The sequence below is a fragment of the Aliiroseovarius sp. S253 genome (genome assembly GCF_049800855.1).
In the GTDB taxonomy this organism is placed as follows: domain Bacteria; phylum Pseudomonadota; class Alphaproteobacteria; order Rhodobacterales; family Rhodobacteraceae; genus Aliiroseovarius.
The window spans coordinates 2,501-112,558 of sequence record NZ_JBNAFW010000001.1; the positions used below are offsets into that span (position 1 = coordinate 2,501).

Below are 110,058 nucleotides of genomic sequence, written 5' to 3' on the forward strand. Positions count from 1 at the left end.
GACGGTGTTGTCCAAGTCAAGTACACTAACCAAGATCTGAGAGATCAGATCTTATTGTGCTTCTTAATGGATCAAAGACCGACATCTGCGATCCAGTTCTTCGGAACAATTAAGAAGCGCGGGAAAGTATGCTTTTGGTCCAGTTTGCCCTTCGGGGTGAGATGGCAGATGAACAAAAGGTCTGTCTTCTCCTGGATCAAATCAAGCGCGAGAAGGGCGTTTGGTGAATGCCTTGGCAGTAAGAGGCGATGAAGGACGTGATACTCTGCGATAAGCTTTGGGAAGGTGAGAATAGCCGTTATACCCAGAGATTTCCGAATGGGGGAACCCACCTGACAGTTCATTATAATAACTTCGGTTATTTATAGTGTTCTGAAACAGGTATTTATAGACTGAATACATAGGTTTATAAAAGCAAACCCGGGGAACTGAAACATCTAAGTACCCGGAGGAAAGGAAATCAATTGATACTCCCCTAGTAGCGGCGAGCGAACGGGGACCAGCCGAGCCATGAGTGTGGATAGAATGCGTTGGGAAGCGCAACCATAGTGGGTGACAGTCCCGTATATGAAGCACGATTGGACGTATTAAGTAGGGCGGAACACGTGAAATTCTGTCTGAAGATCGGAGGACCACCTTCGAAGGCTAAGTACTCCTTACTGACCGATAGCGAACCAGTACCGTGAGGGAAAGGTGAAAAGCACCCCGACGAGGGGAGTGAAACAGTACCTGAAACCGAACGCCTACAATCAGTCGGAGGCCCCTTGAGGGCTGACGGCGTACCTTTTGTATAATGGGTCATCGACTTGGTCTATCTAGCAAGCTTAAGCCGTTAGGTGTAGGCGCAGCGAAAGCGAGTCTTAATAGGGCGAATGAGTTAGGTGGATCAGACCCGAAACCGAGTGATCTAGGCATGGCCAGGTTGAAGGTGCGGTAACACGCACTGGAGGACCGAACCCACATCTGTTGAAAAAGATCGGGATGAGCTGTGCCTAGGGGTGAAAGGCCAATCAAACTCGGAGATAGCTGGTTCTCTGCGAAATCTATTTAGGTAGAGCGTCATACGAATACTCCCGGGGGTAGAGCACTGAATGGGTAATGGGGGCCCACAGCCTTACTGATCCTAATCAAACTCCGAATACCGGGAAGTACTATATGGCAGACACACAGCGGATGCTAACGTCCGTTGTGGAGAGGGAAACAACCCTGACCTACAGCTAAGGCCCCTAATTCATGGCTAAGTGGGAAAGCAGGTGAGACGACCAAAACAACCAGGAGGTTGGCTTAGAAGCAGCCATCCTTTAAAGATAGCGTAACAGCTCACTGGTCTAAATAAGTTGTCTTGCGGCGAAGATGTACCGGGGCTCAAGCCATGAGCCGAAGCTTAGGGTGTGCATTTATGCACGCGGTAGCAGAGCGTAGTGTGACATAGTTCCATTCCTCATTAGCATCTTCGGATGCATTTGAGGATCGGAGCTTTCGATGAAGCGGGCGTGTGAGCGATCCCGTGGAGAGATCACTAGTGAGAATGATGACATGAGTAGCGACAAAGGGGGTGAGAGACCCCCTCGCCGAAAATCCAAGGGTTCCTGCTTAAAGCTAATCTGAGCAGGGTAAGCCGGCCCCTAAGCCGAGGCCGAAAGGCGTAGGCGATGGGAACCAGGTTAATATTCCTGGGCCGTGGAGTGGTGACGGATCTCGAAGGTAGTTCATCCTTATCGGATTGAATGGGCTGCTTAGAGGTTCCTGGAAATAGCCCTCCTATAAGACCGTACCCTAAACCGACACAGGTGGATAGGTAGAGTATACCAAGGCGCTTGAGAGAACGATGTTGAAGGAACTCGGCAAAATACCTCCGTAAGTTCGCGAGAAGGAGGCCCAGTTTCTACGCAAGTATTGACTGGGGGCACAAACTAGGGGGTGGCGACTGTTTACTAAAAACACAGGGCTCTGCGAAGTCGCAAGACGACGTATAGGGTCTGACGCCTGCCCGGTGCCTGAAGGTTAAAAGGAGGAGTGCAAGCTCCGAATTGAAGCCCAGGTAAACGGCGGCCGTAACTATAACGGTCCTAAGGTAGCGAAATTCCTTGTCGGGTAAGTTCCGACCTGCACGAATGGCGTAACGACTTCCCCGCTGTCTCCAACATCGACTCAGCGAAATTGAATTGCCTGTCAAGATGCAGGCTTCCCGCGGTTAGACGGAAAGACCCCGTGCACCTTTACTACAGCTTCACACTGGCATCAGACACAACATGTGCAGAATAGGTGGTAGGCTTTGAACTCAGGACGCCAGTTCTGAGGGAGCCTCCTTTGAGATACCACCCTTGTTCTGTTTGATGTCTAACCGCGGTCCGTTATCCGGATCCGGGACCCTGTGTGGCGGGTAGTTTGACTGGGGCGGTCGCCTCCTAAAGAGTAACGGAGGCGCGCGAAGGTTGGCTCAGAGCGGTCGGAAATCGCTCGTTGAGTGCAATGGCAGAAGCCAGCCTGACTGCGAGACTGACAAGTCGAGCAGAGTCGAAAGACGGCCATAGTGATCCGGTGGTCCCGAGTGGAAGGGCCATCGCTCAACGGATAAAAGGTACGCCGGGGATAACAGGCTGATACTGCCCAAGAGTCCATATCGACGGCAGTGTTTGGCACCTCGATGTCGGCTCATCTCATCCTGGGGCTGGAGCAGGTCCCAAGGGTACGGCTGTTCGCCGTTTAAAGAGGTACGTGAGCTGGGTTTAGAACGTCGTGAGACAGTTCGGTCCCTATCTGCCGTGGGTGTAGGATACTTGAGAGGAGTTGCCCCTAGTACGAGAGGACCGGGGTGAACGTTCCACTGGTGGACCAGTTATCGTGCCAACGGTAGTGCTGGGTAGCTATGAACGGACAGGATAACCGCTGAAGGCATCTAAGCGGGAAGCCCCCCTCAAAACAAGGTATCCCTGAGGACCGAGGAAGACTACCTCGTCGATAGGCCAGAGGTGTAAGCGTGGTAACACGTTCAGCTGACTGGTACTAATGGTCCGATAGGCTTGATTTGATCCAGTAGAAGACAGTTCTACTGAAAAATCAAAAGCATACATCACAGTATAACTTGACTTGGAATTGCTCTTTATTCGGTTTGGTGGTCACAGCACCAGTGAAACACCCGATCCCTTCCCGAACTCGGCCGTTAAGCACGGTTGCGCCAATGGTACTGCATCTTAAGGTGTGGGAGAGTAGGTCACCGCCAAACCTAATAAAGAGCAATCAGTATCCTCTCAAAACGATGATAAAAACAAACAAAACGCCGCCGAGCAGAAATGCCGGCGGCGTTTTGCGTTCAAACGTTGAAAAAGCAAGATACACCTATAGATAGTAGGCGCGGATCAATTGGGTTAGAAACCATTAAGTTACATTGAAGGCGGGCTTTTGTCCTCGTCTAGCTAACAGCCTCTTTTTTACACAGGTAACACCAACATGATAAACTCTAATTATGTCGGCATTCCGAGAAATGCCGAGGAACGACGGCTCTCAGCTTTGCCACTAGAATTGCTTCTGACCTATGCGGAAGAGATCGTAAATAATCCTCAATGGTATGAACTCGTAAAAAACGGCTGGGACAGAGAACTCACTTCAACGTGGACCGATGACCAGCATGAAGAGCTCGGCTGGAGCGAACGCAAGTTTGCTGAGAGTTTTCTTACGAAAGCAGGGTATGAAGCCTGTACAATCGCCCGCAGGTGACTTGCGAGATTTCTTGCAGGAACAGCTAGAGAAATCGGAATTTGTTGAAGAAAACTACACTTAAAGCTTCTGGGTAAATAACTTGAATGGAGGGGATATGATCAGTGATTCCACTGCGATTATGTTGGTTCTTGCGATTTTCGCCTTCACGATATGGCGATCATTGGCACATGCCAAGCGGCCGGAATATGACATCTTGCGGGATGCGGGGTTGAGGCACAAAACAGGTGGCTTTCTTTTTATAGATGCACTCTTTCGTAAGAAAAGTGATCCCCTGCGTGCGCCTGAAATGAAGCTGGCCAAGCATTGGCTAAAACAAACATCTTGCGCAATGGCTGCAAGCTTTCTCATCGTAGTTCTGACTATTTAGGGTAAGGTACCTTCAATAGTCTACTCAAAGTAAATCTGGATATGAAACCGGCGCCCAACTTATCGCGGACTTTGTTGCAAGCCTTTGTCGTACGTTCCAGGTCAAGCAGTCTATTAGATATCGTTGTTTGACATAGTGCAGTAGGCAAATGACACATTGAAGGGCAGTCGAAAGCCTACTGAACGAGACGTGATATGCGTTTAGAAGTAAAACTCGTTAGCAGAGGTTCAATCAGTAACAGACCAACCATGCGACTCTTCCTTCTCACCCTCCTCACGATGACAGCCTTCGCCGCAAACTCCTTGCTCAACCGGGCGGGCTTGGCCGAAGGTGCCATTGGTCCCGCTGGGTTTGCCGTAATCCGAGTGCTCTCGGGCGCGGTGATGTTGTGGGTGTTGATGGGGCTGGGGCAGAAGGTTGCTCCCAAGCGTGCCACGCCGGATTGGATCTCGGCCGGGGCGCTTGCCACAAGTCTTCTGGGATTCTCCCTTGCCTTCAGAACCCAGACAAATCTGGCGAAAACCGACTCTTCTGGGTAATCTGGCTGGGTGTTTACCAGTGCTTTGATCTTCAGACGATGTGTAACGCCACGATCCAATCAACGAGACGAGCCAACCCGTGCACTCAGACATCCTTGTTCTGGCCGCAGCTGCCACCTTCGTTCTGGGCTATCTGATCATCAATCAGATCGCCTTGCGGGTGATGCTGCTGATCGGGACAGGGCTGTATGTCTGGTATTATGCCGTCGTTGCCGACGATCCGCTGTGGGCTGCAATTTGGGCCAGCGCGGCGACGGGCACAGCAAACGTCATTGGGTTGACCAGTCTTCTTCTGAGAAAATCCAAATGGATCATCCCCAAGCGCGACAAGGATCTGTATCCGTCGTTCAGCGCGTTGCCTCCGGGAGACTTTCGTCAGTTGATGTTGATGGCCAGTCGGGAAAGACGTGCCCAAAGCGAGGTTCTAACAACTGCCGGGTCTGCAGTTACATCCCTGTTTTACGTCATTTCAGGACGGGTCGAAATTCGGAAGCAGGGAAGTGTGTTTCATATGCACAATGGCAATTTCGTAGGAGAGGTTGCGTTCCTGACCGAGGAGGATGCCTCGGCTACCACGTTGATGGCTGACGAGGGCGAACTGCTGTGCTGGGACGTTGCGAAGCTGAGGCAACGTGCAGCGCGGGATGTTCGTTTTCGACTGGCGCTGGATGCGATGATCTCGCTTGATCTGGCGCATAAGGTATCACGAGCCGGATCACCACGTATTGAAGCCGACAGTGATCTTACCGACGTGGGCTGATCCTATTGCGAATAGCGCAATAGTAGGGTTTCCAGTCCCGGATTTGGTATAGGGTGCCCGAGCCCTCCGTTCGAGCGGTGGTCCAAAGAAACCCCGATACGCTCGCCAGAGGCACGGTATGCGCCCGCCTCGATGCCCGACCGAAACTCGACCGGATATCCCAGACGCGGCCCGTCCTCGGATCGCATCCACCAACCGGGAATGAAGCTAAGTTCGGCAAAGCCGGGGCCACTGGGCATACGAAACTCGTTCACAGCCCCCGCACCGATCCAGACATCACCAAGGCTGTCGATCGACAAGCCAACGACGGGGCGGAAGGGGCCGAAGCTGACGGGAAGGTCATGACGATAGTAAACCTCTCCCCCGATCGAATCTGCTTCGAAAATGACGTTGCCTGCAGACATCGTGTGGCGTGCGATTTCAATCGCGGGTTTGACGCAGCCGCGGTCGCAATGATTAACCCACATGTCAATCAATCCAGTCAGCAGAAATAAGATGGCCAAAGTGCCGTCCATAAAACCCTCATTTGTTCCCAAAGACTTAGCGAACTGTGATGGCAGAGTCACCCATCCAGTTTTCCAGATGCATTTTGTAACAGTTTTTTCGCCGAATGCGCTTGTGGTTCCCGAAAGCCGGGACTATATACACCACACTACTGGCGCGGGATGGAGCAGCCCGGTAGCTCGTCAGGCTCATAACCTGAAGGTCGTAGGTTCAAATCCTACTCCCGCAACCAAAGTACTAGAACAGGCCGGACCAAGTGTCCGGCCTGTCTTGTTTTGGGGCTTCCTTGACGAAAGTAGACCGGAAAGCTTTCCGGCTAGATCAATGGTTGAGCTATATCCATCCGGGGCAATTCGGACTGATTGCGGTTACTGAGTGCCAGCAAACCAGGTTCTTTAGGAATGACCGCCGCGACAGGAAACGCGTAATACTGAGAGCGCGAACCAAGGAAAACGAATAGAATCCCGCACTTGGGGCCAGAATTTTCCCACGTTTACTCCATTTTGGAGCAGGCCGAGTAAGATGAGTTTCTTCAGGTCATCTGCCCTTGGGAGCGAGAATATCTTCTGCTAAGTGTCTGACTATGCGTTGGATTAAAATGATTATATTCGCGGCCTGCGCAGTTCCGGCCGTTTTTGCGTTGAGCTTTTGGTTTTTCATATTCCGTCCGCTGGACGGCCTGTTCAGTGTTCCAAAATCTCCCGCTTCGACAGAAAGTGCTGACAAAACGGCAAAGCAATATTTTTTGCAGGAATTGGATTTTGATGCCGGCCCTGTGACGCTGGTGTTTCATGAAGCGGCGACGGGAAAAGGAGAAGCGATCCTTACCGATCATCAACTGATCCGCCGCAACCAAGATGTTGCCTATTTCACAGATGATCCGGGCGCGCAGACTCGCCTCACATTGCTGTCGATCATTTTTCTTAGCCCCTCGGGTACTGGAACGTCGGATGCCTTTGTTTCGGTCTATCAGAATGGGGATCTGCTTCAGAGGCACACGTGTTTCAAGCTGTACTGCAAGGCCGCTAACCCCGACTTTGACAGGGACGTGAAAGACTTGCTGGCGGGCGCGGTAATGGCAACTGATCACAGCTTCCGTACGATGGATTTTGAGGCATTCAACGCCAAGCTGGACCAGATCGACGCGGACCCCGCGCTTGTCTACATTCATGAGCGGCCTGACAATTCGAAACCTCACCCGTTTCCCGGCCATTTTCGCATCAACTTCCCGAGTTACGCGGATGTCGTTCGCGACGAAGGGGACGAGCCGTCTCAAGAGGCTTTAGATCGGATCGAAGGATACAAGGTTTGGATTGAAGACGCGCTGTCGCGCCACAACGGTGCCTATTCCCTTGGGACAATAGAAATGGAACGACAAACAAGGACAGCGTCGTTTCAGGCGCAAGGCGACGCGCCTAGAATGGTTGATGAAGAGACTGGGATCCCCGTCTATTTTGACCGGATCGACTTGTACACCTACGCCGTGCATGTGAAAGGTGACGCCGCATTGCACGCCTATCTTGAAGCCGAAGCCGAACGCGCCCCACCGGTGCCTTCAAAGGTGACAGATGCACTTAACCAAGCTTTCGACGACACCGTCCTTCGCGTGACCGGTAAGTATTGCGAAGAGTGTTATATTCTGAACGTCTACGGGTTCTCCCCAAAGACAAGGGTCGGTTGGTTTGAAGAAGATCCCTATTACGTGTTTTGGTATGCGCCTGAAATCACGACGAGTGATCCGCCATCAACCGATTGAATTAAAACACTTCATAGCAGGTGGTCGGCAAGTCCTGGCACCCGCACCGTTGCCTCTGTCGGGATGCCACCCTTGATGAGGCGGAGCGTGACGCGAACGCGGTGCAGAGTGGGGCGGAAGTCGGCCTTTCGCCGCGTTCAGTATTAATTTCAAGAACGGAGGAGTGTGCGACGTACTCGATCGCCCAGTTGAAAACTCACCAACAAAGCCGTCTCACTTCTGCAAAATTGCACTTTCCCATTCTGACAGAAATGCGCGTTTCTTTAGTTGGTCCAAGAACACAAGAAGACCGGGTCCAATTCGAATTCGATTCAGCGAAGCTTCGTTCTGGCTTAGATCCAGCGCTGGGTGAGTCAATGGCTGCGCATCCGTGCCATGTGACAATGTCATCAGGTGATCCATGAACAAGGCGGCAAGCTCGGATGACGGCGCATTGCTTGGGATCAGCGCTGTGCGCAACATGACTGTGGTGAAATCTGACGGCAGGATGATGGCAAACTCGTCCCGATCTTCGCGGTTGATCGCATAGCTTCCAAGGACGTTGTAGGCGATCAACAAGTCGCCGGATTTCACCGCGTCGATCATATCGGATGAACAGCAATAAAGCTGCGCATCCAGCCCGCCCATGACCTCGGTCAGACGCCAATAGATCTCGGACGCGCGGGTGTCTTGGGTTGCGAACAAATAGCCAAGGCCGGACTGGCGCACATCATAGGTGCCGACACGGCCGCGGAAGACTTCGGGGTGTTGCCGCAACAGATTGATCAGATCGTTTCTGCTTTCGGGAAGGGGAATGTCGCCAAAGCCCGACTTAGACACCACGATGGCAGCTGGTTCCTGTGTGAAAGCGAACAGCATGTCATTCCACACCGCCCAATCCGGAAGGCCCCCGGTAGCTTCGGATGTGAAACTCTGGGCCCAACCATCATTGGCCAGCTTGGTTTGCAGGTCCATTGCACTGGAAATCACCACGTCAAAGGCCTCGTCTTCGTCGACGATGGCCTTTTGAAGCTCGGACGAACTGACAACTGTGTACTCGATGGCCGTGCCAGATTCTGAGGCGAGGAATGACGATATCATTGGCTTGAAAAACGCGATATCGGCAGTTGATATGATCCGCAGTTCCCGGTCGCTGTCAGGTGGGCCGAACCGTGCGACGTCTTCCGCTTCGAAGGCGCTGGCCCACCCGGAGGTGAGGATCAGTGCAAGGGAAAGAGCAAACTGACGCATGCGCCGCCTCCTGTGTTGTTGCTTATCTGCAAGGTGCCGCCATGGGCCTCGATCACCTCTTTTGCGATGGTTAGCCCCAGCCCGGACCCGACAATCTCGTGCGTATTTGCACCGCGTGCAAATCGTTTCGGAAGTTTGCCAAGTTCATCCGTTAGGAATCCGGGGCCGGTGTCTTTGACGCTCACCTCGGCGCCGTTCCGGTCGACTTTTAGAGCCACGTGGATCTCAGCACCGGAAGGAGAGTATTTCACGGCATTGTCCAAAAGGTTGTGAAGGGCATTCTGCACGAGGATTGGATCACCTTTGATGACCGCATTTTCCATCCCGATCGTTTCGAGGATGATATCTTTCAACTCGGATGTTGGTCGCATTCTTTCGACCGTGTCCTGCACAAGACGATGAAGGTTGATCTTTTCTCGGGCCAAATGATCCAGCCGGAACGTCACCATCGCATGATCCAAAAGCTGTCCTGCTGTGCGCGAGCTGTCGTCAATAGCGTGGATCATTTCCTTCAGTGCTTTGCGGGTCTCGGGGTCGTCGGATTTACGTTGCACGACTTCAGCCTTGGTTCGGACGACGGCCAAAGGCGTGCGTACTCTGTGCGCGGCTTCGGCAATAAAATCCTCGGATCGCATAAGGGATTGCTGCAAGCGTCTCATAAAGGAATTCAGCGACGCGACCAGCGGCACCATTTCTGACGGAACGGGTGCTGCGACGGGGCGCAAGTCTTTTGGGCCCCTGCGTGAAACAGATTCAGTCAGTCGATCCAACGGGCGGATCGTACTGCGCGAGATGAGCGCCGCCAGCAACACCGACACAAGGAAGAACCCGGCCCCGATCCCCATTGACGTCCGCGAAATCCGTGCAAGGGCCTGTTTCTGCCCCGACAGAGTCTGCGCAACCGAAACCTTTAGAAAGCTTCGACCGGTATCCGTCGACATCCGCCGTCTGACCGTGGCGACGCGGACTTCATCACCAAGGAACATGGCAGATAGATAGGCTGGCGTTGCGGTGCCGTTCTCTTTCGCTTCGGGCAGATCGGCGTAGCCGCTTAGAAACTCGTCCTCAAGGCGGATGGCATAGAACACGCGCTCGTCCGAGATGCTGTCCAGCATGGACAAGGCGGAATACGGAAGGTCGATGCTGATCTCTCCTCCGCTTAATCGGGCACTATCAAGAATAGACAGGGCAGAGGCCGTAAGCACATTGTCTTGGCTTTCTTGAGCTACCTGCCGGGCGACGGATTGAACGACAAAGTAAACGACGACCGCCAGTACAGCTGCACTTGCCAGAAGCGACAGCAAAAGCCTGCGGCGAATGGAGCCCTGTGCAACAGGCGTGCTCATTCGATTTCTAACTTGTAACCAAGCCCGCGAATGGTCGTGATTTTCACTGTCGAGGTCTCGAGGTGCCGACGCAGTCGTCCGATATATACTTCGATCGCATTTTCAGTGACGTCTTCGTCATAAGAGAACAGCCGGTCCACCAGCGTTGATTTCGGAAAAACCTGTCCGGGCGCGTTTGCCAAAACCTCGAAAAGTCGCAGCTCGCGGGTACGAAGTTGGATGTCTCGATCAAGAAGCTTGAGCGTGCCCGACAGCGAATCGAAGCGAAGATTACCAAGGGTCAGCAAGTTCTGCGCGGCACCACCACGGCGGCGCAACACTGCCCTACAGCGCGCTTCCAGCTCGGAAAAGTCGATTGGTTTGATCATGTAATCATCAGCGCCGAGGTCGAGAATTCCTACGCGATCCGCAACTTCCGAGCGCGCGGTCAGCACGATAACCGGTGTGCTTTCTTCCTGCTTGCGATGCTGCGTCAAGAAGGTCCGGCCATCACCGTCAGGCAGCATAATATCAAGTAAAATCAAATCATAAGCGGTTGTGGCTGTGAAATCTCGCCCCGTCTGAATGTCGGGCGCGTGGTCGACCACGTGGCCGTCCAGCATCAACCTGTCTACGACAGCTTCGGCCAATTGTTCGTTGTCTTCGATCAGCAAGAACCGCATGAGAGGTTTTCTTTTTCCGCTACTTTTTTAGCCATGTCAGCTTTGTGTCAGCTTAGATTGTCAGCTTCTTCCGACATGAGCGGCAAGTGTCGCCAATGTCAAATGGGAGGACATAAACATGAAATTCAAGTTGGGCCGTCGCGCCTTTATCGCAGCTGCTGCATCGCTAAGCCTTGCTGCCCCGGTTTTTGCTGACGGCCACAAGGTCGTTGATAGCATTCACTTCCTGATCCCCGGTGGTGCAGGCGGCGGCTGGGACGGCACCGCACGTGGAACCGGCGAAGCGCTGACCGGCGCTGGTCTGGTTGGCACCGCATCCTACGAAAACATGTCGGGTGGCGGCGGTGGTAAGGCCATCGGCTATTTGATCGAAAACGCAGACAGCCAGCACGGCACGCTGATGGTCAACTCGACCCCGATCGTGATCCGTTCGCTGACTGGTGTGTTCCCGCATAACTTCCGTGACCTGACGCTGGTCTCGGGCACGATCGGCGACTATGCCGCAATCGTTGTGGGCAAGGACAGCCCGTTGAACTCGATGGGTGATCTGCTGGCCGCGTTCGATGCTGATGCATCCGGCACGGCCATCGGTGGTGGTTCGGTTCCGGGCGGCATGGACCATCTGGTCGCCGCGATGGTGATGGAGGCCGCCGGCAAAGACGCGCTGGCCGTGAAGTACATTCCGTACGATGCAGGCGGGAAAGCAATGGCGGCTCTGCTGTCCGGCGAAATCGCAGCTCTGTCGACCGGGTTCTCGGAAGCGGTAGCCTTGGCCGAAGCTGGCGAGGTCAAAATCCTGGGTGTGACGGCGGATGACCGCGTCGCGGCCTATGATGCCCCGACCATGAAAGAACAAGGGATCGACACAACCTTCGTCAACTGGCGCGGTTTCTTTGGTGCCCCTGGCCTGCCGGCCGACAAGGTGGCCATGTACCAAGAGGCTATCACCAAGATGTATGACACCCCTGAATGGGAAGCCGTGCGCGCACGCAACGGCTGGGTCAACATCCACAACTCGGGTGACGACTTCAAAGCCTTCCTTGAAGGTCAAGAGCAGGTCATCGGTGAACTGATGAAGAAGCTGGGCTTCCTCTAAGCCGCTCACACTCTTACGCAACCGGCCTGTTCTGGGCCGGTTGCCCATTTTCCAAGGGAGGGGACAATGGCACTGGACCGCTGGGTAGCATTCGTCATTCTGAGCGCCGCACTGGCCTATGGCTATGCCGCATTTTTCACCATGGATGCGTCTCTGCCGCCGTTCATGCAACGTAATCCGATTTGGCCAAGCACCTTTCCCAAGGTTCTGGCTGTGCTGACGATCCTGACATCCCTGTTCATTCTGCTGGGTTTTGAAAAGTCACCTGAAAGCGATCAAGAGCCAGACATCGATTACCGGCGTCTTGGGGACTATCATCTGGGCCAAGCGCTGACGCTATTGGGACTGATGGTGGCCTATGCGCTGCTTCTGCGTCCTGCGGGTTTCTTGTTTGCCACCTTCGCTTTCCTAAGCTGCGGGTCGTTCGTGTTAGGTGAACGCAAGTTTCATATCCTTCTGCCCGTCGCCGCCATCGCCAGCTTCGTCGTCTGGTATCTGGTGGACGAGGTGTTGGGCATCTTCCTGCGCCCCTGGCCATTCTTTTTCTAAGGAGCTGAGACATGATCGAAGGACTTCTGATCGGCCTCAGCGCCGCATTCTCAATCCAAAACCTTCTGATGGTAATCGCCGGCTGTCTGATCGGTACCTTTATCGGCATGCTGCCCGGTCTGGGCCCGATGTCGATCATCGCTATCATGATCCCTGTCGCCATAACCATCGGTGATCCGTCTGCTGCCATCATCCTGTTGGCAGGCGTGTATTACGGTGCGATTTTCGGCGGTTCGACCTCGTCCATCCTGCTGAACGCACCGGGCGTTGCGGGGACTGTTGCGTCAAGTTTCGATGGCTATCCAATGGCCCGAAAAGGGCAGGCCGGTAAGGCGCTGACTATTGCGGCCATCGCCTCGTTCGCGGGGGGCAGCATTGGTGCTCTGCTTCTGATGATCTTCGCCCCCATGTTGTCCACCGTCGCGCTCTTGTTCCACTCGGCCGAGTATTTCGCGCTTATGGTTGTCGGCCTGTCAGCCATCGCGGCCTTCGCGGGCACCGGAAACGTGGGCAAGGCAATCCTGATGACGTTGCTTGGACTTGTCATGGCAACGGTGGGCGAAGGCGCCTTGTTCAACATGCCACGCTTCACCATGGGTCTAATGGACCTACAATCGGGCTTCAGCTTCATTACGCTGGCGATGGCTATGTTCGCCTTGCCCGAGGCACTGTTTCTGGTCTTGAACCCGAAACGGTCGGCCCAAGGCAGCAGCGGCAAGATCGAGAACTTGCGCATCACCCGCGAAGAGGGGCGCAAGATCGCCCCGGTCATTGGTCGCCAATCGATCCAAGGCTTCTTCATCGGCGTTCTGCCGGGGGCAGGCGCGACCATCGCGTCGTTCCTTGGCTATGCAGTCGAGCGCAACATCGCGACGAAAGAAGAACAGGAAGAGTTCGGCAAAGGGTCTATCAAGGGGCTCGCCGCACCCGAGACGGCCAATAACGCCGCCTGTACCGGGTCGTTCGTACCGCTTCTGACGCTGGGCATTCCCGGCTCGGGCACCACGGCGATCCTGCTGGGCGCACTGATCGCGCTGAACGTTACGCCGGGCCCGCGCCTGATGATCGACGAGCCGCAGATCTTCTGGGCGGTCATCATCTCGATGTATATCGGCAACCTTGTGCTGTTGATCCTGAACCTGCCGCTGATCCCTTATATCGCCAAGGTTCTGACCATCCCGCGGACCTACCTGATCCCGTTCATCCTGTTCTTCACGTTGATGGGCAGCTATATCGGGCAGAACAACGCGACCGAGCTGTTGATCCTAGTCGGCATGGGCATTTGTGCGACGATTTTGAAGTTCGCGGACTACCCGCTCGCACCGCTTCTGATCGGTTTCATTCTGGGCGGTATGCTGGAAGACAACTTCTCGCGCTCGATGCAGCTGGCTGATGGGATCGGGTTTATCTTTGACCGCCCAATGACCCTTGGTCTGTTGGTCATCGCGGTTCTTCTAGTGGTTATCCCAAGCTATCGTGCGCGTCGTGCCAAGGCACGCCAAGAAGGTGTGGCCGAGGGTGATTGATGCGAATGTTGTCTAGGACGGAAGGCTAGCAGCATGTCGCTAGTGCTGACCTTTCTGATCGCAGGTGCAGGCAGTCTGGGGTTTTTCATCCTCGGGCTGCCTTTGCCGTTTCTTCTGGGGCCGATGCTGGCCTGCCTGATTGCTGCGCTTGGCGGCGTGCGCCTTGAAGGGGCGGGACAGTTCGGCATGTTCATGCGGACGTTCCTTGGGGTTGCGGTTGGCAGTTCGATCACGCCCGAGTTGTTGGGCCGGATGCCCGAAATCGCAAGCTCTCTGGCCATTGTCCCGCTGTTCATCGGCACAATTGCCGCGCTGGGATACCCGCTGCTCCGCCATGGCTTCGGCTTGGACCCAGTCACATCTTGGTACAGCGCCATGCCCGGCGGACTTCAAGATATGCTAATCTTCGGCGAGGAAGCAGGCGGCGATCCACGCGCGCTTTCCCTGATCCACGCCACCCGTGTCGTCGTTCTGGTCAGCTGCGCGCCTGTCTTGATGCAGTTTGTCTGGGGGCTGGACCTGAGCGCCCCACCGGGGCAGCCCATGTCGTCAGTCTCGCCCGCGCAGATTGGCATAATGGTGGTGGCGGGCCTATTTGGCTGGAAGTTTTTCGAGCGGATCGGGCTGTTTGGCGCCTCGATCCTTGGGCCAATGATCGTGACCACTGCCCTGTCCTTAGCAGGCGTGATTGAAACCCGCCCCCCGGCCGAAATCATCCAAGCCGCGCAGTTCTTCATCGGCATTGCCGTGGGGGTGAAATATGTCGGCATTACCAGCCGAGAAATCCGCGTGAATGTCGTGGCCGGGATCCTCTATTCCGTGCTGCTAGGGGTAATCTCGTTCGGGTTCTTCATCGTCATCACCCGCTTAGAGCTGGCCCCCTCACTTGATGCCTTGTTGGCATTCCTGCCCGGTGGTCAGGCCGAGATGGTCGTTATTGCCATCATTGCGGGATCAGATCTGGCCTATGTCGTCACGCACCACATCCTTAGGATCGTAATTGTGGTTCTGTTTGCGCCCGTAGTTGGGCGCCGCTTTCCAAGAAATTGAGCTGGGTAATCGACGCCCTTACGACCTTGAACACGTCGTAGTTTTGAACGTTTTAAGCGTAGCTGACGTGCGGGGCATAGGTGCGTTCACAGAGGCAGCATGGGATCGATTGGATCAGCAGGGCGGTAAGTGGTCGTGCCTTCTGCTATCCACAGACTTCTGCTGTCTGAGCTCAACGCCTGTTCATCACGGATAGGCGTCTTGAGGTTCTCGCAACTGTATTGAGTGCCCCCTCTAACAAGATCGGTTTGGACGAGATGCGGTTGGGGATCGGCAAAAGTTAGAACGCAGCCCGCTTCCGTCAAAGCGGGATCGATTCGCCATTCTACATTCCCTAAAGCACCGTCGCAGGTGATGGCCAAATTACACACCACTCTGGATTACCAATCCGTATCTCAAAAGACACGTTTGGGCTGCGGTTGTGGGGTGACCTAGCGTCAGGAATGAATGAAATATTCCAACATTGATATATGTCAAACTTTAAACACGCGAAGCGCGATACCGTAAAACTGTGTGCACGTAAGGGGTTGCGATTTAGATCGATTGAAGGAGCGAAGGGAAGACAATGAAATTTGGAAAAACCTATCTTAGTACGGTTGCACCAACAGCTTTATTGCTGACGTGCGGGCCACTGCTGGCGGATACTTTAAGCGGCGATTTCTTCGTCAGAACGTTTGGTGACGGACTGATTTACGTCGACGCAGAGGAAGGCGTGCAGGAGCCGGGAATGAAAGTCATTACCTTCACGCGTACGCGCTTGGATGATGGCTCGTTTGTAGATCCATACGAAATGATTATTACAGATTTCTCGGGTCTGACATCGCGCGGCGAGGTTACCAACTGTCTGATGGCCAGCAATCCCGGCGTCTACTGCGATTCCGCAAGCGGCTCAGGCAAGCGGATCAAAACCCAGCTGACCGGCCCGAACCCCTTCGGCATTACCATGCGGACAACGGCTAGCTCGGATTACCCTTCGGTTGACTATTTCACGTTTGCCAAGACCTCGAACTTCACGGGCGCTCGAATTGTCGGATTTTCGGTCGAGCTGATGGATGAGGATGGCAACCCAATGGGCGCGCTGACCCCGGAAAAGGCGGTTCTGTTCAACCTTGATGCCACGGATATTGGTCTGGGCGCTAAGATGCCCGAGGGACTGTTTGGTGAAGGTGGTCACGAAGGCGAGGTTGGATTCTTCTCGGACACCAAGGCTGGCCTTGCCAGCACCACGCTTGTCGATAGCTTGATTTTCGGCGCGATTTCCAATCCGGATTTCACAACGCATTTCGGCAACGCGCTGCTGGACAACACCATGACGCCCGACGGGTTGTTCTGGGATGACGATGGGGATCCGAGCAATGAATCCGCACTGGTTGCCTGGAACAATCTGGCCGGTGGCGGTTGGACCTACGGCACCTTGGCTTTGCCTGCAAATGAAAGCGCACGGTTGCAAGAGCTTGCAGATGCCTTGGGTGTGAAAGTAGCTGATCTGGGCTATGTCGCAGGTGGTCTTGTTCCGGACGAAATCGTTGCTGCAGCAGAAGCCAATGGTTTGTTCGAAGAAGCCGAGATCGAAGATATTCGGAACGCGAACCTGAACTTCACAATTACGGTTGGCAGCTTGGACGGTCGTGAGTTTACTTTGTTGTTCACGCCAAGCTTTGCACCGATTGTTGAACAAACGACGACACCTTATCAGTTCAAGGTCGCCGGACATCTGGATGCCGCAGCCAACGTTCCGTACATGGATCTCGGAAATGCCGCTGCTTATGGAACTGCGATCAGTGATCTTCTGGCCATGAATGACAAGGACCGCGCCGAGGCGTTGGAGCGGACTGGCTTCAGCTTCCTGCCTGCGTTCTCGAGCCTCGCCTTCGATTTTTCGCGTAGCCAGATCAATACCGTCACTGGTGCCTTGCCGCAGTCCGGAGATTCCGAGGTTGTCGTTTCGAGCGCTGGCGCCGCCAGCAGCTGGGGCCTTGGGGAAGATACCAACTGGCTTTTGAATGTCGGCGGAGGCCGGTCGTCCTTTGAAACCACCCCGAACAACATTGGCTATGACACCGAGTTCACCTCGTTCTCGGTGGGTGCTGAAAAGCAGTTGGATAACGGGCGTTCGTTCGGTTTCCTGATTGGCAGCGCAAGCGGCACGGCCGATGCCTACAATGCTCGGGGTAGCATCGATTCTGACAGCTTGTCTGTGGCCGCTTTTGGCCGCGCCAAGATTGGCGAGCAAGGTATGATCCAAGGTGTCATTGGCTATCAGGATCTGTCCTTTGACTCGACCCGTCGTGTGATGGGGCAAACTGCCAGAGGCAGCACCGACGGTTCGCAAGTGTTCGCGGCAATTAAGGGCGAATACATGACCCAGAAGGGCAATCTTAACATCGGCCCGACAGCATCGTTCGAGTACTACAATACCTCTATTGATGCCTTCAAAGAAAAGGGTGCCGGGATCTGGAACCTTGGCGTTGGCGAACAGTCGGGCAGCATGTTGCTGGGTTCGTTTGGTGTTCGCGGTGACTATGTGATGCCCAATGGTTCGGGAAACACCTTGCTGACCGGTAGCCTTGCCTACACGATGGCTGACAGTGGCGACATGATGGTCGAAAGTGGCTTCGTCGGATTGCCGGGTGCTGTTCACCCTGTCGCTGCAGTTGATGGCAACTGGGTTGATCTCCAAGTCGGTTTTGAGACTGTTCTTGCCGAACAAGGCACAACACGCACCACATTGAGCGGCGGCTACTATGGTTCGTTTGGAAGTGGTTATGAAAGCCATAAGCTCCATGTTGGCCTCAACGCCACGTTCTAAACGGCGCAACTGCCAATTGTGATTAAGCGGCCCCTTTTGGGGCCGCTTTGCTTTTTCTCGGCCTCTTGATGAAGTGGATTTGTGTAAAATAGTTATTGTTTTAAATGGGATAGCGGCCGAATGTCACGGAGACAATTCAATCGGCCTGTGGTTGAAATCTGTTGATTGAAGATGAGAGAGACGCGCACAATTGAGGAAATGAAAATGAAGAAAACAGGTATCCTGAGTTCTGCAGCAGTAGTCATTTGTTTGGCGATGCCACTTCAGGCGGCAACACAGACTTTGTCCGACGAGGCCGAGGCAGCACTTCTTGAGGCGCTGAATGACGAATATCACGCGCAGGCATTTTATGCTGCGCTGGTCGAAGAATACGGACCGAATACACCCTTCAAGAATATCATGGAGGCGGAAGCACGGCATGCCGAAAAGGTGATCAAGCTTCTGAACAAGTACGACGTCGAAGTGCCGGAAAATGGCTATCTTGATGGAAGCTTGGCGGTGGCTCCGATCCCGCCGACGCTTGATGAAGCATATGAAATGGGCGTTCAGGCCGAAATCGACAACATTGCTTTGTATGAAGAAAACCTCTTGCCCGCGGTCGCAGACTACAATGACATCACGCGTGTCTTGACCGCGCTGAAAACAGCCTCTGAAACCAAGCATCTTCCTACTTTCGAGAGATGCAGTGATGGTGATTGTCGAAACGTATCCGCGCGCTCTGGAAGTGGTGCGGGCAAACAGGCCGGCAGGACCACGAAGGGCACGTCCTCTCAAAAAGGGAAAGGCCAAAGAGACCGGAAGAGAAATGGTCAGGGGAAGCAGAAAGGAAGCGGCAAAAGCTGAGGGATCCATAAGCTTCGCAAAGTGCTCTGATGCAAATCAGATTCTAAAAGGCCGCCCTTGGGTGGCCTTTTTATTCCTTGGCGGGCTGATGGTTGTGGCGGTCACGGGGTAGTGATCCGTTTATTGCCGATCCCCCCCCGAAACGATCCGTGCTTCAGCCACGACTGACCGCCGAAGTTCGAAACTGAGCGTCAAACAGAAGTCATTTCTGAAGAAGAGGGGGCTGGGTCAACCTTCGGGCGAGGTATCCATCAGGCCGCGCATCTTCTCGATGGCGGATTGCATTGCGCCCTCCAGCCACATCCGGGCGCTGTCGCCCATGGCGGTGTATTGCTCAAGCACGCCCTGTGTCTGCGGAACGCGATCTGCGATCTGGGGCGCAAGCACATAAAGACAGACCAGCAGCACCGCCAACAGAATCGTCAGGCTAAACCCACGGCGGAACCCATTGCCACCTGTTGCGGCTTGCGCGACGGCGGGCTCAAGGTCGATCTTTGTTGCTCCAGCGTCGTCTGGGGCATCGAGAGTCGAGTTGATCTCTTCGATGTCCGGCAGCATGTCGCGGCTTTTCAGATCCTTTTCCTGGATCTCTTCTTCGACGAAGTCCTCTTCGTCCTTCATGCGCTGAATGCGCTCGGAAAGCTCTTCGGTGCCATCGTCTTGGGCGGCATCCAGACCAAGATCCGGCTGTGTTTCCAGCCCGTGCTGATCGGCCTCGCGGGCGCGAAGTTCTTGTTCGGCTTCTTCCTGAAGGATCTGTTTGACTTCTTCGCTGACCTCTTTGCGGGGCGCAGCTGCGATGGGCATCGGAATATCGCCCGCCTCACCGTCATCATCGTCTTCGTCGCTATCATCTTCGATTGGCGCGTCGTCGGTCAGGTCCTGGTTCTCGGCCTCGGATGAAACTTCGATGTCTTCTTCGAGCGTCTCGTCAAGTTCCTGGTCGTATGGGTCGGTGTCCAGCTCGGGGTCGGCGTCCGCTTCGGGCGCAGCGTCGGGTTCTTGGTCCGTGCGAGAGGACGACGGGGCGGGTGCCGGGATCTCGATCTTCGGCTCGGACGCATCTTCTGTCTCAGTTTCTGAGAGCTGAGGAGGTGTGTGAAACCATGCGTGACCACAATTCGAACACTGAACGTCACGGCCCAATTCGGGCATCACGCGATCATCGACTTCGTATTGCGCGCCGCAATTGGGGCAAACCAAACGCATTTTTTATCTATTCCCCTGAGACTAGCTGGATATCACTCGCCTTAATCAGGAGTAATATGAGCAAAAATGTTGTGGAAATCAAACACTCCTGTGTCGCACGTTGAAACAATCGTCTAGCTGAGGCACAACTGGCGACAAGTAAGCACGAGGGCATCAAATTGATCGAGCTGGAACAGGTCGCCTATGGCTATGGCACCGGGACGTTATTGTCGGGTGTCACTATGTCACTGGCGCAAGGATCGTTTCACTTTCTGACAGGACCCTCTGGGGCCGGTAAAACCACATTGATGAAGCTGTGCTATGGCGAGCTGGTCGCCGAGCAGGGCACTGTCGCGTTGTTTGGCCAGAACGTACGGACGATGCAGCGCGATGACGTGGCCGAGATGCGCCGCCGTATCGGCGTGGTGCATCAGGATTGCCAGTTTCTGGATCACCTCAGTCTGGCAGAGAATATCATGCTGCCGCTGACGGTGTCGGGCCGATCCTTGCATGACCCATCCGAGCTGCAAGAGCTTCTGGCTTGGGTTGGACTGGAGCAGCAGGCCCATGCCAAGCCACCTGAGCTGTCCGGCGGTGAGCGCCAGAGGGCAGCGCTGGCGCGTGCTGTGATCATGTCACCGGATGTGATCTTGGCGGACGAGCCCACGGGGAACGTGGACTGGGAAATGTCGCTGCGCCTTTTGCAGTTGCTGGTCGAGCTGAACCGCATGGGTAAAACCGTGATGATTGCCACCCATGACATGAACCTGATCCGCTCGGCCAAATCGCAGGTGCAGGCGCGGGTTTTGCGGATTTCGAACCATCAGGTCACGGCAGCGGGGGCAAATCTGTGAAGAACTTTCTGCCTAATCTGCTTCGATTTCTTTCTGGGGATGCGCAGGCTGATCGCGTGGTCCCGCCAACCGGGTTCACAGCACGCCTGACGGTGTTTGCCTCGGCCGCGATGGCGTTTCTGGCTGTGTTTGCCTTGGCGCTGTCTCTGGCGACCGGGCGTTTGGCCGATCGTTGGGGCGATGCGCTGGCTAAAAGTGCCACGATCCGCATTTCAGCCCCGGCTGATCAGATGGACGCCCAGCTTCTGGCCGTGACCGAGATTTTGGCGACCACCCCCGGCGTGAAAGAGGCCCGCCCTCTGGGCGAAGATGAGCAACGCGCTCTGCTCGAGCCTTGGTTCGGTCCAGATTTGCCGCTGGATCGACTGCCGATCCCGCGTCTGGTTGAAGTGATCGAGGATGACGAAGGCTTTGACGCCGCCGGGTTGCGTGCCCGGTTGGCGGGCGAGGCCCCCGGTGCCATTCTGGATGACCATGCGCGTTGGCGCGAACCATTGGTGAAAGCTGCCAAGCGTCTGCGTTCGTTGGGATGGATCTCGATTGTTCTGATCACGACGTTGGCTGGTGTGGTGATCACGCTGGCGGCCTCGGCGGCATTGTCCGCCAACGAACAAGTTATCCGCGTGCTGCGCCTGATCGGCGCGCGTGACAGCTATATCGCCCACGCCTTTGTGCGCCGTTTCACGTTGCGTGCGTTTGGCGGTGCGGCTGTTGGCACCATTCTGGGCGCACTTGCGCTGTTCCTGTTGCCCTCAGCAGGGGCTGAGGGCGGCTTCCTGACCGGGCTTGGTCTGCAGGGCTGGCAATGGCTGTGGCCCGTTCTGATTCCACCTTTCGCGGCTTTGGTGGCTTTCCTTGCGACCCGTCAGGCCGCCCTGACAACCTTGCAGGAGAAACGTTGATGCGGAACGCAATTCAATGGCTGCGCTCGCTTCTGTTTATCACTCAGATGTACATCATGTTGCCGATTGTGGGCTTTCTGGGTGTGCCACTGGTTTGGATTAAACGCGACAACGCCTTCAAAGTGATTCACTTCTATTGCAACTGGGTCCGCTGGACCGCGTCTTGGATGATCGGGCTGAAAAGCGAGATTCGGGGCGAGGTGCCAACCGGCGAGGTGCTGGTCGCGGCGAAACACCAGTCGTTCTTTGATATTCTGCTGCTGGCCTCTGTCCTGCCGCGTTTGAAATTCATCTATAAAAGCCAGCTGAAATGGGCGCCCATCATTAACATCTATGCGGTCTATACCAATTCGGTGCCAGTGAACCGGGGCAAGAAGGGCGCTGCGATCAAGCAGATGGTTGCCACCGTGAAAGACGGGCAATCGACACCCGGTCAACTTGTGATCTTCTCGCAGGGGACACGCGTCGCGGCGGGGGCCAAGAAGCCCTACAAGGTTGGCACAGGCGTTCTGTACAAGGAAACAGGGCAACCCGTTGTTCCCGCGTCAACCAATGTGGGCGTGTTCTGGAAGCGCCACGGGATCATGCGCTATCCGGGTCTTGCCGTGCTCGAATTCCACGACCCGATCGAGCCGGGGCTTGAGCTGGGCGCGTTTATGGAACGGATCGAGGATGTGGTGGAAAGCGGCTCGGACGCGTTGATGGAAGAGGCTGGATTTAAGCTGGAGGGATGATGGACTTTATCGAGACAACCGAAGACTTGGAAGCACTTTACGGAACGCCCGGAGAGGCGTCTCTGGTCAAAGTTGCCGATCATCTAACGCCTACCTATCGTGCCTGGATCATGGCATCCCGCTTTTGCATTCTAACGACCGTCGCGCCCGAGGGGACCGATGGCAGCCCGCGCGGCGATGATGGCCCGGTCGTGCTTGAGCTGGATGAGCGACATCTAGCGCTGCCCGACTGGCGCGGCAACGAACGCATAGACAGCTTGCGCAACATCGTGCGCGACCCGCGCGTGTCTTTGATGTTCATGGTGCCCGGTTCAAACAATGTCGTTCGCGTGAATGGCGAGGCAAAGCTGACTGCGGATCCAAACCTGCGCGTCCGGTTCGAGAAAGCCGGAAAACAGCCTCGGACTGTGGCCGTGATCCGGATTCACGAGGTCTATTCCCAATGTGCCCGTGCCATCATGCGCTCGAAGATCTGGAGCGCCGGCGATGAAAGCGCAGGCTTGCCCAGTGTGGGCGACATGTTGAAAGAGATGACGTCCGGCGAATTCGACGGGGCCAGCTATGACAAGGAATGGCCAGAGCGCGCGAAAACGACGCTGTGGTAGCCGTCAGGCGCTGAACTGCTCATAAGCTTCACGCGCCTTGGCGCTGTAGGCCAGCGACGGGCCGCCGCCCATATAGGTCGCCATGGCCAAGGCCTCGTTCAGTTCATCAAGCGTGGTGCCCAGACGAACCAGTGACCGAACGTGAAAGCCAATGCAGCTGTCGCAGCGGGTCGAGATGGCAATACCAAGGGCGATCAGTTCTTTGGTTTTCTCGCTCAGCGCGCCGTCAGTCTTGGCGGCTGTTCCCATCTGACCAAAGCCCTTCATTGTGGCCGGAACGTCCTTGGCTAGATGTCCAATATTGCCTTCGGTTTCTGCAAGAAATGCTTTCCAATCCACGGGGTACCCTCCTGATGTGTGGTTCCCGTGAATATTGTGGATGTGGGGCGGGCTTCCAACCCGCCGCACGAAAGCGTGATCCGGGTGTTAGGCCGCCAGACCTTTCGAACCCATCTTCAGGAACTTCTCGCGGCGTTCTTTCAAAAGCGCGTCGCCGTCTTGGCGTTTCAGAAGTTCTTTCAGCTCGGCTTCGATGGCGCTGCCGACCGCGGCGATGGTTTCATCGCGACCGCGCTGGGCACCGCCCATGGGTTCGGAGATAATATTATCAATGACGCCCAGCTGCTTCAGGTCCTGCGCGGTCAGGCGCAAGGCTTCTGCGGCTTCGCGCATCTTCTCGGAGTCTTTCCACAGGATCGAGGCACAGCCCTCGGGCGAGATCACCGAGTAAACCGAGTGTTCCAGCATCATGACCGAGTTCGCGGTCGCCAGCGCAACCGCGCCGCCAGAACCGCCTTCACCAATGATGACGGAAACAACAGGAGATTTCACGTTCAGGCAGCGTTCGGTTGAGCGGGCGATGGCCTCGGACTGGCCGCGCTCTTCCGCGCCTTTGCCGGGATAGGCGCCGGGGGTGTCGACAAGCGCCACGATGGGCAGGCCAAAGCGGTCAGCCAGATCCATCAGGCGGATCGCTTTGCGATAGCCTTCGGGGCGGGCCATGCCGAAATTGCGTTCGATGCGGGTCTTGGTGTCGTGGCCTTTTTCCTGACCCATGACGACGACCGGGATGTCGCCGATGCGGCCCAGACCACCCATGACCGCGTGGTCATCGGCAAAGTTCCGGTCGCCAGCCAGCGGCGTGTATTCAGTGAACAGCGCGTTGATGTAATCGCGGCAATGCGGGCGCTCGGGGTGACGGGCCACTTGGCATTTACGCCACGGGGTCAGCCCCTCGTACAATTCTTTCAGAAGCTTGTCGGCTTTGGCGTCCAGCGCTTGCGCCTCGCCTTCGACGTCCATCTCTTCGTTGTTGCGGGCAAGCGCGCGCAGTTCTTCTGCCTTGCCTTCGATTTCAGCCAGCGGTTTTTCAAACTCGAGATAGTTGGTCATGGGCCTGCCTGATTACACAATGTTCATGACTATATGACGCTTGGGAAGCGGCTTTGCAACGGGGCGCGAAAATCCAGATTGCCCAAAATGTAGATTCCAGCGACGGGATTCATCTGCTCGCGCGTTTGTTAATTAGATGGCCGCTTCGGCCGATTTGATTAAGCCGCGCACTGAATGCGAAGGGAGCAGACGAATGACACAAGCCATATTCTCACGGCGAAGCGCCTTCAGGGCATTCACGGCCAGCTACCTGGTTTTGTTAATGACGCTCAGTTTTGCAGTGGTTGCTACGTCGGAAGCGCTGATCGGTCTGTGATGATCCTGGTAGATGCGAGGGCGGCGACAGGCTGTGCCGCCGCCCTGCGAGTTTAAGAAACGCCTGCGATCTCTAGCAGTTTGGTAAACTGTTCTTCGGTCAGAACGTCGCGCCAATGGTCGGCGCAATTTGACCGCATCATCACCAGCTTGACCTCGTTTACGCCGATCTTGTCAGCGATGGCCTGACGCTCTTCGGTGGGTTTGCCGTCGACGATGGCTTGGCGCAGCGCTGCACGCAGCTCAACCGTTTCGGCCTCAAGCGCCTTGCGATTGGCAGGCATGGAGGCGACCCAGTTTTTTACATCCGCGCGCTGTTCGTTGTTCAGCTCTAGCAGGTCCATGTTTTTGGCAAGGAAGCCAGTCAACTGAATGACTGGGCGCGACAGCCCGGTTTGCGCCGGGTTGGACGGTTGCATTTGCGCCAAGGCAGCCCCCGACAAACCAAGGGTGAGGGCGGTGGCAATAAGCAGCGGTTTCATCAAGGAACCTTTCAGATTGGGATGCGTCCCCAAACAGGCCTCGTCATGACCCGCGCCCAACTTAGTCTTCACAGCGTCATTGGCCATGCGACCAGTTGACCTGCCATGATTTAACCTGAACACAAAAAAGCCCCGCGAGAACGCGGGGCCAGTCGGGGTCTGTTCGTGAATTGATTTAGCTGCCGGCGATCAGCTCGGCTTGCGCCACGATCACCTCGGCTTGCTTGATCGACGCGATGTCGACCAGACGACCTTTATAGACAGTTGCGCCTTCGCCATTGGCTTTTGCCTGTTCCATGGCTGCAAGGATCTCGCGGGCTTCTGCGACGGCTTCTTCCGACGGGGTGAAGACCTCGTTGGCCAGCGCGATCTGTTTCGGGTGGATGGCCCATTTGCCAACCATGCCCAGCGTCGCCGAGCGTTTGGCCTGCGCGATGTAACCCTCGTCGTCCGAGAAGTCGCCGAACGGTCCGTCGACCGGCAGGATGCCGTGTGTACGGCAGGCGGCGACGATGGCGGCTTGCGCCCAGTGCCACGGGTCCGACCAGTGCTTTTCACCTTCGCGCATCATGTAATAGTTTTCTTGCGTGCCGCCGATGCCGGTGGTCTGCATACCCATCGAGGCAGCAAAGTCAGCTGCACCCAGCGACATGGCCTGCAGGCGAGGGCTGGAGGCGGCGATGGCTTCAACGTGCGCGATACCGGCAGCCGATTCGATGATCACTTCGAAGCTGACGGGCTTGGTGCGGCCTTTGGCTTGTTCGATGGCGGTGACCAGTGCGTCCACGGCATAGACATCTTCGGCGCAGCCGACTTTCGGGATCATGATCTGGTCGATGCGGTCGCCAGCTTGTTCTAGCAGGTCCACAACATCGCGATACCAATAAGGGGTGTCGAGGCTGTTGATGCGCACCGACATGTATTTGTTGCCCCAATCAATGGTGTTCAGCGCTTCGATGATGTTGGCGCGGGCGACGTCTTTGTCGGACGGCGCCACCGAGTCTTCCAGATCGAGGTTGATCACGTCAGCGGCTGAGGCCGCCATTTTCGGGAACAGCTTGGTGTTCGAGCCCGGGCCAAACAGTTGGCAGCGGTTCGGGCGGGACGGGGCGGCAGGTTGCAGTCGGAAGGACATAGCGGGCCTTTCGGTAATGATGTTGCGATTTCTTGGGTGCAATCGTTATTAAATTGCTGCGCTGCCCGCAAGGTTATTCTGCGCGCGCAGCATGGGCGGGTGGATTCTGAGGTAAGTCGTCATTGTGTCGAAGAAAATTGCGCAAATTTGGCAAAACGTCGAAAGAATTTGTGCATTTGCCGTGTCACGAGGGGAGTTCGCAAGAAAATCCGCCGATTAATCATCAAAATGACGCGAAGGATATTCCAACCACTCATCGAAAGGGCCACGGCCATGATCAAGACTCCGTATCTTTTGTTCCTGGGCGACGCGCCCGATCAACTGGCAGCTAAAGTGGCCATCGGCATCCGTGACTGGCGCCCTGACAATGCCGTGGGCCAATTCCGGATGGAAGGCTGCGGTGCAGATCTGGGGCTGACCGACATGACGTTGGAGGAAGCCAAGGCAGCCGGTGCCAAAACGCTGGTCGTTGGCGTGGCCAACCGTGGCGGTGTGATTTCTAAAGAGTGGAAAAAGGTGCTGGTGACGGCGCTGGAAGAAGGGTTCGATCTGGCCTCGGGCCTGCACAACTTGTTGCGCGACGAACCTGATCTGGTCGCCGTTGCCGAAGCCACCGGCCAAGAACTGCACGACGTGCGCATCCCCGAGGTCGAGTACCCGATCGCAAACGGCAAGAAACGCACCGGTAAACGCTGCCTGGCTGTGGGCACCGATTGCTCGGTCGGCAAGATGTATACGGCCCTGTGCATGGATGCTGAAATGCGCAAGCGCGGCTTGAAGTCGACCTTCCGCGCAACAGGCCAGACAGGCATCCTGATCACCGGTGACGGTGTGCCTTTGGACGCTGTGATCGCGGATTTCATGGCAGGCTCGGTCGAGTATCTGACGCCGGACAATGATGAAGATCACTGGGATCACATTGAGGGTCAGGGTTCGCTGTTTCACGTGTCCTATTCGGGCGTGACCATGGCGCTGATCCACGGCGGCCAGCCGGACGCTTTGGTCTTGGCGCACGAGCCGACGCGTGAGCACATGCGCGGTCTGCCGGAATATACCCAGCCGTCGCTGGAAGCGCTGCGCGATATGGCACTGGGTCTGGCCAAGGTGGCGAACCCGGATTGCCAAGTGATTGGTATCTCGGTCAATACGCAGCACATGTCGGATGACGACGCCAAAGCCTATCTGGCGAAGGTCGAAGCCGATATGGGCCTGCCGGCAACCGATCCGTTCCGCTATGGCGCGGGCAAGCTGGTGGATGCGCTGGAAGCCATCTAAGCTTTGAAGGCGGACCGGGGGCCAGCCCCCGGACCCCCGGGATATTTTTAGTAAGAAAATGAGGGCAGGCGCGTGGAAATCTCAGTCACTCCGGACGTGTTCAAACTGGCGCAGGTGTTCACCATTTCGCGCGGATCACGGACCGAGGCGAAGGTTCTGACTGTTCGGGTGCAGGATGGCGATCATGTGGGCTGGGGTGAATGTGTGCCCTATGCGCGCTATGACGAGACGCTGGACAGCGTGACGGACGAAATCATGGGCCTGCCTGCGGATGTGACCCGCGCGGCGCTGTATGAGTTGCTGCCTGCTGGTGCTGCCCGCAATGCTGTAGACTGCGCGTTGTGGGATTTGGAAGCGAAGCGTGCAGGTAAACGCGCGTGGGAGCTGGCCGGATTGTCCGCGCCGGGCCCTGAGATCACCGCCTATACCCTGTCGCTAGCTGAACCTGCCGAGATGCAGGCGCAGGCCGCCAAGAACGCATTCCGCCCGCTCTTGAAGATCAAGTTGGGCACACCGGATGACATGCCGCGTCTGGAAGCTGTGCGCGCTGGAGCGCCGACCTCGCGTATCATCGTGGACGCCAACGAAGGCTGGTCTGCCGAAGTATATGCCGATTTGGCCCCGCATCTGGTGCGCTTGGGCGTGGATCTGGTCGAGCAACCTTTGCCTGCGGGCGAAGACGATGCGCTGATCGGAATGGATCGCCCGGTGCCGGTTTGCGCTGATGAAAGCTGCCATGACCGCACCAGCCTGCCCAAGCTAAAGGGCAAGTATGATGTGGTTAACATCAAGCTGGACAAGACTGGCGGATTGACCGAGGCACTGGCCCTGCGTGAGGCCGCATTGGCCGAGGGCTATCAGGTGATGGTTGGCTGCATGGTTGGCTCAAGCCTTGCCATGGCACCCGCGACGCTGGTCGCTCAGGGCGCAATGGTTACCGATCTGGATGGGCCGCTGCTGCTGGCCGAGGATCGCGACACGCCGCTTCTGTTTGACGACGCGGGCGTGCACCCGCCTAGCGCTGCGCTCTGGGGCTAATGTCAGCCGCGCCCTGCAATCTGGGTCAGGAAGACGCCCAGCCCCATCACGGATATCCCAGCCACGCGCCAGAAGGTAAGCGGTACAGTCTGTGCACCGAACAGCCCGAAATGGTCGATGGCGGCGGCAGAGATCAATTGGCCGATCAGAATAAAGAACACCGCGTTGCCGACGCCGAAGGTGGGCGCAACCCATGTGATGGTCAGCACGTAGAAGGCCACAAGGCAGCCCGCAAAGAACAGGTGCGGCGGCGATCCTACCGCGCCTTTCAGCGACGCGCCCGACATCAGGAACACCACGCCGGTGGTCAGAAACGCCACCACGAACAGGATCAATCCCGCCGCAATGGGCGACCCCATGCGCTGCCCCAAAGCGGCATTCAGTGCTGCAAGAACCGGAATGCCAATCCCGGCGGTCAACATGATGGCGGCGGATTGCGTGGCGCTGGGCATGGGGTTTCCTTTGACTCTGGCGTCGGTATTTGTATCAACACCCCAAACAGGAAATGCCGCGCGGGTCAAATGGCCCGCAGCGTCACATGAAGGAGACCTGACATGACCCGCACCGTTTACGTAAACGGAGAGTACCTGCCCGAGACCGAAGCCAGCGTCTCGATCTTTGACCGTGGTTTCCTGTTTGCGGACGCGGTGTACGAGGTGACCAGCGTTCTGAATGGCAAGCTGATCGATTTCGAAGGTCACGCCGTGCGTCTGGCGCGTTCGCTGAATGAGCTGGGGATGGAGAACCCGATCTCGAAAGAGGATCTGCTGGAAGTCCACCGCGAGCTGGTGCGAGTGAACGAGATCGACGAAGGTCTAGTCTATCTGCAGATCTCGCGTGGCGCCGACAGTGACCGTGATTTCGTATTCCCGGACCCCGAGAAGGTGAAGCCGACCGTGGTTCTATTCACCCAGAACAAGCCGGGTCTGGCCGCAACTGTGAAGCCGATGAAGGTGATCTCGATCGAGGACATTCGCTGGGGCCGTCGCGACATCAAAACGGTGCAGCTGCTGTACCCGTCTATGGGCAAGATGATGGCAAAAGCGGCTGGCGCAGACGATGCGTGGCTGATCGAAGATGGTTTCGTGACCGAGGGCACGTCGAACAACGTCTACATCGTGAAAGACGGCAAGATCATCACGCGCGGCCTGTCCAACGACATCTTGCACGGCATCACCCGTGCCGCCGTTCTGCGTTTCGCCGAAGAAGCCCAGATGGAGATTGAAGAGCGTAACTTCACTATTGAAGAAGCGCAGAATGCGGATGAAGCCTTCTTCACCTCGGCCTCGGCCTTCGTAATGCCGGTTGTGGAAATCGACGGCAAAGCGCTGGGCGACGGTGCGCCGGGCAACGTGGCCTTGCGTCTGCGCGAGATCTATCTGGATGAGAGCCTTAAGAAGGCCGTCTAAGCCAAAAGGTATCGAATTCCGAAGGGGCTGCAGACGCGGCCCCTTTTTTGTTGAACGGTTGCGTGCTGTTTTACAGCTTCAAAGCCGCAGCGACTTCGGCAGCGAGGGCACGTACTTCGTCTGTGGCAGGCCCAGTCCGTTTTGCTTCAATCGCACCCAGACCACGGCCCAGCGCTTCAGCATAGATCACCCTGCTGGACAGGGACGACTGCAACGGTTTTGCTCCAAGCTCGGCCACCGATTCGGCGACTTGTTCGCCAACCCGCGTTCCGTTGCGTGTGCGGTTCATGACAACGTTCGTTGGTTTCCCAGCCCGGTCCGCCAAGTCCAGAACGTCATTGGTCGCCCAAACATCGGCCTTACTGGCCGAGACGGGGACCAGCACCAGATCCGACTCAGCCAGGACCCAGCGGACGTCGCTGTCGGCTTTCGGGGGGGTGTCGATCAGAACGACATCGGCCTGTTCCTTGACCCCACGAATGGCGCGCGAAATCCCATAGGCGGTCGCGGTCGCGAACTGAAGGTTTTCATCCTCGCCCAGCGTTTCTTCACGAATATCCAACCACTTACCAAGACTGCCTTGGGGGTCCGTGTCCAAAAGGGCCACGCTTTTTCCCTCGGACAGGAACGCGATGGCTAGGTTGGATACGAGCGTTGTCTTGCCCGCGCCACCTTTTTGCTGCGCCACGCAGATGATCCGACTACTCATGCGTCAAGCCTCCAAATGCTTTTTCTGCGGTGCAGCATACCACTTGGAGGGGAGAATGGCGATAGGACTATAATGTCGCGCTTTTCCGTTATCCCAGCCGGAAGCTTGTCGCGGTGACGCCGCCAAAAATGCCTTCTTCGTGATAGGTCACGGTCGAGACGTCATTCTCAGCCGCACCCAGTGCCACGAAGATCGGGGCAAGGTGATCCTCTTCCTTGTGGGCGATCCGGGCGGAGGGAGCCGTTTCCCAGTTAAGCAGCGCTTGTGTGCGCTTTTCAGTGTCGCGCAGCATCACGTCATTCAGCCAAGTATCAAACTCGGTCGACGGTACGCGCGCGCCGGGGCCGAAATTGCGCAGATTGTGATAGCTTAGGCCGGACCCGACGATCAGCACGCCTTCGTCCCGCAGGGGCGCAAGGGCGCGTCCTAGGGCGAAGTGGGCGGCTGGGTCGTATCCATGCTGAAGCGATACTTGATAGGTCGGCACGTCCGCTTCGGGATAGATCACCGCCATGGGCGCAAACACCCCGTGATCAAACCCCTGTCGGTCATCCAAATGCGTGGGCAGACCTGCTGTCTCGATCAGATCAGCCGTGCGTTGGGCCAGTTCGGGCGCGCCGGGGGCGGGGTAGGTGATTTCATATGTGTGGGGCGGAAAGCCGGTATAGTCATAGACCATCGGCGGCGTGTTCGAGGACATCACGGCGAAATCCGTCGTTTCCCAGTGACCAGAGATCATCAAGACCGCTTTGGGTTTTTCCGGAAGTTCTGACGGCATGGCGGCGAGCGAGCGTTCCAACTGGGCAAAGCTGCGACGCATCTCGGGCAGCCACGGCCACGGGCCACCACCATGTGAAATGAAGTATGTGGGCATGCGGGTCATATCAGGTCCTTTCGTTGGAGCTTAGATAAGACCCGCGTCCTTTTTGGGTAACCGGAGCGTGCGAACACCCGGTCTGCGTATTTGCACAGGACGCTTACGACTTGTCCGTCACGTTTTCTTTGAACGCCACCGCGAACTCGGCCTGCTTTTCCGGGCTGGCGTCGGTTTGATAGTTTGCCTTCCACTCGGCCATGGTCATGCCATAGAACGCCTCACGCCCTTCGTCCTTCGACATCTCGATGCCGCGTTCGTTGGCGGCTTCCTGATACCAGCGGGCAAGGCAGTTGCGGCAGAAGCCGGCCAGATTCATCATGTCGATGTTCTGCGCGTCGGTGCGGTCTTCCATCAGGTGCTTTTGGAGGCGGCGAAAGGCTGCGGCTTCGATCTCGATACGGGTCTGGTCGTCCATGTGGGTCACTCCTTAGAGAACGTCTTTGGCATAGGAAGGGCTGAGGTCTTCGACGTCAACTGACAGGTTGGCGATCTGCGGTAGATGGGTGCGCATGGTGGTCAGGATCAGACCTGCTAGCTCGGTTTTCACCGCCTCGGACCGGCCGGGAAGCAGTGCGAATTGCGCGTGGGCAAAGCTCTGCGCCTCGCTACCCATGACCGCATAGGCAGTTTGCAATGCACGGATTTTGATCGAGGCGGGATTGGGAATGGCGTCATGGGCCGAAAGCGTATCTAGCAGCGCCTCGCACAGCGATTGCATGCCCAGATCAGCTTCGCCCGTATATTCTATTCGGATATGTGGCATGTCAGAGCCCCGTTTCTGCCAAGGTTTCCATAAGGACTGGTGCCAGCCGTTCAGCCCAGGCGCGCTGTTGCGCTTCGGTCTCGATCAGGTCGTTTCGGATCTCGATCAGCACATTCGGGCGTTTTTGCACAACGGCGTGGCGATCGATGGAATCGCCATCCAAGTGGCCGCCGTAAGGTTCATTTTCACCAACGCAAAGATCGGGGTCCTGCTCCAACTTCTTAATCAGAGGCGTCGCGATGCGACTGTCTTTCTCATGCAGCACGGCAACGTGCCACGGGCGCGGATCGCGGCCATTCAGTTGCGGGGTATATGAATGCATCGCTACGATCACCGTGTGGTCGTGACGGGCGGCCAAATCTGCCAGAGCGTTGTGATACGGGCGGTGGAACGCATCCAGACGGCGGGCTTTTTCTGCCGCGTCCGCGTTGCGGTTTGCAGGGATTACCGTGCCATCATACAGTTTCATCAGCAGCGTTGGATCATCCTCGCCCCGGTTGGGGTCGATCACAAGGCGCGAGAAGTTGGACAGGATTGCGGGTGCATCCAGAAGCTCTGCCAAATGGATGCTAACCCCGGCGGCACCAATGTCATAGGCGATGTGGCGGTTCATATCTTCGGGCGCGATGCCTAAATCACCGCCGCCAACGCAGGTGGGTACGGTATTCGCGGCATGGTCACATGTGATCAGCCAGCGCGATGGCCTGTCTGGCCCGTGAACATGGAATGGAGTGTATGTCATCTTGGCGTTGTTTTTCTGTTTCATATCCCCTTTAAGCGAGGTCAAAGCCAAGCGCCAGTTGTCAGCGCTAACATTTTGCGGCATAGGTCACCTGACCCCGCGTAAAAAACGAAAGAGAGGTGCGCCGTGAGACGCCATCGTAATGTCAAGATCGTCGCAACCCTTGGCCCGTCTTCAAGTGACTACGATACCATTCGGGCGCTTTTCGAAGCCGGAGCCGATGTGTTTCGCATGAATATGTCCCACGGCACCCATGAAGAACAGCGCGCGCGCCATACACTGGTACGGCAGGTTGAGAAGGACCTGGATCGTCCGATTGCAATCTTGGCCGACCTTCAGGGGCCGAAATTGCGGTGTGGCGTATTTGCGGCCGGCGCCGCTGACATCGAAGAGGGGCAAGAGTTCCGCTTTGATCTGGACGAGGCCCCGGGGGAAGGCCATCGCGTCTGTCTGCCGCATCCCGAGATTTTCGCAGCGTTGGAACCCGGATCGACCCTGTTGGTGAATGACGGAAAGCTGCGGTTGAAGGTCAAAGAATGCGGCCCGGATTTTGCCGATTGCGAGGTCGAGGTCGGTGGAACGATCTCCGATCGCAAGGGCGTGAACGTGCCTGACGTGGTGCTGCCCTTGGCAGCCCTGTCCGATAAGGACCGCGCGGATTTGGAATTTGCCTGTCAGCTGGGCGTGGACTGGCTGGCGCTCAGCTTTGTGCAGCGTCCCGAAGACGTGCACGAAGCGCGCGAATTGGCACATGGCCGTGCAGCGGTCCTGTCGAAGATCGAAAAACCCGCTGCCGTGGATGCATTTGGTGCAATCCTTGAGGCCTCGGATGGGATCATGGTTGCCCGGGGTGATCTTGGCGTTGAGCTGCCCGTTCATGCTGTTCCGCCCATCCAGAAGCGCCTGATCCATTCTTGCCGCCGCGCGGGTAAGCCGGTCATCGTAGCCACTCAGATGCTGGAAAGCATGATTGAAAGCCCGATGCCGACACGGGCCGAGGTCTCGGACGTAGCGAACGCCATCTATGACGGTACCGATGCTGTCATGTTGTCCGCCGAAAGCGCTGCTGGACAGTATCCGGTCGAGGCCGTGTCCACCATGAATGCCGTCGCCATCGAGGTCGAGAACGATGACATCTATCGCGAACAGGTCGAGGCATCGCGCGTCGCCAGCCGCAGCGGTGTGAATGATGCGATCGTGGCCGCAGCGCGCGAGATCGCAGAAACGACGGACATCAAAGCCATCTGCTGTTTCACGCAATCGGGCACCACCGCCCTTTTGACTGCCCGCGAACGCCCGCGTGTGCCGATCGTGGCGCTGACACCTTTGCGCGGCACCGCCCGCCGTCTTTGCCTGTCGTGGGGAACCAATTGTTTTGTCACCGCGGGCGCGGTCGAACGTTTCAAGGCGGCCGTCGTCTCGGCTGCGCGTGCGGCCAGAAGCTCGGGCTTTGCGGAAGAGAACGACCAGATTGTTGTGACTGCGGGTGTGCCCTTCAATGTGCCCGGTACGACAAATATTCTGCGTGTAGCGCCCTGTGATGAAAGTCTAATCTACGCAACCTAACTAAATTGGGCTATACTAAGTATGTTACGTACAAAGTTGGCTGGATTTGATGGAGGTTCCGCGTGACATATGACACGTATTTTGTCGTTGGGCTTTTCATTCTGGTGTTGTCTCTGCCTGCAATCGTAGGGGCTTTGCGCCGGGGGCACGCACCACGCGCTGCTTCTATCATGCTGCTGATCGGTGGTGGCTTGATCGTTGTGGCAATCGGGGCAAAGCCGAATGCCTATTCGATCAGCACAATTCCATATGTAATCGATTCCGTTCTCAATCATTTCATGGCCTATTTTAAGGCCTGAATTGAACGGTATTCCCTAAGAAGAAAACGCTTGCGAGTCGGGCAATCTGCCCCTATACGGCCAACTTCATGTGCGCGTGGGCTAATGTGGCATGCCCGCCGTGCATTAACGTAACCTTTGATTGGAGACGAAAATGCCCAAGATGAAGACCAAATCGAGCGCCAAGAAGCGCTTTAAGGTTTCCGCGACCGGCAAGGTCATCGGAGCCCAGGCTGGTAAACAGCACGGAATGATCAAACGGACGAAGAAATTCATCCGCAACGCACGCGGTACGACCGCTCTGTCCGCCCCCGACGCTAAGATCGTCAAGGGCTACATGCCCTACGACCGCTAAGAGGAGATACTGATATGTCCCGCGTTAAAGGTGGAACCACAACTCACGCCCGTCACAAAAAAGTCGTCAAGGCCGCTAAAGGCTTCTACGGCCGTCGCAAGAATACCTTCAAGGTAGCGCGTCAGGCCGTCGACAAGGCGAACCAGTATGCAACCCGTGACCGCAAGAACCGCAAGCGCCAGTTCCGTGCGCTGTGGATCCAGCGTATCAACGCTGCTGTCCGTTCGCACGACGAAAGCCTGACATACTCGCGCTTCATCAACGGCCTGAACCTGGCTGGTGTTGAAGTGGACCGTAAGGTTCTGGCCGATCTGGCCGTTCACGAGCCCGAAGCATTCGGCGCGATCGTTGAAAAAGCACAGGCTGCTCTGGCTGCCTAAGCCTGATCACAGCAAAGAATTCAAAAGCCGCGAGGGGACACCTTCGCGGCTTTTTCATTTGATGATGCGGATTTGCCGCTGAGACTTGTGATATCTTCCCAAGTGGGGGCGCTGGTCAACTTAACATTGCGAAGGTGTTCAATCTCAGTAGTTTGCCAGTTGTCAGTGTATTTAGGGGCAAACCTATGTTGAGGCGGATATCGGTCGACGGTCTTACAATCTTTGTGGCACTAGGTGTGCTGGCATTTTTTGTGTCCAAGCATAGCGTCTATTTTCACGATGACGCCTATATCACTCTGCGATATGCGCGGACCTTTGTTGAAACCGGGTTGATCCAATGGAACCCCGGTGAATGGGCAGAAGGCTATACAAGTTTTCTGCATGTGGTGGTGTTAAGCTGGTTCATGCGGCTTGGCTTCACTGCGATTGCTGCGGCGCAACTGGTCAATGCCATTGCGGCCTTTGTGCTGCTTGTGATGACAGCGGTTTCGGCGCACGCGGTGCTGCCCGGTCGGGAGAACTGGCTTGGGCGGGCGTTGACCGTATTGACCGTTGCGAGCTCGACGCCGATCGCGCTTTGGGTGCTTGGAGGACTCGAAGCAGTCGTCGTCGCGGCATTTCTTGCCAGCGGGCTGGCGGCTTTGTTGACCTATCTGCGATGGCCTCATTTCGGTCTGCTGGTGTTGGCAGCTCTTGCCTATTCTCTGGCTGTTCTGACGCGGCTGGATGCTTCGGTCTTCATTGCGGGTTCAGGGCTAGGGTTGCTGGTCGCCAGTTCCGAGGCTCGGCGCACCCGTCTCATTGCTGCTGTGATCGTTGTTGGCATCCCTGCTGCGGTCTCTTTCATTCAGATGGGAATCCGTTGGCAGATCTACGGAGAGCTGTTTCCCCTGACATTCTATGCGAAGACTGATCTTCCCTTGTCCGAGAAGCTTGTGAACGGAATTGGTTATCTGGGACGCGTAATGATCTTGGTCCCGACGCTGGGAATTGCCTTGGTTGTCGCGGGCTTTATGTGGAGACGCGCGCAATTAAGCATGGCTGTGAAGTTCCTGCTCAGCGCCACGATTTTGCAACTGCTCTATATCTGTTGGGCGGGTGGGGATCATATGCCTTGGGCGCGGATGCTGGTGCCTTTGATCGCTCCGCTCGCTTTGCTGCTTCTGGCAAGTGTGTCGATGATGGCCCTGCGGACAAGGAACACGGTTATTGCGGCCTCGGCCCTTGCTGCATTGGTTGTGGCGCTGGCTGAGCCGCCGAAGCTTCGGGATCGCGCAGCCCATTTCGGCGAGATCATCGGACATCATATCAACAGCACTTGGCCAGAAGGCATTACGATTGCCCTGAACACGGCGGGATCAACCCCGTTTGTTGCGGGCCAGAATCGTACCTTTATCGATATGTTGGGGTTGAACGACCCGATTATCGCAAAGCGCAGGAATGTCCCACTGCTGACAGAGCGCCAGAATTGGCCGGGTCATGCGAAAGGGGATGGTGCCTATGTTCTGTCCCGCGCGCCGGATCGGATCATTGTCGGGCCCGCTCATGGTGTGGATGTCTCTGAGGCGTGGTTCCTCTCTGGAAAAGAGCTGGAGCTTCTGCCCGAGTTTGCCAGATGTTATCAACGGGTGGTCGAGCCGGTTTATTACTCTGAAGAACTTGCCAAGCTTGGTGACGATGCTCCGAACCCCCTGCGTTTCCTCTATTACACGCGCGTCTGTCCTTAGGGGTTCGACCTGGCCTGCCGGGGAAGTGCTGAAAATTTTCGGACGCATTGTCGATTTTGCCGATCCCCAAACGTCTGGTACACAGAAAGGCATAGACCTTTCCCAACTGATGAAAGGAAAACTGATGCAATTTATCTGTTTGATTTATAATGCCGAGGACAATGGCCCTCAGCCCGGTTCGGACGAGTTTGGCCCCTATATGCAGGCCTATGTGGACTACACACAGGAAGTGCAGGACGCAGGCGTGATGGTTGGGGGCGAAGCGCTGCAGCCTGTCGCAACATCCACCACCGTGTCTGTGCGTGATGGCAAGACCGAGATTGTGGATGGCCCCTTTGCTGAAACCAAGGAACAGCTGGGCGGTTACTATATCCTCGACTGCAAGGATCTGGACGAGGCGCTGAAATATGCCGCTAAGATCCCCGACGCGAAATACGGCCGGGTTGAGGTTCGTCCGGTTATGATCTTCGACTGATCCCACATGCTGCCCCCGGTTGAAGCACAAGCGCTGATCACGCGGTTGATCCGTGAAGACTGGGGGCGCATCCTGTCATCACTCGTGTCCTCAATCGGGGACTACGCGCTGGCCGAGGACGCCTTGCAAGACGCTGTCATTTCCGCGCTTGAGGTCTGGCCAAAGAAGGGCGCGCCGCGTCATCCGGATGCGTGGATGATTTCGGTCGCAAAGCGCAAGGCGCTGGATCGTCTGCGTCGCAGTGCAACAGCGACACGGAAAGAGGCCGAGCTGACCCTTTGGCTGGAGCAACACCAAAGCGATCCCGAGGACACGCCGATGCTGATCATCGACCACCGGCTGGAACTGATCTATACCTGCTGCCACCCTGCGCTCGAAGAAAAGTCCCGCGTGGCCCTGACCCTGCGTGCGCTGGGTGGGCTGACCACGGCCGAGATTGCCAAGGCGTTTCTGGACAAATCCGACGCCATGGCCGCCCGCCTGACCCGCGCCAAGAAGAAGCTGCGCGACGCGGGCATCCCCTTCAAACTGCCGGAACCCGAAGACCTGCACGACCGAACCGACACCGTGTTGCGCGTCATCTATCTGATTTTCAACGAAGGCTATCAGGCCTCGGACGGACAGCTTACCCGCGGCGATCTGGTGGCCGAGGCGATCCGTCTGGGACGTATCCTGACCGGTCTGCTTCCCGATCACGCCGAGGCACATGGCCTTCTAGCCCTGATGCTGCTGGGCGAAAGTCGCAGGCTGGCGCGGCAAGGGCAGGGTGGGGCGTTTATCCCGCTGGAGTGCCAAAACCGCGCCCGCTGGGACCGCGCCAAGATCACAGAAGGGCTGGCGTTGGTCGAATCTGCCCTTTCGATGGGGCGCGCTGGCTCCTATGCGCTGCAAGCGGCGATAAGCGCGGTGCACGCGCAGGCCGCCGATTTTGCCTCGACCGACTGGGCTCAGATCGTTGCGCTCTATGACGTGCTCTATGCGCGCAAACCCAACCCGGTTCTGCGGATCAATCAGGCCGTGGCGCTGTCTTACGCTGACAGCCCGCAGGCGGGTCTAAACCTGCTGAACTCGGTCGCAGCCGAGGGCAAATTCGCCCGCTATCAACCGTTCCACGCCTGTCGCGCCGACCTTCTGGCCCGTCTTGGCCGCACCACGGATGCCGCCGAAAGCTATCGCGCCGCCATCGCCCTGTCTGACGCGCCCGAGCAAGCAGCGTTCCTTGAAAGCCGCCTTCACGCATTGAACGCGCCCTGAGACCCTTCCCCCGCTTGCCATTTTGCCCTCTATTCGCTAGCTGGAAGCGGTGCGAAGCAAAGGGACCGAGATGGACGAGCTCAGAACAAAATATCTGGACGCAATCGGTGGGGCCGCTGACGAGGCGGCTCTGGAAGATATCCGCGTGCAGGCGGTCGGCAAAAAGGGCGAAGTCGCCCTGAAGATGCGCGAGCTGGGCAAGATGACGCCCGAGGAACGCCAGGTGGCCGGACCTGCGCTGAACGCCCTGAAGGACGAGATCAACTCGGCCATCGCTGCCAAGAAATCTGGGCTGGCCGACGCCGCACTGGACGAACGTCTGCGCACCGAGTGGCTGGACGTCACCCTGCCGGGCCGCCCCGCGCGCCAAGGCTCGATCCACCCGATCAGCCAAGTGACCGAGGAGATCTCGGCGATCTTCGGTGACATGGGTTTCTCGGTCGCGGAAGGTCCGCAGATTGAAAGCGATTGGTACAACTTCGACGCCCTGAACATCCCGCCGCACCACCCCGCGCGGCAGGAATTCGACACGTTCTATATGCACCGCGACGAGGGCGACAACCGCCCGCCGCACGTTCTGCGCACCCACACCTCGCCCGTGCAAATCCGCGCGATGGAAAAGACCGGTGCACCGATCCGCGTCATCGCACCGGGCCGCGTGTACCGATCAGACTACGACCAGACCCACACCCCGATGTTCCATCAGGTCGAAGGGCTGGCGATCGACAAAGACATCTCGATGGCGAACCTGAAATGGACGCTGGAAGAATTCTGCCGCGCGTTCTTTGAAATCGACGAGATCGAGCTTCGCTTCCGCGCCTCGCACTTCCCCTTCACCGAACCGTCGGCCGAAGTCGACATTCGCTGCTCGTGGGAAGGCGGCACCCTGAAACTGGGCGAGGGCGACGATTGGATGGAAATCCTCGGCTCTGGCATGGTGCATCCGAAGGTACTGCAATCGGCGGGCGTGAACCCCGACGACTGGCAGGGCTTTGCCTTCGGTCTGGGCATCGACCGTCTGGCCATGCTGAAATACGGCATCCCCGACCTGCGCGCGTTCTTTGATTCAGATTTGCGCTGGCTGCGCCACTATGGCTTCAGCTCGCTGGACGTCCCGACCATGCGTGGGGGGCTGAGTAGGTGACAAAGCTAATATTGGCTGCAATCGCCCTGATGGTGTCGATCCAGACAGCGTTCGCTGAAGAGTGCGCTCCAACCAGATATGAAGTAAAGCCCAATTCGGGTCTGATGCAGCATGAAGAGTATTCCGCTCTCACAAATCGAGAAAAAGTGACTTATGTCAAAGGGTCACTTGATGCTTGGTATAGCGCTCAGGGCATAGGAGCTTCTGAATTGTGCATCAAGGAGATGCACAACTGCTTAAAAGCCACAACGGTGCAAGCCATAGTAGATGATGTTGACGGAAGACTATCCAATATAGGTACTCAAGTGCCGATTAATGTCGTGGTATCCGTCTCGATCCGCTATCTGTGTAAACTCAATGCAGGGGACTAAATCAAAATGAAATTCACCATCTCCTGGCTGAAAGACCACCTCGACACCGACGCAAGCGTCGACGACATCGCCGAGGCCTGCACCGATCTGGGGCTCGAGGTCGAGGATATCTTCAACCCCATGGACCGTCTGGGCGCCTTCACCATCGCGAAGGTCAAATCGGCTGAAAAACACCCGGACGCCGACCGTCTGCGTGTTTGCACGGTCGAGACGAACGAGGGCGAAAAGCAGATCGTTTGCGGTGCGCCGAATGCGCGCGAGGGCATCACCGTGGTGCTGGCCAAGCCCGGCGACTACGTGCCCGGCATCGACGTGACGCTGTCGGTTGGCAAAATACGCGGTGTTGAAAGCCACGGCATGATGGCGTCCGAGCGCGAGCTGGAGCTGTCGGAAGAGCATGACGGCATCATCGAGCTTCCCTCGGGCGAGGTCGGCGACAAGTTCGTCGATTGGCTCGCTGCCAATGACCCCGAGAAAGTCGATCCGGTGATCGAGATCGCAATCACGCCGAACCGCCCCGATGCGCTGGGCGTGCGCGGCATTGCGCGTGACTTGGCTGCCCGTGGTCTGGGCACGCTGAAGCCTCTGAAGGAACACAAGGTTGCGGGCAACGGCCCCAGCCCGATCAACGTGACCATTGACGAGGATACGCTGGACGCGAACCCCTTGTTCATGGGGCGACTGATCAAAGGTGTGAAGAACGGACCCAGCCCCGCATGGCTGCAAGCGCGTTTGAAGGCCGTGGGCTTGCGCCCGATCTCGGCCCTTGTCGATATCACCAACTTCTTCACCTACGACATGAACCGCCCGCTGCACGTGTTTGACGCGGACAAGGTCAAGGGCGACCTGCGCGTGCATCGTGCGAAGGGTGGCGAGACCTTGGTTGGTCTGGACGAGAAGGAATATACGTTCGAGCCCGGCATGGTCGTGATCTCGGACAGTGAAGGCGTTGAGTCGATTGCGGGCGTGATGGGCGGTCTGCCCACCGGCTGCACGGACGAGACCACCAACGTGTTCCTTGAGGCCGCGTTCTGGGAAACCATCCAGATCGCCAAAACGGGCCGTGCGCTGAAGATCAACTCGGACGCGCGTTACCGCAACGAACGCGGCATCGACCCGGCCTATAACGCACCTGCGATCGAAGCTGCGACCCAGATGATCCTTGATCTCTGCGGTGGTGAAGCCTCGGACGTTGTGACCGCTGGTGCTGAACCTGATGTGAGCCGTGCCTATAAGTTGGACACCGACCGCGTGCAGTCGCTGGTCGGTATGGACATCCCTGCGGACGAGCAGCGCAAGACGCTGACCGCGCTGGGATTTACCATCGATGGCGACATGGCCCATGTCCCGTCGTGGCGTCCAGACGTGCTGGGATCCGCCGATCTGGTCGAAGAAGTGGCCCGCGTGGCATCCCTGACCAAGCTGGTTGGCAAGCCTCTGCCACGCAGCCATGTGGGTGTACCGAAAGCGATCCTGACCCCGATGCAGAAGCGCGAAGGCATTGCGCGACGCACCGTGGCGGCCTTGGGTTACAACGAATGCGTGACCTACAGCTTCATTGATCAGGCGAGTGCCGAACGCTTCGGCACCGGTGGTGACAACGTTGCCTTGGCCAACCCGATCTCGTCCGAGATGAGCCACATGCGTCCGTCGCTTCTGCCCGGCCTGTTGCAAGCGGCTGCGCGCAATCAGGCGCGCGGCTTCATGGATCTGGCTCTGTTCGAAGTTGGCCCTGTGTTCAGCGGCGGCGAGCCCGATGAATACGAGCAGATGGTCACCGGTATTCTGGTTGGCCACACTGGCCCGCGCGATCGTTTCGGTGCTCGACGCCCCGTCGACACCTATGACGCCAAGGCGGATGTGGAAGCTGTTCTGGCTGCCATCGGTGCGCCGGCCAAGCTGACCTTCGTGCGCTACATGAATGCGTGGTGGCATCCGGGTCGTTCGGCCAAGCTGGGTCTGGGTCCGAAAAACATCCTTGGCGCGTTCGGCGAACTGCACCCGAAAACCATCGCCGAGATGGACGTGAAAGGCCCCGTTGTGGCCTTCGCCGTGCACCTTGCGAAAGTGCCGTTCCCGAAAGCCAAAGGCACGGGCCGCGCGGCACTGGGCGCATCGGACCTGCAACCGGTCGAGCGTGACTTCGCCTTCGTGGTGGACGCAGACGTAGAAGCCATCAATCTGGTGAATGCGGCCGCAGGTGCGGACAAAGCGCTGATCACCGACGTGAACGTCTTTGACGAATTCATTGGCGGCTCGCTGGGCGAGGGTAAGAAATCGCTCGCGATCACCGTGCGTCTGCAACCGCGTGACGCGACCCTGACCGACAAGGACATCGAGGCGGTAAGCCAAAAGATCGTCCAGAAGGTCGAAAAGGCGACGGGCGGCAGCCTGCGCGGATAAATCAAAGCGCGGCCCCCTTGGGGCCGCGTTTTCATTGGAGGACACATCATGACCCTGAACGTTTATCTTTCCGGCGAAATCCACACCGATTGGCGCGAGCAGATTATCGACAGTGCGAAAGGTCTGGATGTGAGCTTTAGTGCGCCTGTGACCGACCATGAAGCCTCGGACGATTGCGGCGTTGCCATTCTGGGCGAAGAACCCAACAAGTATTGGCACGACCACAAGGGCGCGATGATCAACGCCATCCGCACCCGAAAGGGGATCGAAGATGCTGACGTGGTCGTTGTCCGCTTCGGCGAGAAGTACCGCCAGTGGAACGCGGCTTTTGACGCGGGCTATGCCGCCGCTAAAGGCAAGTCTCTGATCATTTTGCAGCAGCCCGAACATGATCACGCCCTGAAAGAGGTCGATGCCGCAGCACTGGCCGTCGCGCGAGAGCCCGCGCAGGTCGTTGAGATCCTCAGCTATGTTTTGAATGGCAACTTGCCGGGCTGACTTGCACGTCAACTTGCGGTGACGACAGCCTCGTTTTTCCCCCGCCAAAACACCCGGTTTCCGTGTATGTTTGCATTTAATGCGAACGGGGTCGTGCGATTTGCTTGACCAAAACACAGATAGGGACACCATGCTTCAAGAATTCAAAGATTTCATCGCCAAGGGCAATGTCATGGACATGGCCGTTGGTATCATCATCGGCGCAGCCTTCACCGCGATCGTCAGCTCGTTGGTAGCAGACCTGATCAATCCGATCATCGGACTGTTCATGGGTGGCATCGACTTTACCAACATGTACGCCGTGCTTTCGGGCGATGTTGCAACTGGTGCTTCGCTGGAAGCAGCACGTGAAGGTGGCGCTGCGGTCTTCGCTTATGGTTCGTTCATCATGGCGATCATCAACTTCCTGATCATCGCTTGGGTGGTGTTCATGCTTGTGCGTTATGTCAACAAAGCCAAAGAGGCTGCCGCCAAGGAAGAAGAAGCCGCTGAAGAAGCACCGGCTGGTCCGAGCGAGCTGGATCTGCTGACCGAGATTCGGGACGCTTTGAAAAAGTAATCCGGGCCCATGTGGACCGCGAAAGGGCGCTGCATTTTGCAGCGCCCTTTTAGTTTGGATTTTCTTGCCCGGTTTGCGGATTTTCCGCGTTTTTCGTTTGACACTTGTGACGTGCCAGAATATTCGGACCTCCGATATGAGATGGCGTGGTAGCTCAGCTGGTTAGAGCACAGCACTCATAATGCTGGGGTCGGCGGTTCAAGTCCGCCCCACGCTACCATCTCAATCCTGAAGTAAGCCCTGCTGATCCAGCAGGGCTTCTTTCGTTTATGGACGTTTCAGATGGTACGTCAGTGCGCGCGCAATCAGCGCCGTTAATGGAACAGCTGGAGGCGTTTCACCTACAGCAAACAGAATGGCGCGATTGCCCTCGAATGTCAGTTCATTCGGAAAAAGGGCCTGAATCTCAGACATCACGCTGGATTGGCAATGAGTGTAAAGCGCATAGCCGCCTGACTTTGGGATGCCCAGCCGTATGGTGGTTGCCGCGCCGGTATCTGGCGTCAAATAGGCAGGCTGACCCCATTTTAGCGTTTCATGCAATGCGCCGATCTCTGACAAGCCGGCCGCGGTTTCAAAGATCAAAGTGCGAAGGTGAAGCAGATTCGGACGCACCTCATCAGGGAAGGCCAAAAAGGCTTTCTGTACGTTCGGATCCGCAAAATCATCGACTGAGGTCATCTTCACAGACAATCCTCAGATCGGTCAGGTGTCAAATGAAAGCCCCGCTCAATGGCGGGGCTTTCGATGCGTGATATCTGAGAAGGGAGGATCAGATTTTCAGCGCGTCTTGTCCGGTGATGCTGTCCAACCCAAGGGCTTCACCCACGGCAGCATAGGTCAGTTTGCCAGCATGTACGTTCAGGCCGTTCAGAAGGTGCGGATCGGCGGCACATGCCTCTTTCCAGCCCTTGTCTGCCAGCGACAGCATGAAGGGCAGGGTGGCGTTGCCCAATGCGATGGTCGAGGTGCGGGCGACCGCGCCCGGCATGTTGGCCACGCAATAGTGCATCACGTTGTCGACCTCATAGATCGGGTCGGCGTGGGTTGTTGCCTTCGAAGTTTCGAAGCACCCACCTTGGTCGATGGCGACGTCTACCAGTACGGCACCCGGCTTCATGGTCGACAGTTGCGCGCGGCTGACCAGTTTGGGGGCGGCAGCGCCCGGGATCAGAACGGCGCCGATCACCATGTCGGCTTGCTGAACCAGCTCTGCGGTTGCCGCAGCGGTCGAGTACTGATTCTTGAAGGTGCCGCCATAGACGTCATCCAGATAACGAAGACGCGGCAGCGAACGGTCCAGCACGGTCACATCCGCGCCCATGCCGGCGGCGATCTTGGCTGCGTGGGTGCCGACGACACCGCCGCCAATCACGACAACCTTGGCCGGACCAACACCGGGAACGCCGCCCATCAGGACACCACGGCCGCCATTGGCCTTCTGCAGGGTCCACGACCCCACCTGAGGGGCCAGACGCCCAGCAACCTCGGACATCGGGGCTAGCAGCGGCAGGCCACCACTGTTGTCGGTCACGGTCTCGTACGCGATTGCCGTACAGCCCGAGGCCAGCAGGTCATGGGTCTGGTCGGGGTCCGGCGCAAGGTGCAGATAGGTGAACAGCAGCTGACCTTCACGCAACATCTTACGCTCCACAGCCTGCGGCTCTTTCACTTTCACGATCATGTCGGCTTTGGCAAAGATCTCTTCTGCCGTGCCCAGAACGGTGGCACCTGAGGCGCGGTAGTCATCATCCGAGAATCCAGCACCCATCCCGGCGTTGGTTTCAACGATGACGGAGTGGCCGCGTCCAATGGCCTCGCCTGCGGCGGCGGGCGTCAGTCCAACGCGAAATTCCTGTGGCTTGATCTCTTTTGGGCATCCGATCAGCATGGGGGTGTCCTCCTTCTCCCTGGGCCGAAACTTAAGCTGTTATCCATTGATCTTGGGGGCGTCCTGACGCAATTGCTTTGAAAAGATATGGCGCTTCGGGTATTCATATTCGAAGAAACCTGCGCAGATGGCGCAAATAGCGCAAGGATTGTGATCGAAATTGGAACTTGATAGTGTAGATCGCCGCATCTTGCGGGCATTGCAGCGTGCCGGACGCATTTCGAACGCCGAATTGTCCGAGAAAGTAAACCTGTCCCCCTCAGCCTGCCACCGGCGGGTGCAACGGCTTGAGGCCGAAGGCTTCATCAAGAACTACGTGGCCCTTCTGGATGCACGCAAGCTGAACTGCCCGACGACTGTGTTCGTCGAGATCACACTGTCGGGGCAAGCTGACGAAGTGCTGGAAGCCTTCGAGCGCGAGGTCGCGCGCGTACCGGATGTTCTGGAATGTCACCTGATGGCGGGTACGGCGGATTACCTGTTGAAAGTGGTCGCGCAAGACACCGAAGATTTCGCGCGTATCCACCGCCAGTACTTGGCGCGTCTGCCTGGCGTGCAGGGGATGCAATCCAGCTTTGCTCTGCGCACGGTGTTCAAAACCACGGCGCTGCCAGTCTGACATGCTTTCGGTTCTGCGCGTGCACACTCATTTTCTTACCATAAATATCCCGGGGTGAGCCCCGCAGGGGCGAGGGGCAGCGCCCCTCAGGCTCACGTTAGCGAGCTACCGACCCTCAGGCCGTGCGCGCCGACAGGGGCTGTTCTTTCACTGGCAGATGCACAATGGCCGAGAACGCTCCGACCCCGACCCCGATCCACCAGACCATCGTGTAGTCGCCAAAGGCGTCGTACATCCGCCCACCCAGCCAAACGCCAAGGAAGCTGCCCAACTGGTGCGAGAAGAAGACGATGCCATACAGCGTCCCCATATAGCGCAACCCATAGATATGCGCGACAAGGCCAGAGGTCAGCGGCACTGTTGCCAGCCACAGCGACCCCATCGCGATCGAGAACAAGATGACCGAGGTCGGCGTGATCGGCATCAGGATGAACAAGGCTGCGACGATCGTGCGCCCGGTATAGATCGCCGCCAGCAGGTATTTCTTCGAATAGGTCTTGCCCAGATAGCCTGCAAGCAGCGTTCCGGCGATATTGGCCAGACCGATCAGCGAGATCGAGATCGCACCAAGCGCCGATGTAGTCGACACGCCGACAGCTGCCAGCGTGCCAGATGGATCAATCGCTCCGCACATCTCGGTCACGAAGGCGGGGAAGTGGGCTGTGATGAAGGCCAGCTGATAGCCGCAGGAAAAGAAGCCCAGGAAGATCAGGGTATAGCTGGGATCTTTGAACGCCTTGATCAGGATCTGCCCCATGCTTTCTTCCAGCTCGGACTTGCTGGCGAGGGGTTCGGTTTTCATCAGCGGCAGTAGGGCCAGCGTGGCTAGAATGGCTGCGGCGAAGACAACAAAGACGTTCTGCCATGTCATGAAACTTAGCAAGTATTCTGCCAGCGGTGCGCCGAAAACCTGACCGGCAGACCCGGCCGCAGTCGCAATCGCCAGAGACATCGAGCGGTTCTCGTCGCTCGAGGCGCGTCCGACGACGGCAAGAATGACGCCAAACCCTGTTCCCGCGATGCCAAAGCCAACCAGCACTTCGAGCATCTGATGCGCCTCCGGTGTGACCGCCATCGAGCTTGCGACAAGCCCCACTGCATAGACCAGTGCGCCCATAATGATCGCTTTGCGGTCTCCGATCTTTTCGGCAATCGCGCCGAAAATGGGTTGCCCGATGCCCCAAGCAAGGTTCTGGATCGCAATTGCCAGCGAAAACTCGGCACGCGGCCAGTTGAACTCGGCGGCGATCGGGATCTGGAAAACACCAAAGCTGGCCCGGATCGCAAAGCTGATCAGGATAATGAAGCAACCGGCCACAAGGACCGGAGTGATAAGGGGTGCGCGCGTCTCTGTCATTCGTGCAATGTCAGACAATTGCCGCAGCGCGTCAATTCTTGCTTTTTGATGTGCCACTTAACCTTTCTTTATGTGACGCGGCGTTTTATCTGTCGGTCATGGCGAACTTGATCCAAACTTATGAAGCCCTTGCCCAATCCGGCGAGATCACCCGCGACCCCGCGCAAGAGGCCTGCCTGCCGGGCCTCGAAGACATTCGTGCGCATTTAGACACCGCACCCAAGCGTAAGCGCGGCATTCTTGGCGGGCTCTTTCATTCCAAGCCCGAGGATGTGCCGCAAGGCCTGTATCTGTGGGGGGGAGTCGGTCGCGGCAAATCCATGTTGATGGATCTGTTTGTTGATAGTCTGGAGAACACTGCAGCCCGTCGCGTGCATTTCCACGCCTTCATGCAAGAGGTGCACGAGGGCATGACGGCGGCGCGCAAAACGGGCGTGGATGACCCACTCGCTCCGGTCGCCGCCAAGATTGCTGCAGATGTAAAGCTGTTTGCCTTCGACGAGATGCAGATCACCGACATCACCGACGCGATGATCGTGGGTCGCTTGTTTGAGAAGCTGTTCGAGGCTGGCGTCGTTGTGGTCACCACGTCGAACCGGCACCCGGATGGGCTGTATAAAGACGGGTTGAACCGGCAGCTGTTCCTGCCCTTCATCGCTCTTTTGAAAGACCAGATGGTGGTACATGAACTTGTCAGCCCAAATGACTATCGTCAGGACCGTCTGGCAGGCGAGCAAGTGTTTTTCAGTCCAGCGAATGCCGAGGCACGGCAGGCGATTGATGCGCTGTGGAAAGACATGACGGGTGGGAAAAGCGAGCCGCTGGTTCTGACCGTCAAAGGGCGCGAGGTCGTTTTGCCCGCCTATCGCAATGGTGCCGCGCGCGCGCGCTTCCATGACCTTTGCGGTGCGATGCTTGGGCCGGGGGATTATCTGGCTGTGGCCAATGCGGTGAAACTTCTGGTGCTGGAAGACATTCCGCGCCTCAGCCGGCAGAACTTTAATGAAGCCAAGCGGTTCGTGACGCTGGTCGACGCGCTCTACGAGGCAAAGGTGCGCTTGATCGCCTCTGCCGCGGCTTTGCCTGAAATGCTGTATGTCGAGGGGGAGGGGTCGTTTGAGTTTGAGCGGACCGCCAGCCGCCTGCGCGAGATGCAGGATAAGGACTGGGGGCAAGAGCCAGAGTGAGGTGAGATGACGAGGGGCCGCGCGTCTGCGACCCCTCAGGTTTGCACCTGCCTGCCTAACTCGGATGGGGTCGGAATACCCCGAAGCGCCGCTGGGTTAGGCAAAGAGTCACGATGTTATTTTTGTGATCACAAGGGCATGGATAATTCTTGCCCAACGCGAATCACTTTGCCGCCCCGGCGAAATGTACTGCTCGATAAGCCGTCCACTTCATGCGGACTTTGCCTATAGAATACCCTATTTATAGGCGCTAACCCATTAATACGTCAACGTTTTACATTGAATCATTGCCGATTCGCGAATCGGGCAAAAAAGTGATTCTTTTCCGGGGTTTGACTCGTGTTCTTGATGCGGATTGGTGCGGCTGTGCAAAATTAAATTTGTGATCACGTTCTCTGAATGCGGTTTCTCAACCGTTTTCACGCAGGATCGCGCCTGCAAGATACAATGACCCGCAAATCAAGATGCGCGCCTGCGGTTCGGCTTGAGTAATGGCAGTGATCGCAGCTTCGACCGAGGTCGCCGTCGCTGAGGTCATTCCAACCCTGGCAGCTTCGTCCGCCGTGGTGTCCGCGGGCAAGGTGTTTGGCTCGTCTGGGATCGACACGGCCGTCAGGCTGTCGGCCACACCTGCCAAGGGGCGCAGGTATCCTGCGATGTCCTTGGTGTTCAGCATGCCGCAAATCAGATGGGTCGGGCGTTTGGGCAAGTCGGTCAGCACAGTGGCCAGCATTTCGCCCGCCGCTGGGTTGTGACCACCATCCAGCCAAAGCTCGGCTGTACCTGCTGCATCAATCAGGGGACCAGTGCGCAGACGTTGCATCCGCGCGGGCCACGTGACGTCGCGCATGGCCGCTTCACTGGCGGCTTCATCAAAGCCCAACACGCGCAGCGCGGCGATAGCAGCACCTGCGTTCTCGATCTGGTGTGGGCCGATCAGGGCGGGCAGGGGCAGATCCAGCAGCCCGTTTTCGTCTTGGAAGATCAGGCGTCCGCGTTCTTCCCAGAAATGCCAGTGCTGACCATGCACGAACAGGGGGCAGCCCAACTTGGCGGCACGTGCCTCGATCACATCCAGCGCTTCGTCTTTCTGCGGGCCGACCACGCAGGGCACGCCGCGTTTCAGAATACCGGCTTTCTCGCCCGCGATCTCGGGCAGGGTTTCGCCCAGAAATTGCGTGTGGTCGATCGAGATCGGGGTGAGCACGGTCAACGCGGGCTTGTTGACCACGTTGGTGGCGTCCAGCCGCCCGCCCAGACCGGTTTCCAGCAAAGTGAAATCGGCGGGTGTCTCGGCAAAGGCCATCAGACCCGCGACGGTCGTGATCTCGAAATAGGTGATGTTCTCGCCGCCATTGGCAGCGTAGCAACGGTCCAGCACCTCGGTCAGGGCGTCTTCGCTGATCAGCTCGCCTGCCAGACGGATGCGTTCGTGAAAGCGTGCCAGATGAGGCGAGGTATAGGCGTGAACGGCCTTGCCAGCGCCCTCAAGCCCCGCGCGGATCATCGCTTGGGTCGAGCCCTTGCCGTTTGTACCCGCCAGATGGATCACCGCAGGCAGCTTGTCCTGCGGATTGTCGACGGCCTTCAGAAGCCGCCAAACACGATCAAGCGTCAGGTCGATGATTTTCGGGTGCAGCGACATCATCCGGTCAAGGATGACGTCCGAGCCTTTCGCGCTCACGCTTTGTCAGCCTTTTCAACCTCAGCCGAGGCTTCTTCCGCCGCTGACGGTGCGGCTTCGGCCGGAGCTTCGGCTTCAGCCTCAGGCTCGGGTTTCGGCAGATCGCCCTTCACCGCGGGCGGTTGGCCTGTCAGCATCCGAAGGATCGTCACCAGCTCGTCCTTCATGTCCTTGCGGTGTGTCACGCGGTCCAGCATTCCGTGATCCAGCAGGTATTCGGCGCGCTGGAAGCCCTCGGGCAGTTTTTCGCGGATGGTCTGTTCGATGACGCGTGGGCCAGCAAAGCAGATCAAGGCGTTGGGCTCGGCGATATGCACGTCACCCAACATCGCATAGGACGCGGTCACGCCACCCGTGGTCGGGTGGGTCAGAACGACGATATAAGGTAGGTTTGCTTCTTTCAGCATCTGCACAGCAACCGTGGTGCGTGGCATCTGCATCAGCGACAGGATACCTTCCTGCATCCGTGCGCCACCCGCGGCTGAAAACAGCACCAGCGGGCGTTTCAGCGCCACAGCACGTTCGGCAGCCGCGATGATCGCGTTGCCCACATACATGCCCATTGAGCCGCCCATGAAGCTAAAATCCTGTGCGGCAGCGACGATAGGCGTGCGTCCAATCTCGCCTTCGGCCACCAGCATCGCTTCGCGTTCACCGGTGCCCTTGCGGGCGGATTTCATGCGCTCGGGGTATTTCTTTTGGTCTTTGAACTGCAGCGGATCGTCGATCGGGGCGGGGACGTCCACCTCGGTAAAGATGCCGCCGTCAAACAGGTGCGTGAAGCGTTCGCGCGGTGTGATCGCCATGTGGTGATCGCAGCTGGCGCAGACGTTCTGGTTCTCGGCAAATTCGCGGTGGAACAGCATGGTTCCGCATTCACCACATTTGGTCCACAGATTTTCCGGCACCTCGCGACGCGAGAAAAGCGAGTTGATGCGGGGGCGGACGTAGTTCGAGATCCAGTTCATCGCCAGACTTCCTTGTTGCGTTTGGCCTTAGTTAGTCTGCCTTGGCAGCATTTGCAATTGGCGGCTTCCGCTGCGTGAGGTTCCACCAGATCGCAAACGCGACCAGAACCAACGTGGTTTGCAGAAACATTGAGGCCGACGTGGCCCATCCCATCAGATCGACCTCGGCCACGAAAAGGGAAAAGCCATCCAAACTTCCCGCGTTGCCTACCAGCACCATCGACATGTTGTTGCCAAAGTGCAGCCCGGCGGCGGCTCCGATGTTGCCAGTGCGCACGGTCACAAAGCTTAGGACGATGCCCACGACGCTTGTGTGAAGGACATAGAACACCGCGTTGATCCCCCACGTGGCGGGATCCGCATGCAACAAGCCAAAAGCGACAGAGGGCAGGATGGCCCAGATCCAAACAGACTGAAATCGGGCGCGAAGTTGTTGAAGCATGTAGCCGCGAAAGACCAGCTCTTCGGCAAAGATCTGGATGAAAATCAGGATCAGAGCGGGACCAAGGATTAGCAGCCATTCGCGTGTGGGCAGGTTTTGTTCAAGTTGGGTTTGATCTTGTGGCGCGACGAACAACGGTTCGAGCATTTGCAACAGGGTTGCGGCGAAGCTGATCCCCAAGGCGATCAGGATGCCAATGCGGAACTGTCGCCAGAGCACGCGTTTTTGGGCCCCAAACAAGGACGAGAAACTGCGTTTGTGTAAGAACCGCACGACCAGCCAAAGGCCCAAGTGATAGCCTAGGAAGGTCAGAAAGAAGATGCCAGCATGAGTGGCCGTTCCACCGTCGAGTATGGCGGACGGGTGCTTCCCAATCAGCCAACCTCCGCCCATGAAGATCGCGAAAGTGGCTGCGAAAAAGACTACGTGGATCAGGGTAAAGCCAAGAACCGAGCGCCAGATCTGGCAATAGGGTTGCCCGGGGTCCCAAAAGTTCGACTGGGTTGCAGATGTCACGGTGACGGCTCCTGTACACATAAACTGGCTATCGACTGCAACTGTGTCGCGGATCAACTGAAAGGACAATCCGGTTTTACGTGGCTTGCGTCCTGCCCCGCAGACTTGCTATCCGATTTATAGTACGGAAGGGATAATGCTGGGCAACGAGCCGGCAGGTCAAGAGTTGGGTGTGTAAGTGTTAAGTATAAGAGATGCAGGGGTATTCGGTCGATCGACGCGCGGGGCTGCGGCGGCGGTTCTGGCTATGGTGCTTACAGGGTGCTTTGGCGGAACCAAGTCGGATGACGTCCGAAACAGCCCTTTGTTTTCGAAACAGGCCCCATCTGCTTCAAGCGATCTGGTGCAGCAGCGGACGGTCATGTCCGGGGCTGTTACGGTTGCTGCCCCCAGTGGATATTGTATCGATGTCAGTTCGCTTCGGGATAAGGCATCAGGCGCATTCGTACCCTTCGGTGCCTGTGCTGCGTTGACCCGAAACGCGGCCGATCCCAGCCCAAAGACTCCAGCCTTCCTTGTGGCAAGCGTATCTGCTTTGCCCGCAGGTGTTGCCGCTTCGGACGACGATCCCGAGGCTTTGATGACTCAAGCGCGGGGCTTTCTGGAAAGTGCAGCTGGACGTGCGGCACTAAGCCGGTCTGGGGATGCCAGCACCGTGACCGTGTTGGACCTGAAAACAGCGTCAGGCGTTGTGAAAGTGCTGACGCGTGACAGCTCGGGCAATCGTCCTACGTCTTTGTCAGATACGACATGGCGCGCATTTCTGCCCCTTGGTGACAAATTGGTCGTGGCCAGCGTGACAGGGTTCACGAAACATCCAATTGATCAACGCAATGGGCTGACGCAACTGGATAAATTCGTAGCTGCAATCGAAGACGCAAATCCCAGAAGCAATGGCGGCGGCGGTGGCTTGGGGTCGATCTTTCGCAAATTGCGGAATTAAGGAATATCTGATTAAGTGCAGCTATCCTGACACCTGATCACCACTTGAACGGGCAAACCACAGAAATGCAAAGCTGGCTTACCTCGCTTTCGGATCGCTTGACCGACCGTCGGGCCTTGCGCCGTTGGGCGCGTGTGGCGCGTGATGCGGGCAGCGTAGACAAGCCCACTTTGCGGCAGGCTCGGGTTCGGGCCCGCCAGTTGCGACAAAAGCTTGATCAGGTTCTGTTCACTGCCGACAGCCGATTGGCATTGCCGCTTTTGGGGTCAAACACGTTTCAGAAGCCGCTTCATTCTGACTGGGCCCATCGTCCGCAAGCTTGGCGCGGCCCTCTCGAGCCATCGGGTGTGGCGTCCGTCCGAAACGCGACTCCGTTCGGGGACGAAGTGAAGCTGTTTCATGATTGCCCATTGTCCGAGGTCGCCGTCCGGCAAGTGCGGAACACGCGTGAGTCCGATCTTGCCCCATTTGGCGTAACGCTCGAGGTGTTTGGCTTCGAAGGGTCGTTTCTGTCTTTGGCGGTCGAGCTTCCCGAAGCCGCGACAGAAGGGCTGCATCGCAACCACATCGTGCGCTTATCGGTGTCGTCCGAAGCCGAGCGCCCAATTGACGTGTTCGCGCGGTTGAACATCCAGTACGGCCCCAACCACGAGCAATTGCCGCAAAGACAAACCTTGGGAAATGGTGAAGCTGAGTTCGAGTTTGATCTTGCCTATTCCAACATGAACGAAAAGCAAGTTCAGAAGATGTGGGTGGATCTGGTGTTTGGTGACCCCGAAATGAACCAGATAACGTTGCGCGATCTGACGCTGTATCGCCATCCCCGTGCCGAAATCTAAGGGCACCCGTTGATAAGGAGCTATCATGGCTGACATGTCACTTGAGAAAGCCCGCATTCACGCTGGTGTTTGGGAAGGTGTTCTGACTGCGCAGGTTGATGTCGCGCCCGAGCTTGAGGTGATGCATCAAGCACAAGCGATCCCGGGGGTCGAGGTGGCTGCGCTGGCGGACCAATCCGGACAGTTCAGTGTACGTATTCCGATTCCGGCCGAGCTTCTTGGTGATGGTATCCAGACCTTCGTCATCCAAGACAAATCGACCGAGCAGACGCTGGACAGTTTCGTGATTGTTACTGGCGAACCGCTCCAAGCGGATATTCGTGCGGAGATGGATCTTCTGCGATCCGAACTGGATATGCTGAAACGCGCTTTCCGCCGACATTGTCAGGACGGCACCGACGCATGACCGCGATCCTCGTCAGCGCATGTCTGCTTGGGCAGAAAGTACGCTATGACGGCGCCGCGAAAACGCTTGATGATAAGAGGCTAAGTCGCTGGGCTGGGAAGGGATGGCTGCATCCAATCTGCCCGGAGCTTCTGGGCGGATTGTCTGTACCGCGTCTGCCTGCTGAAATCGAACCGGGCCATGATGGCGCGTCGGTTCTGTCGGGGCAGGGGCGCATTCTGGATCTGTATGGTGGCGACGTAACGGAGGCTTTTCTGCAGGGAACCAAGATCGCAGTGGCCACGGCGCAAGAACATGGGTGCAAGTTCGCCCTGCTGACCGAAGCCAGCCCCTCTTGCGGCACCGACGTGATCTATAGTGGTCATCATGACGGCGTTCGGCGCGCAGGGATGGGGGTTGTGACGGCGGCGCTGACACAGGCCGGAGTGCAAGTGTTTTCCTCGGAGCAGATCGGCATGCTGGCGTCCCTGATCGACACCAAGGGCACCTAGGTTACGCAGCGTTTCAGGTGACAGTGCTTTACGTGCACGTCAATATTTCGGGAAAAGGCAGCCCGAGGACCGCTATGACCCGCTACCCACATCTACTTGCCCCGCTCGATCTTGGTTTCACCACGTTGAAGAACCGCGTGCTGATGGGGTCGATGCACACCGGATTGGAAGAGCGCGGGGATTGGAACCGCGTGGCCGAGTTCTATGCCGCACGTGCCCGCGGTGGTGCGGCGTTGATCGTGACGGGCGGCATGTCTCCGAATGAAGAAGGCGGCGTATTCCCCGGCGCGGCGGGTCTGTTCAGCGACAAAGACATTGCCAACCACAAAACGGTCACGGATCGCGTGCACGCGGAAGGTGGCAAGATCGCCATGCAAATTCTGCACGCCGGGCGCTATGCCTACGGGCCGAACTGCGTATCGGCCAGCCCGGTGAAATCCCCGATCTCGCCTTTCCCGCCGAAAGAGCTGGACGAGGATGGCATCCAGAAGCAGATCGCAGATTTCGCCACTGCCGCCGCCCGTGCCAAGGAAGCTGGGTACGATGGGGTCGAGGTCATGGGGTCCGAAGGATACTTCCTGAACCAGTTCCTTGTGACCCACACCAACAAACGCGAAGACCGCTGGGGCGGGTCCTATGAAAACCGTATGCGTTTGCCGATCGAGGTCGTAAAGGCCGTGCGCGCCGCAGTTGGTCCCGAGTTCATTATTATCTATCGCCTGTCGATGATCGACCTAGTCCCGAATGGCTCGACCTTTGACGAGGTGGTCCAGCTGGCCAAGGAAATCGAAGCCGCTGGCGCGACGATCATCAACACCGGCATCGGCTGGCACGAGGCGCGTATCCCCACCATCGCCACCTCGGTTCCGCGTGCCGCGTTCACGTGGGTCACCAAGAAACTGATGGGGCAGGTCTCGATCCCTGTGATCACCTCGAACCGGATCAACACGCCGGATGTGGGCGAAGACGTTCTGGCCGGAGGCGCTGCCGATATGGTGTCGATGGCACGTCCGTTCTTGGCCGACCCGGATTTCGTGGTCAAAGCTGCCGAGGATCGTGCCGGCGAGATCGCGCCTTGTATTGCCTGTAACCAAGCCTGTCTGGACCATACATTCAACGGCAAGATCTCGACCTGTCTGGTGAACCCACGTGCCTGCTACGAGACCGAGCTGAGCTATGATCTGACCGATACGCCGAAATCCATCGCCATCGTGGGCGCTGGGCCCGCCGGGCTGGCGACCGCGCTGGTTGCGGATGAACGCGGCCACAAAGTGACCCTGTTTGACCGTGCCGATCAGGTGGGCGGCCAGCTGAACATGGCCAAGAAGATCCCCGGCAAAGAGGAATTCATCGGATTGGTCGAGTGGTATGACCGCATGGTGCGGGCCTCGGACATCGACCTGCAATTGGGACGCGAGGTTCAGGCCGACGACCTGATTGGTTTCGATGAAGTGGTGATCGCCACCGGCGTCGTCCCGCGTGATCCCCAGATTGACGGGCAGGAGGGCGCGAACGTGCTGTCCTATATCGATGTGCTGCGTCACGGCGCACCTGTTGGCGACAAAGTTGCAATTATTGGCGCAGGAGGCATCGGCTTTGATGTCGCCGAATTCCTGACGCAAGCGGGCGAAAGCCCGACCGAGAACCTTGAAGAATGGCTGGCCGAATGGGGTGTGGCTGATCCCGGGGACGTGCGCGGCGGCCTGTCGCCGAGTGGCCCTCAACCCGAAGCACCTGCCCGTGCAGTCACGCTTCTGCAGCGCAAGGCTAAGGCGTTGGGTAAGGGACTGGGCAAAACCACTGGCTGGATCCACCGTGCGACGCTGAAAATGAAGGGCGTCGAGATGCAGGGTGGCGTGAACTACGAAAGCATCTCGGACAAAGGGTTGATGGTCAGTTCGGGCGAAGCGCGCGAAAACCCGCGCCTGATCGAAGCCGATAACATCATCCTTTGTGCCGGACAGGTGCCCGAGCGCACAGTTTTTGAGCAGTTGGCCGAGAAAGGCATTGCCGCGCATATTATTGGCGGCGCAGATGTCGCGGCCGAGCTTGACGCCAAACGCGCGATTGACCAAGGATCGCGCTTGGCGGCCTCGCTCTGAATCGGCTGGGGCCTTGAAGGGGGCCCTATGCTATTCCTGTCGATCTTTTTGGGACTTCTGCCCAGCTTCCTTCTGATTGGGCTGGGTGGGCTGGTCCGTGGGCGCCTGTCTGACAATGCATGGCAGGGGCTGGATCGCCTGAATTTCGAGATTCTGTTCCCCGCCCTTCTGTTCGTCGCCGCTGCCAGCCGTCCGATCGAACTTTCGCAGGTCATCACCATGGCGCCCGTGGTCTGGGCCATTCTGGGTGTAGGGCTTGCGCTGGGCTGGCTGACGCGCCGCATTGGGCCAGAACGATTTCTGGATTTCGCGGGCGCGTGGCAGGTTACATGGCGTTTTAATACGGCGTTGGGTCTGGTTGCGGTGGCTCTGCTTCAAAATGGCGGACTTGGTGAGATGGCGGTCGCAGTCGGCATGGGCGTGCCCGTCGCCAATCTGTTTGCCGTCAGCGCCCTATCGCGTGGCGGTGCAATGGGGCTTAAACAGACCCTGACGAAGATCGCACTGAACCCTTTTCTGCTGGCCAGCTTGTCGGGCCTGTGTGTGGGTCTTCTGAAGATCCAGATTCCACAGCCGATCATGGCGCCGCTCGAGTTACTGGCAAAAGCCGCCATTCCGATCGCATTGTTGTCCATTGGCGCAACGATGGACTGGAGGGCCTTGGCGCGGCTGGATCGGTTCAGTGCTGCAATTGCCGCCATTAAGCTTGTAGCGCTGCCCGCTTTCGCGCTGGCCTGCGGAGTCGCCTTGGGGCTTGCGCCGGGGATTGCGTCTGTCCTTGTGGTGTTTGCCGCACTTCCTACGGCGTCAGCGGCGCATGTGCTTGCTTCGGCATTTGGTGCGGATCGGAAGCTTGTTGCCACATTGATTGCACAAACCACATTGCTGTCAGCGGTGTCGCTGCCGCTTTGGATAACAATCGCCGAGGTTGTGTTTACGTCGCGGTAGGGCAAAGCGTAGGCTGCGATACTGGTTACTCACTTGGGGTTTGTTCGTCTTTGGCATCGGTTATTCGCGTCATTCTCCTTGGGATTGTGAAGCGTACAATTCCTACAAAATTTGCTTGTTTCCAGTTTGTGAACATAAACCGAATTACCCCCTTAATGTCGGCTGCTCTTCACAGTCTTGCCCCAATTGGCCGCGATACAAATGAGGCTGCGAAGACGTTTTAGAGAGTAGAAGATGGATCGATTGACCGAAATGGAGGCTTTCGCGACTGTGGTGGACCAAGGGGGGTTCACCGATGCCGCTAAGAAGATGGGGATCTCAAAGTCTGCTGTATCGAAACATGTATCAAGCCTTGAAGCCCGATTGGGTGCGCGCCTTCTGAATCGAACAACACGCCGAGTCAGCCCGACCGAAATTGGCCTAGCCTATTACGACCGCGCGCGCCGGGTGCTGAATGACGCGGGCGAAGCGGATGCGCTGGTCACTTCGATGCAGTCGGCACCAGCCGGTATGCTGCGTATTTCCGTGGCGACTGATTTTGGAGTGAACCACCTAAGCCCGGTGCTGGGTGAGTTCCTGAAAGATTTTCCCGAGGTCAATGTGACCATGGAATTGGCCAACCGCTATGTGGAGCTGATCTCGGAAGGGTTTGATATGGCAATCCGGGTGGGTGAACTGGAAGACAGTTCGCTTCGTGCACGCAAGATTGCTGAAACCACGCGCCGAATGGTCGGAAGCCCTGCATATTTCGAGCGCTATGGGCGCCCCAAACGGATTGATGATCTGAACGATCACAAGCTTTTGCATTATTCCAGCCAAAGCTCGGGCAACGTTTGGAAGATCCCGGCTCCATCGGGCGAATTGCGGCAGGTGCGTTCCGCCGGTTGGCTCAGCGTGAATGACGGGCAGTCGCTTTTGAATGCAGCGATTTCTGGTCTGGGCATCGCGTATCTGCCCAGCTTCCTCTACGCCGATGCGTTGGAACAAGGTTTGGTCGAGGACGCTATTCCCGACCTGCCCGCAGATTTGCAAGGGATCTACGCGGTCTATCCTCCCGGCCGCTTTACCCAACCCAAAGTGCGGGCATTCATTGATTTTCTGGTGCAAGCCTTTGCAAACAAAGGGCCAGACGCCTGGTAGGGCAGAGCAGTAAAAAGCGAAGAGCACTTGCGGCGGGTTTATCCCGCCGCTTTTTTTACGTGATGGATTAGTCTGTATTCAACAACACGGCTTCGACACGTCGGTTCAATTCCCGACCCTCGGCCGTAATATTTCCGGCCAGCGGGGCAAGATACCCAACACCGTCCGCAGATAGTTGGCTGGCATCGATACCATACCGATTGATCAACCGTTGCATTACAGACGCCGCGCGCTTGCGCGACAGAGCTACGTTTCCTTCAAGACTGCCTTCGGCGTCTGTGTGACCAACCAGAACAATCCGCCGTTCTGGATCTTCGGTCAGGAACGCCGCCAGTTCGGCCAGCGCGGGCACTTCGCCTTCGGCAAGGTTTGCCGACCCGGTGTCAAAAGTCAGGCCTGAAAGTACGACACGTCCGATGGCGGCGAGCTGAACTTCTAGTGGATCCGTCGATTGCGGCAACGAGGTTGGTGTGGCCTTCGTGGTCGAAAGCACCGGCGCGTCTTCTTTCGATGGGGTGACAAATGTCAGTTCAAAAAACGCATCCTGCGCGCTTTGGCTGACCAAAACCTGTGCAAAGGTCTCGCCTTTGCGGGCACTTAAGAAGTGATAATCTCCCAGATCAACGAACATGTCCGGGGCTTGAAAATGCCCGATCTGAAACCGGAAATCAAAGCCGCCGCAGGACACCGCCTGACACTGATACAGAAACTGAAACCCATCCTCGCGCAACTGATCGCGCAAGGATGTGAGGATCTGATAGCTAGCCTCCGCCTGACCGGGGGACCGCCAAGCCTGTCGGCTAACATGGCCCGACGCAGTAATTGCCGGAACGACCCCTCCATCAAAGCGGCTTGTGGCGATCTCGGCTTGTCCATTTTCCGAAATCTCAACCTGAAGTGTGGCCCCTGCGGGCAGGTCTAACGCGCGTGCTCCTACGGGGAGCGCGGCGACCAAACAGGCAAGAGCAATCAAGCGGCGGGGTAGGATCATCGGTTCTGGGCGTGATATTCGTCGTTTGGTTTCATTCCCACGGCTGATGCCATGCGGTTAGACATCGAGAAGAAGCCAACAGTCGCGGCAATGTCCCAAATGTCTCGGTCCGAGAAACCGGCGTCACGTAGTGCTTGGCGATCAGTTTCGGATGTTTCGGACGATGCTTTGGTGATCTTTTCAGAGAATTCCAGCATTGCGGTCTGACGAGCGTCCAGATCTGCCACGCGCCAGTTCATCACCATCGCTTCGCCCAGTTGCGGATTGCCCGAAAGCTGACGCACGGCGGCACCATGGGCGACCTGACAATACCAGCAGCGATTGATCGAGCTGACAACCACCGCGATCATCTCGCGTTCCAGCTTGGACAGGCCGCTGTCGTCCAACATGACCTCGTTATACATGTCCATGAAGGGGCGCAGTTTGGCCATGTCAAAGGCATAGGCCTTCAGCACATTCGGGACCATCCCCAGCTTCTGATCGCAGATGTCGAAGTACTTTTGGATGTCCTCGGGCAGAGGATCGACCATCGGCAGATCGAGCTTGGTAACTTTGTCCGTGTTATGTGCCATGATTTCTCCTTAGCGCTTCACGCGATAATGGTAGTGCCCAACCAGATGCATGCCAAGATTTGCGTAAAGCGGATTGGCGGCGTGGTTGCCTTGGGTCACGATCAGCGACAGGAACTCGGCGCCCTGTTCTTGTGCCCATTTTGCGGCCTGCTTCAGCAGGTTTTGCCCGGTGCCCATCCTGCGCAGCTTGGTATCAACATGCAGGGCGTGTGCCATGGCGATTCCGTCATGCACGCCGACGAAGCCAACACCCGCCGGCGTGTCATCGGTACGCGCCAGAAGGGCGGTCTTGGGACAATCTGCCCGATCCATCACAGCGCGGCGGTCTTCGTTGATGCCGCCTTCTTCCCAAAGCTCAGTCATGATGGACAGAATGGGCCAGATCGCGAAGGCCGACACGGGCGGCAATGGTTCGCGGGTCAGTTCGGCTACGGGGATGACCCAGATGTTCACGGGATCAATGATGTCATAGCCGTGCTTTTCCAGCATCTCGTCCAGATGCTCGTCACCGGCGCGGATCTGGAACAGTGGGTCCATTCCCGCGTCGCGCATTGCCTTCTCGGCGACCGGCAAATCGGCTTCGGTGGTCGGCCAGTTTTCGGTCGCGGCGGACACGCGCTTGCCGCCGCCCGCGCCATCACGAACCACCCATGCGCCGACACGGTGTGTTGCAGCGGGGGGCCAAGTGGCTTCGCAGACCTCGATCAATTGCTCGGCGGTGGGAAGATGGGGCGTTGTCATGTGGCCTCCTTGAACAGGTCTTGAAGCGAGCGGGTGGCGTCCTCGAGTAGGGCCACATCCGCGCCGCGAATAACGATATTGACGCCGAACGCGCCGTTTTCGATGAAAGGGTACGAGCCGAAGCTGAGTGTAGCATACTGCTCGACAAGTTGCCCCAAAGGTCCGGCAATGTCGCCTTCACCGCGGTTGATCCGCACCGTGCGCGATACCAAAGGCGCGCCACCGGTCAGGCCGGGCAGAACGCTTTCGACCATTGCGGTGAAGACCGACGGAACCCCGGCCATCACATGCACGTTCTCTAGCGTGAAACCGGGCGCGATCGAGACAGGGTTGTCGATCAGCGTTGCCCGGTCCGGGATGCGCGCCATGCGTTGACGGGCGGCATTGAACTCGCGCCCTGAGGCGGCGTAATGCGCGGCCAGAAGATCACGGGCGTCGTCGCGAATGTCGATATGATCGTCAAAGGCACGGGCGATGCAATCGGCAGTGATGTCATCATGTGTCGGGCCGATCCCACCCGAGGTGAAGACGTGGTCATAGGCGCCGGAAAGGGCCTTTACGGCAGCCACTATGGCATCCGCATCGTCGGACACCACTCGCACCTCTTTCAGATCAATACCGTGTTCGGTCAGGCGGCCTGCAAGGTGATGCATATTCGCATCCCGCGTCCGGCCCGACAGGATTTCATCTCCGATCACCAGCATTGCGGCTGAAGGGTTGGGCATCGCTTGTTCCTTTCCTGTATCCGGTATAGGCCCGAGATATGGAATTTCCCAGCCCTCTTGTGCCCGCCACGCTTGTCCGTCGTTATAAACGCTTTCTTGCCGACTGCTTGCTGACAGATGGTCGCGAAGTGACGGCCCACTGCGCCAATCCCGGTTCCATGATGGGGCTGGCCGAGCCGGGGTCGAAAATTTGGCTGGAACCCAATGATGACCCCAAGAAAAAGCTGAAATTTGGCTGGCGGTTGGTCGAGCATGCGGACGGGCATTTCACGGGCGTTGATACCTCTGTGCCCAATCGCGCGCTGAAGGCCGCGCTTGAAGCACGGATCGTGCCGGGACTGGGCGACTATCACTCCGTCCGGGCCGAGGTGAAATATGGCGAGAAAAGCCGCATTGATTTCCTGCTGGAAGGCAGTGGCCTGACCTATGTCGAGGTGAAGTCCGTCACCCTGTCGCGCCAACCCGGTCTGGCCGAGTTCCCCGACAGTGTGACCGCCCGTGGCACCAAGCATCTGGGAGAGCTGGCGAACATGGTCGGCGAAGGGCACCGCGCCGTGATGCTTTATCTGGTGCAGCGCACGGATTGCGACCGGTTCGATCTGTCGCGCGATATTGATCCCACCTATGGGCAGGCCTTCGACGCGGCCCGTGCGGCAGGGGTCGAGGTGATCGTTTTGGGCACCACAATTTCGCCTGCGGGGGTGGACGTCGCGGCCCCTCTGGCGTCTTTGGTCTGAAGGCCCTATTTAGGGGGCAGAAGAAGGAAACCACCATGGACGACAAGATGCGCGTAACCAAGGAAGGCATTCGCCTTTATGACCCGGCGGATTTCGCTGGTATGCATGCAGCGGGTAAGCTGGCGGCCGAAATTCTGGACCGTGTGGCCCCGATGATTGCCCCCGGGGTGACCACAGCCGAACTGGACGCCGCGATCGAGGCGATGGTGGACGAAGCAGGCGCTGTGTCGGCCACGATTGGCTATAAAGGCTATAAGCACGCGTCGTGTATCTCGTTGAACCACGTGGTGTGTCACGGCATTCCCGGCTCGAAAACACCCAAGATGAAGAACGACAAGACCGGCCGCAAACATGACGAGCTGGTTGAAGGCGACATCCTGAACATCGACGTCACTGTGATCGTGGACGGATGGTATGGCGACACCAGTCGCATGTACAAGGTCGGCAAGATCAAATCCTTCGCGGATCGTCTGATCCAAGTGACCCATGATGCGCTGATGGAGGGCATCGCCGCCGTCAAACCGGGCAACACGTTCGGAGACATCGGCCACGCCATCCAGAAATACGCCGAAGCTCAGCGCATGTCTGTTGTTCGCGACTTCTGCGGTCACGGTCTGGGTCGCGTATTCCACTCGCCTCCCAACGTGCTGCACTATGGCCGTCCGGGTACGGGTGCTGTGTTGGAAGAAGGTATGTTCTTTACCATCGAGCCGATGATCAATCTGGGCCGCCCGGAAACCAAGATCCTGTCCGATGACTGGACCGCAATCACCCGCGACAAATCGCTGTCAGCGCAGTTCGAACACTCGGTTGGGGTGACTGCTGACGGGTGCGAGATCTTCACCCTGTCGCCTGCTGGGAAGTTCCATCCGACCTGGGATTGATTGCAAAGCTTACTTAGGGGAAACTTTTTTAAGTTTCCCCCTAGTCACCAAAATTTCCTTTTGAATCCGCAGCGCAATCGGCCTGATATTCTTTAGGTCAGAAAAGGTGCCTTTTTCCGTTTGCACCCGCAGCATTCAGTTCCTACGTTCTAACCGTCCAGACACAAAAGGTGCTTGGGCTTCCGCGACAAACATGCGCGGCTGTCTATAAGAAATACGGAGGGGCCAATGACCAGCTTCCGCACTTTCACCCTGAAATCCACCTTCTCAACCCTGACCGCTGCCGCCGCACTTGCTGTTGCCGCCAGCGCCGCTGCTGCACAGGAAGTCACCCTGCGTTTTCAGCACTTCGTGTCGCCCTTGTCTGCGAACCCGACCTACTTCATGGCCCCGTGGGCCGAGAAGATCGAGAAAGATTCAGGCGGGCGCATCAAGGTCGAGCTATATCCGGCGATGCAGCTGGGTGGCAAGGCGACCAGCCAATATGACCTGATCCGCGATGGTGCGATCGATGGCGGCTGGGTGATCCCTGGCTATCAGCCGGGCCGCTTTCCGGAAGCCGAAGCCATGGAGCTGCCCTTCATGGTGACGAAATCGGGCGAGGAGGCGTCGAAGGCCGCTTGGGTCTATACCCAGAAGTACTTGATGGACGACTTCGCCGACGTCAAAGTCATCGCGGCCCACATGCATGGGCGCGGGATCGTCCACAAGAAAGGCGCGCCGATAGCCTCGGTTGCTGATTTCAAGGGCCTGAAACTGCGCGGCCCGTCGCGCACCGCAACCCGTCTTTTGGACAAACTGGGCGCGACGCCCATCGGCATGCCCGTCCCGGCCTTCCCCGAAGCGCTGTCAAAAGGCGTCGTCGATGGCGGCGTGATCACGTGGGAAATGTCGCCGTCCCTGAAACTGGACGAGCTGACGGACAGCCATACCGATATTGCGGGTGAGAAGTCGCTCTATAACCTCTATTTCATCTGGGCGATGAACAAGGACGTCTATGATGGTCTGCCCGATGATCTGAAGGCTGTCATTGACGCGAACTCGGGTTTCCATGCCTCGGGTTGGGCCGGTCATGCGCATGACACGGGCGATGTGGTAGGGCGCGAGAAGATGGCTGTAAGCGGCAACGCGCTGGCCGAACTCTCGGAAGAAGAAACCGCGAAGATCCGTGCGCTGGGCGATGAGGTGATTGCCGAGTGGATCGCAGACATGACCGCCAAGGGCCTTGATGGCGAGGCGATGGTCCGTGACGCCCGCGCGGCCGTGTCGGTTACACGCGCGCAGTAAATCGCACTGATAAGCAAACGAAGGCGCTGGGCATCATGCCCGGCGCCTTTTACGTTTCCGAGTACTCGCAGATTGTAATCACCGTGTCGCCATAGCGACGGCTGTCCAACTGGGTGACGCCTGCAGGCGGGATCACTGGCACGTTGTCCTCCCACACGATCAGCGCACCGTTAGCGACCCAACCGGATTTGATCGCCGCAGCCAACGCCTTTTCCCCCAGCCCCTTGCCATAGGGCGGGTCCAGAAAGATCAGATCGTGGGGCGTGCCTTCGGGCAGACGAGTGGCGTCGCGTTTCAGGATCGTTGCCTCATCCGCGCAGCGGCATTTCTGGATGTTCTCACGGATCAGAGACAGCGCCTTTCGGCCATCATCAACCAAGGTGACATGGGATGCACCGCGCGACAGCGCTTCCAGCCCCAACGCACCGGTGCCGGCAAACAGGTCCAGCACGCGGGCATCTTCGATGGGGTCGCCAAAGCGACCGCCCGTCAGCATGGAAAACAGACTTTCACGCACGCGGTCAGTTGTGGGGCGTAGATGCGCGCCCGCATCTCCTTTGCCGACGCTCGCAAGCGCTAGCCCGCGAAAACGGCCTGCAATAATCCTCATGCCAGAAGGGCTTTCAATTCGGTTTCGGGATCAGCCATAGCAGCTTTGTCGGGGGACTTTCCGCCCTCCACCAACCGCTTGCCGACCATATAGGCGCGCGGATCGTTCATCGCGTCGACAGCCAAAAGTGTGTCGCCCTGATAGTACCAGAAGCTGACACTTCCCTCTTTATCTCCGGGGCGGGTGACGATGTTGTCATAGCCAGTGTTCAGACCCGCGATCTGCAGTTTCACGTCATACTGATCTGACCAGAACCACGGTTTCGCGACATAGTCGACGCCCTCGCCCAGCATGTTGCGGGCAACGACCTCGGCCTGATCAATGGCGTTGGGAACGCTTTCCAGACGTATACGCTCGCCACGATAAGGGAAGGACGCGCAATCGCCTGCCGCCCAGATCGACGGGTCCGAGGTGCGGCCCTGCGCGTCGGTCTTGATGCCGTTGTCCAGCACGAGGCCCGCGCTTTCCGCGAGCGCGCTGTCGGGGGCAATGCCCACGCCGACGATGGCGAAGTCGATGTTCAACATGGTGCCGTCTGAGAGAGTGGCACCCGTCACGCGCCCCTCACCTGTCAGACGGTCCAGCCCGACGCCCTCGCGGATGTCGACGCCGTGCGAGGCATGCAGCGCGCGGAAATAGTCCGACGTCTCGGGCGCCGCGACCCGTTGCAGGATGCGGTCCGCCATTTCGACCAGCGTGACCTTCAAGCCCTTCTTGGCGGCCACCGCTGCGGCCTCTAACCCGATATAGCCGCCGCCAATGATCAACACGCTGCGGCCCTCGGCGAACTCGGGCGCCATGCCGTCCACGTCGGCCAGAGTGCGTACCACATGTACGCCATCCAAGGTGCCGCCGATCGCGGCGGGCAGGTAACGCGGTGTGGAGCCGGTGGTGATGGCCAGTTGATCATAGGCGATGCGTTCGTCCCCGATCACGATCTCGTTCGTAGCCGCGTCAATCGCGTCCACGCGGGTGTCCAGCCGCAGGGTGATATTCTGATCGGCATAGAAATTTTCGGGCCGCAGATAGAGCCGCTCAAGCTCCATATCGCCCAGAAGATACGCCTTGGACAGAGGCGGGCGCTGATAGGGCGGTGCGCTTTCGGCGCCGATCAAAGTGACCTCTCCGTCAAAGCCCGAATTGCGCAGCTTTGCGACCAAGGACGCTCCGGCCTGCCCGGCTCCGATCACGACGATATGGCTCATGGTTTTCTCCGCATTTTTGTCAAAGGACGATAGGCCGGAATTGGTTGCTTTGGCAACGATTGGCGTTCTGTCACTACACAAGAATATTGGATGACATGGGGCCGAAAGCGGTCAAAACTCATTTTGGTGAATCAAAAGTAAGGAATGCGCGAATGACCCTGAATGTTGGTGATAAGTTACCTGATGCAAATCTGTTGCGGATGGGGGCGGAAGGCCCGGAGTCTGTCAGCCTGTCGTCCCTGTTGGCCGGGCGTAATGTTGTGATCTTCGCTGTGCCCGCCGCATTCTCGGGCACATGCACGACGGCACATGTGCCCAGCTATATCCGCAGCAAGCCCGCGCTGGATCAGGCAGGTGTGGACGATGTGATTTGCATTGCCGTCAACGACCCCTTCGTCATGAGTGCTTGGGCAGAATCAACCGGTGCTGCAGATGCTGGGCTTTTGATGTTATCAGATGCGCAATCCGAGTTTACCAAAGCGGTTGGCATGGATTTCACCGCGCCGCCCGTTGGGCTGATTAACCGCTCGAAGCGGTACGGAGCATATGTGGTGGATGGCGAGGTGAAGATCCTTCATATCGAAGAAAACCCCGGAATATGCGACACCTCAGCCGGGGAAGCGATACTTGAGGCCATTCAAGGCTGAGCTCGTCAGTCGTGCTCGGACACGTCAATGGACTTGAACGGACCGTAAGAAGTCAGGATGTCGATATCCTGTGCCACGGCCCGGCGTTCTGACTGAAGAAACTGATCGACGGCCTCGCGAAAGCCGGGGTCGTTGATCCAGTGCAGCGAATGGGTGGTGACCGGCAGATAGCCGCGCGCCAGTTTGTGTTCACCCTGCGCGCCAGCCTCGACCCGGTTCAGCCCGTGCCGGATGGCAAAGTCGATGGCTTGGTAATAGCATAGCTCGAAATGCAAATAGGGGTGATCCTCGACGCAGCCCCAGTAGCGCCCGAACAGCGTGTCGCGCCCGACTACGTTCAGCGCCCCGGCCACTGGCTGTCCGTCGCGTTCGGCCAAGACCAGAAGCAGATCATCGGCCATTGTGTCATGGAGCTGGTCAAAGAACGCACGGGTTAGATAGGGGCGGCCCCATTTGCGCGCGCCGGTGTCTTGGTAGAAGTGCCAGAAGGCGTCCCAGTGCTGCGGTAGGATCTGGTCGCCGGTCAGGGCAAGGATCTCGCCGCCGAGTCCTTGGGCTATCCGGCGTTCCTTGCGGATCTGCTTGCGCTTGCGCGAACTCAGCGCGTTCAGGAAGGTGTCAAAATCCGCGTAGCGGTCGTTCCGCCAATGGTATTGCAGCCCTTCGCGAGTCAGCAGCCCCATGGCCTTTCCGGCCTCGGCCTCGTCCCCCGTGCAGAAGGTCACATGGGCCGAGCTGAGCTGATTGTCTGCCGCAATCTGAACCATGCCCTGCACCAGCGCGGCCTGCCCGATCTGCGTATGTCCGGGCCGAGTCAGGAACCTGCGTCCCGTGACGGGCGAGAACGGAACGGCAGATTGCAGTTTCGGATAATACCGCCCTCCGGCGCGCTCATAGGCGTCTGCCCAACCGTGATCGAACACATACTCGCCCTGACTGTGGGTCTTTATGAAAAGTGGCATCACGGCGATGATCTGTTCACCCGCGTGCACCGTCAGGTGCTGAGGGTGCCAGCCCGTGCCTTCCCCGACCGAGCCCGAGCGTTCCAGCGCAGACAGAAACGCGTGTGTTGTGAATGGGTCCAAAGCCCGCCTGCCATCCGCCCGTTCGGGGCAGGCGCAGGTATCCCAATCCTCGGCGCGGATAGCGTCGAGGGATTGGTGGGTGCGGATGTCGACTTGGGTTTCGCTCACGATCCTATTGGGGGGCAGAGGGGCGGGTGGGTCAAGCCAGATAGCCTTCGAACGTCACGTTGTCGGCGACCTTGCGAGCTTCGGCTTCGACCTCGGGCGAGCGCACGGTCCAGCAGAATACAGGCACACCACGCTCTTTCAGCTGCGTGACCGCTGGATTGCCCAGATCTCGCACGTCATGGCTGATGAAGCTGGCACCAACCCGGTCGAAATCCGGGATGTCGCGCAGGTATTCGCGCGTGGCGGCGGGCAGAAGTGAGTTGTCTTCCTGTTTGTACGCTTCGGTCGTTAGGCCAAGGGGCAGGGTGGTATTATGCTTGCCGAACTCTTCAACCGAATGGGGGTTGAAGGACATGACGGCCACGTCGCCGACATAGCCATCCAGTGCTTCCGCCGTCGCCTTTTCCATCACACCGTCATGTGGACCCATGGCACCGTGTTGGTCTTTTAGTTCGACCAAAAGGGGCACGCGGCCCGCCACGATGTCCAATACCTCGGCGAAGCTTGGAATGCCCTCGTCCCCACCGGTCAGACCGATCTCGCCCAACTCGACCGCACTGCGCTGGCGCACAGGGCCAGCGTCGCCGGTCAGGCGCGACAGGTCATAGTCGTGAAAAACCATGGCCTGCCCATCTTTCGACATCTGTAGATCAATCTCGATCCCGTATCCGGCCTCGACGGCGGCGCGAATGGCCGCGCGCGAGTTCTCGGGGCGGCTCGCCGATTTATCGTGCAGGGCGCGGTGGGCGATTGGGCGATCAAAAAAGCTTTGCGGCAGGGGGACGGGTTTGCGCGTCATTTGATCTGGAAAATGCCTTCGATTTCTACAGCCACGCCAAAGGGCAGGCTGACGGCGGACACGGCGGAACGTGCGTGACGGCCAGCATCGCCCAAGGCTTCGACCATAAAGTCCGACGCGCCGTTGATCACTTTCGGTTGGTCGCCAAAGTCGGCGGTCGAGTTCACGAAGCCCACCAGTTTCACCACGCGCTGAAGACGGTCCAGATCGCCTCCACAAGCGGCTTTGACCTGCGCCAGAAGGGCAATGGCACAGCTGCGTGCAGCCGCGGCGCCTTCTTCGGCACTCATGTTTTCGCCCAGCTTGCCAGTCAGGAATGCGCCGTCCTTCATCGAGATCTGGCCCGAGACATGCACGAGGTCTCCGACCTGAACGAAAGGCACATAGTTGGCGGCAGGGGCAGGGGCATCGGGCAGGGTGACGCCCAGTTCAGCAAGGCGGGTTTCAAAAGCGCTCATCGGGCGATCCTTTCAATTGGCAGGCCTGAAGATCAAGCCTTTTCTGGACGCTAGCCCGCGTCCGGGATCAGGGGAAGGGGGAAACCGACGCCTCCGAGCTTTTCCCCGCCGCACGGGGTCAGGACTCGCGGAAGGCTTTCTTGAAATAATCCAAGAGGGGCTCGACCAGATACAGGATCGGGCTGCGATCTGTCGTGCGGATAAAGGCTGAGACCGGCATCCCCGGGATCAGCACAGCCCCCTCGGGTAGGCGCGCGATCTGTTCGTCATCCAGTTGCACTTCGGCCAGATAAAAGGACTGTCCCGTCAGCTCGTCCGAGAAAGAGTCCGCCGACAATTGTGTCACGCGCCCCAGCAGGTCGGGGGTTTCGCGACTGTTGAAGGCGGGGAATTGCAGATACACGGTCTGCCCAGTGAAAATCTGATCAATATGGATGGGATCAACCCGCGTCATAATCACCAAATTGCGATCTTGTGGGACGACATACAGAACAGGCTGTGCTGGCTGGATCACTGCGCGTTCGGCGAAAACCTGCAATCCATAGATCACACCCGAAACAGGCGCGCGGATTTCCAGCCGCTCCAGTTGTTCGCGAGTGTTTCTTCGCTGCTCGGCCAGATCGCGGGTGGTCGCGCGAGAATCGCGAAGCTCAGTAATGGCTTGCTCGCGCAGATCCGTCTTAAGCGAGATTCTTTGCAGCTCGGTCTCGGTGATGCGAAGTTCAGCTTCGGCAGCGCTGGCGGAAAGCTCGCCAAGGCGGCCCAGAATGGCCGCCTCTTCGCGCTTCAGTGCCAACACGCGCGAGGCTTGTGACAAGCCTTTGTCCAAAAGTGACTGTTGGTTTGCCAGCTCTTCGCGGATCAGAAGAAGCTGCTCTTGCAGTGCAGAGGTTTGTGCCGCCAACCCGTCCAGCTGGCGCGAGATCTGGGTTTTGCGTTTTTCAAGCTGTTCAAGCTGGGTCGACATCCCATCCATGCGCGAACTGAACAATCGCAATTGGCCCTGCATCAGGCCGTCGACTTCAGGGTTGTCAGCGGCGGCTTGCGTCAATTCGGGATCAAACACTAAGGCGTCAGTACCGTCGCGCTCTGCTTCGAAGCGCGCCTGACGGGCTAGAAGCTCGAAATACTGCCCTTCGATGATCGTAAGTTGCGAGGCCAATTGCCCCTCATCCAGACGGATCAGAACATCGCCAGCCTCGACCGTGTCGCCTTCGTCAATCAGGATCTCAGTAACGACCCCCCCGTCCAGATGTTGAACTACCTTGCGGTTCTGTTCGATCTGAACCTGACCTTCAGCGATCACGGCGCCTGAAAGCTTGCTGGCAACGGACCAAGTGCCAAAGCCACCAACCAGGATCAGCAAGGCGATGAAGCCAAGGATGAGCGGGCGGCGGGCCGAGAAGTTTGGCATGCTTTGCATTGGAGCATTCTGCATCACTGTGCTCCCCCGTTTGTTTGCGAAGACTGAATTTGTTGAGCGTTCTGAACATGCGCTTTCAACACATCGTCTCGCGGGCCGAAGCCGCGGGCGACACCGTCATCAATGATTAACAGCATCTCGCATTCTTTGATGGCAGCGGGACGGTGCGCCATGATCATCACGGCTCCGCCACGTGCCTTCACGGCCCGTATGGCGGTGTTCAAGGCCTGCGTTCCTTCATTGTCGAGGTTCGAATTCGGTTCATCCAGCACAAGGATGACAGGGTCGCCATAGATCGCACGGGCCAATCCGACACGCTGCATCTGACCGCCCGACAATGTTGCGCCCCCGGGGGCAAGCCGAGTGTCATAGCCATCGGGCAATGACAGGATCAGGTCATGCGCCCCCGCCATCTGAGCCGCAGCGACGACAGCAGCGGCATCCGGTTTCAGGTCAAGCCCCGAGATGTTTTCGGCGATGGTGCCTTCAAACATCTGCACGCGCTGCGGCAGATAGCCGATATAGCGCCCCAATGCTTCGGGCGAATAGTTGTCCAGTGACGCTCCGCCCAATCGCACGGTTCCGCCATCTGGCGTGACGACGCCCGTCAAAACGCGAGCAAGCGTCGATTTGCCAGCGCCAGACGGTCCGATAATCCCCAAAGCCTCGCCGGGTTTCATGTCGAAACTGACCTGTCGCAGAACGGCGCGGTTTGCGCCGCGCGGAATAACGGTCAGATTTTCGATATGTAGTTTGGCGTCAGGACGCGGCAGCGTCGTACGTTCCTTTTCGGGCGGCGTTTCGGCCAAAAGCTCGGCCAGTGCTTGCCAGCCGGACCGCGCGCGCTGCACGGTTTGCCACTGGTTCACTGCTGCATCGACCGGAGCAAGCGCGCGGCCCAGAAGGATCGACCCTGCAATCATGGCACCCGGCGAGATCTCGCCCTGTAATGCCAGATAAGCCCCAAGACCGAGCATCGCGGATTGTAGAAACTGCCGGAACGTCTTCGACATGGCCGAGAACTGGCCCAGCCGATCCGAGGCGCGCAGGTTCTCGAACAAAGACACCTCGCGGGACTGATGCCAACGCTTGTAGGCGCCGCTGGACATGCCAAGCGCGCGCACCATCTCGGATTCCACACGCAGCTGCTCGGCCATTTGGTCCGCACGGTGGGTGGCCATTGTGGCTTTGGTCAGCGGCCCTTTCGTGAACATCTGGTTCAGCACTGTGATTGCAATCAATAAAGCCCCGCCCACAACGGCCAGAATTCCCAACCATGGGTGAAAAATGCTGATGGCGAACAGGAAAACGGGAGTCCAGGGAATGTCGAAAGCTGCGGTGATGACCGGGCTGGACAGAAGCTTTTGTATGGCTTCCAAGTCTTTCAGCCCAGCGGATGCGCCGGCCTCTCCGCCTGGTTGGCGCATCACGGCAGAAAAAACACGCTGATCAAGCGAAGCCTGAAACTGAGCCCCAGCCCGCGCCAAAATGCGCGCGCGTGCATAGTCGAGTATGCCCATCATCAGGAATAGGAACGCCATCAACAGCGTCAGCGCCATCAAGGTCGCCTCGGAACGGCTTCCCAATACGCGATCATACAACTGCAGCATATAGATCGGAGCCGTCAGCATCAGAAGGTTCACAAACACCGAGAACAAAGCAACGCTCCACATCAAACCGCGCAAATTACGACGCTGGGTGCGGAGCTCCTCTAGCCCTTGAATCAGTTGGTTCTGTCTCATGTTGGTCGGCTCGTTCTCTATTGACGTTGGCTCGCAGCACCGGGCGCATCAAACGCTCGGCAGGATTCTGCTTGCAACTGTCTCTAAATAGTCACATTCAATAGCTGCGATAGCCTTAACATCTGTGCAATGCATCTGCATCTATTATGTGTGGCCGGAATAGGCGGAAATCATCAAATTCAGCGATAGTTCACGTGAAGAAAAAATATTCAAAAACTAAGGTCGCGCTGGCCGGTCTGGCGCTAATGGGGATGAGTGCATGTGCGACAGCGCCTGCGCCGTCTGGTTATGCCGACCCGCATGAAGTTCAGAACCGCCGAACCCACGGTGCCAACATCAAGTTGGACCGTGCTCTGGTATCGCCTGCATCGAACACCTACGGCACCATTCTTCCGCAACCTGTGCGCAATTCTGTGTCGTCCTTCTCGGACAACGCGTCCTTGCCCGGGGTCGTGGCGAACAATCTGCTGCAAGGTAATATCGAGGACGCCGTCCACAACACGGTACGATTTGCGTTCAACTCTACGTTAGGTCTGCTTGGCATTTTCGATATCGCCACCGATATTGGTCTCGAAGAGCGTGACAGCGATTTCGGAGAAACTCTGCATGTTTGGGGTGCGCCGGAAGGGGATTACGTGGTTCTTCCTTTCTTTGGCCCGTCGACCGAGCGTGATGGGATCGGGATCTTGGTGGACTTCGTGCTTAACCCACTAAGCTTGGCTTTGCCGACTGAAGTGAAACATCTTCCAAAAGCCGCGTGGGTGCTGTCTAAGTTTGGTGATCGCTATCAGTTCAGCGACACGATTGACGAGTTCTATCAGAGCGAAGAAGGCTATGACCTGATGCAGCTCTACTATCTGGACTCGCGCCGTTACGAACTGGGTGTTGAAGTAGAAGATGATGAGCTTGAGGATATTTATGATGCGTATGATGGGTAACGAGACCTCGATGACACGCCGCGCCTTCGTCGGCGGGCTTGCTGCGCTTGGCGTCATGGCAGCTATGCCGGGGCGCGCTATGGCCGCAGTTACCGCGTCGCAAGCTGAAAGCCTGATCAACAAAGTTGTTGGCGACATCAATTCGATCATCAACTCGGGCGCCTCTGAAGCGTCGATGATCAAGAAATTCGAAGGCGTGTTCGCGAAATACGCGGATGTAAATTTTATCGCGCTGTCGGCGCTGGGCCCGGATGGTCGGTCTGCCAGCGCATCGCAGAAAAGCGCGTTCATCAAAGCCTTCCGTGCTTACATCGCGCGCCGCTATGGCAGCCGCTTTCGCGAGTTTGAAGGTGGCCGCATTGATGTCATCAGCACGAAGCAGGTGAAAAGCCGTTTCGAAGTTCTGACCAAGACCACATTGAAAGGCCATTCGCCCTTTGATGTTGTATTCATCGTGGCCGCCCAGAACGGCAAGTTCATCGACATGCAGGTTGAAGGCATCTCGATTGTAAAGTCCGAGCGCAAGGAAATCGGCGCTATGCTGGATCGTCGCAAAGGCGACTTGAACCAGCTTATTGCGGATCTGCGATAAAGCTAAATCTTGTTTGATAGACAAGGAAAAGCCCCGGCCATCGCGCCGGGGTTTTTCTTTGTCTGGATATCAGATTAGTTACCTTGGCCGAAGATTGACCGAAGCACCCCGATCAATGCGTCTTCGACGGCTTCCCCGACTGACTGACCACCACCGCGGCTGTTGTTTTGCGGGATGCCAATCGATTGACTGTCACCCGAAGACATCGTGCGCCCGTCAAACCGAGGCGTCCCGCGCGGGCGGATCATTGGCAGGGGGGTGGGTACCAGCTGAGACTGAATATTCACCATCGCTTCGCGCCACATTTCTGCAGGCAGGCCACCGCCGGTCACGCCTTTCAACGGCGTGTTGTCGTCATAGCCCATCCAGATGCCCATGACGTAATCCGCCGTGAAGGCAATGAACCACGCGTCACGCGCCGATTGGCTGGTGCCTGTCTTGCCCGCGATCTCAAGCCCGTCGATGCGCGCACGCGTACCGGTGCCTTCTTCGACCACACGGCTCATCATATAGGTCAGCTGCGCCGCTGCCTCGCGCGAGATCACACGCTCGCCAATCCCGCCTGTTTGGGTCATCAACGGATCGCGGTCACCCACCAGCCGCAACTCGGTCAGGCCATAGGGCGTCACGGACGATCCACCGTTCAGGATGCCGGCATAGGCGCCGGTGGTTTCCAAAAGCGTGCCATCGGATGCCCCAAGCGCCAGCGCCGGACCAGCGGCCAGATCGCTTTCGATTCCGAACATCGACGCGACCGAACGCACCGCCTCGCGCCCGACTTCTTCGGACACTTTCACGGCGGGGATGTTCAACGACTTGGCCAGAGCTTCGGTAAAGCTGACCGGGCCATAGTAATTCTTGGTATAGTTCTTAGGGCACCACTCGCCCGATCCCGCGATGTTCAGGCAATAGGGTTCGTCGACAACGAAGTCGTCCCATTGGTATCCCATGTCCAAAGCGGCGGCGTAAACGAAGGGCTTAAAGGCCGAACCTGTTTGGCGCTTGGCTTGTGTCGCACGGTTGAACGCACCGGTAACTCGGGTTTCGCGCCCTCCGACCAGACCACGTACAGCGCCATCTGCGCTCATCACCACAATCGAGGCTTGTGCTTTTGACCCGGCCGAGACCTTTTCGTCAAAGATCTTGGCCATGGCGTTTTCGGCCGACTTTTGAATGCGCGGGTCCAGCGTGGTCTTGATGATCACATCTTCTGTTGTCTTACGGGTGAGGAACGCCGGCAGATCGCCCATGATCCAGTCCGCAAAATACCCACCTGCCTGCGCCTTCGCAGCTTTCGACAGAACGGCAGGGTTCTGCTGATACTGGGCGGTTTCCGTGTCTGACAGATACCCTTGTTCGTTCATCAGGCGCAGAACCGTGGCCGCGCGATCCTGCGAGCGTTTCAGGTTGTTGGTCGGTGCAAAGCGCGATGGCGCGGTCAGCATGCCTGACAGCATCGCGGCCTGCGCTGGGTTCAGTTCGGACGCAGGGATTGCAAAGTAGCGTTGCGAGGCCGCGTCGAAACCAAACGATCCCGCGCCCAGATAGGCACGGTTCATATAGATGGTCAGGATCTCGTCCTTGGTGAACTTGGTTTCCAGCGCCATCGCATAGACGGCTTCTTTCATCTTCCGCCACAGGGATCCTTGGCGGCAGTCGGCCTCGTACGCGGCTTCGGTCTTCCAGACATCAGGATCATACGGCACGCCAAGGCACAGAAGCTTGGCCACCTGTTGTGTCAGGGTCGAGCCTCCGTGACCCGACAGAGGCCCGCGCCCTTCGCTCATGTTGATCCGGACCGCACTGGCAATACCTCGGGGGCTGAGGCCGAAGTGACCATAGAACCGCTTGTCTTCCGTCGCGACCACTGCGTTCTTCAAATGCGGGCTGACGGTTTCCGTGGTGATCGTGCGTCCACGTTGGTCCCCGCGCCAGGCGTAGACCTCGCCATAGCGGTCAAGGATGGTCACAGACCCTTTAGCGCGTCCATCCAGCATCGCGTTCAGCTCGGGCATCGTGGATGCGAAGTAAAACACCGCAACCCCGATGATCAGCGCCGTCACCACCGCACCCTTCCACATCAGGCGCCACAGCATCCGCAGCACCCAACCAATCAAAACGAAGGGCCACATGAGGATCGAGCGCGGTTTGCGCGGTCCTCCGCCTCCGCCCCCGCCCGAGCGACGACGCTTGGGTGCGGCTTTGCGCTTAGTGGTCGTGCTGCGCGCAGGCTTCTTGGGCGCTGCCTTTTTCGCAGGGTAACGCTTGTCTGCCACCAGTGCGGGGCGCTTTTGGCCAGATTGGCTCATGATACTCGTCCGGGTCTGCTCGGTGCTTGTCGTTGTGACATACAGCGTTTCGGTTTTATTTCTGGGACAGGGTAAAGCCGAAACGCCTGAAACACATCAGCACTGCGGGCGAGTTGGAACAACACCTGTCTAAATCTTCTTCTCAAACGCTTTAGCGATTCGTTTCGGGCAAGTGTAGCCCGAAGCCCCTCACCGCGCGACTTTTCGCGCTGCTGCAATTTTCATCATCGCCCTAGGCAACTGCTTCAAATTTCGGGCGTGTGCGGTTTTCAGGTCAGCTTTCCTGCCCAATTTCTGCCCGTTCCCGTGCATTTTGCTGCGTTGCGGCGTCTGTCTTGCTGCAAGCGCATGGTGAACGCGCCATGCCGAAAAGGGAAAGGAAAGAACGTGAAACTGATCATTGCAGCGATCAAACCGTTCAAGCTGGAAGACGTACGCGAGGCTCTGACCTCGGTGGGTGTCACCGGCATGATGGTATCAGAGATCAAAGGGTTTGGTGCCCAGTCGGGACACACCGAAATCTATCGCGGCGCCGAATACGCCGTGAACTTTCTGCCGAAAATCAAGCTTGAGATCGTCGTGAATGATGATCTGGCCGCCGAGGTTGTCGAGACCATCTCGAAGGCCGCGCACACTGGCAAGATCGGTGACGGCAAGATCTTCACTCTCGACGTGTCGGACGCCATGCGCGTGCGCACCGGCGAAACCGGCGCAGACGCCGTATAAGCGTGAAAGGAAAGACGATGACACGCAAACTTCTGATTTCGACGGCCCTGTTGGCCGCATTGCCGGGGCTGGCTTTCGCAGAGGGCGAAGCTGCAGCGCACACCGGTTTCATCCTGACCTCGGTCCTGTTCCTTCTGGGCGGTATTCTGGTTTTCTGGATGGCCGCTGGCTTTGCCATGCTGGAAGCTGGTCTGGTGCGTTCCAAGAACGTGACCATGCAGCTGACCAAAAACATCGCGCTCTTCTCGATCGCAGCCATTATGTACTGGCTGGCTGGTTACGGCATTATGTATCCGGGCGACTGGCTGATCGAAGGCTGGCTGGGGCCGTTCTTCGCCGTAACTTCGCTTGATCCGGTTGGTGTTGCTGCTGACGCGGTGGACGTAGGCTATGCCTCGGGCGCTTCGGACTTCTTCTTCCAGCTGATGTTCTGTGCCACCACAGCTTCGATCGTATCGGGCACGCTGGCCGAGCGTATCAAACTGTGGCCCTTCCTGGCTTTCGTAGTCGTACTGACAGGCTTCATCTATCCGATTGAAGCAAGCTGGCAGTGGGGCGGCGGCTGGTTGTCGGAAGCTGGCTTCTCGGACTTCGCTGGCTCGACACTGGTGCACGCAGCAGGTGGCTTCGCCGCTCTGGCAGGTGTCCTGATCCTGGGCCCGCGTATCGGCAAGTATAAAGACGGCCGCACGATCCCGATGCCGGGCTCGAACCTGCCGCTGGCAACTCTGGGTACGTTTATTCTGTGGCTGGGTTGGTTCGGCTTCAATGGCGGCTCGCAGCTGGCTATGGGCACGATCTCGGACGTTTCGGACGTGGCACGTATCTTCGCCAACACCAACATGGCTGCAGCTGCAGGTGCTGTTGTTGCGATGATCATGACGCAGGTGATGTTCAAAAAGGTCGACCTTACGATGACCTTGAACGGCGCACTGGCTGGTCTGGTCTCGATCACTGCCGAGCCTCTGGCCCCGACACTGTTCCAGTCGCTGATCATCGGTGGCGTAGGTGGTGCGATCGTGGTCTTCGTAGTTCCGCTGCTGGACCGCCTGAAGATCGACGACGTGGTTGGTGCCATCCCGGTTCACCTGGTTGCAGGCTTCTGGGGTACGTTCATCGTCGCATGGACCAATACTGACGCCAGCTTTGGCACCCAGATCATGGGCTTCCTGGCCATCGGCATCTTCGTCTTCGTCGTAAGCTACATCTTCTTTGCACTGATCAAGGCCACCATCGGTCTGCGTGTTAGCGAAGAGGAAGAAGTCAACGGGCTGGACATGGCCGAACTGGGCATGGAAGCCTACCCGGAATTCACCAACGGGTAAAAAGAAACAACCGCGCCGAGGCAACTCGGCGCGGTTTTGTCAGGCCGGCACTAGACCAAGGCCAACAGGGTGGAAAAGGGGACTGGAAGGTCCCCTTTTCTCGTTCGTATTACCATTGAGTTTCGATGTTCGCTTTAGGCTCATACTGATCGGTACTACAGAGTGAATGAATTCGTAGTATTGACATCAAGCGGACATTCTCGGCACCGATGATTGATGTGTGCGAAAGTGTTCGAGGTCCCGACGTTCCTTTGATTGACACAGATCATGGTGGCCCCTCTCACCCATAGTAATCTTAACTAATGAAACTGCTACGGTTATCATTGTTTGCGTTGATCGCGCTTTTTCCTACTGCCGCTTCTGCAAATATGTGGGGCTATAGTATCGCGCTAATGGGCCTCGTTGCTATCTGGTGGATGTTTGTCCTTCCACTTATATTTGAGTGGTTTTTACTTAAGTGGTTTTTACGACTCTACTGGAGTTCAGCCTTTAAGCTGGTCCTGATGGCCAATCTTGCATCTTCAGTAGTCGGATTAGTCCTCTCCGGGGTGTTTGCTGATACGCTAGGATCTTGGTTCGATAGAGCTGTAGGTTTCAAATATATCTGGGCAGAATCAGTTTCTTGGCAGGTTGAAGTGCTGTTCTTTGCCGTCCTTGCGATCTCGACGACTGGAGTGAACTGGGCAGTCGAAACTCCTATTCTTGCATATTCAAAGGACATAGAGAATTCCCAGCGCAAAAGAGTTGCATTGGGTGTTCTTCTTGCCAATCTTGGGAGTTTTGCTCTCATGTTTGGACTGCTGTTTTTCGTGGACATCATACGGCCGCAATAAAAGACGAAGCCCATACTGGCGCAGTTAGATTAGGCATTGAACAGACTATGTTGGCGTGGGTCACAGCGACAGCTGAGCCCCACAAAGCAGACCTAGAACAAAACGGAGTGAGTAGGTTGGAGCTTACACCCCAACCTTCACAATAGCTTCTGCCAAAATCGGCACGGTCTCTTCATTCAGGCCCGCGATGTTCATGCGCGAGTCTCCAACCATATAGATGCCGTGATCCACGCGCAGGGCCTCGACCTGTTCGGGCGTGGCGCCGAGGCGCGAGAACATGCCGCGGTGGTCGGCGATGAAGCCGAAGCGGTCTGATCCGGTACGGGCACGCAGCTCGCCTGCCAGTTGCTCACGCAGACCCAGCATCCCGGTGCGAACCTCTTCCAGCTCGGCCATCCAGTCCGCCTTCAGCCCTTCATCCTCAAGGATCATGGTCACCAAACGGGCGCCGTGATCGGGCGGGAAGCTGAAGTTTTGGCGATTCAGGTGGGTCAGGTTCTGCTGAGTGATCCCGGCCTGCTCGGCATTGTCCGAGATGCAGGTCAGAAGTCCGGTACGTTCGCGGTAGATGCCGAAGTTTTTCGAGCAGCTGGCCGCGATCATCGCTTCCGGCACGGCTTGCGCGATCAGGCGCACGCCAGCGGCGTCTTCTTCCAGACCGTCGCCAAAGCCCTGATAGGCGATGTCGATCAGGGGTGTCGCACCCTTTTCAACGATCAGCTCCGCAACCTCTTTCCACTGGGGTAGGGTCAGGTTCGCGCCGGTCGGGTTGTGGCAGCAGCCGTGCAGCAGCACTGCGTCGCCCGCCTTGATGCCCTTCAGGTCTTCCATCATCCCGTCGAAATCAACCGCGCGGCTTTCGTTGTCGAAATAGCGGTACTCGGCCATGTTCATGCCAAGGTGCTTGATGATCGAGGGGTGGTTGGGCCAGGTGGGTGCCGACAGCCAGATCGTTGCATCGGGCGAGGCCATCTTGATCAGCTCGACCGCTTGGTGGATCGCGCCGGTGCCGCCGGGTTGGGCGGCCATCGATAGGCGCTCAGACGGGATCACGTCACCCAGAACCAGCTTGGTCAGAGCATTGCCGTAAGCCGGATCGCCAGCCAGTCCGGTATAGGCTTTGGTGCCTTCAATTTCCCAAAGCACTTTCTCTGCCGCTTTGATGGCACGCATCACGGGGGTGACGCCCTGCGCGTTTTTGTACACGCCAACGCCGAGGTCAATTTTACCTTCGCGCGGGTCTTCGCGATACTGCTGCATCAGCGCCATGATCTTGTCTTTAGGCTGGGCTTTCAGATTGGTGAACATCGTCTACTCTCCGGTTTCGACTTTCAGGTCGGAATACATGCCCCATTCGGACCAGCTGCCATCATAGACCGCATGGCGGTCATGGCCCATGCGTTCCAGCGCCAAGGCAAGGATCGCGGCCGTCACGCCAGAGCCACAGCTGAGAATGGCGGGTTTGTCCATGTTGACATTCGCAGCCCCAAATATGGCGCGCATGTCGTCGGGGGATTTCATCGTGCCGTCTGAATTCAGAAGCGTGGCAAAGGGCACGTTTTTCGAGTTCGGGATGTGGCCCGAGCGCAGACCTTCGCGGGGTTCAGGCACTTCGCCGCGGAAGCGCTCGGCCCCGCGTGCGTCGATAATCTCGTAATCGCCAAGTTTCGAAGCTGCAGCCACCTGCGTCACGTCCTTGATCATGTGGGCCTGACGAGTAACGGTCATATGACGGTCGCGGATGACGGGGGGCATGTCTTCGACCGGGTGGCCTTCGGTTTGCCATTTGGGCAGACCGCCATCCAGAACGGCAATGTCCTTGTGGCCCATCAGACGGAACATCCACCAAACGCGGGCGGCGGAAAACAATCCCATGCCGTCATAGACCACAATCTGGTGACCATCGCCGACACCCATGGCGCGCACGCGAGACATGAATTTCTCAACGGGGGGCATCATGTGCGGCAGATCTGATCGTAGATCGGCGATTTCATCGATGTCGAAATAGCGCGCGCCGGGGATATGGGCCGCATCGTACTCCGCTTTCGCGTCGCGCTCCATATCCGGCATGTACCAGCTGGCATCGATGATGCGCAGATCGGGGTCTTTCAAATGTTTTGCCAGCCAGTCGGTCGAGACCAGCGTTTTCGGGTCGCTATGCGGCATGGCTTGCCCTCCGGTCAGTGTTATCTACTGCGTAGTCCCGGACGGTCCGATAGGCAAGTAATTGCGACGCTTTGCCAAAGAAAAAGGGGAAGGCTTGCGCCCTCCCCATACTCGTTAAAAATGTCTTTGGTGCTTATTTCGCCAGCATGTTGCGCACAACGCCTACCACAGCAAGCAACACGCCTCCGCCAATACCACCCGAGGCTACTTGGCCAAGGATGGATGCAATGTCCAAACCACCAGCGCCCGCCGCGTCAGCAACGCCGCCTGCGCCAAGCATCGACAGAAGCGAACCGCCAAGGCCGCCCCCAGCAATCCCAGCAATCGAGTTGATCAAGGTGCCTTGGTTCAGGTTTTTCAGAAGGCCGCCAGCGACGTTGCCGCCAATCGCACCCGAAACAAGATTGATTAGAAGAGATTCCACTTTGCGCCCCTTTGTTCTGTATGGGGCGAGGCCCCTGTTACGTCTTGCGCAGACGTAACCATGTGCGCTTGGCGCATTTAAGGGGAAACTACGCGGACAACAGACGCTTACGTCTAGGTTAACCAGAATGGGCACGGCGAAGCGCCGTGTCTAAGGCCTGGCGAAACCGGGCACGGTCGGCTTTGGAGAAGGCTTTGCCTCCGCCTTGGCGAAAGGGGTCCGCCGCGCGCAGGTCTGCCATTAGGTCACGCATGGCCAGTTGTTCGCGCACATTGGCTTGGGTGAAGCGTTCGCCGTTATGGCGGAGCACTTCGGCCCCGGCCTCTACGCATTTGGCGGCAAGCGGGATGTCCCCTGTCACCACCACGTCGCCGGGTCCGGCGCGATCAGCGATCCACATATCCGCGATATCAGGTCCGTCGGGGACGTAGATCATTTCAACCAGAGGGTTCGGTGACGGTCGCAGCCCACCATTCGACACCAGAAACATCTGCGTCTTATAGCGGGTCGCGACGGCCTCGGCCTCAGCTTTGACCGGGCAGGCATCTGCGTCGATGTACAGGACCATCAGGTTACGCCCACAAAGCCTCGGCGTGGAAACTCACATGGTCTTCCATGAAGGTCGAGACGAAGAAGTAACTGTGGTCATAGCCCGGCTGCATGCGGAAGGTGGCCTCTTGCCGGCGGGTTGCGATGGCGCTGGCCAGCGTTTCGGGTTTCAGAAGGTCGATGAACTGGTCCTGCGTTCCGGTGTCGATCAGCATCGGGCCGTCGAAGCCCACATTCTTCATCAGAAGGCTGGCATCATGCGCGACCCACTTGGTCGTGTCGTCCCCTAGATAGGCACCCAGCTGCTTCTTGCCCCAATCCGACGCGGTCGGGTTGCAAATCGGCGAAAAGGCCGAGACAGAGCGGAAGCGATCCGGCAGGGACATCGCGATGGTCAGCGCGCCGTGGCCGCCCATCGAATGGCCGGTGATGCCCTGACGTTCGGCGTCCAGCGCGAACTTGTTGAATACCAGTTCGGGCAGGTCTTCAGTGATATAGTCCCACATCTGGAAATGCGGCGCCCATGGGTCTTGCGTGGCGTTCACATAGAACCCGGCACCTTGCCCAAGATCGTAGGCGTCATCATCGGCCACACCGTCACCGCGGGGGCTGGTGTCGGGGAAAATCAGCGCGATGCCTTGCTCGGCGGCCCACGCCTGCGCGCCTGCTTTGGTCATGGCGTTTTCATGGGTGCAAGTCAGGCCCGACAGGTACCACAATACTGGTACTGGGCCGTCATTCGCCTCGGCCGGTTGGAACAGGCCAAAGGTCATGTCCGTGCCGGTGGCGTCCGAGGCGTGTTTATAGACCCCTTGCGTGCCGCCGAAACAGGCGTTCTCCGAAATCGTTTCCATGGCGCGTTCCTTTTCGAAAGATGTTGCCACGACCTAACTAGAGGCGCGGTGCAATGGCAATGGGGAATGCGCGCATGGCCAGCGCGATCATGGCAGCGGCCCACAGTGTGCCGCCTGCGTGATAGAGCAGCGTTGGATCGGGCATCCAATCTGCACACACGCGCAAAGCTGCGCCCAGATGCAGTGCGATCAACAGAACTGAATCGGCCCGTGTTGCCTCGATCGGGCGGCCCGAGTGGCCCAGAAGAGCGCGCAGCATGACAATGGCGGTCATGGTGCCGATGGCCCCGGCTCCAAGCGCGTGATGTACCTGTCCGATGCTGGCCCAGTCGCCAAGGCTGGACGCTGCCAGCAACGCGAGGCCAATCGCAAGCCACGCATAGGCGGCGTGCTGGGCAAACAGCAGCGGTTCTTTCCAGACTGCCAACCCGCGCCAACGCGAAAGGCGCAGGGCTTGGGCCAGCGCGGCGAGGGCTGCGGTGAGGCCTGTCAGCATGCTGGTGTCGGTGACGATCCAGAGAAGTGCGGTCACTACCGTCAGAACGAGCGTTGCTTTGTCGATCACGCCAAATTCGGCGGGTAGACGCGTCGCGCCGTGTTTCTTAAGCCAGTTGCGGCTGAAGGCGGGGGTGACGCGCCCTCCGATCAGGGTCATCAGCAGAAGCGCGACTGCAAAGCCCGCGGTGATACCAGTTTGGGCATCAAACCACAGAAACAAGAGTTGTGCCGCCCAGAACGCCCCGACCATTGCGACCACGACAATGTTGCGTTTGTTCCCTGCCGCTAAGATTTCGCGCAGGGCCAATGCTGCCGCGACGGGTAGGAAACTAGCTGTCAAAAGCTGAGATGCCATTGCGTCCGAGGCGACGAGCATCGCACCACGCCCCGCCAACCACAACGTAATCAGTGCAAGCAGTGCCAAAGGGGACAACGCGGGGCGGCCTGTCCAATTGGGAATGGCTGTGAAGAGAAACCCGGCTAAAGCAGCGGGCAGATACCCCCACAACATCTCGTGCTGGTGCCACAGATAGGGATCGCCGGCCAGGGTTTCCGCCCCCATGCGGGCAACAAGCCAAAGGGGGATCGACAGACCCGCGAACAGGGCGGCTGCTGGGAAAAATGGGCGATAGGCGCCGGTCAGAAAGGTCATGATGTTACCCAGGCGATGATGGCCGATACGGTTAGAACGGACACGAGTGTCGACAACAAGATGGCTGAAGAGACTCTCTGAGGGGCCACTCCATAGTGCTGCGCCAGAATATAGACGTTCCCCGCCACCGGCAGGCCTGCGGCGGCCACCATGACGCCAGCCATAAAGGGCTCGACGTCGAAGACCATGAAGGCAAGGACGCCCACGGCCAGCGGGTGCAAGATCAGCTTGGCAAAGCTTAGCCATCCCGCGACGGACAGACGCTCGGCTGATTTCGAGGCCAGCGATGCCCCAATGGCAAAGAGTGCACCGGGCGTCGAGGCCCCGGCCAGAAGGTCCAAAAAGCGTTGGACCGGTTCAGCCAACGCCCACCCGGTCGACGACCACGCGAAGCCAAGCGCCATCGAGACGATCATTGGGTTCGACAGCAGCCCCTTGCCGACAGTCCCCAGCACGGCGGGGCTGACTCGCCCGTCACGTGTGCCGGTGATGATAATCACGATCAGACTGCTGAACAGGAACAGATCGACGGCAAGCACCAGCATGACGGCGGGAATTGCAGCCTCACCCAACAAAAGCGCCAACATGGGAACGCCCAGAAAGCCTGTGTTGCCGATCACTGCACATTGCGCTTCGACTGCGGCCTCTTGCGCGCCGCGTTTGCGGACAAGGGCGACCACGGTGGCAAGGATGTAGACCCCTAATCCGCCCAGTGCATAGGCCCAGATGAAGGGCCAGCTGATCACCTCGGATAGGGTTAGGTTGGCCGAGAACCGAAACAGCATGGCCGACAGCGCGAAGTAGAACACGAAGCGGGTCAAATAGGCCGTGGCCTCGGGTGGGAAAAAGCCACGTGCGGCGGCGCCAAAGCCCAGCCCGATCAAGGCGAAAAAGGGAAGGGTTTGCAAAAGCACGTCGATCATACGCCAAGCCCTAGCACGCCGGATTTCGCTTGGCTATGCGGCGCTTAGGTCGGTTTTGCATCCTCAAGCAACTCGACCTCGATAAAGGCGCATTCGAAGTCGTTGCCGTTGATGACGTCGTGCTCGACACCCGCCTTGCGATCGTACGGAATTCCGTTTCGAAGCGTTGCCTCGACTTGGGTTCCGTCTGGAAGATCAATTTGCAGGACCCCGTCGAACATGGGGATGACAAGATAGTCATAGGCATGCGTGTGCCGGCCGGTGTTGTCACCATTCTTGGCAAAGCGCCACTCGGTGACGCGCATCCGGTTGTTTTCAAGTAGAACCGTTCCAACGGCGGTTCCATTCGCGTTGCACATGATCGCCTCCTTCTTGGAGACGATCCTGCGGGTGATCGGTTGTTTCAGCTATCGCCAGTCGTGATGAAACGTCGGACCAGACTAGCCTCCGCCGATGATCGCTCCTGCCGCAAACACCAATGCGCCGCCGACCACGACTTGCAGCGTCGCGCGCATGAACGGGGTTTGCATGAAGCGGTTCTGGATCCAGACGATGGCCCAAAGTTCGACAAAGACGACAAGGATCGCGATGGTCGTGGCGGTCCAGAAATCCGTGATCAGATAGGGCAGCGCGTGACCGAGCCCGCCCAGCGTGGTCATAATGCCCGAGGCAAAGCCGCGCTTCACAGGACTGCCGCGTCCCGACAATTCGCCGTCATCCGAGGCCGCTTCGGTGAACCCCATCGAGATCCCCGCGCCGACGCTGGCCGCAAGTCCCACAAGGAAGGTGGTGTGCGTATCTTGCGTCGCGAATGCGGTGGCGAAGATCGGCGCGAGGGTTGAGACAGAGCCGTCCATCAACCCTGCCAATCCCGGTTGCACCCATGTCAGGATAAACTGGCGATGCGCGGCCTCGTCTTCGGTTTCGCGCGCGGTGTCGTCCAGGTGCTTGGCTTCCAGGTCGCTGGCCGTGTGGGCGTGGTCAGCCTCGGCCGCGGCCAGATCGCCCAGAAGTTTGCGGGTATTTGCATCTGACGTCCGGTCGGCTGCCTTGCGGTAAAACTGCTCGGCCTGCCGCTCCATCTCGCGCGCTTCAGCGCGGATGGTTTCAAGGCCCAGATTTTCGACCAGCCAAATGGGGCGGCGGGCATAGAACCCGGCAACATGTTCACGCCGGATCAGGGGGATGACGTCGCCAAACCGGGCTTTGTGGGCTTCGATTAGCAGGCGGCGATGCTCGTCCTCTTCCTCGGCCATGCCGTCGAACACCTTCGCGGACGAGGGGAACTCGTCCCGCAGATGCTCGGCATACTGACGATAGATCCGCGCATCGTCTTCTTCATTCGAGATGGCCAGCGCCAGAATTTCCTGTTCGGACAGGTCTGAAAAACGGCGGCGATACAGGGTGGCGGACAGCATGGAAAGCTCCTGAATTAGAATGGTTCTAACTTATGGAATTGAAACGGGAAGGCAAGTACACATTCTGTCGCGCTCAGAAAGAAACCAGAAAGCAAAAAAGGGGGCCGAAGCCCCCTTGATCAGCCTGATGTGGCAAGTGGATCAGTATTCCACCACGGCACGGATGCTTTCACCTTTGTGCATCAGATCGAACCCTTCGTTGATCTGATCCAGCGTCAGCTTGTGGGTGATCATCGGGTCGATCTCGATCTTGCCGTCCATGTACCAGTCGACGATTTTGGGGACGTCCGTGCGGCCCGACGCGCCGCCAAAGGCGGTGCCGCGCCAGACGCGGCCGGTGACCAGCTGGAAGGGGCGGGTCGAAATCTCGGCACCAGCTGGGGCGACGCCGATGATGATCGATTCCCCCCAGCCCTTGTGGGCGCATTCCAGCGCTTGGCGCATCACATTCACATTGCCGGTGGCGTCAAACGAGTAATCCGCACCGCCACCGGTCAGCTCGACTAAATGGGCAACGATGTCGCCATCCACCTTCGAGGGGTTCACGAAATCGGTCATGCCAAAGTGGCGGCCCATTTCTTCTTTGCTGTCGTTAAGGTCCACACCGACGATCTGATCCGCACCGGCCATGCGAAGGCCTTGGATTACGTTCAGACCGATGCCGCCCAGACCGAACACGACGGCGGTCGATCCGATTTCGACCTTGGCCGTGTTGATCACCGCACCAATGCCGGTGGTGACACCGCAACCAATGTAGCAGATCTTGTCAAACGGCGCGTCCTTGCGGACCTTTGCCAGCGCGATCTCGGGCACAACCGTGTGGTTGGCGAATGTCGAGCAGCCCATGTAGTGGTGGATCGGCGTGCCATCCAGCATCGAGAAACGGGTCGAGCCATCGGGCAACAGACCTGCGCCCTGGGTCGAGCGGATCGACTGGCAGAGGTTGGTTTTCGGGTTCAGGCAGTAGTCACACTCGCGACATTCGGGCGTGTAAAGCGGGATCACGTGATCGCCAACCTCAAGCGAGGTCACGCCTTCGCCCACCTCGATCACCACGCCTGCGCCTTCGTGGCCCAGAATGGCCGGGAAGATGCCCTCGGGGTCATCGCCGGAGCGGGTGAATTCGTCGGTATGGCACAGGCCGGTGGCCTTGATCTCGACCAGAACTTCGCCGGCGCGCGGGCCTTCAAGGTTCACTTCCATAATCTCAAGCGGTTTGCCAGCTTCAAGGGCTACGGCGGCACGTGTGCGCATGGGGGTCCTCCTGTTGGTGTGTCGCCCGTAGGGTGGGGGAAACCCGCGCGATTTTCAACAGCGCAGCGACCTCGGCTTGTCTTGTGGCGACATTGGCGGGAAAATAAGCGTATGAAACAGCTGTTAACGATAATTACACTTGCTGCATTAAGCGGTTGCGTTGCCGATGGAAGGGGCGCCACCGATGATCTTTGCGGGGCAGAACAACTGAAGTATCTGGTGGGGCAAGACGCAGGAGACTTATCCGGTCTTGAATTACCCGAGAACCGGCGCATCGTGCGTCCGGGCATGGCCGTTACTGCAGATTTTCAGCCCGATCGGCTGAACATCGGTATCGATCAGGACAATGTGATCGAACGCCTGTGGTGTACCTGATCAAAAACAAAGGGCGCGCCCTGCCGGGTGCGCCCTTGATCGGTCCAAGAATTACTTCTTGCGATAATCGTCGTGGCAGGCTTTGCATGTGCCGCCGATTTGACCCAAAACCGCGCCGAGTGCACCTTGTTCGGTAATCTCGGCAACGCCTTTCGCGGCCATGACCATATCTTCTGATTTCTTGACGAAATCATCCCAATTTTCCCAAATCGCGGGAAGCGCCTCGGTGGCGGGGTCAGTTTCATTTGCTTCGAACAGGGCGGGAACCGGCAAGCCTTTCTCGGCGATGATGGCGACGGCTGCGTTGGCCTTGGCGGCATCAAACGCCATCTCGCCCTTGGCCATTCCAGACAGGGTTTTCATAGACCCGCCGATGGCTTTCATGGCTTCCATCCGCTTAATCACGACGGGATTGGTGGCGTCTGCATGGGCAGCAAGGCTACCTGCCATGGTGATGCTTATAAGGGATGCGAGGGCGAGAATGCGGGCAGTTTTCATACCTAGTCCTTTCAGGCGATGGTGACTCGTTCGTATAATTGTATGCACATGCATCTATTTTCGAAATCACAGAAGCGTGATCGGCCAAATTTAGGGGGAAGCCCGCCGAAACCGTCGCAAGGAAGGCACGGATCAGCAAACATGCTGGACGCGCGAAGCGTGTGACGGGCAGGGTTGTGGTTAAAGGGCGTGAATGCCGCCCAAGATCATGTTGGTCACCAGATCCGCATAGTCCTCGCGGCTCAGCCCTTTACCGGGGCGGTTCCACATGTAGTACCAGTTCAGTATACCGAAGACCGACATGGTCACGGCGCGCAGGTTCGCACCGTTCTCGAACCGTTCAGGGGCTTCGGCCTTCAGCGCCGCACCCATCATGTCGATCAGGCGACGCTGCAGTTCCACCAAAGGTGCCTGCTGGTCGGGTTCCAGCACGGTCAGGCTGTCCAGCTGAAGTTTGTGTTCCGCATCCGCGCCTTTATAAGCGACTAGAATGGCCCGCACCAAACCACGCAGCCCGTCGGTTTCGGGGGCAGCTTCAACCTCGGCCACCAGCCCGGACAGGTGATGGTCCAGAATGTCGTAAAGCAGGGCCTCTTTACTGTCATAGTAATGATAGATCAGCGCCTTCGACACCTGGCAGTGCTTGGCCGCCGCCGTCATCGAAGCACGATCAAACCCGTGTTCGGCGAAATAGGCCGCTGCCCCCTTGCGGATGGCAGCGCGTTTTTCTTCGTGATCACGGGCGATCCCACGTGGCATGGATTACTCCTTCGGGCGGTTGTCGACGACCCTTACAGCCTTACCTTCGCTTCGTGCAACCTTACCGCCTTCTGCAACGTGCACTTTGGCGCTGACACCAACGTTGGATTTGATCTTACCGGACAGGGCGCGGACGGCGGCTTCGGCACCTTCTTGCGACTGACCTTCGGCCATTTCCACGTGAATGTGCATCTCGTCCATGCGGCCCGGACGTACCAGTTCGATCTGGAAGTGCGGGCTTAGGGCCGGAACATCCATCAGCTGCTCTTCGATCTGAGTCGGGAAGACATTCACTCCGCGCAGGATGATCATGTCGTCCGAACGGCCGGTGATCTTTTCCATCCGGCGCATCGAACGTGCGGTGCCCGGCAGCAGACGTGTCAGGTCGCGGGTACGGTAACGGATGATCGGGAAACCTTCTTTGGTCAGCGAAGTGAACACCAGTTCGCCCAGTTCACCATCCTCGCAGACCTCGCCGGTCTCGGGGTTGATGATCTCGGGATAGAAGTGGTCTTCCCAAATGTGCAGGCCGTCCTTGGTTTCCACACATTCATTGGCCACACCCGGTCCTACAACTTCCGACAGGCCGTAGATGTCAACGGCGTGCATGTCGAAGGCTTCTTCGATTTCGCGGCGCATGTTGTTGGTCCACGGCTCGGCCCCGAAGATTCCGACCTTCAGTGGGCTTTTGCGTGGGTCCAGACCCTGCTTGGCGTATTCGTCCAGAATTGACAGCGCATAGGAGGGAGTCACGGTGATGCCGTCGGCGCGGAAATCTTCGATCAGGCGCACCTGTCGCTGGGTCATACCGCCCGAGACCGGCACAACCGTTAGGCCAGCGGCTTCAGCGCCGCCATGCACACCCAGACCGCCCGTGAACAGGCCATAACCATAGGCATTGTGCAGCACATCGCCCGGGCGCAGACCCGAGGCGCGCATACAGCGCGCAACGACGCCCGACCACATTTTCAGGTCATTCTTGGTATAGCCCACAACAGTCGGCTGACCCGTGGTGCCCGAGCTTGCGTGGATACGCGAAATCTGCTCGCGCGGGACGGCAAACAGGCCGAACGGATAGTTGTCGCGCAGATCCTGTTTGACGGTGAAGGGGAACTTGGCCAGATCCGACAACGATTTCAGATCGTCGGGATGAACACCGGCGTCGTCGAAGCTTTTGCGATAGAAGGGCACGTTTTCATAGGCGTGTTTCAACGACCATTTCATGCGCTCTAGCTGCGTGGCGGCAATCTCGTCGCGCGATGCGATTTCGATTGGATCAAGGTCTTCCTTGCGAGGTGTCAGGTCTTTCATGTCTCTCCTCCGACCAGAGCGCGTGCTCCGGTGCTTCTATCCGTCTTGTTCGTCAAAATGTGTGCCGCTGACCTGCCGCGAATGGCCGCGGAACAGAACTACGGTTCGTCCGTCCTCCCCGGTGACGGTCACGTCATAGATGCCCGAGCGTCCGCTTAGGCTGGTCTCGGTCGCGGTGGCGATTAGGCGCTCGCCCAGTTTGCCTGGGCTGAGATAGGTGATCGAGCAGTGCTGCCCGACCACGCGGTTGTTGTAACTGTTGCAGGCGAAGGCAAAGGCGCTGTCGGCCAGCGTAAAGGAAAACCCGCCATGGCAAGTGCCGTGCCCGTTCACCATGTCTTTGCGGACATCCATCGACAGGACGGCCTGGCCCGGCGCAATGGCGTCGATCCGCATCCCCAGTTCCTGACTGGCCGGATCGTCTGCCCACATGATGTCGGCACTTTTTTCTGCGATTTCCTGCGGCGTCATGTGGCCTCCCCCAAGATGACTGCTTGATAGGATGCACAAAACCGACCGTGCGGTCAATAATGCGTTTTGATTTTCCGAAAACCCATGACACAGCAACAGCGCCATCAGGCGCGAATATCGATTGAATAGCAGGTGGGAAATGTAGTTCCGGCGCCGCCTACTGGGTGGGGGCTGTTCAAACGGCGCCGGAAGAGCTCTCGCTCGCTACACGTTAACTATTTGCTGGGAAGGGGGCGGCAAAACGGTCGCTGAAAGGTAACTTGCCGGTCATTTCGGGGCAAAATTTGGGCAGGTATTGATTTGTTTACCATGTCGGTCCACTCTGAATTTATGAACTGGCAGACAACGACGCCCTTTCAAGGGGCAGGCAAACCGGCCGAGCAGATCGCCTTCAATCGTCACGAGCTTGGCGCCATTATGGGGCTTTACGGACAGATGGTCGCCGCAGGTGAATGGCGCGACTATGGGATGAGCTTTCTAAGTGACGTTGCGATCTTTTCGATTTTTCGACGCACGGCAGAGCATCCGATCTACCGGATCGAGAAGCGGCCCAAGCTGCGTGGCAAGCAGGGGCAGTATTCGGTGATCGGTATGGATGGACGCATCCTGAAACGCGGCAGCGATCTGCGGAATGTGCTGCGGGTGCTGGAGCGCAAACTGATCCGCGCGGTCGAGTAAAGCCTACAACCGCTTGCGCGAAGTGACGGGGCCGTCGCCCTGCGCCTCGATCCGCGCGATGGCGTCACTGGTATTTTCATAGACCACCGACATGTGATGTGCATTCGCGTGAATGATCCGTGTGTCGTCCACCACCATTGCCACATGGCCCTTCCAGAACAGAAGATCGCCACGCTGAAGCGGTGCGTTGTCTGCGATGTCATGGCCCAAAGAACTTTCTTGCAGATCGCTATCTGCCGGGCATGGAATGTCGCAGGCTAACAGCGCGGCCTGCACAAGGCCCGAGCAATCAATTCCGAAGCCCGAATTTCCCGCCCAGACATAGGGCGTGTCTAAAAACTGTTCGGCAACTGCAACGGGATCCGAGGAGAACTCGTTGATCGGACGTAGATGGGATGCCGGGATATAGCCATGTTTTGGAGCCGACATCGGGGTTTTGGGCAGTTTCACCTCGGCCCATTTTTCGTTTGTGGCGGCCACCTGCACCAGACTGTTCATATGAAACACGCGACTATGCGGCGTTTTGAAGTTCGGCTCGGGATACATATGCGTCGTGCGGTGCGTCACACGATGTGTCAGAGTCTGCGGGTCGCCAAGGCTCCATGCTTCAAGGTATCCGACATAGCCATCTTTCAGCGATTGGCCAAAGACCATGTGGTCGTCACCGTCCAGAATGTTGAACTGATCTCCGGACAGAACCTGTCGATCCCGGTTGCCACTGGGGGCGTCCAGCAAAAAGCTGTCGCCGACGACCTGTTTCAGCGTGCCTTCGGTGAAGCGGGGCGCGTCGATTTTGCCACGCAGGCTTTCATGCGCAACTTGGTCGTTTGCGGGGGTCAGGCGGCGGTCCATGGTCACAGCTCCAGCATTTCTGGCAATGCATCCAACAGAGCGCGCGCACCCATGCCAACGCCGCCTTTCGGGCGACCCGGTGCGGCGGTAGGGTTCCAGCCGTAGATGTCGAAATGCATATAGCGCGGCGAATCGGTCACGAAGCGTTTCAGGAATAGCGCGGCGGTGATCGAGCCTGCGAACCCGCCCTTCGGCGCGTTGTCCAGATCGGCAATGCCGGGTTCTATCATCGCCTCGTACGGATCCCAGAAGGGCATTTCCCAGACCGGATCAGCGCTGGACTGCGCGCCTTTGCGCAAGGCGTCGGCGTCTGCTGTTTTGGTTGCATAGAAGGGCGACAGGTCGGGGCCGACCGCGACACGTGCGGCGCCCGTTAGCGTCGCCATCGACACGATGAGGTCTGGCTTTTCTGCATCCGCCAGCGCCAGCGCATCGGCCAGAACAAGGCGACCCTCGGCATCGGTGTTGTTGATTTCAACCGTCAGCCCTTTGCGCGAGGTCAGGATGTCGCCGGGTCGGAATGCATTGCCCGCGACGGCGTTCTCGACTGCTGGGATCAAGACCCGCAAACGCAGCTTTAGGCCAAGTGCCATGATCATCTGGGCCAGCCCAAGCACCGTAGCTGCGCCGCCCATGTCTTTCTTCATCAAGCCCATCGACGCGCCCGGCTTCAGGTTCAGACCGCCCGTGTCAAAACATACGCCCTTGCCCACCAGCGTCAGGGTCGGACCCTCGTCACCCCATCGCATGTCGATCAAGCGCGGAGCGCGGGTGGCGGCGCGCCCGACCGCGTGAACCATAGGGAAATTCTGGTCGAGCAACGCCTTCCCCAAGATGGTCGAGATCTCGGCCCCATGAGCCTCGGCCAGTTTACGCACAGCCAATTCCAGCTCGTCCGGTCCCATATCTTCGGCCGGGGTGTTGATCAGATCGCGAGTGGTCAATTCCCCCGCTGCAATGGCCTCTAGCCGTGCAGCGTCAACGCCGTTGGGGGCAATAAGCTGCGCCTTCGGGGTCGATTGCTTGGCATAGCGGTCGAAACGATACCCTTCCAGAAGCCAGCCAAGGGCAAACTCTTGCGTGATCGCGTCTTCATGGGTGCTGGCCAGTTGGTACACGCCCTCTGGCAGTTTTCCTCGTGCCGCGACTGCGCCAAATCGCTTGCGTTTGCGTGCGGCGGCTGTGCCAAGACCAACCAGAGCCATGTCGATCTTACCAGAGGTCGACGGGACCGCGAGGCTTTGCCCCAACCCACCCGTAAATCCATTTGCCGCCGCCCAATCCTGTGCGGCTTGCGGCAAGGCTGCTAAGGCGTCGCTCTCGTTCTCAATCAGATAAAGAGGTGTGGCAAAATCAGTTTGCGTGGAGAAAGTCAGGGTCATTGAGGCCTCGGTCAGTATCTGTGCCGGTTCTGCCCTGCAGAGTAACGCGCCCATACGCGGGGGCAATCCCTGATCTGCACTCGTCTAAAGCGACATGTCCTGCAGATCCCACACCGCGATCAAACTGCGTTCCCCCACCCGAGTCAGGCGGGCCAAAGTCGCGGGCAGGGCCGCTGGATCCTTGGTTGCGCATTGTTCGGCGACATCGCGGGCCACACGCGCCAGCGAGGTCATGCCAAGTCGTTGTGCAATGCGCTTCAGATCTTCGGCACCTTGGTGAATGTCTGCATGGCATCCGGATTTCAGCGCACGTTGCACGCGTGCCAGCCACAGCGCGAGATCTTCAAGCGACTGGTTCAAGTTTCGGTCCGCTTGTATCGGACCAAATCGCACATAAAGCGCGTGAAGCTGATCGCGATCCAGCTGTATTTCTTCGACATAAGTCAAGTTTGTGATTTCGGCCATGGCAGCACCCCAGTTGTATCTGTCCCTCGGGTGCAGAATGAACGGAGGGCCTCAAGATTTCGTATATGGATACGTCGAAATTACCTCGAATTATCTGGGAATTCGGCCTAAAACGTCTGAAGCAAAAGTGAGGAGACGCAACAATGACCAACGCAAGCCCGCTGCCCGAATTTCTGGTAGAGCGCTATCACACCCAGAAGGACGCCATGTCGTCTGAGACGAAAGCCCGTCTTCAGCATCTGGCGGACGAAGGTCAAGAGCCGCCCGCGATGGTTATTTCCTGCTGCGACAGCCGCGTGCATGCCACCGCATTGTTCGGGGTTGAGCAAGGCGAGTTCTTCATGCACCGCAATATCGCCAATTTCGTTCCTGCCGCTGATGCGACAGGTGAAAATACTGGTACTGCTGCGGCGCTGGAATACGCGATTACAGCGCTGAAGGTGAAGCATATCGTTGTCATGGGACACAGCAAGTGCGGCGGCGTCAAAGGCTATCACGACATGTGCAAAGGCGAAGCTCCGGGGCTTGAGGATGAAGCCAGCTTCGTCGGCCGTTGGATCCGCCATCTTGCCCCCGCATTAGAGCGGATTGGCGGGGTGGAAGCCGGTCGCGAGGACCGTGATCTAGAGAAGGCAGGTGTCATGCAATCGCTGGACAACCTGATGACCTACAGCTTTGTGCGCGACGGAGTTGAAGGCGGGACGTTGTCTCTGCACGGGTTGTGGATGGACATCAGCGACGGCTCGTTGGAAGGGTTGAACCCGGCCACGGGCGCGTTCGAAGCGATCTAAGCTTGAAGGGCGCGCTGAAGGAATTATTGGCGCAGACGACGGGGGCGGCCATTGTGCTGTTCGCGCGTCTGGTCACCGCCGTTCGCGGGATCTGGTCAGGGGCCGAGCCTGTGAACCGTCAGCGCGTCTATTTCGCCAATCATGGATCGAACGGAGATTTCGTGCTGATCTGGACCGTACTGCCTCCGGTGCTGCGCGCTAAGACGCGGCCGGTGGCGGGATCGGATTACTGGCTGACCTCGAAGTTGAAATCTTTCATCGGGCGTGACGTATTCAACGCGGTCTTGATTGACCGCAACCGTGACACGCGCACAGAAGACCCCATTGCGCAGATGGTTGAAGCATTAGACGGCGGGGCCAGTCTGATCCTATTTCCCGAAGGCACGCGCAACATGACGGATGACACCTTGTTGCCATTCAAGCCGGGATTATTCCATCTGGCCAAAGCGCGTCCAGAGGTCGAGCTTGTGCCGACGTGGATCGACAACCTGACCTCGGTCATGCCCAAAGGCGAAGTTATTCCGGTGCCGCTTCTTTGTTCGGTCACGTTTGGCTCGCCGCTGACCATCAACGACGGCGAAGATAAAGCCGCCTTTCTGACCCGCGCGCAATCCGCGTTGGCAGAACTGGCAGAGGAGGCCGCGGCATGAACGCACCGACCGAGTTTTCGACCCTGATGCTGGGTGTTCTCGCTGTTCTAGTTGTGGCCACCGTCATCGCGCAGATGTTGAAGCGCAAAATGGGCGCTGACAATGACGTGATCGAGAACCTGATTGCGCGGATCAACGCGTGGTGGGGCATGGTCGCACTGTTGGCGCTGGCAATGCTGGGCGGCAAGGCGGGCGTTGTGATCCTGTTTGCGCTTCTCAGTTTCGCGGGGTTGCGCGAGTTTCTGACCTTGACCGCCAAACGCCGTGCCGATCACTGGGCGCTGGTGATCAGCTTTTTTGTCATCCTTCCGGTGCAATATCTGCTGATCTGGGATGACTGGTACGGGATGTATTCGATCTTTATCCCCGTCTACGCCTTCCTTCTTTTGCCCATCGTGGCCGCCTTGCGTGGCGACACGGATGGCTATTTGTCCCGCGTCGCGGAAACCCAATGGGGGCTGATGATCTGCGTCTTTGCAGCAAGCCACGTGCCTGCGCTCTTGTCGCTTGAGATTCCCGGATACGAGGGCAAAAACGTCCTTCTGGTCGCCTTCCTTGTGGTCGTGGTGCAGCTGTCTGATGTTCTGCAATATGTCTGGGGCAAGCTGGCCGGAAAGCGCAAGATCGCACCGCGCCTGTCGCCATCAAAGACGTGGGAGGGCTTTGTGGGCGGTGTTGCCTCGGCCTGTCTGGTGGGGGCAGGGCTGTGGTGGCTAACGCCGTTCACGCCGCTTGAAGCTGCCGGCATGGCGCTGGTCATCACCCTGATGGGTTTTTTCGGAGGCCTCGTCATGTCCGCCATCAAGCGCGACAAAGGGGTGAAGGACTGGGGCCACCTAATCGCGGGGCACGGTGGGTTCATCGACAGGCTGGACAGCGTCGTCTTCTCGGCTCCGATTTTCTTCCACCTGACCCGCTATTTCTGGTCTGTTACGTAAGAGGTTCCCATGCAGCGTCGCCCCATCGCCAGCCGTGATCGCAACTGGGCCAAACGTGCCGCAAGCTGGCTGGTCACGAAGAATGTGACACCAAACCAGATTAGCAAGGCGTCGGTCCTGTTTGCCTTGGTCGCGGGGGGGGCGTTCTGGCTGTCAGCGGGCACCAACGCTGTATGGCTGATCCTGGCGGCGCTGGGCGTGCAGGGGCGGCTTTTGTGTAACCTATTTGACGGGATGGTTGCTGTCGAAGGTGGCAAGGCCGAGGCCGACGGACCTTTCTGGAACGAGGCGCCCGACCGCTATGCCGACATCCTGATCCTTGTGGGCATGGGCTTGGGTGCGGGCAGTCCTGCGCTGGGCTGGGCTGCTGCCACCATGGCCGTCCTGACGGCCTACACGCGCGAAGCCGGGGCTGCACAAGGGTTGGAACCGGACTTTGGCGGCCCGTTGGCGAAACAGCACCGGATGGCTTTGGCAACTGTCGCCGCCGTGCTGGCGATTTTCATGCCCGTGGTCGCTGGCGTGCCCACACTGACACTCGCCCTGTGGATCATCACCCTTGGCGCAGGCGGCACCGCCCTTCGCCGCGGACGGGGAATGGTCGCGGCACTGAAAGCGCGCCACGACCAATAGGGTTTACGGGTGCCACGAAAGGGTCTTGCCCTCGGGCCAGCGCAACGTGGTTTCGATGCTGATCTCGGATTGTCCGCCCGCAGGTACGCTCAGATCCCAAACGGAAACCCCGCGTTGATCTTCGTAGTCCGTCTCGCTTGGCGCGGGTGACGCATTTACCGTCACCGTCAACTCTTCCTGTTCAGAATACGTCGTCGGGAAGAACACCCGCACATCCTCGGCTTCGCTGCTCAGGTTTTCGACCCGCACCAAAGCTTCATGAGTGCGAGATGTGGCGGATTTGATAAATCCACGTTCACCAACCTGGTCGTCTTTCTCGGCATAGGTCAGGCGGATATGCTCGACAGGGCCAAGGGGCAGATCCGTTTCACCGCCTGCGGCAATTGCTGGAACACCACCTTCAGCGACCAGAATGCCGTCTCGGTAGAAACTTGCTTCACCGCCCAGCAAGGGCGCGCCGCTATCGTTGGTAAGCTTGGCCACCAGATACGCGGTGTCGTCGTTGCGTGGGGAGGCGTGGATATATGTGTCGGCGGGCAGATCGAACTGTCCGAACTCCAGCATCAACACATCCGACGGACCAATGTCCAGCTGCTCGGAATAGGAATAGGTAACGGCAAAGCCGCTGTCATTTGCGCCGAAACCTGCCGCTTCCTCGACGACGACGACTTCTTCTTCCATGATTGCGCTGTCTGCAAATGACGGCGCAGCGGAGCGCTTCATTGTGATGGCTTCAGGTACTTCGCGTTCATGAACGCTGGCATGGAGACCCCACACTGGACGGGGCGCTGTTTGTCCCGAGGGTTGGGTCGTTGACAAGGTAAGGTCAATGCCGCGCCAACTTACCTCGTCCGAGGCGACGACAACGGCTTTGCGATGCACGGAAATCTTTTCCGGTTGGTCGGATTTATGATGGATCTCATATACGGGCTGCCAGAAAGACCCGTGCTCGTATCCGAGCAGCTCTAGACTGGCTTCTGTTGGGGCAGCGACTTCAACCCGAACGGACCAAAGATCTTCACCAACTTCTGGGGGTAAAAGACGCGCCAGTTTGGCTTGAGCAGCTGCCAAGGCGTCGGCCAGCTCAACCTTTCTTTCCTTTGCCTCGTTGATCAACACCGTCTGTTTGGCAATCTCGGCATGGGCGGTTTCGGTTTCGGAAAGAACGGATGCCGAAATCCCGACGATGTCTTTCGCCTCTAGCGTCAGACCACCCGCCGAAAGAGAGGCCAAGAACGCCAGCTGCGCTTCAAGTGCTCGCATGCGCCCACCAAGTTCCTTCATGGATTGGTTATGTGTAAAGACCGCGTCTTGAGCCGTGTCTACCGCGTCTAGCGCGGCTTGCTGATCGTTATTCAGATACGCGCCTTCATCCAGCAATTGCTCCCTAAGGAATTTGATCTGAGTGATCTTTACGCCGTCAGAAAGGCTGCGAAATCGGGGGGCGCTGTTCTGAGATGTCGCGGAGAACGGGAATAGCACCTCGTGCGTGCCGGCGGGCAGGGACAGGGTGATGTGATGTGTGACCTCGGCCACGTCAGGATAGAGCGTGGCAGACACGGCGCGCGGGGCGGTGTGGAAGGTGTCGGCGAATGCGGGGCCTGCGGTGAGCAGCAGAAGGGGCAAGGTATAGCGCATGAAAATGCCTTTTGGGTCAGTCAGGTAACGCAGCGTAGTCGCTGCTGGGCCAAGTGTTGCAAACCCCTTTGCCATTGCCAATGCTCCAAACGAAAAAGCCCCGCCATTCGGCGGGGCTTTTCCTATTCGACTGTCAGAAGGCTTAGCCCTTCTTCAGAACCTCTCGGCCCAGAAGCTCGGCGATCTGGACGGCGTTCAGGGCTGCCCCTTTACGCAGGTTGTCCGAAACGCACCACATGTTCAGGCCGTTCTCGACTGTGACGTCCTGACGGATGCGGCTGATGAAGGTTGCGAAATCGCCAACGCATTCGACCGGGGTGACATAGCCACCGTTCTCGCGCTTATCCACGACCAGAATGCCGGGGGCAGTACGTAGGATATCGCGAGCTTCGTCTTCGTCCAGGAACTCTTCCGTTTCGATGTTGATCGATTCCGAGTGGCCAACGAAGACTGGCACGCGCACACAGGTGGCGGTGACTTTGATGTCTTTGTCGACGATTTTCTTCGTCTCGGCGATCATCTTCCATTCTTCTTTCGTGTCGCCCGAGTCCATGAAGACGTCGATATGCGGGATCACGTTGAAGGCGATCTGCTTGGGATAGACCTTGGGTTCCACTTCCTGACCTGGAACATACATGCCCTTGGTCTGGTTCCACAGCTCGTCAATCGCGTCTTTGCCCGAACCGGACACCGACTGATAGGTCGACACGACAACGCGCTTGATCTTGGCGCGATCATGCAGGGGCTTCAGCGCCACAACCATCTGCGCAGTCGAGCAGTTGGGGTTCGCGATGATGTTCTTGTTTTTGTAGCCGTGGATCGCATCCGGGTTCACTTCCGGCACGATCAGCGGGATGTCGGGGTCGTAACGATACAGCGACGAGTTATCGATCACCACACAACCAGCTGCAGCCGCTTTGGGCGCGTATTCTTTGGTTGCTTCCGAACCCACGGCAAACAGCGCCATGTCCCAGCCGGTGAAGTCAAAAGTGTCCAGATCCTGGGTGGTCAGGGTCTTGTCACCAAAGCTGACTTCAGTACCGAGCGAACGGCGCGATGCAAGCGCGGCGATCTCGTCTACAGGAAACTGGCGTTCCGCCAGGATGTTCAGCATTTCGCGGCCCACGTTGCCCGTGGCGCCTACGACGGCGACTTTATAGCCCATTACGGCCTCCTATTTTCAACTTGTCTTTGAACCACCCAAAGACGGGGGGTTCCTTAGATCAATTCCGCCTTGCAGAAAAGGCTTTTCGCGTCGTTTCGACATGATTTGCGTTGACTTGTGTGGAATTCGCTGTGATACGCGGCTCAACTGTCCGGTCGACGCGTGAGCGACCCGCCCCAGATGTGAGGCAGACAGTCCTTCCTACAAGTTCCCAAATCACGCGGGGTTCTAGCGGTCAGATCGGCGCTTGGGCATTCGGCTTTCGTGCGAGCATCCACCGCAAACCTAAGCGACGGGCACATAGCCCCACCCGCGTGACAGCGGTGCACCCTTGCGTGTGCCAGAAAGACGATGATGACAAAATTTGCAGAGCTCGGGTTGGACCCGAAGCTGGTATCCGCCGTGACCGAAGCTGGTTACGAAACCCCCACCCCCATTCAGATTCAGGCCATTCCCTTGGTGCTGGAAGGCCGTGACGTGATGGGCCTTGCCCAAACCGGAACCGGCAAGACCGCAGCCTTTGGCCTGCCGCTGATCCACCAGCTTCTAAGCAACCATGACAAACGTCAGCCCAAGTCGGTGAAAGCGCTTGTGCTGGCTCCGACTCGCGAATTGGTGAACCAAATCGCCGACAACCTGCGCCTTTATGTGCAGGGCACCCACCTGAAAGTGCGCACCGTTGTGGGCGGCGTGTCGATCAACAAACAGATCAGCATGCTGGCGAACGGGATCGACATTCTGGTTGCGACACCGGGCCGATTGATCGACCTGATGGATCGCGGCTCGATCCGCTTGGATACGGCGACGTTCCTTGTGCTGGACGAAGCGGACCAGATGCTCGATATGGGTTTCATCCACGCGCTGCGCAAAATCGCGCCCGAACTGGGCGAACCTCGCCAGACCATGCTGTTCTCTGCGACCATGCCCAAGCTGATGGCAGAGCTGTCGAAGGCTTACCTGACCAACCCCGCCCGGGTTCAGGTTTCGCCTCCGGGCAAAGCCGCAGATAAGGTGACGCAGGGGCTGTACTACTGCCCCGATCGAAATGCGAAGATCAACAGGTTGATCGATCTTCTAAGCCATGATGAAGAGGCTCTGTCGTTGGTCTTCTCGCGCACCAAGCACGGGGCCGAGAAGCTGATGAAGCACTTGGTCACCAAGGGTTTCAAAGCGGTCTCGATTCACGGCAACAAAAGCCAAGGCCAGCGTGATCGTGCGCTTGCTGCGTTCCGCGCAGGCGAAGCACGTATTCTGGTGGCCACCGATGTGGCCGCACGTGGGATCGATATTCCCGGCGTCAGCCATGTCTACAACTTCGACCTGCCCGAGGTCGCCGACAACTATGTCCACCGCATTGGCCGTACAGCACGTGCTGGTGCCGACGGAGATGCGATTTCCTTCGTATCTGGTGTCGAGCTGGGCCTACTACGTGACATCGAAAAAGTCATGAAGATCGAGATCCCCGTGCTGGGCGGTAAACGCCCCGCCGAGGAAAAACGCCCGCAGCGTGGCCAAGGTGGCGGCGGTGGCGGCGGCGGTCGTCGCGGTGGCGGAGGCGGCGGAGCTGGCGGCGGTCGCAGGCCGCGTGGCGCACAGGGGCAGGGGCCGAAACCTTCGGGCAACCCGAACGGCGGCGCTGGCAAGGGCCGTCGTCGCAGGCCCCGCAAGTCCGCTTAATCTGTGCGGTCCTGACTGAACAGATACAGCAGGCAACCGATCAGGCCTGGAATGGCAAAGAATAGGAACACGGCCTGATAGGGGGCCGTGACCGACACGTCCGGACCCTGGGCCGAACGATAGACACTGGCCGAGGCATATTGAAACACGCCCACGCCACCGATCCCGAACATATTCATCAGCGTCACGCCCCGCCCAACAAGGTGGGGCGGATAGAAGCTGCGTCCATGCGCCATTAAAAGCGGGAAGCTGGAGGCAAACAAACCGATGGCGGCCATGGTCAGCGCTACGCGCCAGATCCCGGCCTCGGGCGCGAGCCATAGCAGAAACACCATAGAGACCGCGACGATGTTGCCAGTAAAGATCACCCATTTGCGGGTGCCAAAGATGCGGTCCATCGGTCCATAGCTGAAGCTGCCGATCACCATAGCCAGAGCAATCGCCATTGTGACCCAGCCGATGCCTGTCGTGTCCAATCCATAGACATCGCGTAGGAACGGACCCGCCCAGCTGCCGCGCAGCCCTGCCGCCGCCGCATAGTTGACGAACATAAGCGGGAACAAAGCCCAAAGTGCGGGCATTTTCAGCAGGTCCAGAACCGACCCTTTGGCCTGTCCTTCTTCAACCTCGACCTTCGGTGGGTTGTCCACCGTCACCATGATCAACGCAGCGACCACCAATGTCACAGTCGCCAAAGCCCACAGGCAAGTACGCCAGCCAAACTGTTCAACCGCCAGCGCCAGCGGCAAAGCGCCTGCGATGTTGCCCAGAGCTCCAAAGCCGATCACCATCCCGGCCAGAGTGCCAAAGACGGCAGGCGAATAAAGCCGCGCGAAGATGAAATAGCTGGCCATCAGTACAGGTGAGCACCCGATCCCGATCAAGATCATCGCATAGAGGATGTGATCCGGGCTGGAAGCCATGGCGAACAACGCGGCACCCCCGGCCCCACCAAGCGCCAGAAGGCCTGCGGCCACCTTACGCGGTCCGATATTGTCCAATGCCCAGCCAACAGGGATTTGCATCAGTGCAAAGACAAGGAACCATGCGCCTGACGCTTGTGCCAAATCCTCGGGCGTGGCGCCCAGATCTGTCTTCAACGCAGGCGTCATTACGGCCAAAAAGGCGCGATAGAACTGGCTTAGCACGTAAGCCACGATCAAGGTGATGATGCCAACCCGCATGCGGACCTCCTGAATGCAACCCGCGCAGAAGACACGGGCCGGGGTGATTTGGCAAGCGGGCTGGTAGTTCTACCTGATCAGCCGTTGCGCACGGTGTCGATCATCAGCTGCACATTCTCGGGATCAGCGTCCGGGGTGATCCCGTGGCCAAGGTTGAAGATATGCGGACCGTTTTTGAACGCGTCTACGATGGCGCGGGTTTCATCGACCAGTGCCTGACCGCCGGTAACCATGTGGCTGGACTTCAAGTTGCCCTGAACACAGCCGTCGACCTGAACATTGGCCGCGGCCCATTCCGGGCTGACCGAATTGTCCAGCGCGACGCAGTCCACGCCGGTTGCCTTGGCAAAGCCGACATAGCCCTCGCCCGCTTCGCGTGGGAAGCCGATGACGGGAATGCCGGGGTGGCGTTTCTTGAGCTCGGACGTGATCACACGAGCAGGCTCAACGGCGTACTTCTGGAAGTCATCGCCCTTTAGCGACCCAGCCCAGCTGTCAAACAGCTTCACGACTTCGGCGCCTGCCTCGATCTGCTTGGACAGATACTCAATGGTGCCTTCCGTCAAACGGTCCATCACCGCCTCGAACAGCGGACGATTCTCGGCCTTCAACGCGTGCGCCGGACCTTGGTCTTTGGTGCCTTGGCCTGCGATCATATAGGTTGCAACCGTCCACGGCATCCCGGCGAATCCGATCAGAGTGGTCTCTTCCGGCAGTTCGCGACGCAGAATGCGGACGGTCTCGTAAATCGGGTTCAGCGTCTCGTGAATGTCTTCCTTGCCCGACAGCTTGTCGAAATCGGCTTGGCTTGTGATCGTCGACAGACGCGGGCCTTCCCCGGTGACAAACCACAGATCCGCGCCAAGCGCCTGCGGCAGCAGCAGGATGTCGGCGAACAGGATCGCCGCATCAAAGCCGTAGCGGCGGATGGGCTGCAGCGTGACCTCGGCGGCCAGCTCGGGATTGTAGCAGAGTTTCAGGAAATCTCCGGCCTCGGCGCGGGTCGCGCGATACTCGGGCAGATACCGCCCGGCCTGACGCATCATCCAGATCGGAGGGGTCGGAAGGGTCTCGCCTGCAAGTGCGCGCAGAATGGTCTTTTGCTGGGTCATAAGGTGGCCTTTCCTGTTCGGGTCCAAGCCTCGTCCCAAAGCAGCGGCAAGATGTCAAGCGCCGGGTGTGTCGCAGGCATGGACAGAGGGGGGCTTCGCGCGTAAACCAACCGCCATGACTTACACGCTTCCGACCCCCGACGCCCCCTTGAACATTGGCACACGTGGCAGCCCCTTGGCGCTGGCGCAGGCCAATGAAACGCGCCGCCGCCTGATGGCTGCTTTTGACCTGCCGGAAGCGGCGTTTGAGGTTGTGGTGATCCACACCACCGGTGACAACCGCTCGATGATTGACGCGGACCGCCCGCTGAAAGAGATCGGCAACAAGGGTCTGTTCACCAAGGAAATCGAAGAGGCGATGCTGGATGGCCGCATCGATATTGCGGTTCATTCGATGAAGGATATGCCGGTCGAACAGCCTGACGGGCTGGTGCTGGACTGCTACCTGCCGCGTGAAGACACGCGCGATGCGTTCGTGTCAATCAAATACAAGTCGATCGCGGAACTGCCCGAGGGTGCCGTCGTCGGCACCTCGTCCCTGCGCCGCAAATCGCAGCTTCTGAACCGCCGCCCCGACCTGAACGTGGTCGAGTTCCGTGGCAACGTGCAGACCCGCCTGAAAAAGCTGGGTGACAACGTGGCTGAAGCGACCTTCCTTGCGATGGCCGGCCTGAACCGTTTGGGCATGGAGGACGTCCCCGCCACGGCGATCGAGACGGCAGATATGCTGAACGCCGTTGCCCAAGGGGCCATCGGCATTGAGCGTCGTGTCGACGATGCCCGCGCCAAGGATATGCTGGATGCGATCCACAACCTTGAAACCGGCCAACGTCTGGCCGCCGAACGTGCCTTCCTTGGGGCACTGGACGGATCGTGTGAAACCCCGATCGCGGGGCTGGCGACGTTGGACGGTGACACCCTGACCCTGAAGGGCGAGATTCTGCGGACAGACGGATCGGAAAGCGTCGCCGATCAGATTTCGGGCCCGATTTCTGACGGACCAGAACTGGGACGAACACTGGCTGAAAAGCTGTTGTCCCAAGTGGGCGACGACTTTTTCGACTGGAAATAAAAAAAGGCCCGGCATCGCAGCCGGGCATTTCTTCTTTTCAATACGTGCTTACAGGCGCTCGATGGCCAGCGCGATCCCCTGACCGCCGGTCAAACTTGTTAGAATGCATGCCAAAAGGCTGCTGTCATTGCTCGCGAAAGCTTTGTTGAATTATATCCACCAGATCTTGTCGATCAATGAGCCTTTCCACCGAGTTGACTGTCTGCTGAAGTACCTGAACTAGGTACTTGCTCTGTGCTTTGAAAACAATGTGCCTGTTCTTGCGGCCCATGTTGTCTACACTATTTCCGGAGAACGTTCTAAGATCACTCGACTCAACAGAAAGGCTCTTTAGCTCTGGCTTTGCATACAGTGCTGCGCGATAAGCTGGCGCTCGTAGTTTAATGTCGTATTTTTCGCCCTCTCGATGAAGAACAAGATAGGCATCTTTTTTTGTCGCGAAGCGCTTAAGGCCCTGTGTGTCAGACATTGAAGTTGGAGCTATCACGTCTGAGTTCTCTCGGGTGTCCCAAGCCGCTGTGATACCAGTAATATATGGGCTTTCCGTTGCAACCCGAAACACATCTAACAAAACTCTGGTTAGCCGAATGTTGTCAATTTCAGGTAGGGCGACTTTTCTCATTTGGCCATAAGTCGAATAGGGCACCGAAAAAGAGCTGACCCGGTGATCATCGAAGCGGATTCCTCTTTCTCGAAGAACCACTTTGCTTTTTTCATCAAGATATTTTGAGTTCGGCCAAGAAAACAGGTTCTTCTTCCTGTGCTCTTCTGAGAAGTGGAAATTCTCCACACATCTAATTTTACTGAGCAAGGTCAGAGATTTAGAAGCGTCGATAGTTAAGGATCTGATAGGTTCGGCCATTAATTCTCAGCGTAATATTAGGTGTTATAAAAAAGGGCCCGGCATCGCGACCGGACCTTTCTTCTTTTCGGGTTGCTTACAGGCGCTCGATGGCTAGCGCGATCCCCTGACCGCCGCCGATGCACATGGTGATCAGCGCTTTCGACCCACCGATGCGTTCCAGCTCGTACAGCGCTTTCACAGTGATGATTGCGCCCGTGGCGCCGACCGGGTGACCCAGCGCAATCGCGCCGCCGTTCGGGTTCACTTTAGCCGTGTCCAGACCCAGCCCTTTGTTCACCGCAATTGCTTGAGAGGCGAAGGCCTCGTTCGATTCGATCACGTCGAAATCAGCAACCGACAGACCGGTTTTAGCCAAAAGGTTCTCGACCGCCGGGACGGGGCCGATGCCCATGACCTCGGGCCGCACGCCTGCGTGGCCATAGCCAATGATGCGCGCTTTGGGTTTCAGGCCAGCCGCTTCAGCTGCGTCCGCGCGCGCCAGCACCAACGCTGCTGCACCGTCATTGATACCGGATGCGTTGCCTGCGGTGACGCTGCCATCCTTCTGGAACGCTGGGCGAAGTCCGGCCAGCGTCTCGGCCGTCGTTGGCTTGGGGTGTTCGTCGCGGGCAAAGGCCACCATCTCGCGGCGCTTCTTGACTTCGATGGGCACAATCTGGCTGTCGAAATACCCGGCTTCGATCGCAGCAGCGGCGCGGCGCTGGCTTTCAACCGCAAACGCGTCCTGATCCTCGCGGGTCACGTTGTTCTCGGACGCGACGTTTTCCGCGGTGATGCCCATGTGACCGGTGCCAAACGGGCAGTTCAGCGCGCCGAGCATCATATCTTGTGCGCCGGTGTCACCCATCTTCTGACCCCACCGCGCCTGTGGCAGAATATAGGGCGAGCGGCTCATGTTCTCGGCCCCACCCGCCACGGCGAAATCGGCGTCGCCCAGCATCAGGTTCTGGGTGGCAGACACGATGGCCTGAAGCCCCGATCCGCACAGACGGTTCACGTTCATCGCCGGGGTGGTGTCGGGAATGCCGGCTTCGATCATGGCAACACGCGACAGGTACATGTCGCGCGGTTCGGTGTTGATCACGTGACCGAACACAACATGCCCGATCTGTTCTGGGGATACGCCCGCGCGGGCCATTGCTTCGCGGGTGACGGTTGCACCAAGCGCGCTGGGCGGGGTTTGGGCAAGGCTGCCACCAAAACCACCAATGGCGGTGCGCACACCTTCAAGAATAACGATATCGGACATTTCAGGATCTCCTGTATTGCGTTGGCAGCACTGTGCCGCAAAGCAGAAGACCTGTCTTGTGTAACGCTCCGTCAGAGGAACGCTGGATCAGTTCTCGGCAGTGTGAACAGGGTCCAGCTTGTTCAGAAGTCCGGTCAGAGCCTCGCGAAAGCAGGCATCCTCTTTGCCCAGAAGCGTCGTCAGTTGCGCCTCATAGTCGTCAGCAATCGGGGCCAAGGCGTCGATCATCGCACGTCCCTTGCCGGTCAGGCTTAGCTCGACCAGACGGCGATCGTTGGGGTTGATGGTCTTGGTGATATAGCCCGCCGCCTCGAGCCGAGACGCCGCCCGGCTGACTTTGGGTTTGTCCATGTCCACACGTTTGTGGATCTCGCGCACGCTGACGCTGTCGGCTTGACTGAGATGCGCCACGACCCGCCATTCAGAGACGGAAATCCCATAGGCTTCGCGGTAGTGTTTTGAAAACTCCGCACTGACACGGCTGGACAGAACGGCGAGTTGATACGGTAGGAAATCGTCAAGTTTAAAGGTCGTCACGCCAGAGCCTTTCGTTTCTTTCCCAACAATCTGCCCTGTGTGTGCCCGCATGGCAAGCGGATCAAATTAACGGGTCATAGGCCCATTGCAAAAGGGCCTGCCTTTGGCGCGGGCGACAGAAGATGTCCCCCGGATAGCAGTTCGCGCGGATCTGCCCGGCATGACGCGCGAAAGCACGCCAGCGTTTGATTTGGGCGGCATCGGTGTCGGGAAGGCGGCGACCTAAGGAATAGCGGCAGTACCACTGGAACCACCCGCGCGGATCGGGGCCGATGATCCATCCCTTCTCGCGCCATACCGACAGTGGTTGCCGGCTTTTCACGCCGAAATAGTTGACCGATGGGTCAGGGCGATCCGACAGTTTGGCACCTTCAAACCAACTGGCGGGGAATTCGCCCCGGCAATCGTTCAGGTATTTGCCTTCAAAGACCCCCATCGCCAACATTTCAGCCGGGGTATGGTGCGGGGTAAAGCCTGGGTCGAAGTCCGCGCCTTCTGGTGCATTTAGCGTGTAGGTGTACCCAGATTGCATCCGGTCATCGACTTGGATTTCATCCCCAA

At 58.0% G+C, this 110,058-nt stretch carries 114 protein-coding genes, 2 tRNA genes and 2 rRNA genes (1 of these 118 running past the window's edge); 60 read left to right on the forward strand and 58 right to left on the reverse strand.

Annotation, left to right across the window (positions count from 1 at the left end; all coding sequences use genetic code 11):
- The first annotated feature begins 199 nt into the window (after positions 1-199).
- The 6 genes from ACP15F_RS00020 (at position 200) to ACP15F_RS00045 (ending at position 5,386) form a co-directional block, all read left to right on the forward strand.
- Positions 200-3,031 (forward strand): 23S ribosomal RNA (locus tag ACP15F_RS00020).
- A gap of 80 nt (positions 3,032-3,111) precedes the next feature.
- Positions 3,112-3,226 (forward strand): 5S ribosomal RNA (rrf, locus tag ACP15F_RS00025).
- A 224-nt stretch (positions 3,227-3,450) separates the two neighbouring features.
- Entirely contained in the window at positions 3,451-3,717 is a 267-nt protein-coding gene (locus tag ACP15F_RS00030) for a hypothetical protein (protein ID WP_424938815.1), read from the forward strand.
- Between the two features lie 97 nt (positions 3,718-3,814).
- Complete coding sequence (locus ACP15F_RS00035) at positions 3,815-4,087, forward strand: hypothetical protein (RefSeq protein WP_424938816.1); 273 nt, start codon at positions 3,815-3,817, stop codon at positions 4,085-4,087.
- A gap of 194 nt (positions 4,088-4,281) precedes the next feature.
- Positions 4,282-4,626 carry a hypothetical protein gene (locus ACP15F_RS00040; protein ID WP_424938817.1) on the forward strand — a complete coding sequence of 115 codons (345 nt, stop codon included), beginning with the start codon at positions 4,282-4,284 and terminating at the stop codon, positions 4,624-4,626.
- 79 nt (positions 4,627-4,705) lie between these two features.
- Positions 4,706-5,386 (forward strand): cyclic nucleotide-binding domain-containing protein, encoded by a 681-nt coding sequence (locus ACP15F_RS00045; RefSeq protein ID WP_424938818.1) that lies wholly within the window; start codon positions 4,706-4,708, stop codon positions 5,384-5,386.
- Between the two features lie 2 nt (positions 5,387-5,388).
- Here the strand turns inward: ACP15F_RS00045 and ACP15F_RS00050 are convergent, their stop codons facing one another.
- Positions 5,389-5,901 (reverse strand): acyloxyacyl hydrolase, encoded by a 513-nt coding sequence (locus ACP15F_RS00050; protein WP_424938819.1) that lies wholly within the window; start codon positions 5,899-5,901, stop codon positions 5,389-5,391.
- Positions 5,902-6,045: 144 nt separating this feature from the next.
- Here ACP15F_RS00050 and ACP15F_RS00055 point away from each other — a divergent pair.
- A tRNA-Met gene (locus ACP15F_RS00055) sits at positions 6,046-6,122 on the forward strand.
- 351 nt (positions 6,123-6,473) lie between these two features.
- Positions 6,474-7,646, forward strand: a complete 1,173-nt coding sequence (locus ACP15F_RS00060) for a hypothetical protein (RefSeq protein WP_424938820.1) — start codon at positions 6,474-6,476, stop codon at positions 7,644-7,646.
- Positions 7,647-7,859: 213 nt separating this feature from the next.
- On the opposite strand, the gene ACP15F_RS00065 is transcribed toward ACP15F_RS00060, so the two are convergent.
- Genes ACP15F_RS00065 through ACP15F_RS00075 form a run of 3 tightly spaced genes read right to left on the reverse strand, consistent with a single transcriptional unit; the run spans position 7,860 to position 10,884 of the window.
- Positions 7,860-8,876: an ABC transporter substrate-binding protein gene (locus ACP15F_RS00065; RefSeq protein WP_424938821.1), complete on the reverse strand. Its 1,017-nt coding sequence runs from the start codon at positions 8,874-8,876 to the stop codon at positions 7,860-7,862.
- Positions 8,846-10,222, reverse strand: coding sequence for a sensor histidine kinase N-terminal domain-containing protein (locus ACP15F_RS00070; protein ID WP_424938822.1), 1,377 nt, complete (start codon positions 10,220-10,222; stop codon positions 8,846-8,848). Before ACP15F_RS00070 ends, ACP15F_RS00065 begins: the two co-directional genes overlap by 31 nt.
- On the reverse strand, positions 10,219-10,884 hold the full coding sequence (locus ACP15F_RS00075; RefSeq protein ID WP_424938823.1) for a response regulator transcription factor: 666 nt from the start codon (positions 10,882-10,884) through the stop codon (positions 10,219-10,221). Before ACP15F_RS00075 ends, ACP15F_RS00070 begins: the two co-directional genes overlap by 4 nt.
- 118 nt (positions 10,885-11,002) lie before the next feature.
- Here ACP15F_RS00075 and ACP15F_RS00080 point away from each other — a divergent pair, with 118 nt between their 5' ends.
- From ACP15F_RS00080 to ACP15F_RS00105, 6 genes are all read left to right on the forward strand, one after another.
- Positions 11,003-11,980, forward strand: coding sequence for a tripartite tricarboxylate transporter substrate binding protein (locus tag ACP15F_RS00080; protein WP_424938824.1), 978 nt, complete (start codon positions 11,003-11,005; stop codon positions 11,978-11,980).
- A 66-nt stretch (positions 11,981-12,046) separates the two neighbouring features.
- Entirely contained in the window at positions 12,047-12,529 is a 483-nt protein-coding gene (locus ACP15F_RS00085) for a tripartite tricarboxylate transporter TctB family protein (protein WP_424938825.1), read from the forward strand.
- A gap of 11 nt (positions 12,530-12,540) precedes the next feature.
- Positions 12,541-14,055: a tripartite tricarboxylate transporter permease gene (locus ACP15F_RS00090; RefSeq protein ID WP_424938826.1), complete on the forward strand. Its 1,515-nt coding sequence runs from the start codon at positions 12,541-12,543 to the stop codon at positions 14,053-14,055.
- 33 nt (positions 14,056-14,088) lie between these two features.
- Positions 14,089-15,105: an AbrB family transcriptional regulator gene (locus tag ACP15F_RS00095; protein ID WP_424938827.1), complete on the forward strand. Its 1,017-nt coding sequence runs from the start codon at positions 14,089-14,091 to the stop codon at positions 15,103-15,105.
- Positions 15,106-15,670: 565 nt separating this feature from the next.
- Complete coding sequence (locus tag ACP15F_RS00100) at positions 15,671-17,914, forward strand: choice-of-anchor F family protein (protein ID WP_424938828.1); 2,244 nt, start codon at positions 15,671-15,673, stop codon at positions 17,912-17,914.
- 204 nt (positions 17,915-18,118) lie between these two features.
- Entirely contained in the window at positions 18,119-18,757 is a 639-nt protein-coding gene (locus ACP15F_RS00105; protein WP_424938829.1) for a ferritin-like domain-containing protein, read from the forward strand.
- Positions 18,758-18,985: 228 nt separating this feature from the next.
- Here ACP15F_RS00105 and ACP15F_RS00110 read toward each other — a convergent pair whose 3' ends face one another.
- Positions 18,986-19,966 carry a zinc-ribbon domain-containing protein gene (locus ACP15F_RS00110; RefSeq protein ID WP_424938830.1) on the reverse strand — a complete coding sequence of 327 codons (981 nt, stop codon included), beginning with the start codon at positions 19,964-19,966 and terminating at the stop codon, positions 18,986-18,988.
- A 158-nt stretch (positions 19,967-20,124) separates the two neighbouring features.
- On the opposite strand from ACP15F_RS00110, the gene ACP15F_RS00115 reads away from it, so the two are divergent.
- From ACP15F_RS00115 to ACP15F_RS00130, 4 genes are read left to right on the forward strand one after another with little or no spacing between them, the layout of a single operon-like run.
- Positions 20,125-20,799: a cell division ATP-binding protein FtsE gene (locus tag ACP15F_RS00115; protein WP_424938831.1), complete on the forward strand. Its 675-nt coding sequence runs from the start codon at positions 20,125-20,127 to the stop codon at positions 20,797-20,799.
- A complete protein-coding gene (locus tag ACP15F_RS00120; RefSeq protein WP_424938832.1) occupies positions 20,796-21,701 on the forward strand; it encodes a cell division protein FtsX in 906 nt (301 codons plus the stop codon). The genes ACP15F_RS00115 and ACP15F_RS00120 overlap by 4 nt, the downstream gene beginning before the upstream one ends.
- Positions 21,701-22,435, forward strand: a complete 735-nt coding sequence (locus ACP15F_RS00125; RefSeq protein WP_424938833.1) for a lysophospholipid acyltransferase family protein — start codon at positions 21,701-21,703, stop codon at positions 22,433-22,435. Before ACP15F_RS00120 ends, ACP15F_RS00125 begins: the two co-directional genes overlap by 1 nt.
- Positions 22,435-23,040 (forward strand): pyridoxamine 5'-phosphate oxidase family protein, encoded by a 606-nt coding sequence (locus ACP15F_RS00130; RefSeq protein WP_424938834.1) that lies wholly within the window; start codon positions 22,435-22,437, stop codon positions 23,038-23,040. Before ACP15F_RS00125 ends, ACP15F_RS00130 begins: the two co-directional genes overlap by 1 nt.
- 3 nt (positions 23,041-23,043) lie before the next feature.
- On the opposite strand, the gene ACP15F_RS00135 is transcribed toward ACP15F_RS00130, so the two are convergent.
- The 4 genes from ACP15F_RS00135 to ACP15F_RS00150 all read right to left on the reverse strand — a co-directional run bounded on the left by ACP15F_RS00135 (position 23,044) and on the right by ACP15F_RS00150 (position 26,364).
- The gene (locus ACP15F_RS00135) at positions 23,044-23,379 is read right to left on the reverse strand and encodes a carboxymuconolactone decarboxylase family protein (RefSeq protein WP_282181755.1); all 336 of its coding nucleotides are present in this window, start codon (positions 23,377-23,379) and stop codon (positions 23,044-23,046) included.
- Between the two features lie 87 nt (positions 23,380-23,466).
- Positions 23,467-24,432, reverse strand: coding sequence for an acetyl-CoA carboxylase carboxyltransferase subunit alpha (locus ACP15F_RS00140; RefSeq protein ID WP_424938835.1), 966 nt, complete (start codon positions 24,430-24,432; stop codon positions 23,467-23,469).
- 368 nt (positions 24,433-24,800) lie between these two features.
- Positions 24,801-25,229, reverse strand: coding sequence for a hypothetical protein (locus ACP15F_RS00145; protein ID WP_424938836.1), 429 nt, complete (start codon positions 25,227-25,229; stop codon positions 24,801-24,803).
- Positions 25,230-25,404: 175 nt separating this feature from the next.
- Positions 25,405-26,364 carry an L-malyl-CoA/beta-methylmalyl-CoA lyase gene (locus ACP15F_RS00150; RefSeq protein WP_246938125.1) on the reverse strand — a complete coding sequence of 320 codons (960 nt, stop codon included), beginning with the start codon at positions 26,362-26,364 and terminating at the stop codon, positions 25,405-25,407.
- Between the two features lie 273 nt (positions 26,365-26,637).
- On the opposite strand from ACP15F_RS00150, the gene dgcN reads away from it, so the two are divergent.
- Entirely contained in the window at positions 26,638-27,639 is a 1,002-nt protein-coding gene (dgcN, locus tag ACP15F_RS00155) for an N-acetyltransferase DgcN (RefSeq protein WP_424938837.1), read from the forward strand.
- Between the two features lie 72 nt (positions 27,640-27,711).
- Positions 27,712-28,677 carry an N-acetyl-D-Glu racemase DgcA gene (dgcA, locus tag ACP15F_RS00160; protein ID WP_424938838.1) on the forward strand — a complete coding sequence of 322 codons (966 nt, stop codon included), beginning with the start codon at positions 27,712-27,714 and terminating at the stop codon, positions 28,675-28,677.
- Positions 28,678-28,679: 2 nt separating this feature from the next.
- On the opposite strand, the gene ACP15F_RS00165 is transcribed toward dgcA, so the two are convergent.
- Complete coding sequence (locus ACP15F_RS00165) at positions 28,680-29,129, reverse strand: DMT family transporter (protein WP_424938839.1); 450 nt, start codon at positions 29,127-29,129, stop codon at positions 28,680-28,682.
- A gap of 102 nt (positions 29,130-29,231) precedes the next feature.
- On the opposite strand from ACP15F_RS00165, the gene ACP15F_RS00170 reads away from it, so the two are divergent.
- Entirely contained in the window at positions 29,232-30,086 is an 855-nt protein-coding gene (locus tag ACP15F_RS00170; RefSeq protein ID WP_424938840.1) for a D-amino-acid transaminase, read from the forward strand.
- Between the two features lie 70 nt (positions 30,087-30,156).
- Here the strand turns inward: ACP15F_RS00170 and parA are convergent, their stop codons facing one another.
- The 5 genes from parA to ACP15F_RS00195 all read right to left on the reverse strand — a co-directional run bounded on the left by parA (position 30,157) and on the right by ACP15F_RS00195 (position 33,177).
- A complete protein-coding gene (parA, locus tag ACP15F_RS00175; RefSeq protein ID WP_424938841.1) occupies positions 30,157-30,795 on the reverse strand; it encodes a ParA family partition ATPase in 639 nt (212 codons plus the stop codon).
- 88 nt (positions 30,796-30,883) lie between these two features.
- Positions 30,884-31,678 (reverse strand): DODA-type extradiol aromatic ring-opening family dioxygenase, encoded by a 795-nt coding sequence (locus ACP15F_RS00180; protein WP_424938842.1) that lies wholly within the window; start codon positions 31,676-31,678, stop codon positions 30,884-30,886.
- A 94-nt stretch (positions 31,679-31,772) separates the two neighbouring features.
- Entirely contained in the window at positions 31,773-32,087 is a 315-nt protein-coding gene (locus tag ACP15F_RS00185; RefSeq protein ID WP_424938843.1) for a DUF1244 domain-containing protein, read from the reverse strand.
- A gap of 12 nt (positions 32,088-32,099) precedes the next feature.
- Entirely contained in the window at positions 32,100-32,435 is a 336-nt protein-coding gene (locus ACP15F_RS00190) for a 5-carboxymethyl-2-hydroxymuconate Delta-isomerase (protein ID WP_424938844.1), read from the reverse strand.
- Between the two features lies 1 nt (position 32,436).
- A complete protein-coding gene (locus ACP15F_RS00195) occupies positions 32,437-33,177 on the reverse strand; it encodes an N-formylglutamate amidohydrolase (RefSeq protein WP_424940913.1) in 741 nt (246 codons plus the stop codon).
- Positions 33,178-33,303: 126 nt separating this feature from the next.
- Here ACP15F_RS00195 and pyk point away from each other — a divergent pair, with 126 nt between their 5' ends.
- From pyk to ACP15F_RS00260, 13 genes are all read left to right on the forward strand, one after another.
- Positions 33,304-34,743, forward strand: a complete 1,440-nt coding sequence (gene pyk / locus ACP15F_RS00200; protein WP_424938845.1) for a pyruvate kinase — start codon at positions 33,304-33,306, stop codon at positions 34,741-34,743.
- A 62-nt stretch (positions 34,744-34,805) separates the two neighbouring features.
- Positions 34,806-35,042 carry a hypothetical protein gene (locus ACP15F_RS00205; protein ID WP_424938846.1) on the forward strand — a complete coding sequence of 79 codons (237 nt, stop codon included), beginning with the start codon at positions 34,806-34,808 and terminating at the stop codon, positions 35,040-35,042.
- 133 nt (positions 35,043-35,175) lie between these two features.
- A complete protein-coding gene (gene rpmI / locus ACP15F_RS00210) occupies positions 35,176-35,376 on the forward strand; it encodes a 50S ribosomal protein L35 (protein ID WP_424938847.1) in 201 nt (66 codons plus the stop codon).
- Between the two features lie 14 nt (positions 35,377-35,390).
- On the forward strand, positions 35,391-35,756 hold the full coding sequence (gene rplT / locus ACP15F_RS00215; protein WP_108855191.1) for a 50S ribosomal protein L20: 366 nt from the start codon (positions 35,391-35,393) through the stop codon (positions 35,754-35,756).
- A gap of 251 nt (positions 35,757-36,007) precedes the next feature.
- Positions 36,008-37,483 (forward strand): hypothetical protein, encoded by a 1,476-nt coding sequence (locus ACP15F_RS00220; RefSeq protein ID WP_424938848.1) that lies wholly within the window; start codon positions 36,008-36,010, stop codon positions 37,481-37,483.
- Positions 37,484-37,607: 124 nt separating this feature from the next.
- Positions 37,608-37,958 (forward strand): YciI family protein, encoded by a 351-nt coding sequence (locus ACP15F_RS00225; protein ID WP_424938849.1) that lies wholly within the window; start codon positions 37,608-37,610, stop codon positions 37,956-37,958.
- A 6-nt stretch (positions 37,959-37,964) separates the two neighbouring features.
- Positions 37,965-39,212: an RNA polymerase sigma factor gene (locus ACP15F_RS00230; RefSeq protein ID WP_424938850.1), complete on the forward strand. Its 1,248-nt coding sequence runs from the start codon at positions 37,965-37,967 to the stop codon at positions 39,210-39,212.
- Between the two features lie 70 nt (positions 39,213-39,282).
- Entirely contained in the window at positions 39,283-40,356 is a 1,074-nt protein-coding gene (gene pheS, locus ACP15F_RS00235; protein WP_424938851.1) for a phenylalanine--tRNA ligase subunit alpha, read from the forward strand.
- Complete coding sequence (locus ACP15F_RS00240) at positions 40,353-40,727, forward strand: hypothetical protein (protein ID WP_424938852.1); 375 nt, start codon at positions 40,353-40,355, stop codon at positions 40,725-40,727. The genes pheS and ACP15F_RS00240 overlap by 4 nt, the downstream gene beginning before the upstream one ends.
- Positions 40,728-40,733: 6 nt before the next feature.
- Complete coding sequence (pheT, locus tag ACP15F_RS00245; protein WP_424938853.1) at positions 40,734-43,130, forward strand: phenylalanine--tRNA ligase subunit beta; 2,397 nt, start codon at positions 40,734-40,736, stop codon at positions 43,128-43,130.
- Between the two features lie 48 nt (positions 43,131-43,178).
- Entirely contained in the window at positions 43,179-43,628 is a 450-nt protein-coding gene (locus ACP15F_RS00250; RefSeq protein WP_424938854.1) for a YtoQ family protein, read from the forward strand.
- 130 nt (positions 43,629-43,758) lie between these two features.
- Positions 43,759-44,187 (forward strand): large conductance mechanosensitive channel protein MscL, encoded by a 429-nt coding sequence (gene mscL / locus ACP15F_RS00255; RefSeq protein WP_424938855.1) that lies wholly within the window; start codon positions 43,759-43,761, stop codon positions 44,185-44,187.
- A 143-nt stretch (positions 44,188-44,330) separates the two neighbouring features.
- Positions 44,331-44,407 (forward strand) — tRNA-Met (locus ACP15F_RS00260).
- Positions 44,408-44,454: 47 nt separating this feature from the next.
- On the opposite strand, the gene ACP15F_RS00265 is transcribed toward ACP15F_RS00260, so the two are convergent.
- Complete coding sequence (locus tag ACP15F_RS00265) at positions 44,455-44,868, reverse strand: DUF1801 domain-containing protein (protein ID WP_424938856.1); 414 nt, start codon at positions 44,866-44,868, stop codon at positions 44,455-44,457.
- A gap of 91 nt (positions 44,869-44,959) precedes the next feature.
- Positions 44,960-46,078: an alanine dehydrogenase gene (gene ald, locus ACP15F_RS00270; RefSeq protein WP_424938857.1), complete on the reverse strand. Its 1,119-nt coding sequence runs from the start codon at positions 46,076-46,078 to the stop codon at positions 44,960-44,962.
- A 160-nt stretch (positions 46,079-46,238) separates the two neighbouring features.
- Between ald and ACP15F_RS00275 the strand changes: the two genes are divergently transcribed.
- Positions 46,239-46,697, forward strand: a complete 459-nt coding sequence (locus ACP15F_RS00275; protein ID WP_424938858.1) for an Lrp/AsnC family transcriptional regulator — start codon at positions 46,239-46,241, stop codon at positions 46,695-46,697.
- 115 nt (positions 46,698-46,812) lie between these two features.
- Here ACP15F_RS00275 and ACP15F_RS00280 read toward each other — a convergent pair whose 3' ends face one another.
- A complete protein-coding gene (locus tag ACP15F_RS00280) occupies positions 46,813-48,054 on the reverse strand; it encodes an MFS transporter (protein WP_424940914.1) in 1,242 nt (413 codons plus the stop codon).
- A gap of 98 nt (positions 48,055-48,152) precedes the next feature.
- On the opposite strand from ACP15F_RS00280, the gene zapE reads away from it, so the two are divergent.
- The gene (zapE, locus tag ACP15F_RS00285) at positions 48,153-49,241 is read left to right on the forward strand and encodes a cell division protein ZapE (protein ID WP_424938859.1); all 1,089 of its coding nucleotides are present in this window, start codon (positions 48,153-48,155) and stop codon (positions 49,239-49,241) included.
- Positions 49,242-49,650: 409 nt separating this feature from the next.
- On the opposite strand, the gene ACP15F_RS00290 is transcribed toward zapE, so the two are convergent.
- Genes ACP15F_RS00290 through ACP15F_RS00300 form a run of 3 tightly spaced genes read right to left on the reverse strand, consistent with a single transcriptional unit; the run spans position 49,651 to position 52,851 of the window.
- Positions 49,651-50,889 carry a bifunctional folylpolyglutamate synthase/dihydrofolate synthase gene (locus ACP15F_RS00290; protein WP_424940915.1) on the reverse strand — a complete coding sequence of 413 codons (1,239 nt, stop codon included), beginning with the start codon at positions 50,887-50,889 and terminating at the stop codon, positions 49,651-49,653.
- Positions 50,890-50,921: 32 nt separating this feature from the next.
- Positions 50,922-51,893 (reverse strand): acetyl-CoA carboxylase, carboxyltransferase subunit beta, encoded by a 972-nt coding sequence (gene accD / locus ACP15F_RS00295; protein ID WP_424938860.1) that lies wholly within the window; start codon positions 51,891-51,893, stop codon positions 50,922-50,924.
- 31 nt (positions 51,894-51,924) lie between these two features.
- Complete coding sequence (locus ACP15F_RS00300) at positions 51,925-52,851, reverse strand: type II CAAX prenyl endopeptidase Rce1 family protein (RefSeq protein ID WP_424938861.1); 927 nt, start codon at positions 52,849-52,851, stop codon at positions 51,925-51,927.
- Positions 52,852-53,029: 178 nt separating this feature from the next.
- Here ACP15F_RS00300 and ACP15F_RS00305 point away from each other — a divergent pair, with 178 nt between their 5' ends.
- The 7 genes from ACP15F_RS00305 (at position 53,030) to ACP15F_RS00335 (ending at position 59,720) form a co-directional block, all read left to right on the forward strand.
- Positions 53,030-53,794, forward strand: a complete 765-nt coding sequence (locus ACP15F_RS00305) for a hypothetical protein (RefSeq protein WP_424938862.1) — start codon at positions 53,030-53,032, stop codon at positions 53,792-53,794.
- A gap of 65 nt (positions 53,795-53,859) precedes the next feature.
- Positions 53,860-54,633 carry a DUF6478 family protein gene (locus ACP15F_RS00310; protein WP_424938863.1) on the forward strand — a complete coding sequence of 258 codons (774 nt, stop codon included), beginning with the start codon at positions 53,860-53,862 and terminating at the stop codon, positions 54,631-54,633.
- 25 nt (positions 54,634-54,658) lie between these two features.
- The gene (locus tag ACP15F_RS00315; protein WP_424938864.1) at positions 54,659-55,039 is read left to right on the forward strand and encodes a hypothetical protein; all 381 of its coding nucleotides are present in this window, start codon (positions 54,659-54,661) and stop codon (positions 55,037-55,039) included.
- Entirely contained in the window at positions 55,036-55,530 is a 495-nt protein-coding gene (locus ACP15F_RS00320) for a DUF523 domain-containing protein (protein WP_424938865.1), read from the forward strand. The genes ACP15F_RS00315 and ACP15F_RS00320 overlap by 4 nt, the downstream gene beginning before the upstream one ends.
- Positions 55,531-55,604: 74 nt before the next feature.
- Complete coding sequence (locus ACP15F_RS00325; RefSeq protein ID WP_424938866.1) at positions 55,605-57,632, forward strand: FAD-dependent oxidoreductase; 2,028 nt, start codon at positions 55,605-55,607, stop codon at positions 57,630-57,632.
- A gap of 27 nt (positions 57,633-57,659) precedes the next feature.
- A complete protein-coding gene (locus ACP15F_RS00330) occupies positions 57,660-58,580 on the forward strand; it encodes an AEC family transporter (protein WP_424938867.1) in 921 nt (306 codons plus the stop codon).
- A 234-nt stretch (positions 58,581-58,814) separates the two neighbouring features.
- Positions 58,815-59,720, forward strand: a complete 906-nt coding sequence (locus ACP15F_RS00335; protein ID WP_424938868.1) for a LysR family transcriptional regulator — start codon at positions 58,815-58,817, stop codon at positions 59,718-59,720.
- Between the two features lie 67 nt (positions 59,721-59,787).
- Here ACP15F_RS00335 and ACP15F_RS00340 read toward each other — a convergent pair whose 3' ends face one another.
- From ACP15F_RS00340 to ACP15F_RS00355, 4 genes are read right to left on the reverse strand one after another with little or no spacing between them, the layout of a single operon-like run.
- A complete protein-coding gene (locus ACP15F_RS00340) occupies positions 59,788-60,711 on the reverse strand; it encodes an OmpA family protein (RefSeq protein WP_424938869.1) in 924 nt (307 codons plus the stop codon).
- Positions 60,708-61,283: a peroxidase-related enzyme gene (locus ACP15F_RS00345; RefSeq protein ID WP_424938870.1), complete on the reverse strand. Its 576-nt coding sequence runs from the start codon at positions 61,281-61,283 to the stop codon at positions 60,708-60,710. The genes ACP15F_RS00340 and ACP15F_RS00345 overlap by 4 nt, the downstream gene beginning before the upstream one ends.
- Before the next feature lie 9 nt (positions 61,284-61,292).
- A complete protein-coding gene (locus ACP15F_RS00350; protein WP_424938871.1) occupies positions 61,293-62,024 on the reverse strand; it encodes a GNAT family N-acetyltransferase in 732 nt (243 codons plus the stop codon).
- Positions 62,021-62,749 carry a competence/damage-inducible protein A gene (locus tag ACP15F_RS00355; protein WP_424938872.1) on the reverse strand — a complete coding sequence of 243 codons (729 nt, stop codon included), beginning with the start codon at positions 62,747-62,749 and terminating at the stop codon, positions 62,021-62,023. Before ACP15F_RS00355 ends, ACP15F_RS00350 begins: the two co-directional genes overlap by 4 nt.
- Before the next feature lie 38 nt (positions 62,750-62,787).
- On the opposite strand from ACP15F_RS00355, the gene sfsA reads away from it, so the two are divergent.
- From sfsA to ACP15F_RS00370, 3 genes are all read left to right on the forward strand, one after another.
- Positions 62,788-63,486, forward strand: coding sequence for a DNA/RNA nuclease SfsA (gene sfsA, locus ACP15F_RS00360; protein ID WP_424938873.1), 699 nt, complete (start codon positions 62,788-62,790; stop codon positions 63,484-63,486).
- 35 nt (positions 63,487-63,521) lie between these two features.
- Positions 63,522-64,370, forward strand: coding sequence for a type I methionyl aminopeptidase (map, locus tag ACP15F_RS00365; protein WP_424938874.1), 849 nt, complete (start codon positions 63,522-63,524; stop codon positions 64,368-64,370).
- A 228-nt stretch (positions 64,371-64,598) separates the two neighbouring features.
- Positions 64,599-65,657: a TRAP transporter substrate-binding protein gene (locus ACP15F_RS00370; protein WP_424938875.1), complete on the forward strand. Its 1,059-nt coding sequence runs from the start codon at positions 64,599-64,601 to the stop codon at positions 65,655-65,657.
- Between the two features lie 49 nt (positions 65,658-65,706).
- Here the strand turns inward: ACP15F_RS00370 and rsmD are convergent, their stop codons facing one another.
- Positions 65,707-66,267, reverse strand: a complete 561-nt coding sequence (gene rsmD / locus ACP15F_RS00375) for a 16S rRNA (guanine(966)-N(2))-methyltransferase RsmD (protein ID WP_424938876.1) — start codon at positions 66,265-66,267, stop codon at positions 65,707-65,709.
- Positions 66,264-67,472, reverse strand: coding sequence for an NAD(P)/FAD-dependent oxidoreductase (locus ACP15F_RS00380; RefSeq protein ID WP_424938877.1), 1,209 nt, complete (start codon positions 67,470-67,472; stop codon positions 66,264-66,266). Before ACP15F_RS00380 ends, rsmD begins: the two co-directional genes overlap by 4 nt.
- Before the next feature lie 152 nt (positions 67,473-67,624).
- Here ACP15F_RS00380 and ACP15F_RS00385 point away from each other — a divergent pair, with 152 nt between their 5' ends.
- Positions 67,625-68,119 (forward strand): peroxiredoxin, encoded by a 495-nt coding sequence (locus ACP15F_RS00385; RefSeq protein WP_424938878.1) that lies wholly within the window; start codon positions 67,625-67,627, stop codon positions 68,117-68,119.
- 5 nt (positions 68,120-68,124) lie between these two features.
- Here ACP15F_RS00385 and ACP15F_RS00390 read toward each other — a convergent pair whose 3' ends face one another.
- The 5 genes from ACP15F_RS00390 to ACP15F_RS00410 form a co-directional block, all read right to left on the reverse strand.
- The gene (locus ACP15F_RS00390; RefSeq protein ID WP_424938879.1) at positions 68,125-69,312 is read right to left on the reverse strand and encodes a GNAT family N-acetyltransferase; all 1,188 of its coding nucleotides are present in this window, start codon (positions 69,310-69,312) and stop codon (positions 68,125-68,127) included.
- 31 nt (positions 69,313-69,343) lie between these two features.
- Complete coding sequence (locus tag ACP15F_RS00395) at positions 69,344-70,111, reverse strand: glycerophosphodiester phosphodiesterase family protein (protein WP_424938880.1); 768 nt, start codon at positions 70,109-70,111, stop codon at positions 69,344-69,346.
- Positions 70,108-70,569: a RidA family protein gene (locus ACP15F_RS00400; RefSeq protein WP_424938881.1), complete on the reverse strand. Its 462-nt coding sequence runs from the start codon at positions 70,567-70,569 to the stop codon at positions 70,108-70,110. The genes ACP15F_RS00395 and ACP15F_RS00400 overlap by 4 nt, the downstream gene beginning before the upstream one ends.
- Positions 70,570-70,687: 118 nt before the next feature.
- Entirely contained in the window at positions 70,688-72,007 is a 1,320-nt protein-coding gene (locus tag ACP15F_RS00405; protein ID WP_424938882.1) for an HlyD family type I secretion periplasmic adaptor subunit, read from the reverse strand.
- Positions 72,007-73,734: a type I secretion system permease/ATPase gene (locus tag ACP15F_RS00410; RefSeq protein WP_424938883.1), complete on the reverse strand. Its 1,728-nt coding sequence runs from the start codon at positions 73,732-73,734 to the stop codon at positions 72,007-72,009. The genes ACP15F_RS00405 and ACP15F_RS00410 overlap by 1 nt, the downstream gene beginning before the upstream one ends.
- Positions 73,735-73,928: 194 nt before the next feature.
- Here ACP15F_RS00410 and ACP15F_RS00415 point away from each other — a divergent pair, with 194 nt between their 5' ends.
- Positions 73,929-74,672 carry an MlaA family lipoprotein gene (locus tag ACP15F_RS00415; protein WP_424938884.1) on the forward strand — a complete coding sequence of 248 codons (744 nt, stop codon included), beginning with the start codon at positions 73,929-73,931 and terminating at the stop codon, positions 74,670-74,672.
- Positions 74,653-75,264: an MlaC/ttg2D family ABC transporter substrate-binding protein gene (locus ACP15F_RS00420; protein WP_424938885.1), complete on the forward strand. Its 612-nt coding sequence runs from the start codon at positions 74,653-74,655 to the stop codon at positions 75,262-75,264. Before ACP15F_RS00415 ends, ACP15F_RS00420 begins: the two co-directional genes overlap by 20 nt.
- Before the next feature lie 74 nt (positions 75,265-75,338).
- Here the strand turns inward: ACP15F_RS00420 and ACP15F_RS00425 are convergent, their stop codons facing one another.
- Positions 75,339-77,573, reverse strand: coding sequence for a transglycosylase domain-containing protein (locus ACP15F_RS00425; RefSeq protein WP_424938886.1), 2,235 nt, complete (start codon positions 77,571-77,573; stop codon positions 75,339-75,341).
- A gap of 387 nt (positions 77,574-77,960) precedes the next feature.
- On the opposite strand from ACP15F_RS00425, the gene ACP15F_RS00430 reads away from it, so the two are divergent.
- The 3 genes from ACP15F_RS00430 (at position 77,961) to ACP15F_RS00440 (ending at position 80,457) form a co-directional block, all read left to right on the forward strand.
- Positions 77,961-78,299, forward strand: coding sequence for a P-II family nitrogen regulator (locus tag ACP15F_RS00430; RefSeq protein WP_424938887.1), 339 nt, complete (start codon positions 77,961-77,963; stop codon positions 78,297-78,299).
- A gap of 17 nt (positions 78,300-78,316) precedes the next feature.
- Entirely contained in the window at positions 78,317-79,624 is a 1,308-nt protein-coding gene (locus ACP15F_RS00435; protein ID WP_424938888.1) for an ammonium transporter, read from the forward strand.
- Between the two features lie 302 nt (positions 79,625-79,926).
- Positions 79,927-80,457, forward strand: coding sequence for a hypothetical protein (locus ACP15F_RS00440; RefSeq protein WP_424938889.1), 531 nt, complete (start codon positions 79,927-79,929; stop codon positions 80,455-80,457).
- 123 nt (positions 80,458-80,580) lie between these two features.
- Here the strand turns inward: ACP15F_RS00440 and ACP15F_RS00445 are convergent, their stop codons facing one another.
- The 10 genes from ACP15F_RS00445 to ACP15F_RS00490 form a co-directional block, all read right to left on the reverse strand.
- Positions 80,581-81,765 carry an aromatic amino acid transaminase gene (locus ACP15F_RS00445; RefSeq protein WP_424938890.1) on the reverse strand — a complete coding sequence of 395 codons (1,185 nt, stop codon included), beginning with the start codon at positions 81,763-81,765 and terminating at the stop codon, positions 80,581-80,583.
- Between the two features lie 3 nt (positions 81,766-81,768).
- Positions 81,769-82,623: a 3-mercaptopyruvate sulfurtransferase gene (gene sseA, locus ACP15F_RS00450; protein ID WP_424938891.1), complete on the reverse strand. Its 855-nt coding sequence runs from the start codon at positions 82,621-82,623 to the stop codon at positions 81,769-81,771.
- A gap of 133 nt (positions 82,624-82,756) precedes the next feature.
- Positions 82,757-83,047 carry a hypothetical protein gene (locus ACP15F_RS00455; protein ID WP_424938892.1) on the reverse strand — a complete coding sequence of 97 codons (291 nt, stop codon included), beginning with the start codon at positions 83,045-83,047 and terminating at the stop codon, positions 82,757-82,759.
- 118 nt (positions 83,048-83,165) lie between these two features.
- Positions 83,166-83,615 carry a YaiI/YqxD family protein gene (locus ACP15F_RS00460; RefSeq protein ID WP_424938893.1) on the reverse strand — a complete coding sequence of 150 codons (450 nt, stop codon included), beginning with the start codon at positions 83,613-83,615 and terminating at the stop codon, positions 83,166-83,168.
- Positions 83,616-83,619: 4 nt separating this feature from the next.
- Positions 83,620-84,450 (reverse strand): S-formylglutathione hydrolase, encoded by an 831-nt coding sequence (gene fghA, locus ACP15F_RS00465; protein ID WP_424938894.1) that lies wholly within the window; start codon positions 84,448-84,450, stop codon positions 83,620-83,622.
- 37 nt (positions 84,451-84,487) lie between these two features.
- A complete protein-coding gene (locus tag ACP15F_RS00470) occupies positions 84,488-85,600 on the reverse strand; it encodes an NnrS family protein (RefSeq protein ID WP_424938895.1) in 1,113 nt (370 codons plus the stop codon).
- A complete protein-coding gene (locus ACP15F_RS00475) occupies positions 85,597-86,523 on the reverse strand; it encodes an AEC family transporter (RefSeq protein WP_424938896.1) in 927 nt (308 codons plus the stop codon). The genes ACP15F_RS00470 and ACP15F_RS00475 overlap by 4 nt, the downstream gene beginning before the upstream one ends.
- A gap of 44 nt (positions 86,524-86,567) precedes the next feature.
- A complete protein-coding gene (locus tag ACP15F_RS00480) occupies positions 86,568-86,882 on the reverse strand; it encodes a cupin domain-containing protein (protein WP_424938897.1) in 315 nt (104 codons plus the stop codon).
- A gap of 81 nt (positions 86,883-86,963) precedes the next feature.
- Positions 86,964-87,941 (reverse strand): iron exporter MbfA, encoded by a 978-nt coding sequence (gene mbfA / locus ACP15F_RS00485; protein ID WP_424938898.1) that lies wholly within the window; start codon positions 87,939-87,941, stop codon positions 86,964-86,966.
- A gap of 141 nt (positions 87,942-88,082) precedes the next feature.
- Entirely contained in the window at positions 88,083-89,195 is a 1,113-nt protein-coding gene (locus ACP15F_RS00490; protein ID WP_424938899.1) for an S-(hydroxymethyl)glutathione dehydrogenase/class III alcohol dehydrogenase, read from the reverse strand.
- A 111-nt stretch (positions 89,196-89,306) separates the two neighbouring features.
- Between ACP15F_RS00490 and ACP15F_RS00495 the strand changes: the two genes are divergently transcribed.
- The gene (locus ACP15F_RS00495; protein ID WP_424938900.1) at positions 89,307-89,570 is read left to right on the forward strand and encodes an I78 family peptidase inhibitor; all 264 of its coding nucleotides are present in this window, start codon (positions 89,307-89,309) and stop codon (positions 89,568-89,570) included.
- Positions 89,571-89,621: 51 nt separating this feature from the next.
- On the opposite strand, the gene ACP15F_RS00500 is transcribed toward ACP15F_RS00495, so the two are convergent.
- From ACP15F_RS00500 to paaI, 4 genes are all read right to left on the reverse strand, one after another.
- Positions 89,622-90,068, reverse strand: a complete 447-nt coding sequence (locus tag ACP15F_RS00500; RefSeq protein WP_424938901.1) for a c-type cytochrome — start codon at positions 90,066-90,068, stop codon at positions 89,622-89,624.
- Between the two features lie 180 nt (positions 90,069-90,248).
- Positions 90,249-90,827, reverse strand: coding sequence for a TetR/AcrR family transcriptional regulator (locus tag ACP15F_RS00505; protein WP_424938902.1), 579 nt, complete (start codon positions 90,825-90,827; stop codon positions 90,249-90,251).
- A 3-nt stretch (positions 90,828-90,830) separates the two neighbouring features.
- Positions 90,831-92,138 (reverse strand): phenylacetate--CoA ligase PaaK, encoded by a 1,308-nt coding sequence (gene paaK / locus ACP15F_RS00510; protein ID WP_424938903.1) that lies wholly within the window; start codon positions 92,136-92,138, stop codon positions 90,831-90,833.
- Positions 92,139-92,174: 36 nt separating this feature from the next.
- Entirely contained in the window at positions 92,175-92,609 is a 435-nt protein-coding gene (gene paaI / locus ACP15F_RS00515) for a hydroxyphenylacetyl-CoA thioesterase PaaI (RefSeq protein ID WP_424938904.1), read from the reverse strand.
- A 330-nt stretch (positions 92,610-92,939) separates the two neighbouring features.
- On the opposite strand from paaI, the gene ACP15F_RS00520 reads away from it, so the two are divergent.
- On the forward strand, positions 92,940-93,287 hold the full coding sequence (locus tag ACP15F_RS00520) for a DUF2794 domain-containing protein (protein ID WP_424940916.1): 348 nt from the start codon (positions 92,940-92,942) through the stop codon (positions 93,285-93,287).
- Between the two features lie 3 nt (positions 93,288-93,290).
- On the opposite strand, the gene ACP15F_RS00525 is transcribed toward ACP15F_RS00520, so the two are convergent.
- From ACP15F_RS00525 to ACP15F_RS00535, 3 genes are all read right to left on the reverse strand, one after another.
- A complete protein-coding gene (locus ACP15F_RS00525) occupies positions 93,291-94,139 on the reverse strand; it encodes an NlpC/P60 family protein (protein WP_424938905.1) in 849 nt (282 codons plus the stop codon).
- 2 nt (positions 94,140-94,141) lie between these two features.
- A complete protein-coding gene (locus tag ACP15F_RS00530) occupies positions 94,142-95,521 on the reverse strand; it encodes a leucyl aminopeptidase family protein (protein WP_424938906.1) in 1,380 nt (459 codons plus the stop codon).
- Between the two features lie 84 nt (positions 95,522-95,605).
- Entirely contained in the window at positions 95,606-95,986 is a 381-nt protein-coding gene (locus ACP15F_RS00535) for a hypothetical protein (protein WP_424938907.1), read from the reverse strand.
- Positions 95,987-96,129: 143 nt separating this feature from the next.
- Here ACP15F_RS00535 and ACP15F_RS00540 point away from each other — a divergent pair, with 143 nt between their 5' ends.
- From ACP15F_RS00540 to ACP15F_RS00555, 4 genes are read left to right on the forward strand one after another with little or no spacing between them, the layout of a single operon-like run.
- Complete coding sequence (locus ACP15F_RS00540; RefSeq protein WP_424938908.1) at positions 96,130-96,777, forward strand: carbonic anhydrase; 648 nt, start codon at positions 96,130-96,132, stop codon at positions 96,775-96,777.
- A gap of 26 nt (positions 96,778-96,803) precedes the next feature.
- A complete protein-coding gene (locus ACP15F_RS00545; RefSeq protein WP_424938909.1) occupies positions 96,804-97,427 on the forward strand; it encodes a lysophospholipid acyltransferase family protein in 624 nt (207 codons plus the stop codon).
- The gene (locus ACP15F_RS00550) at positions 97,424-98,365 is read left to right on the forward strand and encodes a phosphatidate cytidylyltransferase (protein ID WP_424938910.1); all 942 of its coding nucleotides are present in this window, start codon (positions 97,424-97,426) and stop codon (positions 98,363-98,365) included. The genes ACP15F_RS00545 and ACP15F_RS00550 overlap by 4 nt, the downstream gene beginning before the upstream one ends.
- A gap of 9 nt (positions 98,366-98,374) precedes the next feature.
- The gene (locus ACP15F_RS00555) at positions 98,375-98,998 is read left to right on the forward strand and encodes a CDP-alcohol phosphatidyltransferase family protein (protein ID WP_424938911.1); all 624 of its coding nucleotides are present in this window, start codon (positions 98,375-98,377) and stop codon (positions 98,996-98,998) included.
- Positions 98,999-99,001: 3 nt separating this feature from the next.
- On the opposite strand, the gene ACP15F_RS00560 is transcribed toward ACP15F_RS00555, so the two are convergent.
- On the reverse strand, positions 99,002-100,711 hold the full coding sequence (locus ACP15F_RS00560; RefSeq protein WP_424938912.1) for a DUF4139 domain-containing protein: 1,710 nt from the start codon (positions 100,709-100,711) through the stop codon (positions 99,002-99,004).
- Between the two features lie 67 nt (positions 100,712-100,778).
- Complete coding sequence (locus tag ACP15F_RS00565; protein ID WP_424938913.1) at positions 100,779-101,801, reverse strand: aspartate-semialdehyde dehydrogenase; 1,023 nt, start codon at positions 101,799-101,801, stop codon at positions 100,779-100,781.
- 354 nt (positions 101,802-102,155) lie between these two features.
- On the opposite strand from ACP15F_RS00565, the gene ACP15F_RS00570 reads away from it, so the two are divergent.
- Positions 102,156-103,478, forward strand: coding sequence for a DEAD/DEAH box helicase (locus tag ACP15F_RS00570; protein ID WP_424938914.1), 1,323 nt, complete (start codon positions 102,156-102,158; stop codon positions 103,476-103,478).
- Here the strand turns inward: ACP15F_RS00570 and ACP15F_RS00575 are convergent.
- Together ACP15F_RS00575 and hemE are read right to left on the reverse strand one after the other, a co-directional pair.
- Positions 103,475-104,662: an MFS transporter gene (locus ACP15F_RS00575; RefSeq protein ID WP_424938915.1), complete on the reverse strand. Its 1,188-nt coding sequence runs from the start codon at positions 104,660-104,662 to the stop codon at positions 103,475-103,477. The genes ACP15F_RS00570 and ACP15F_RS00575 overlap by 4 nt on opposite strands.
- Before the next feature lie 77 nt (positions 104,663-104,739).
- The gene (gene hemE, locus ACP15F_RS00580; protein ID WP_424938916.1) at positions 104,740-105,774 is read right to left on the reverse strand and encodes a uroporphyrinogen decarboxylase; all 1,035 of its coding nucleotides are present in this window, start codon (positions 105,772-105,774) and stop codon (positions 104,740-104,742) included.
- A 115-nt stretch (positions 105,775-105,889) separates the two neighbouring features.
- On the opposite strand from hemE, the gene hemC reads away from it, so the two are divergent.
- The gene (gene hemC / locus ACP15F_RS00585) at positions 105,890-106,846 is read left to right on the forward strand and encodes a hydroxymethylbilane synthase (protein WP_424938917.1); all 957 of its coding nucleotides are present in this window, start codon (positions 105,890-105,892) and stop codon (positions 106,844-106,846) included.
- Positions 106,847-106,970: 124 nt separating this feature from the next.
- Here the strand turns inward: hemC and ACP15F_RS00590 are convergent, their stop codons facing one another.
- From ACP15F_RS00590 to ACP15F_RS00605, 4 genes are all read right to left on the reverse strand, one after another.
- Positions 106,971-107,708 (reverse strand): hypothetical protein, encoded by a 738-nt coding sequence (locus ACP15F_RS00590; RefSeq protein WP_424938918.1) that lies wholly within the window; start codon positions 107,706-107,708, stop codon positions 106,971-106,973.
- 76 nt (positions 107,709-107,784) lie between these two features.
- Positions 107,785-108,960 carry an acetyl-CoA C-acyltransferase family protein gene (locus ACP15F_RS00595; protein WP_424938919.1) on the reverse strand — a complete coding sequence of 392 codons (1,176 nt, stop codon included), beginning with the start codon at positions 108,958-108,960 and terminating at the stop codon, positions 107,785-107,787.
- Between the two features lie 87 nt (positions 108,961-109,047).
- A complete protein-coding gene (locus ACP15F_RS00600) occupies positions 109,048-109,497 on the reverse strand; it encodes a MarR family winged helix-turn-helix transcriptional regulator (protein ID WP_424938920.1) in 450 nt (149 codons plus the stop codon).
- 61 nt (positions 109,498-109,558) lie between these two features.
- Positions 109,559-110,058, reverse strand: the 3' portion of a protein-coding gene (locus tag ACP15F_RS00605) for a hypothetical protein (protein ID WP_424938921.1). It continues 7 nt past the right edge of the window; the window shows 500 of its 507 coding nt (coding positions 8-507); its start codon lies off the right edge, out of view — the gene reads right to left on this strand; the stop codon is at positions 109,559-109,561.

What these genes read in the sequence shown, in the direction of transcription:
- ACP15F_RS00250 (WP_424938854.1), top strand. Translation starts at nt 43,179, where the DNA reads ATGACCCTGAACGTTTATCTTTCCGGCGAAATCCACACCGATTGGCGC.
- ACP15F_RS00185 (WP_424938843.1), bottom strand. Translation starts at nt 32,087, where the DNA reads ATGGACGACCAGACCCGTATCGAGATCGAAGCCGCAGCCTTTCGCCGC.
- ACP15F_RS00325 (WP_424938866.1), top strand. Translation starts at nt 55,605, where the DNA reads ATGACCCGCTACCCACATCTACTTGCCCCGCTCGATCTTGGTTTCACC.
- ACP15F_RS00575 (WP_424938915.1), bottom strand. Translation starts at nt 104,662, where the DNA reads ATGCGGGTTGGCATCATCACCTTGATCGTGGCTTACGTGCTAAGCCAG.
- pheT (WP_424938853.1), top strand. Translation starts at nt 40,734, where the DNA reads ATGAAATTCACCATCTCCTGGCTGAAAGACCACCTCGACACCGACGCA.
- ACP15F_RS00265 (WP_424938856.1), bottom strand. Translation starts at nt 44,868, where the DNA reads ATGACCTCAGTCGATGATTTTGCGGATCCGAACGTACAGAAAGCCTTT.
- ACP15F_RS00595 (WP_424938919.1), bottom strand. Translation starts at nt 108,960, where the DNA reads ATGTCCGATATCGTTATTCTTGAAGGTGTGCGCACCGCCATTGGTGGT.
- mscL (WP_424938855.1), top strand. Translation starts at nt 43,759, where the DNA reads ATGCTTCAAGAATTCAAAGATTTCATCGCCAAGGGCAATGTCATGGAC.
- ACP15F_RS00380 (WP_424938877.1), bottom strand. Translation starts at nt 67,472, where the DNA reads ATGAGCCATATCGTCGTGATCGGAGCCGGGCAGGCCGGAGCGTCCTTG.
- ACP15F_RS00460 (WP_424938893.1), bottom strand. Translation starts at nt 83,615, where the DNA reads ATGGTCCTGTACATCGACGCAGATGCCTGCCCGGTCAAAGCTGAGGCC.
- ACP15F_RS00480 (WP_424938897.1), bottom strand. Translation starts at nt 86,882, where the DNA reads ATGTGCAACGCGAATGGAACCGCCGTTGGAACGGTTCTACTTGAAAAC.
- ACP15F_RS00490 (WP_424938899.1), bottom strand. Translation starts at nt 89,195, where the DNA reads ATGCGCACACGTGCCGCCGTAGCCCTTGAAGCTGGCAAACCGCTTGAG.
- ACP15F_RS00110 (WP_424938830.1), bottom strand. Translation starts at nt 19,966, where the DNA reads ATGCGTTTGGTTTGCCCCAATTGCGGCGCGCAATACGAAGTCGATGAT.
- ACP15F_RS00030 (WP_424938815.1), top strand. Translation starts at nt 3,451, where the DNA reads ATGATAAACTCTAATTATGTCGGCATTCCGAGAAATGCCGAGGAACGA.
- ACP15F_RS00535 (WP_424938907.1), bottom strand. Translation starts at nt 95,986, where the DNA reads ATGGCCGAAATCACAAACTTGACTTATGTCGAAGAAATACAGCTGGAT.
- ACP15F_RS00540 (WP_424938908.1), top strand. Translation starts at nt 96,130, where the DNA reads ATGACCAACGCAAGCCCGCTGCCCGAATTTCTGGTAGAGCGCTATCAC.
- ACP15F_RS00165 (WP_424938839.1), bottom strand. Translation starts at nt 29,129, where the DNA reads ATGCCCAGCGCCACGCAATCCGCCGCCATCATGTTGACCGCCGGGATT.
- ACP15F_RS00530 (WP_424938906.1), bottom strand. Translation starts at nt 95,521, where the DNA reads ATGACCCTGACTTTCTCCACGCAAACTGATTTTGCCACACCTCTTTAT.
- ACP15F_RS00340 (WP_424938869.1), bottom strand. Translation starts at nt 60,711, where the DNA reads ATGATCCTACCCCGCCGCTTGATTGCTCTTGCCTGTTTGGTCGCCGCG.
- sseA (WP_424938891.1), bottom strand. Translation starts at nt 82,623, where the DNA reads ATGCCGCATAGCGACCCGAAAACGCTGGTCTCGACCGACTGGCTGGCA.
- ACP15F_RS00590 (WP_424938918.1), bottom strand. Translation starts at nt 107,708, where the DNA reads ATGGCCGAACCTATCAGATCCTTAACTATCGACGCTTCTAAATCTCTG.
- ACP15F_RS00315 (WP_424938864.1), top strand. Translation starts at nt 54,659, where the DNA reads ATGGCTGACATGTCACTTGAGAAAGCCCGCATTCACGCTGGTGTTTGG.
- ACP15F_RS00355 (WP_424938872.1), bottom strand. Translation starts at nt 62,749, where the DNA reads ATGCCCAACCCTTCAGCCGCAATGCTGGTGATCGGAGATGAAATCCTG.
- parA (WP_424938841.1), bottom strand. Translation starts at nt 30,795, where the DNA reads ATGAGTAGTCGGATCATCTGCGTGGCGCAGCAAAAAGGTGGCGCGGGC.
- rsmD (WP_424938876.1), bottom strand. Translation starts at nt 66,267, where the DNA reads ATGAGGATTATTGCAGGCCGTTTTCGCGGGCTAGCGCTTGCGAGCGTC.
- ACP15F_RS00170 (WP_424938840.1), top strand. Translation starts at nt 29,232, where the DNA reads ATGACCCGCACCGTTTACGTAAACGGAGAGTACCTGCCCGAGACCGAA.
- ACP15F_RS00395 (WP_424938880.1), bottom strand. Translation starts at nt 70,111, where the DNA reads ATGACGCGCAAACCCGTCCCCCTGCCGCAAAGCTTTTTTGATCGCCCA.
- ACP15F_RS00560 (WP_424938912.1), bottom strand. Translation starts at nt 100,711, where the DNA reads ATGGCAAAGGGGTTTGCAACACTTGGCCCAGCAGCGACTACGCTGCGT.
- dgcN (WP_424938837.1), top strand. Translation starts at nt 26,638, where the DNA reads ATGATCAAGACTCCGTATCTTTTGTTCCTGGGCGACGCGCCCGATCAA.
- ACP15F_RS00100 (WP_424938828.1), top strand. Translation starts at nt 15,671, where the DNA reads ATGAAATTTGGAAAAACCTATCTTAGTACGGTTGCACCAACAGCTTTA.
- ACP15F_RS00330 (WP_424938867.1), top strand. Translation starts at nt 57,660, where the DNA reads ATGCTATTCCTGTCGATCTTTTTGGGACTTCTGCCCAGCTTCCTTCTG.
- ACP15F_RS00385 (WP_424938878.1), top strand. Translation starts at nt 67,625, where the DNA reads ATGACCCTGAATGTTGGTGATAAGTTACCTGATGCAAATCTGTTGCGG.
- ACP15F_RS00525 (WP_424938905.1), bottom strand. Translation starts at nt 94,139, where the DNA reads ATGGACCGCCGCCTGACCCCCGCAAACGACCAAGTTGCGCATGAAAGC.
- ACP15F_RS00425 (WP_424938886.1), bottom strand. Translation starts at nt 77,573, where the DNA reads ATGAGCCAATCTGGCCAAAAGCGCCCCGCACTGGTGGCAGACAAGCGT.
- ACP15F_RS00280 (WP_424940914.1), bottom strand. Translation starts at nt 48,054, where the DNA reads ATGACAGAGACGCGCGCACCCCTTATCACTCCGGTCCTTGTGGCCGGT.
- ACP15F_RS00190 (WP_424938844.1), bottom strand. Translation starts at nt 32,435, where the DNA reads ATGCCACATATCCGAATAGAATATACGGGCGAAGCTGATCTGGGCATG.
- ACP15F_RS00070 (WP_424938822.1), bottom strand. Translation starts at nt 10,222, where the DNA reads ATGAGCACGCCTGTTGCACAGGGCTCCATTCGCCGCAGGCTTTTGCTG.
- ACP15F_RS00050 (WP_424938819.1), bottom strand. Translation starts at nt 5,901, where the DNA reads ATGGACGGCACTTTGGCCATCTTATTTCTGCTGACTGGATTGATTGAC.
- zapE (WP_424938859.1), top strand. Translation starts at nt 48,153, where the DNA reads ATGGCGAACTTGATCCAAACTTATGAAGCCCTTGCCCAATCCGGCGAG.
- hemE (WP_424938916.1), bottom strand. Translation starts at nt 105,774, where the DNA reads ATGACCCAGCAAAAGACCATTCTGCGCGCACTTGCAGGCGAGACCCTT.
- ACP15F_RS00125 (WP_424938833.1), top strand. Translation starts at nt 21,701, where the DNA reads ATGCGGAACGCAATTCAATGGCTGCGCTCGCTTCTGTTTATCACTCAG.
- ald (WP_424938857.1), bottom strand. Translation starts at nt 46,078, where the DNA reads ATGCTGATCGGATGCCCAAAAGAGATCAAGCCACAGGAATTTCGCGTT.
- pheS (WP_424938851.1), top strand. Translation starts at nt 39,283, where the DNA reads ATGGACGAGCTCAGAACAAAATATCTGGACGCAATCGGTGGGGCCGCT.
- ACP15F_RS00145 (WP_424938836.1), bottom strand. Translation starts at nt 25,229, where the DNA reads ATGAAACCGCTGCTTATTGCCACCGCCCTCACCCTTGGTTTGTCGGGG.
- ACP15F_RS00140 (WP_424938835.1), bottom strand. Translation starts at nt 24,432, where the DNA reads ATGACCAACTATCTCGAGTTTGAAAAACCGCTGGCTGAAATCGAAGGC.
- ACP15F_RS00350 (WP_424938871.1), bottom strand. Translation starts at nt 62,024, where the DNA reads ATGACAACGCCCCATCTTCCCACCGCCGAGCAATTGATCGAGGTCTGC.
- ACP15F_RS00345 (WP_424938870.1), bottom strand. Translation starts at nt 61,283, where the DNA reads ATGGCACATAACACGGACAAAGTTACCAAGCTCGATCTGCCGATGGTC.
- rpmI (WP_424938847.1), top strand. Translation starts at nt 35,176, where the DNA reads ATGCCCAAGATGAAGACCAAATCGAGCGCCAAGAAGCGCTTTAAGGTT.
- map (WP_424938874.1), top strand. Translation starts at nt 63,522, where the DNA reads ATGGACGACAAGATGCGCGTAACCAAGGAAGGCATTCGCCTTTATGAC.
- ACP15F_RS00230 (WP_424938850.1), top strand. Translation starts at nt 37,965, where the DNA reads ATGCTGCCCCCGGTTGAAGCACAAGCGCTGATCACGCGGTTGATCCGT.
- ACP15F_RS00435 (WP_424938888.1), top strand. Translation starts at nt 78,317, where the DNA reads ATGACACGCAAACTTCTGATTTCGACGGCCCTGTTGGCCGCATTGCCG.
- ACP15F_RS00405 (WP_424938882.1), bottom strand. Translation starts at nt 72,007, where the DNA reads ATGCAGAATGCTCCAATGCAAAGCATGCCAAACTTCTCGGCCCGCCGC.
- sfsA (WP_424938873.1), top strand. Translation starts at nt 62,788, where the DNA reads ATGGAATTTCCCAGCCCTCTTGTGCCCGCCACGCTTGTCCGTCGTTAT.
- ACP15F_RS00370 (WP_424938875.1), top strand. Translation starts at nt 64,599, where the DNA reads ATGACCAGCTTCCGCACTTTCACCCTGAAATCCACCTTCTCAACCCTG.
- ACP15F_RS00225 (WP_424938849.1), top strand. Translation starts at nt 37,608, where the DNA reads ATGCAATTTATCTGTTTGATTTATAATGCCGAGGACAATGGCCCTCAG.
- ACP15F_RS00095 (WP_424938827.1), top strand. Translation starts at nt 14,089, where the DNA reads ATGTCGCTAGTGCTGACCTTTCTGATCGCAGGTGCAGGCAGTCTGGGG.
- ACP15F_RS00180 (WP_424938842.1), bottom strand. Translation starts at nt 31,678, where the DNA reads ATGACCCGCATGCCCACATACTTCATTTCACATGGTGGTGGCCCGTGG.
- ACP15F_RS00410 (WP_424938883.1), bottom strand. Translation starts at nt 73,734, where the DNA reads ATGAGACAGAACCAACTGATTCAAGGGCTAGAGGAGCTCCGCACCCAG.
- ACP15F_RS00475 (WP_424938896.1), bottom strand. Translation starts at nt 86,523, where the DNA reads ATGATCGACGTGCTTTTGCAAACCCTTCCCTTTTTCGCCTTGATCGGG.
- ACP15F_RS00445 (WP_424938890.1), bottom strand. Translation starts at nt 81,765, where the DNA reads ATGTTCACCAATCTGAAAGCCCAGCCTAAAGACAAGATCATGGCGCTG.
- mbfA (WP_424938898.1), bottom strand. Translation starts at nt 87,941, where the DNA reads ATGCTGTCCGCCACCCTGTATCGCCGCCGTTTTTCAGACCTGTCCGAA.
- ACP15F_RS00440 (WP_424938889.1), top strand. Translation starts at nt 79,927, where the DNA reads ATGAAACTGCTACGGTTATCATTGTTTGCGTTGATCGCGCTTTTTCCT.
- ACP15F_RS00035 (WP_424938816.1), top strand. Translation starts at nt 3,815, where the DNA reads ATGATCAGTGATTCCACTGCGATTATGTTGGTTCTTGCGATTTTCGCC.
- ACP15F_RS00085 (WP_424938825.1), top strand. Translation starts at nt 12,047, where the DNA reads ATGGCACTGGACCGCTGGGTAGCATTCGTCATTCTGAGCGCCGCACTG.
- ACP15F_RS00195 (WP_424940913.1), bottom strand. Translation starts at nt 33,177, where the DNA reads ATGACATACACTCCATTCCATGTTCACGGGCCAGACAGGCCATCGCGC.
- ACP15F_RS00500 (WP_424938901.1), bottom strand. Translation starts at nt 90,068, where the DNA reads ATGAAAACTGCCCGCATTCTCGCCCTCGCATCCCTTATAAGCATCACC.
- paaK (WP_424938903.1), bottom strand. Translation starts at nt 92,138, where the DNA reads ATGAAAGACCTGACACCTCGCAAGGAAGACCTTGATCCAATCGAAATC.
- ACP15F_RS00040 (WP_424938817.1), top strand. Translation starts at nt 4,282, where the DNA reads ATGCGTTTAGAAGTAAAACTCGTTAGCAGAGGTTCAATCAGTAACAGA.
- ACP15F_RS00550 (WP_424938910.1), top strand. Translation starts at nt 97,424, where the DNA reads ATGAACGCACCGACCGAGTTTTCGACCCTGATGCTGGGTGTTCTCGCT.
- ACP15F_RS00310 (WP_424938863.1), top strand. Translation starts at nt 53,860, where the DNA reads ATGCAAAGCTGGCTTACCTCGCTTTCGGATCGCTTGACCGACCGTCGG.
- ACP15F_RS00105 (WP_424938829.1), top strand. Translation starts at nt 18,119, where the DNA reads ATGAAGAAAACAGGTATCCTGAGTTCTGCAGCAGTAGTCATTTGTTTG.
- ACP15F_RS00505 (WP_424938902.1), bottom strand. Translation starts at nt 90,827, where the DNA reads ATGCCACGTGGGATCGCCCGTGATCACGAAGAAAAACGCGCTGCCATC.
- ACP15F_RS00290 (WP_424940915.1), bottom strand. Translation starts at nt 50,889, where the DNA reads ATGATGTCGCTGCACCCGAAAATCATCGACCTGACGCTTGATCGTGTT.
- accD (WP_424938860.1), bottom strand. Translation starts at nt 51,893, where the DNA reads ATGAACTGGATCTCGAACTACGTCCGCCCCCGCATCAACTCGCTTTTC.
- ACP15F_RS00570 (WP_424938914.1), top strand. Translation starts at nt 102,156, where the DNA reads ATGACAAAATTTGCAGAGCTCGGGTTGGACCCGAAGCTGGTATCCGCC.
- ACP15F_RS00080 (WP_424938824.1), top strand. Translation starts at nt 11,003, where the DNA reads ATGAAATTCAAGTTGGGCCGTCGCGCCTTTATCGCAGCTGCTGCATCG.
- paaI (WP_424938904.1), bottom strand. Translation starts at nt 92,609, where the DNA reads ATGACGCCGCAGGAAATCGCAGAAAAAAGTGCCGACATCATGTGGGCA.
- ACP15F_RS00400 (WP_424938881.1), bottom strand. Translation starts at nt 70,569, where the DNA reads ATGAGCGCTTTTGAAACCCGCCTTGCTGAACTGGGCGTCACCCTGCCC.
- ACP15F_RS00320 (WP_424938865.1), top strand. Translation starts at nt 55,036, where the DNA reads ATGACCGCGATCCTCGTCAGCGCATGTCTGCTTGGGCAGAAAGTACGC.
- ACP15F_RS00065 (WP_424938821.1), bottom strand. Translation starts at nt 8,876, where the DNA reads ATGCGTCAGTTTGCTCTTTCCCTTGCACTGATCCTCACCTCCGGGTGG.
- ACP15F_RS00075 (WP_424938823.1), bottom strand. Translation starts at nt 10,884, where the DNA reads ATGCGGTTCTTGCTGATCGAAGACAACGAACAATTGGCCGAAGCTGTC.
- ACP15F_RS00090 (WP_424938826.1), top strand. Translation starts at nt 12,541, where the DNA reads ATGATCGAAGGACTTCTGATCGGCCTCAGCGCCGCATTCTCAATCCAA.
- ACP15F_RS00565 (WP_424938913.1), bottom strand. Translation starts at nt 101,801, where the DNA reads ATGGGCTATAAAGTCGCCGTCGTAGGCGCCACGGGCAACGTGGGCCGC.
- ACP15F_RS00420 (WP_424938885.1), top strand. Translation starts at nt 74,653, where the DNA reads ATGATGCGTATGATGGGTAACGAGACCTCGATGACACGCCGCGCCTTC.
- ACP15F_RS00555 (WP_424938911.1), top strand. Translation starts at nt 98,375, where the DNA reads ATGCAGCGTCGCCCCATCGCCAGCCGTGATCGCAACTGGGCCAAACGT.
- ACP15F_RS00520 (WP_424940916.1), top strand. Translation starts at nt 92,940, where the DNA reads ATGAACTGGCAGACAACGACGCCCTTTCAAGGGGCAGGCAAACCGGCC.
- ACP15F_RS00495 (WP_424938900.1), top strand. Translation starts at nt 89,307, where the DNA reads ATGAAACAGCTGTTAACGATAATTACACTTGCTGCATTAAGCGGTTGC.
- ACP15F_RS00150 (WP_246938125.1), bottom strand. Translation starts at nt 26,364, where the DNA reads ATGTCCTTCCGACTGCAACCTGCCGCCCCGTCCCGCCCGAACCGCTGC.
- hemC (WP_424938917.1), top strand. Translation starts at nt 105,890, where the DNA reads ATGACTTACACGCTTCCGACCCCCGACGCCCCCTTGAACATTGGCACA.
- ACP15F_RS00470 (WP_424938895.1), bottom strand. Translation starts at nt 85,600, where the DNA reads ATGACCTTTCTGACCGGCGCCTATCGCCCATTTTTCCCAGCAGCCGCC.
- rplT (WP_108855191.1), top strand. Translation starts at nt 35,391, where the DNA reads ATGTCCCGCGTTAAAGGTGGAACCACAACTCACGCCCGTCACAAAAAA.
- ACP15F_RS00130 (WP_424938834.1), top strand. Translation starts at nt 22,435, where the DNA reads ATGGACTTTATCGAGACAACCGAAGACTTGGAAGCACTTTACGGAACG.
- fghA (WP_424938894.1), bottom strand. Translation starts at nt 84,450, where the DNA reads ATGGAAACGATTTCGGAGAACGCCTGTTTCGGCGGCACGCAAGGGGTC.
- ACP15F_RS00335 (WP_424938868.1), top strand. Translation starts at nt 58,815, where the DNA reads ATGGATCGATTGACCGAAATGGAGGCTTTCGCGACTGTGGTGGACCAA.
- ACP15F_RS00060 (WP_424938820.1), top strand. Translation starts at nt 6,474, where the DNA reads ATGCGTTGGATTAAAATGATTATATTCGCGGCCTGCGCAGTTCCGGCC.